Origin of the sequence: Rhodococcus sp. ACS1 (genome assembly GCF_002300155.1) — a bacterium.
GTDB classification, from domain to species: domain Bacteria; phylum Actinomycetota; class Actinomycetes; order Mycobacteriales; family Mycobacteriaceae; genus Rhodococcus_F; species Rhodococcus_F koreensis.
This window is the reverse complement of sequence record NZ_NSDZ01000010.1, coordinates 447423-562765: the sequence shown is the minus strand read 5'-3', so window position 1 is coordinate 562765 and position 115343 is coordinate 447423. Positions and strand designations below refer to the sequence as shown.

Genomic DNA, 115343 nt, shown 5'->3' with positions numbered 1-115343 from the left:
GCCCGGGCCGCACCGACGGCGGCCGGGGCCAGTCCGGTGTCGAAGATGAACGTGCGCGCGGCGTCGACGAGATGTGCGCGGACCTTCTCCGATGCCAGCACCACACCGCCCTGGCTGGCCAACGACTTCGACAGCGTGGCCGTGACGACGATGTCGGGTTCGCCCGCGAGCCCCACCTCGTGCACGAGTCCGCGGCCCCCTGCGCCACGGACTCCGACACCGTGGGCCTCGTCCACCACGAGAAACGCGCCGTACTCGCGGCACACGCGGTGCAGGTCGACGAGGGGCGCGAGATCACCGTCCGCGCTGAACACCGAATCCGTGACGACCAGCGCCCGCTCTTCCGGCCGGGTGGCCAGTGCGCTGCGGACGAAGTCGAGATCGGCGTGCGGTGCGACGGCCACCCTGGCCCGGGACAGCCGGCACGCGTCGACCAGCGACGCGTGGCTGCCCGCGTCGGAGACGATCAGCGTTCCGGCGCCGGACAGCGCGGTGACGGCGCCGAGATTGGCGGTGTATCCGGAGGAGAACACCAGCCCGGCGTCGGCGCCGACGAACTCGGCCAGTTCCGTTTCGAGCAGTTCGTGCTCGGTGGTCGAACCGGTGACCAGTCGCGAGCCGGTGGCCCCGGCGCCCCACCGCCGCAGCGCGGTCATCGCGCCGTGCAGCACCTCGGGGTGCCGTACGAGCCCGAGGTAGTCGTTGGACGCCAGATCGATGAGCGCGCTGCCCGGCGTGCGTGGACGCAGCTCGCGGCGCAGTCCCGCAGCGCGCCGCCGCTCCTCGACGTCGTCGAGCCAGGTGGTGAAGGTGTGGTCGGTACTCACACTCGGCACCATACGCGACTTGAACGGTGTTCAACCCGGGTGGACCCGTTTTTCCTCCGATGGCTAGGGTCGAGACCGTGACCTCCCCGAGCCTGTCCGCCGACGACATCACCTCCCTCGATGCCTCCCTGCTCTGGCATCCGTACGGCGCCTTTCCCGCGTCGACCACCCCGCTCGTGGTGGCCGAGGCGAGCGGCACCCGCCTCACACTCGCCGACGGACGCGAACTCGTCGACGGCATGAGTTCGTGGTGGGCGGCGGTCCACGGCTACCGGCATCCCGTCCTCGACGCGGCGGCGACCGCGCAGCTCGGCCGGATGAGCCACGTGATGTTCGGCGGGCTGACCCACGAACCGGCCGCGCGGCTCGCCCAGCTGCTCGTGGAGATCACCCCGGACGGACTCGACAAGGTGTTCCTCGCCGATTCCGGTTCGGTGTCCGTCGAAGTCGCCGTCAAGATGTGCCTGCAGTACTGGCGCAGTCGCGGCAGGCCGGAGCGGCATCGGCTGCTGACCTGGCGCGGCGGCTATCACGGCGACACGTTCGCGCCGATGAGCGTCTGCGACCCGGACGGCGGCATGCATTCCCTGTGGACGGACGTTCTCGCGCGGCAGGTCTTCGCGGGACCGCCGCCGCGCGAGTTCGACCCGCGGTACGTCGCAGAGTTCGAGCGCCTGGTGGCCGCGCACACCGGCGAACTGGCGGCCGTCATCGTGGAGCCGGTGGTGCAGGGCGCCGGAGGCATGCGTTTCCACGACCCCCGGTACCTCTCGGAGCTGCGCCGCATCTGCGACGAGCACGGGCTCCTGCTGGTGTTCGACGAGATCGCCACGGGCTTCGGCCGCACCGGCGAACTGTTCGCCGCGGACCACGCCGGGACCCGCCCCGACATCATGTGCGTCGGCAAGGCCCTCACCGGCGGATACCTGACCCTCGCCGCGACGCTCTGCTCCACCGACGTCGCCGAGACCATCAGCGCCGGCGACGCAGGCGGGCTGATGCACGGCCCCACGTTCATGGCGAACCCGCTGGCCTGCGCCGTCGCGGTGGCGTCGATCGAACTCCTGCTGTCGCGCGACTGGCGCGGCGAGGTCGAGGACGTGCGCCGGGGGCTCGAATCGGGTCTCGCGCCTGCCTGGGAACTGCCCGGCGTCCGGGACGTCCGGGTGCTCGGCGCGATCGGAGTGATCGAACTCTCCGAGCCCGTCGACATGCGGGCCGCAACCGACGCCGCGGTGGCGGCGGGGACCTGGTTGCGGCCCTTCCGCAACCTGATCTACGCGATGCCGCCGTACGTGTGCACCAGCGAGGACGTGCGGAAGATCACAACCGGAATGCTTGCTGCCGCACGGACCTCCACCCGGGGCTGACGGTGCGCTCTCGTCGGGCTGAGAGCGACGCGAACGCGGGCTAGTGTTCTCGATATGGAAGCGAGCGAGTCGACCGGCACCACGCCCATTCCCGTGTGGCCCGGCAGCGCCTACCCGCTGGGCGCCACCTACGACGGGGCCGGGACGAACTTCTCCTTGTTTTCCGAGGTCGCCGAGGCGGTCGATCTGTGCCTGATCGCGAAGGACGGCACGGAGACGCGGGTGCGCCTCGACGAGGTCGACGGCTACGTGTGGCATGCATACCTGCCGACCGTCGTGCCCGGGCAGCGGTACGGGTACCGGATCCACGGCCCCTGGAACCCCTCGGCCGGGCACCGCTGCGACCCCAGCAAGCTTCTCCTCGACCCCTACGGCAAGGCGTTCGACGGCGAATTCGACGGCGACCGGTCCCTGTTCTCCTACGACATCGACGCGTCCGCGGAGGACGCCCTCGCGGACGCCGGGGACGAGGAATCCGGGGACGACCCGCTGATCGTCGACACCGACGACGACATCGAGGCGGAGGACGCCGAGGACGCACGCGCAGCGGAAGCCGAGGCCGACTCGGCGCCGGGACTGCCCGGACACGATTCGCTCGGCCACACGATGACGACGGTCGTGATCAACCCGTTCTTCGACTGGGCCGCCGACCGCGCACCGAAACACCCGTACCACGACACCGTGATCTACGAGGCCCACGTCAAGGGCATGACGGCGACGCATCCCGGTGTGCCGGAAGAACTTCGCGGCACGTATGCGGGCCTCGCGCATCCGGTGATCATCGACCACCTCGTCGACCTCGGCGTCACCGCGATCGAACTGATGCCGGTGCACCAGTTCATGCACGATCAGACCCTGCTCGACAAGGGGTTGCGGAACTACTGGGGCTACAACACGTTCGGCTTCCTGGCCCCGCACACCGGGTATTCGTCGGCGGAGAAGCCGGGCGCCGCGGTGTCGGAGTTCAAGGCGATGGTCCGCTCGTTCCACGAGGCGGGCATCGAGGTCATCCTCGACGTCGTCTACAACCACACCGCCGAGGGCAACCATCTCGGTCCGACCATCTCGTTCCGCGGCATCGACAACGCCGCCTACTACCGGCTCGTCGACGGCGACGCCGAGCACTACATGGACTACACGGGCACCGGGAACAGCCTCAACGCCCGGCACCCGCACACCCTGCAGCTGATCATGGACTCGCTGCGGTACTGGGTCACCGAGATGCACGTCGACGGCTTCCGCTTCGACCTCGCGTCCACGCTCGCCCGCGAACTGCACGACGTCGACCGGCTCTCCGCGTTCTTCGACCTCGTCCAGCAGGATCCGATCGTCAGCCAGGTCAAGCTCATCGCCGAACCCTGGGACATCGGCGAGGGCGGCTACCAGGTGGGCAACTTCCCCGGACTGTGGACGGAGTGGAACGGCAAGTACCGGGACACCGTCCGCGACTACTGGCGGGGCGAACCGGCGACGCTCGGCGAATTCGCGTCCCGGCTCACCGGCTCCTCCGACCTGTACGAGGCGACCGGCCGCCGCCCCGGCGCGAGCATCAACTTCGTCATCGCCCACGACGGGTTCACCCTGCACGACCTGGTGTCGTACAACGAGAAGCACAACGAGGCCAACGGCGAGGACAACAACGACGGCGAGAGCCACAACCGGTCCTGGAACTGCGGCGTCGAGGGACCCACGGACGATCCGGAGATCCTCGATCTGCGGGGGCGGCAGACCCGCAACATCCTGGCCACCCTCCTGCTCAGCCAGGGGACGCCGATGCTCGCGCACGGTGATGAGATGGGCCGCACCCAGCAGGGCAACAACAACGTGTACTGCCAGGACTCGGAACTGTCGTGGATGGACTGGTCGCTGGGGGACACCAACGCCGACCTCGTCGAGTTCACCAAACGGGTCATCGCGCTGCGGATGAAGAATCCGGTGTTCCGCCGCCGCCGGTTCTTCGAGGGCACCCCCATCCGCAGCGGCGACCAGACCCGTGACATCGCCTGGCTCACCCCGTCCGGTGAGGAGATGACCCCCGAGGACTGGGACAGTGGTTTCGGGAAGTCCCTTGCGGTGTTCCTCAACGGCGAGGGCATCCCCGAACCCAACCACCGCGGCGAGCGGGTGGTCGGCGACTCGTTCCTGCTGTGTTTCAACGCGCACGACGAGGAGATCGAGTTCTCCACGCCGAACTCCGATTACGCCGACGAGTGGGCGGTCGTGCTCGACACCGCCGTGCCGACGGGGGCGAAGGACGCGGTGATCAAGGCCGGGAATTCGCTGCAGGTCGAGGCCCGGTCGCTGGTCGTGCTGCGCCGGACCGCCTGAGCCGGGGACGACGATGGGGATCACGGCGACCTACCGGCTGCAACTGCGCGGAGACTGCTTCACCCTGGCGGACGCCGCCGCCGTCGCCGACTATCTGGACGACCTCGGGATCTCGCACGTCTACCTGTCGCCGATCCTGACGGCCACCACCGGTTCGACCCACGGTTACGACGTCACCGACGTGACCCGCGTGTCCCCCGCCCTCGGTGGCCGGGAGGCGCTGGCCGCGCTGTCACGGGAGTTGCGCGGCCGCGGCATGGGCATCGTCGTCGACTTGGTCCCCAACCATGTGGGGGTCGCGAATCCGCGTGAGAACGCCTGGTGGTGGGACGTTCTCACGCACGGTCGCGGCTCCGGGTACGCCGACTTCTTCGACATCGACTGGAGCGAAGACAACGGCGCGGGCGGACGGCTCGCGCTGCCCGTCCTCGGGTCGGACGCCGACCTCGAGTCGCTGACCGTCGACCGCTCGGGACCGGAGCCGCTGCTCGCGTTCTACGAGCACCGGTTCCCCATCGCCCCCGGCACGGACGCGACCGAGCCGGAGTCGGTGCACGACGCGCAGGCGTACCGCCTGGTTCCGTGGAACTCCGGGCTCATCGGGTACCGCCGATTCTTCGCGGTCAGCGAACTGGCCGGGATCCGTCAGGAAGATCCCCGCGTGTTCGAGGCCTCGCACCGCGAACTGCGGAGCTGGGTGGCGGACGAGTTGATCGACGGCGTGCGCATCGACCACCCCGACGGGTTGTCCGATCCGGCCGAATACCTCGACCGGCTGCGCGGCGTGATCGGCGCGGACCGCTGGCTCGTGATCGAGAAGATCCTCGGCCACTCCGAACCCCTGGACGATCACCTGCCGATCGAGGGCACCACCGGCTACGACGCACTGGCCGAACTCGGCGGCGTGTTCGTCGACCCGTCGGGAGCTCCCGCGCTGACCGCCCTGTCGGCGTCCCGCACGGGCGACCGGGGTGACGCGACGTGGATCCACGGGCACGAAACCGCGATCAAACGCGACGTCGCGAGCACCGGCCTCGCCCCGGAGATCCGGCGCCTCGTCCGCGCGATCCGCGCGGAGACCGGCACCGATTGCGCAGATCCTGACCTGCGCGACGCCGTGGTGGACGTCGTCGCGGCGATGCCCGTGTACCGGTCCGACTACAGCCCGCTCGCCGGGCTCGCGACCCGCGTGATCGGTGACGCCGCGCGGCGCGAACCGGGGCGGTCCGCGGCGCTGTCCGCCCTCGCCGCCGCCCTGATCGCCGGCGGTGAGGCGGCCACCCGCTTCCAGCAGGTCTGCGGCGCGGTGATGGCGAAATCCGTGGAGGACTGCCTGTTCTACCGCACGGCCCGGCTGGTGTCGCTGCAGGAGGTGGGCGGCAACCCCGCGAACGTCGGCGTCTCCCCCGCCGAATTCCACCTCGCCGCGGCCGAGCGCGCCACCCGGTGGCCGCAGGCGATGACGACGCTCTCGACGCACGACACCAAACGCGGCGAGGACGTCCGCGCCCGGATCGGCATCCTGTCGCAGGTGCCGGACCTGTGGGCCGAATGCGTCGACCAGTGGGAGCGCATTGCCCCCAGCCCCGATCCCGCCACCGGACTGTTCCTGTGGCAGAACCTGTTCGGGGTGTGGCCGGTCGACGGCCGGGCCGCGGGCGAGGTGCCCGACTTCCGTGACCGCGTCCACGCGTACGCGGAGAAGGCCGTCCGGGAAGCCGGGACCCGGACGTCGTGGAACGACGTGAACGAGGACTTCGAACGCGACCTCCACCGCTGGCTGGACACGGTGATCGACGGCACCGTCGGCAAGGCCCTCGGATCGCTGTGCACGCAACTGGCGCCGCACGCCTGGTCCGATGCGCTCGGCCAGAAGCTCCTCCAGCTGTGCGGGCCCGGGATCCCGGACGTGTACCAGGGCACCGAACTGTGGGAGGACTCGCTCGTCGACCCCGACAATCGCCGCCCCGTGGACTACGACGTGCGGCGGACCGCGCTCGCGGGGCTGGGCACCCCTCCGGTCGACGCCACCGGCGCGGCGAAGATGCACGTCGTACGGACGGCCCTGCGCCTGCGCCGGGACCGTCCGGGGAGCTTCGTGGGCGGCACGTACGCGCCGGTCTTCGCATCGGGGACCGCGGCCGAGCACCTGATCGGTTTCACCCGCGGGCCCCAGGGATCGGCGCCGGACGTCGCGGCCCTGGCCACCCGGCACAGCGTGGGGCTGCAACAGGACGGCTGGGCCGACACCGCGGTGACCCTCCCGGACGGAACCTGGACCGACCTGCTCACCTCCGCGACGCACCCCGGCGGCCGCGTCGACACGTCCACCCTGTTCGCCCGCTACCCCGTGGTGCTGCTGGCCCGTGAGTACTTCTTAACCGCCCGCGGTTAAGAAGTACTCACAGGGGTACTGGCCTGTGTATGCGACGTGTGGTTGCCCGGGCGTACGGAGGGCCGGAGGTCCTCGCGTTGGTCGATGCGGAACCGGCGGGTCCGGCACCGGGTGAGGTGGTGATCGAGGTCCGCGCGATCGGGGTCAACCCGATCGACTACAAGCTGTACAGCGGCGCGTTCGGCGCCGATCCCGCGGTCCTGCCGATGCGGCTGGGCAGCGAGGCGGCGGGCGTCGTCGCGGAGGTGGGTGACACCGCCACGGGGCCGAGGGGCCCGATCGCGGTGGGCGACGAGGTGATCGCGTACCCGTTGTCGGAGGCGTACGCGGACCGGCTTGTGGTGTCCGGTGATTCGGTGGTCCCGAAACCGGCGTCGTTGCCGTGGAACGAGGCCGCCGGACTTCTCGCGGTGGGTGCCACCGCGGTCGACACCCTCGACACGGCGAACGTCGGCACCGGCGACCTGCTGCTCGTGCACGGCGCGGCAGGCGGCGTGGGGTCGTTCGTCGTGCAGTTGGCCCGGGCCCGCGGCGCCACGATCATCGGCACTGCCCGCCCCGGCAACCACGACTACGTGCGGTCGCTCGGCGCGACCCCGGTGTCGTACGGGGACGGCCTGAGCGACCGGATCCGTGTCCTGGCACCGGACGGGGTGGACGCCGTCATCGATACCGCGGGCAGCGACGAGGCCGTCGACGTGTCCGTGGACCTGGTGCGGGACCGGTCGCGGTTGGTGACCACCGTTCCGGGGACACGGGCGGGCGAGGCCGGGTTCCGGATCGTGGGGGCGCTGGGGCCGGAAGGCATGGAACTGCGTAAACGTTTCCGAGCCGCCCTCGTCGACCTCGCCGGCAACGGTGACGTGCGGGTGCGGGTCGCGCGCACGTACGCGCTGTCGGAGGCGGCGCGCGCTCACGCCGATCTCCGGAAGCCGCACGCGGCGGGCAAATTCATCCTGTTGCCGTAGGCGGGGATGTCGGCCCTCAGTAGAGCAGGCCGGCCCGGATCGTCGCCTTCACCCAGTTCCGGTACTCGTCGACATCCCACCCGCACTGCACGCGCAGCATCGAATACACCTGCGGCGACACGACCGTGAACAGCACGTCGGCGGCCCGCTGGACGGAGATCTCGGGGCGCAGCAGTTCGTGGGCGGCGAGTCCCTCGGCGAGGGTCATCGCATTCTCGGCGGACGCCCGCGCGCCCTCGTCGGCGAACCGCCGCATGTCCTCGTCCGCCCCCGAGGATTCGATCGACGTCGCCATCAGGGTTCCGGCCCGCTCCAGGACGTCGGTGCTGTAGCCCACCATCTGTTCGAGGATCCGCTCCACCGGGTCGCCGTCCCGGGGTGTGCGGGCACCACGCGCGGCGTCGGTCTCGCCCTGAATCGCCGCGTGCAGTGCCTGGTGGAACAGTTCCGCCTTGCCGCCCGGAAACGCGGTGAACACCGTGCGGGTCGACACCCCGGCTGCTTCGGCCACGTTTCGCACCGTGGTGCTGACGTATCCGCGTTCGGTGAACAACCGGGCCGCGGCATCCCGGACGAGGAGGCGGGTCCGGCGCGCCGATTCCGCACGCAGCGGCGAAGAGTAGGGCCTCTTGGCGGAGTCGGGCACCGTCTCACGATAGACGCATTCGATTCATCGACCGTGCAACCAATGAGGCACGGCGATCCGCCGCGCCTGGACCGGGCGAAACGCCCGATGCCTATGACTTCGGGTGTTCCACCCAGGCATCGGATCCGGGAAACACGAGGGCCTCGTGGCCGTCGTCGTATCGGACGAGATAGGGCGGTTCGCCGTTCTCGCCGTGTACCTCCACGACCTCGGCGGTCGTCTCGTGCACTCCGACCACCCGGCCTTGAACGTGCAACCGGTCTCCCACTGCTACGTGCATGACTGCTCCTCGCGACGTTCGAGTCCGTACTCTCAGCTTGCTACTTCCGGATGCGGGGCGAAAGGGCCGACTCGCCGCCATCTCTGCCGCCGTGTGCCATCGTGGGGACATGGCTACGTATCGATACCTCGACAAGGACCGTAACGTGCTCGAGGAGCAGGACTTCGGCACCGTGCAGGACGCCGAGGAACACCGGTTGTCGGTTCTCGGCGCCGAGATCATCGAGGAGGTCGAGGACTCCGGCACGCCCGAGAGCTGACTGTCCTGCGCGGCCCGCCCGGCCGAGGCATGCTGATCGGGTGCACACATTCGAGGTATGGGCCCCGATCCCGACATCGGTTTCCGTGGAGGTCGACGGCAGGCGCCACGAGATGACCCCGTCACCGGACGGGTGGTGGCGGGCCGACGTCGACGCGTCACCGGACTCCCGGTACGCGTTCCTTCTCGACGGCAGTGACACCCCGCTCCCCGATCCCCGGTCGCCGCGCCAGCCCGACGGCGTGCACAGCGCGTCCCAGCTCCACACCCTCGACGAGAGCCTCTGGACCGACTCGCAGTGGACCGGGCGGCAACTCGCCGGCTCCGTCGTCTACGAATTGCACGTGGGCACGTTCACTCCGGAGGGCACCTTCGCCGCCGCGGTCGACCGGCTCGACCATCTCGTCGGCGTCGGCGTGGATTTCGTGGAACTGATGCCCGTCAACGGGTTCAACGGAACCCACAACTGGGGATACGATGGCGTCCTCTGGTACACGGTGCACGAGGGCTACGGTGGACCGGACGGGCTGCAGACCCTCGTCGACGCGTGCCACGCCCGCGGTCTCGGCGTGGTCCTCGACGCCGTCTACAACCACCTCGGACCGTCGGGGAACTACCTCGACCGGTACGGCCCGTACCTGGCGCAGGGCGCCAACACCTGGGGCCGCAGCATCAACCTGGACGGACCGGACAGCGGCGAGGTGCGCCGCTACATCATCGGCAACGCGCTGCGGTGGTTCCGCGAGTTCCACATCGACGCGCTCCGACTCGACGCCGTCCACGCGCTCGTCGACCACACCGCCACCCATCTTCTCGAGGATCTGGCCATCGAGACCCGCCGGTTGTCCGCGCACCTGAGGCGACCGCTGACGCTCATCGCCGAGAGCGACCTCAACGATCCGCGCCTGATCACGTCGCGGTCGGCAGGCGGCTGCGGCCTCGACGCCCAGTGGGACGACGACGTGCATCACGCCATCCACGCTGCGGTGTCGGGCGAGAGGCAGGGCTATTACGGAGATTTCGGTTCGATGGCCTGCCTCGCGGACACCCTGCGCCAGGGCTGGTTCCATGCGGGCACGTTCTCGACGTTCCGGGGTCGCACGCACGGCAGGCCGCTGGACACGCGGCGGACCCCTGCCAGTTCGCTGGTCACGTACACGTGCACGCACGATCAGATCGGCAACCGGGCGACCGGCGACCGGCCCGGCACGTATCTCGATTCCGGGCAGCTCGCCGTGAAGGCGGCGCTCGTGCTCTGCTCGCCGTTCACGCCGATGCTGTTCATGGGCGAGGAGTGGGGGGCGAGCACCCCGTTCCAGTTCTTCACCTCGCACCCGGAGCCGGACCTCGCGCGGGCGACGGCGGAGGGACGCAAGGCCGAGTTCGCGGAGCACGGCTGGAGCACGGACGACGTTCCCGACCCGCAGGACCTGGAGACGTTCGAGCGGTCCAAGCTCGACTGGGACGAACCGGTCCGGCAGCCGCATGCCCGGCTGCTGGACTGCTATCGCTCGCTGCTGCGGCTACGGCGGGAGCGCGCCGAGCTGACGGATCCGTGGCTCGAGAACCTGTCCGTCGACTACGACGAGGCGCAGCAGTGGATCGTGGTGCACCGCGGCGCACTTCGCCTCGCCTGCAACCTGGGTGCCGAACCGGTGACCGTCCCGGTCGGCGGCTCCCCCGTGCTGTGGTGGGAGCCGCCGACGCAGGACGGGACCGGGTCGGCGACGGTGCTACCGGGTCACTCGTTCGTGGTGCTCGACAGCTCACCCTGACGGTCGCGCAGCATCCGCAGGACGAGGATCGCGGTCGTGAACAGGATCACGGCCGTCGCGCCCGCGGCGACGTGCATGCCGTCGACGAACGCCGACTGCGCGGACTCCAGGAACACTGCCCGCGCCGCCTCGGGAAGATGCTGAGCCTCCGCGACCGCGGCGCCGAGCGTGCCCTGGGCGGGCTCGATCTGTTCCTGCGGCAGCATCGACGTGTCGAGGCCGTTCCGGAAGATCGCCATGACGACGCTGCCGAGCACGGCGACACCGAGCGCGATGCCGAGTTCGTACGCGGTCTCGGACACCGCGGAGGCGGCGCCGGCCCGTTCGGGCTCGACGGCGCTCACCACGAGGTCGGACGTCAGCGTCAACGCGATACCGACACCCGCTCCGGCGAGACCGAAGCCGACCACGAACATCGTCGGGGCACCGTCCACGCCGAGCGTGAGCATCAGTGCCGCACCCACACCCGCGACGGCGAGGCCGCCGCCGAGCACGTGCGAGGTGGCCCACCGGCGCACCATCCAGGCCGCTGCGAGCGCGGTGACCGCGCTCATCAGCATCCCGGGCAGCATCAGCACACCCGATTCGAACGCAGTGTTGCCGAGCACCAACTGCAGGTACTGCGAGCCGAAGAACAGCACACCGGCGAGCGCGAAAATGGACAGCAGGTTGGTGAGGACGGCGGTCGAGAACGCGGGCTTCGCGAACAGTCCGATGTCGATCATCGGGTCCTTCATCGACTTCTGCCTGCGCACGAACACCACACCCGACACGACACCGACGAGACCGACGCCGAGGAGCACCGGGTCGACGCCGTGCACCACGGTCTCCTTGACCGCGTACACCAGCGGCAGCATCGTCGTCATCGACAACGCCGCGCTGAGCAGGTCGAACCGTCCCGGCGCGGGGTCCTTCGACTCGGGAATCACGATCGGTCCCACGGCGATCAGCACCAGCATCACGGGGATGTTGATCAGGAACACCGAGCCCCACCAGAAGTGCTCGAGCAGCCAGCCGCCGATCAGCGGGCCCGCCGCGGTGCCGCCACCGGCCATCGCTCCCCACACGCCGATGGCGAGGGTCCGCTGGCGCGGGTCGACGAAGATCGTGCGGATCAGGCCGAGGGTCGCGGGCATCAGGGTGGCACCCGAGATTCCCTGCAGCACACGGGCTGCGATCAGCATCTCGGGTGTCGGCGCCCATGCCGCGATCAGCGAGGCGATACCGAATCCGGCGGCGCCGAGGAGCAGTAGCCGGCGCCGCCCGATCCGGTCGCCGAGCGTGCCCATGGTGATGAGCAGTCCGGCGAGGACGAAGGAATAGACGTCGATGATCCACAGCAGCTGCGTGCTGCTGGGCTCGAGGTCGGCGCTGATGAACGGCAGTGCGAGGTCGAGCACCGTGCCGTCGACGGCGATCAGGAGGACGGCGAAGGCCAGGACGACCAATCCGAGCCAGTCTCGGCGTGATGCGGAGGACTGACCTGGCGCGCCGTAGGCGTCGTTGATCCCGCGATCCGTGGAGACAGACATTTATCTTCCTGCGACTTTCCGATTGGGGCCGGCAGCGTGATGAACCGTCCGGCCGGTACAGTTTCGTTACCTTACCGTGAACCGCCCGGACGGTAAAGTTATTTCCCGGGTACAGTCCCTCACCATGGCTGCCGGTACGCGCGATCGAATACTCGACGCCCTCGAGAAGCTGCTGCTCGACGTGGGTATAGCCCAGGTGACCCTCGAAGCCGTCGCTGCGGAGGCCGGGGTGTCCAAGGGCGGACTGCTCTACCACTTCCCCAGCAAGGAAGCGCTTCTCGCCGCGATGGTGCGCCGGCTCGGCGAGCGGGCGGACGCCCAGCTCGCCGACGCCGTGTCCGGCGGCACCTCGCTGTCCGAGTGGTATCTCCAGGTTCCCGACGCGAGCACCACCGAGGAACTCGCCCTCTATCGTTCGACCATCGCCGCGCTACGGAGCGTCGACGGTCAGCACGACGAGATCCAGAAGGCCGTTACCGAAGTGATGCGCGGCTGGGACGAAGGTCTCCAGAGCGAGATCGACGATCCCGTGCAGGCCGAGATCGTGCGCCTCGTCGGCGACGGCATCTACCTGGCCGCTCTGCTCGGGCTCCCCATGCCCGAGCCCGAGCTGTACACCAAGGTCGTCGCGCGGCTGCTGCAGAAGTAGCGGCTCAGGTGAGGTAGCGGTAGGCGGGGCTCCCCGGCTCCAGGCGTTCCACCTGCATCCGGGACTGCTCCATCCGCTCGAGCAGCTCGCCGAGCCCCTCGGCCTTACCGAGTTCGATACCCACCAGGGCGGCGCCGGTCTCCCGGTTGTTGCGCTTCACGTACTCGAACAAGGTGATGTCGTCCTCGGGGCCGAGCACCTCGTCGAGGAAGCGGCGGAGCGCGCCCGGCTCCTGCGGGAAGTCGACGAGGAAGTAATGCTTCAGGCCTAGATTCACCAGCGAGCGTTCCAGGATCTCGCCGTACCGCGAGACGTCGTTGTTGCCGCCGGAGATCAGGCACACCACCGTGGAACCCGGTTCGAACGTGATGTTCCCGAGGGCCGCCACCGACAGGGCGCCCGCGGGCTCGGCGATGATGCCCTCGTTCTGGTACAGCTCGAGCATCGCGGTGCACAGCGCGCCCTCGTCGAGGTTGGTCATCACGAACGTCTCCGGATCGAGCCGGATCGTGGACGCCCCGCCGGCCTGGCCCAGCGACGTGTGCGTCACCACCTCGGCGCCGAGGGCGGAGACCACGGCGTAGGGCAGGTCGCCGACCCGCTTCACCGACGCGCCGTCGACGAACGGGTCGATCTCCGTCAACGTCACGGGACCACCGGCGACCAGGGCCGCCGTCATCGACGCCGCTCCCGTCGGCTCCACGCCGACGATGGCCGTGCGCGGTGCGTGCGCATGCAGGTAGGTGGCGATGCCGGCGATGCACCCGCCGCCGCCGACCGGGACCAGGACGGAATCGGGGGCCGCGCCGAGCTGGGCGAGGATCTCGGCGGCGATGGTGCCCTGACCGGCCGCGGTCCGGGCGTCGTCGAACGGCGCAACCATCGTCGCGCCCGTCCGCCGCACGTCGGCGGCGGCCGCAGCGGCGGCGGCGTCGTACGTCTCCCCCGTCAGGATCAGCTCGACGAACTCGCCGCCGTGCGCACGGATGCGGTCACGCTTCTGCTTGGGTGTGCTCGACGGGACGTAGATGCGGCCGGTGATTTCCATTGTGCGGCAGGCGAACGCGACGCCCTGCGCATGGTTGCCTGCGCTGGCGGTCACGACTCCGGCGGCACGCTCGGCGGCGTCGAGCTGGGCCATGAGATTGTAGGCGCCGCGAAGTTTGTAGGAGCGCACGACCTGCAGGTCTTCACGCTTGAGGTAGACGTTCGCGCCGGTCAGGGTCGACAGGCGGTCGCTCCACTGCAGTGGGGTGGCGTCGATCACGTGGGAAATTCGCTCGATAGCCGCGTCGATATCGCCCACCGTCAGGGGCGAGGTGATGTTCTGGGCTGCGGTATCGGGCGATGTGGACACCCGGATATGTTCCCACTCTCCGGCCATGGGATACCAGTCGGGTTCAGCCGCGCGGATCGAACTGGGACGGTCGCGGCACGTTCCGGACGTTCGACTTCGCCATTTTCACGGCCTCGCCGACACCCCCGTTCATCACCATCTTCGACAACGCCAGTGCGAAACCGGTGAGCTGCCCACCCGTGATGGTCGGCGGCAGCGACAGCGCCAACGGGTCGGTGACGAGATCGACGAGGGCCGGTCCGTCGTGATCGAACGCCTGACGCAGACCCGATTCGATGTCGGCCGGATCCTCGATCCGGCGGGCGAAGATGCCCAGCGCGGACGCCACCGCCGAATAGTCGACCGGCGCGACGTCGACCCCGAAATCCGGCAGCCCGTCCACCAGCATCTCCAGCTTGACCATGCCGAGAGTGGAATTGTTGAACACCACGACCTTGACCGGGAGCCGGTACATCGCGACCGTCACCAGTTCCCCCAGCAGCATCGACAGCCCGCCGTCGCCCGACACGGACACCACCTGCCTGCCGGGCGCGCACACCTGGGCGCCGATCGCGTGCGGCAGGGCGTTCGCCATCGATCCGTGCAGGGCCGAGGAGAGGAAACGCCGCGAGCCGTTCGGCGTCAGGTAGCGCGCCGTCCACACGTTCGACATTCCCGTGTCCGTGGTGAAGATCGCGTCGTCGGCAGCGAGGTCGTCGAGGATCGACGCGGCGTACTCGGGATGGATCGGGACGCGCTGCTTGGCCGGTTTCGTGTACGCGCCGACCACCTTGTTCATCAGCATCCGGTGCTTCTCGAGCATGTCGTCGAGGAATCGGCGGTCGTCCTTCCGCCGGATCAGCGGGACGAGCGCACGCAACGTGCTCTCCACGTCGCCGTGCACCGCCAGATCGACGTCCGTTCTCCTGCCGATTCGCTGTGCGGCCCGGTCGATCTGCGCGGTGCGGACGCCGTCGGGGAGGAACTGGTTGTACGGGAAGTCCGTTCCGACGAGCAGCAGGAGATCGGCGCCGTGCATCCCGTCGTGCGCCGCCCCGTACCCCAGCAGCCCCGTCATCCCGACGTCGAAGGGGTTGTCGTACTGGATCCATTCCTTGCCGCGCAGGGTGTGACCGATCGGCGCACCGATCGCGTCGGCAAGGCCCAGCAACTCCTCGCGTGCCGCGCGCACCCCTTCCCCGGCGAAGATCGCGACCTTCCCTGCCGCGTTCACGGCGTCCGCGAGTGCCTGCACGTCGGACTGGTCCGGCACGACCGACGGCGCAGCCGTGCGCGGCACCGACGGCGCCCGCCCCTCGGCGGGGCGGTCCGCGATGTCACCTGGCAGGGTGATCACCGCGACGCCGGACAGCGCGGTCGCATGCGCGATGGCGGACGCCATGACGCGCGGGGCCTGGGCGGGACTTCCGATCAGCTCCGTGTACCGGGAGCACTCGACGAACAGCCGGTCCGGGTGGGTCTCCTGGAAGTAGCCGAGACCGATCTGCTCGCTCGGGATCTGCGCCGCGATCGCGAGCACCGGCGCCCCGGACCGGTCCGCGTCGTAGAGACCGTTGATCAGGTGCAGATTGCCCGGCCCGCACGAGCCGGCGCAGACCGCCAGTTTGCCGGTGACCTGCGCCTCCGCGGCCGCGGCGAAGGCGGCGGCCTCCTCGTGCCGGACGTGGATCCAGTCGATGCCGCCGTTGTCCGCCCCGCCCGAACGCCGGACGGCGTCGACGACGGGATTGAGGCTGTCGCCCACGATTCCGTAGATCCGCCGGACGCCGGCGTCCTGGAGTTGACGTACCAGTTGATCGGCAACGGTTTTCGCTCTCATCGGGCCTCCGGTCGGGGACGGTCGAACGGCGAACGACAGCGGCGGGGCGAGACTCAGGCGGGTTCGAGCACGAACACCGGGATCTCCCGATCGGTCTTGGTCTGGTACTCGGCGTAGTCGGGGAACGCGGCGACAGCCCGCTCCCACCACGTGGCCTTCTCGTCGCCCGTGACCTCACGGGCCACCATGTCGCGGGTCGCCGAGCCGTCGCGGAGTTCGACGTGCGGTTCGGCCTTCACGTTGTAGTACCAGACCGGGTTCTTGGGGGCGCCGCCGAGCGAGGCGACGATCGCGTACGTCCCGTCGTGCTCGACACGCATCAACGGCGTCTTGCGGATCTTGCCGGATTTCGCGCCCCGGGTGGTCAGCAGGACGACGGGCCTGCCGCCCAACGTCGTGCCCTCGGCCCCGTCGGTGGATTCCATCAACTCGGCCTGATCCGCTGCCCACTTGGACGGACTGGGTTCGTATTCACCTGTGAGTGGCATGCGTCCAGTCAACACCTGATCCGCGAGAGCCCGCCACCGATTCCACCGAACCAGCGCGCATGCGAAGGACCGCATCCGTTTGTTCGTTGCGCCGAACTCCGGATTCCGAGTACCCTGATCGCACGCGGGGCCGTCCGCTCCCCCGACCCACTCCAGTGAGGTGACCTGCGATGACGACACACGACGCTTGGGTGCGCCGCGATGTGCCCCGCAGCACCCCCGCCCGGACCGTCGATCTGGCCGGCACCGAGTGGCCCCTCTACAAGCTGGAGGCCCTGGCAGTCGCGCTGCTGGTCTTCGTCACGATCCTCGTCGTCACCCAGACGCTGCAGGCGGCCGTTCTCACGGCCGCCGCTGCCGCCGTCGTGGTGTGGTGGGCGCGGCGGCTCTTCCCGCCGCGCTCGTAGCCTCACCCATCGAAGCGATCAGACGGACAGGCAGCTCGGTCCGAGCAGCGCCTTGAGGTCGCCCATCAACGCCGACGACGGTTCCACCCGGAGCACGTCGTCCACCTTCCACAACGTGACCTCGGTGCCGCCGATCAACCGCACGTGCACGTCCGAGGTGCCCGGATGGCGGGTCAGCACCTGACGCAGCGCGCCGATCTTGTCCTTGGTGCACTGACGCAGCGGCAGACTGACCGCCAACGGCTTCGCTACCCCCACCGCCGAGAGGTCCGGCACCGCAAGGTCGTTGGCGATGAGTGAGATCCGGTCGTCACGGATCGACACGCGCGCCTTGACGAGCACCACGGAGTCCTCGGTGACATCCATCCCGTACACCGAGTAGGCCTGCGGGAAGAACAGCACCTCGATACCACCGGTCAGGTCCTCGAGCTGCGCGGACGCCCAGGTGAGACCGTTCTTGTTGATCCTCCGGTTCACCGACGCGAGGATGCCGCCGACGGTGACCTGGGTGCCGTCCTTGATGTCGCCTTCGAGGATGGTCGGGATCGCGGTGTCGGACTGCGCCGACAACACGTGCTCGACACCGTTGAGCGGGTGCCCGGACACGTACAGTCCCAGCATTTCCCGTTCCAGCGCCAACCGGTGCTTGGAGTCCCACTCCTCCTCGGGGATCTTCACGTTGAACACCGAGGCGATCGACTCGTCGGCGTCGTCGCCGCCGAACAGGTCGAACTGGCCGATCGCCTCCGCCTTCTTGGTACCCATCACCGCGTCGATGGCGTCGGCGTGGACGAGCATGAGCCCCTTGCGCGGGTGGCCCAGCGAGTCGAATCCGCCTGCCTTGATCAGCGATTCGGTGACCTTCTTGGAGCAGGCGGCCGCGTCGATCTTGTTGAGGTAGTCGGAGAAGTCGACGAACTTGGACTTCTCCTTGCGCGCCTTGATGATCGAGCCCACCACGTTGGCACCGACGTTGCGGACGGCGCCCATGCCGAACCGGATGTCCTCACCGACGGAGGCGAAGTTGACCTCCGATTCGTTGACGTCCGGCGGCAGCACGGTGATGCCCATCTTGCGGCAGTCCGCGAGGTAGACGGCGGCCTTGTCCTTGTCGTCACCGACCGAGGTGAGCAGACCGGCCATGTACTCGGCCGGATAGTTGGCCTTGAGGTACCCGGTCCAGAACGACACCAGGCCGTACCCGGCGGCGTGCGACTTGTTGAACGCGTACCCGGCGAACGGGAGGATGGTGTCCCACAGCGCCTTGATGGCGGGCTCGGAGAACTCGTTGGCGAGCATGCCCTCGCGGAAACCGGCGTACGCCTCCTCCAGCACCGACAGCTTCTTCTTACCCATGGCGCGGCGGAGAATGTCGGCCTGCCCGAGCGAGTACCCGGCCACCTTCTGCGCGATCTGCATGATCTGCTCCTGGTAGACGATCAGGCCGTACGTGTCGGCCAGGATCTCCTTCAGGGGCTCCTCGAGTTCCGGGTGGATGGGTTTGACCTCTTGCCGCCCGTTCTTGCGGTCGGCGTAGTCGTTGTGCGCGTTCATGCCCATCGGACCTGGCCGGTACAGCGCGAGCACCGCGACGATGTCCTCGAAGCCGGTGGGCTGCATGCGGCGCAGCAGATCGCGCATCGCACTGCCGTCGAGCTGGAACACGCCGAGAGTGTCGCCGCGCGAGAGCAGTTCGTACGTGGCCGTGTCGTCGAGCGCGAGGGTGTCGAGATCGAGTTCGATCCCCCGGTTCGCCTTGATGTTGTCGATGGCGTCACCGATGACGGTGAGGTTCCGCAGTCCGAGGAAGTCCATCTTCAGCAGGCCGATGGCCTCGCACGACGGGTAGTCCCAGCCGGTGATGATGGCGCCGTCCTGGGCGCGCTTCCACACGGGAATCGCGTCCATCAGCGGTTCGGACGACATGATCACCGCGCAGGCGTGGACGCCGGCGTTACGGATCAGGCCCTCGAGCCCCTTGGCCGTCTGGTAGATCTTCGCGACGTCCGGGTTGGAGTCGATGAGGGCGCGAACCTCCACCGCTTCCTTGTAGCGCTCGTGGTTCGGGTCGGTGATGCCGGACACCGAGATGTCCTTGGCCATGATCGGCGGCGGCAGCGCCTTGGTGATCTGGTCGGCGATCGCGAAACCGGGCTGACCGAACTGGACGCGGGCGGAGTCCTTGATGGCCGCCTTCGTCTTGATGGTGCCGAACGTGATGACCTGGGCGACGCGGTCGCTGCCCCATTTGTCCGTCGCGTAGCGCACCATCTCGCCGCGACGGCGGTCGTCGAAGTCGATGTCGATATCGGGCATGGACACGCGCTCGGGGTTCAGGAACCGCTCGAACAGCAGGCCGTGCGGGATGGGGTCGATGTTGGTGATGCCCATCGCGTAGGCGACGAGCGAACCGGCGGCCGAGCCTCGGCCGGGGCCGACCCGGATGCCGACCTCGCGCGCGTGGTTGATGAGGTCGCCGACGACGAGGAAGTAGGCGGGGAAACCCATTTCGAGGATGACGCCGATCTCGTAGTCGGCGCGGGCCAGGTACTCTTCGGGCGGTCCGTCGGGGAACCGGCGGTCCAGCCCGCGCATGACCTCCTTGCGCAGCCAGGTGCCCTGCGTCTCGCCCTCGGGGACCGGGAAGATCGGCATCCGGTCGTGGTGCGCCCACACGTCGTCGTACGGCTGGACACGCTCGGCGATGAGGAGGGTGTTGTCGCACGCGCCGGGGACCTGGTCGTCCCACAGGGCCCGCATCTCCGCGGCGGACTTGAGGAAGTAGCCGTCACCGTCGAACTTGAACCGGGTGGGGTCGGACAGCGTCTTGCCGGTCTGGATGCACAGCAGCGCCTCGTGGTTCTCCGCGGCGTCCTTCGTGACGTAGTGGCAGTCGTTGGTGGCGAGCGGCGGAATCTCGAGCTTCTTGCTGATCTCGAGGAGGCCCTCACGCACGCGTCGCTCGATCGACAGCCCGTGGTCCATCAGCTCGAGGAAGAAGTTGTCCTTGCCCCAGATCTCCTGCCACTTGGCTGCCGCCTCGAGCGCCTCGCGGTCGTGGCCGAGTCGCAGCCGCGTCTGGATCTCGCCGGACGGGCAGCCCGTGGTCGCGATGATGCCCTCGTGGTGGGTGGCGATGAGGTCTTCGTCCATTCGCGCCCACTTGCCGAGCTGACCTTCGATCGACGCGAGCGAGGACAGCTTGAACAGGTTCCGCAGACCGGTCGCGTTCTCGGCGACCATCGTCATGTGGGTGTACGCGCCGCTACCGGAGACGTCGTCGGACTTCTGGCTGCGGTCGCCCCACAGCACACGCTTGGTGTTGAAGCGGGACTCGGGCGCGACGTACGCCTCGATGCCGATGATCGGCTTGATGCCCTGGTTCTTCGCCACGTTGTAGAACTCGCTGGCGCCGTACATGTTGCCGTGGTCGGTCATGCCCACCGCCGACATCTCCAGCCGCGCGGCCTCTTCGAACAGGGGGCCGACCTTGGCCGCACCGTCGAGCATCGAGTACTCGGTGTGATTGTGCAGATGTACGAACGAGTCAGCCACGTGCGCCTCTCTGAAGGTCTGGGAGCCTCACGAGTGTAGGCCCTCGGACCGACAGCTCCGGTCGCCGACAGCGGGTGTCGGCGAAGTCGTGACGCGAGTTACGGGACGGGCGCCTGGGACGGGGCGGGATTGCGCCGCTCGCGCCGGACCCGTACCAGCGCATCGGTACTGAAGATCGCGAGCGCCACCCAGATCAGGGCGAAACCGATCCACCGCGACGCGGGCATGTCCTCGTGGAGAACGGCGACGCCCCACGCCATCTGCAGCGCCGGTGTCAGGTACTGCAGCATGCCGAGTGTGCGCAACGGCACCCGTTGCGCCGCGGCGCCGAACAGCAGCAGAGGCAGGGCGGTCACCGGGCCTGCGGCCATCAGCAGCAGGGTGTGCCCGACCCCGAACCCCAGGAACGTGCCTGCGCCGGTGAGGGCGAGGAACACGAGATAGCCGACCGCGACGGGTGCGGCGACGATGCCCTCGGCCGTGAGGCTCGTCCGCGGATCGAGCGGCATCACCTTCTTGCACAGCCCGTACAGCGCGAACGAGGCGGCCAGGGTGAGCGCGATGTACGGCGGATGCCCGTAGTCGACGGTGATCACGATCACCGCGACGGCGGCGAGGGCGAGCGCGACGATCTGGGCGGGCACGAGCCGTTCCCGGAAGATCACGACCCCGAGCAGCACGCTCACCAACGGGTTGATGAAGTAGCCGAGCGCGGTCTCGACCACCCGGTCCGACGTGACTCCGTAGATGTAGGTGCCCCAGTTCACGGCGATGGCCGTCGACGCGGCCGTGACCAGCAGCCAGGTGCGCGCGCTGAGCCCGCGCAGCGAGCGGAGCCGGCCCGAGACCGCGAGGACGACGAACATGAGTGCGAGCGTCCACACCACGCGGTGCGCGAGGATCTCCACCGACCCGGCCGGGCCGAGCAGACCGAAGAACGCGGGGAACGCACCCCACAGCACGTAGGCGCCGACTCCGCAGGCGGCGCCCACGGTTTCCGCCTTCCGCGCCGTCACGAACCGCTCCCCGGGACGGCCCCGTCGTCGGGGCCGGGCGCGACGGTCTCGACCTGCTCCGGCAGCAGCGGGCGCACAGCGAACCGCCCGGCCACGGCGTCGGCGCCGAGCGCCTCGACCGCCCGGACGTCCGGTTCGGACCGCAGCGCGGCCAGCGCGTCGTGATCACCGCGGACGACGACGCCGATCACACACGCGCAGTTCCGGGCGAGTTCCGCCGACGAGACCGCCGCGACCTGCGCCTGCCGCGCCGTCTCTCCCGTCATCGCCTGGACGCGGCCGGCGGCCAGGACGCTCGCCCGGGCGAGGGCCGCGTCGCCTGCCGCGACGGACACGGGCACGAGGGGGGTCTGCACCCGGTCGAGCGGCACGCGGAAGAGCACCTGCGACACCCGGGTGCCGGGGGCGGCGCCCCGGACGGTCTCCGTGGTCACCGGACGCGTGAACGAGACCAGCGCCCAGTGCTCGTGGCGACCGTCCGCCTCGTCGAGCGATCGGTCCGCCCGAGCCAGGTAGTCGGCCACCGCTTCCCCGTTGTCCGGGCCCAGCGTGTCCGTCGACACGGGCGCCCGCCGAACGGGGTTCAGTGCCCCGAGCACGACCGTCACCGCGATCAGCACGACGACGGTGAGCACTGCCGGCACCGCGGCACCGCCGGGGCGCGGGAGCCGCACCTCAGCTCGCCCGCAGAACCCCGAGAGCGTCCTCGAGATCCTTCGGGTACTTGGACGTGATCTCGACCCACCGCCCGTCCGCGGGATGCGCGAAACCGAGCGACCGGGCGTGCAGCCACTGGCGCTCCAGCCCGAGGCGCTCCGCCAGCCGCGGATCGGCCCCGTACGTGAGGTCGCCGCAGCACGGGTGCCGCAGCGCCGCGAAGTGGACGCGGATCTGATGGGTCCGGCCCGTCTCCAGGTGGATGTCCAGCAGGCTCGCCGCCTGGAACGCCTCGACCGTGTCGTAGTGGGTGATGCTGGGCTTGCCGTCGGCGGTGACGGCGAACTTCCAGTCGTTGCTGCGGTGCCTGCCGATCGGCGCGTCGATGGTTCCGCTGCTCGGATCCGGGTGACCCTGCACCAGCGCGTGGTACCGCTTGTCGATGGTCCGCTGCTTGAACGCACGCTTGAGGAGTGTGTAGGCGCGCTCCGACGTGGCCACCACCATCACTCCGGACGTGCCGACGTCCAGCCGGTGCACGATGCCCTGACGCTCGTGCGCACCGGACGTCGAGATCCGGAAGCCCGCGGCGGCGAGGCCGCCGATCACCGTCGGACCGGTCCACCCCACGCTGGCGTGGGCCGCGACCCCGACCGGTTTGTCGACGGCGACCACGTCGTCGTCGGCGTACAGGATCTCCATGCCCTCGACGGGTTCCGCCTCGATGGTCAGCGGCCGCGGCGGTTCGGGCAGTTCCACCTCCAGCCAGGTGCCTGCGGACAGCCGGTCGGACTTGCCGACGGGCGCGCCGTCGACGAGCACCGAGCCTTCCTCGGTGAGCTGCGCGACCGCGGTGCGCGACAGACCGAGCAGCCGGGCGAGGCCGGCGTCGACCCGCATCGCTTCGAGCCCGTCCGGGACCGGCATCGACCGTGTTTCCCTCACTTCTCTACCCCCTTACGTGTTCCGTCCGGTTCCAGCCCCACCAGCGTGAGCACGACGAGCAGGATCGCACCGCACACGATCGCGGAGTCCGCCACGTTGAACACCGGCCACCAGCCGACGGAGACGAAATCGACGACGTGCCCCTGCATCACTCCGGGGGCCCGGAAGAACCGGTCGACGAGATTGCCGAGGGCGCCCCCGAGCACCAGCCCGAGACCGAGCGCCCACCACGGCGACCGCAGCGTCCGGCCGATCCGGACGACGCCGATCACCACACCCACGGCGACGAGGGTCAGCAGCCACGTCATGCCGGTGGCCATGGAGAACGCCGCGCCCGGGTTGCGCACGAGCCGCAGCGAGACGAGGTCCCCGATCAGCCAGACCGGGCGGCCGGGCTCGATGTTGGCGACGGCGAGGATCTTCGTCAGCAGGTCGGTCGCGAGGATCGTCCCTGCGATCGCGAACAGCAGCAGCCTGCGCTGATGCTTCGCCGGCCGGGGGGCTACGGCGCCGGACGTGTCACCGTCGTTCCGGTCTTCGGCGTCGGTCTCGTTCTCTGCCGTGGGGTCTTGACTCACCCGTTCATCATCCACTACGGAGGCAAGCCTCCGTTCACGCGCTCCCGCGCGCACTAGCCTGGGGTCGTGCCACTGTTCTCGAAAGCTCTGCGACCCGGATTCTGCCTGCTCGCCGCAACCCTCTCCCTGGTCGCTCTGACCGCCGGGTGCGGAGGTGACGGCGACTCCTCGGAGTCGACCCCCGCAGGGTCCACGTCCACTCCCGCCGAAGTGACCGTCCCGATCTCCGCCACCACCGTCGAACTGATCCAGCCCGGCGAGGAACCGCGGGAGGTGATCTCGCGGAGACCGCCGGCGGGAGTCACGCAGGACGTCCAGCTGACCACGGACGCGCAGGTGTTCCAGCAGATCGACGACCAGCCCGCCCAGGACTTCTCCTCCCCCCAGGTGACGCTCCCCCTCACCGCCGCCGTCGGCCGGGCGACCGAGGACGCGGACGGCGGCACCACCGTCGACCTCACGCTCGGCGACGTCACCAGCCCCGACGGCCGCCTCGGCAGCGCGCTCGAAGCCAGTGCCGGTTCCGGCGCCGGCTTCACCGTCGATCCCACCGGTGCGATCACGGCGCTGCGCCTGCGACCGGACGCCGAGTCCCAGGACATCGCCCGCTCCGCGATCGAGCAGGCCTTCTACCAGGCCGTGTACCGCACGGTCCCGTTTCCGGCGGAACCAGTCGGCGTGGGCGCCCAGTGGACGATCCGCCAGCAGGTGATGAGCGGCATCGCCCTCGACCAGACGACCGTGGCCGCCCTGACCGCGCGGGACGGCAACCGCCTCACCATCGACTACACGATCGACCAGAAGCCGAAGTCGCCCGTGTGGGAACTGCCCGGAGAGGCAGGCACGCTGAACGTCGACCAGTACGTGATGCAGGGCTCGGGCACCATGACCGTCGACCTCGGTCTGCCGCTGCCGGTGTCCGGGACCGTGACCGTGGGCGGTGACCAGCAGTACAGCGACCCCGACGGCGCCACCCGCCTGCACCAGACCACGTCGAACTCGGTCCGGTGGGGTTCCTGATGCGCCGCGGACCCGTCGCCGCCTACTGCTCCTTGCTGGCCGTGCTCGCGCTGTCGGCGTGCTCGTCGAACGCGTCCGGCGACGCGGGCGACGCCACCGCGCTGGAGCCGCTCGGTCCGGTGGTGACCGCCGCGCCGGACGCGGCGGGTACATCGTTCGCCGATCAGGCCGCGCTGAAGGCGGCGCTCCTCGACGTCGGCGACCTTCCCGTCGGATTCACCCCGGTGCCCGATCCCGAGGACGATCTGGGGTTGCCGCCGGCGTCGGAGTCGGCGGATTCCGACAAGTCGAGCACGGATCCCGCGGACTGCGGCGCGGTGCTGTCACCGGTCGCGGACCAGCGCGCGGGAGCGGCGGCCTCGGCGTCCGGCTGGTTCACCGGCCCGGGCTTCGCGACCATCGACCAGGACGCGGCGAGCTACGCCACCGGCGCGGACGCGTCCCAGGCCATCGCCGCGGTGCAGGAGCGGCTGCCGGGATGCACCCAGTACAGCGGCACGGACGCCGACGGCGTACAGGTGCAGTACCGGATCGGGGGCCGCGAGCAGCAGCCCGCGGGCGACGCGTCGACGGCGTTCCGGCTCGTCACCACCAGCGAGGGCGTCAGTCTCGTCTCGGATGTGGTGGTGGTCGTCGTCGGCAGCACCGTCACTCAACTGGTCGCGACGGGACAGGACCCGATCGACGCCGGCGTCTTGAACGACCTGACGAGCACCGCCGTGGCGAAGCTCCCGCCCGCACCCGCCGGCTGAGCCGGTCCCCGTAGACGACCGATGCCGGCGTCCCCGAGGGGACACCGGCATCGGTGCGGGAACGCGGCGATCCGTCAGGACCGCACGGTTCGGCCTGGAATCAGGCAGGGCATGCAGGCGAGGTCAGCTGCGCGAGCGACACGATCTGGCATGCGGTGATCTTCGACAGCTTCCACGTTCCGTTCTCGCCGGGAACGAAGATGGCCGGAACGCCACCCTGCTGGACCTGGCCGTTGACGGTCAGCTGCAGCTGGCCGCTGGCGGTGCCGTCACCGTTGTCGATGACCGGGTCGAGAACGGTGACCTCGGCGTTGTTGGCCTTGGCGGCCGCGGCGACCTGGTTGATGAGCTCCGGATCCTGCTCCGAGCCCTCGACCATCGCGGACTTGACCTCGAGCGGCGTCGCCGGGTCGAGGCCCTGCACCAGAAGCGCGTTGAGATCGGCCGCGGTGGGCACCTCGATGGCTTCCGAGGTCTCGGCAGCTGCGGAAGTCGTCGTCGTGGTCTTGGCCGCCGTGTCGCCCTCGTCGGAGCCACACGCGGACATCGTGAGGGCTGCGGCGATTGCAACTCCGGCAACCGTGATCTTACGAAGCTTCAACTCAATAACCTCTTCATTCTCGGTGTTCGTTCTCGGACGATCTGAGCTCGTTCGCTACCCGGGCGACATTACCCAAGGGTAGGCATCAGCGCCCGAGGCTACCTTCTCGTGGAGCCGGTCTCCACTCCCTCGTTCGGGCGGCGGGTCCGGTCACGCGAGCGAGCCTTCCACATCGGCCGGTTCGAGCTGCCCGTCGTCCTCCTTGAAGGTGCGGGCCTTTCCCGGACCCGTTGTGCGCGTTTCGAATCGAACGGTCACGACACCGTGCCCGGCACCCTGCACCCAGCCGTGGCCGAAGTCCGGGTGCGCCACGTCGAGACCGGGATGCCACCGGGTGTCGATCGCCCGGGCGGGTGCCGGGACGGGCTCGGAGAGGCCGTCGTCACCGGCCGCCTCCGTGATCTTCGACTCCTGGTATCCCGGCACGTCCAGGTCCAGTTCGGGGAACAGCGAGCCCTGGCGCACCGTCGACAGTCCGGCGAACCCCACCCCGACCAGACGCACCGGCCCGAGTTCGATCGGGTCGATCACCTGACGCTGCGCGGCCGCGACCAGAATGTGACGGTCGAGTGTCGCGTAGGGCAGCGTGACCGAACGCGTCACGATGCTCATGTCCGACTTCTTCAGCTTCAGCACCACCGTGCGCGCGGCCCGGCCGTCCTTCTGCAGGCGCACGAACGCGGACGCCGCGCTCGACTCGACGGCGCCCCGCAGTTCCGCCATCGTGACGATGTCGGTGGCGAAAGTCGTCTCCGCACTGACTTGTTTGGACTCGGCACGCTCGGCGACCGGCCGATTGTCGATGCCCTGCGCCAACCGGTGCAGGCCCGGTCCGATCGTGGTGCCCAGAATCGACGCGACCTCCGATTCGGGGGTCCGCGCGAAACCGCCGATGGTCTCGATGCCGAGCCGCTTCAGTTTCTCCTCCGCGACCGGGCCGATGCCCCACAGCTTCCGCACCGGAAGCTCGTCCAGCACCGCGTGCTGCTCGTCCGGCGAAATCACCGTGATCCCGTCGGGTTTGGCGAGACCGGACGCGATCTTGGCCACCTGTTTCCCCGACCCGGCCCCGATGGACGCGACGAGCCCCGTCTCCCCGAGGACCAGGGCCCGCAGACCCTCGCAATAGCGTTGCACCGCGGCCGCATCCGCTCCGGCCAGTTCGGTGGGTTCGCCGAACGCCTCGTCCATCGACAGCTGCTCGAGCACCGGCATCGGCCCGCGGAGCGCGTCGAACACGGACTTGCTGAGCATGCCGTACAGCCGGCCCCGCGGCGGCAGCACCACCGCACCCGGGCCCACCAGCCTCCGGGCCTGATGCATCGGCATGGCCGATCGCGCGCCGAACACCCGCGCCTCGTAGCTGGCCCCGGCGACGACACCGCGTCCGCCGAGACCGCCGACGAGAACCGGGCGGCCGCGGAGCGTCGGCCGGGTGAGCTGCTCGACGGACGCGAAGAACGCGTCCATGTCGAGGTGCAGCACCCACCGACGACTCACCTGGTGCAAAATACCCGCCCGGTCCGACAGGTCACGCCTTCGTGATCGCCGCCCGCACACCCTCACCGAGTTCGACGGCATCGCCCGGCGCTTCGGCCAGTTCCAGCTCGACGGCGAGGATCTCGCCCGCGATCAGTTCCCGGTGCGCGAGCGCCCAGTCCCGCCGTTCCGCGGGCACGTCGAGGACGACGGTGATCCGATCCGACACCTCGAGCCCGGCCGCGCGGCGCGCGTCCTGCAACTCGCGGATCCGGTCCTTCGCCCAGCCCTCGGCTTCGAGTTCCTCGGTGACCGCCGAGTCCAGGACCACCAGACCGGCCCCGTCGGGCAGGGCCGCCGTGGATTCCGGTTCGGCGGCGACGAGCCGCTGCGTGTACTCCTCCGGCAGCAATTCGATCCCCGCGGCGACGACGACGCCGTCCGAATTCTCCGACCAGTCACCGGCCTTCACGGCCTTGATGACGGTCTGCACGTCCTTGCCCAGCCGCGGCCCCGCGGCACGCGCGTTGACGACGAGCTCGAAGCGGCCGTGCACGTCCACGTCGGTGGTGAGGTCGACCTTCTTGACGTTGACCTCGTCGGCGATGAGACCGAGGTACGGGCGCAGCCGCTCCGCGTCCTCGGACGCGACCGTCACCTCGGGCAGCGGCAGCCGCACCCGCAGGTTCTGCGCCTTGCGCAGACCCAGCACCGTCGAGCACACCGACCGCACCTCGTCCATCGCCGACACCAGCTCCGCATCCGCGGGCAGTTCACCCTGGGCCGGCCAGTCCGCGAGATGCACGGACCGTCCGCCGGTCAGCCCCCGCCAGATCACCTCACTGATGAGCGGCAGCAACGGGGCGGCAAGCCGGGTGACCACCTCGAGCACGGTGTGCAGCGTGTCGACGGCCTCGGCGTCCTCGTCCCAGAACCGCGAACGCGACCGCCGCACATACCAGTTCGTCAACGCGTCGCAGAACGTGCGCAATTCGTCGCACGCCCCGGCGATGTCGTTCGTCTCGAGCGCGTCGGTGATGACGTCTCGGGTGCCTGCCAGCTTCGCGAGGATGTACCGGTCCAGGACGTTCGTCGAATCCGTGCGCCACTCACCGGACGTCGGCGCGTACAACTGCAGGAAGCTCCACGCGTTCCACAGCGGCAGCAGCGCCTGCCGGACACCCTCCCGGATGCCCTGCTCGGTGACGACGAGGTTTCCGCCGCGCAGGATCGGCGAAGACATGAGGAACCAGCGCATGGCGTCGGAGCCGTCGCGCTCGAACACCTCCTTCACGTCCGGGTAGTTGCCCTTGGACTTGCTCATCTTCAGGCCGTCCTCGCCCAGGACGATGCCGTGGGCCGCAACGGTCTTGAACGCGGGCCGATCGAACAGCGCCGTCGCCAGGACGTGCAGCGTATAGAACCAGCCGCGGGTCTGCCCGTTGTACTCGACGATGAAATCGCCCGGGAAATGCGCAGTGTCATCCCCCGTCGCTCCGCTCGCCCCGATGAACCACTCCCGGTTCTCGAATGGGTAGTGCACCTGCGCGTACGGCATCGACCCGGACTCGAACCAGCAGTCGAGGACCTCCGGAACGCGCCGCATCATCGACTTCCCGGTCGGGTCGTCCGGGTTCGGGCGCACCAGATCGTCGATCATCGGGCGGTGCAGATCCGTCGGCCGCACCCCGAAGTCACGCTCGAGTTCGTCGAGGGAGCCGTACACGTCCGTGCGCGGGTACGCCGGGTCGTCGGACACCCACACCGGAATCGGGCTGCCCCAGTACCGGTTGCGGCTGATGTTCCAGTCGCGGGCACCCTCGAGCCACTTGCCGAACTGTCCGTCGCGGATGTGCTCGGGCACCCAGGTGATGTCCTGGTTCAGCTCCACCATGCGCTCGCGGAACTTGGTGACCGCGACGAACCACGACGGGACCGCCATGTAGATCAGCGGCTGCCCGCTGCGCCAGCTGTGCGGGTACGAGTGCTCGATCGTCTCGTGCCGCAGCAACTTTCCAGCAGCCTTGAGGTCCTTGATGATCACCGGGTTCGCGTCGAACACCAGGAGACCCTCGTACGGCGGCACCATCGCCGTGAACTTGCCGCCCGGATCGAGCGGCTGCACCAGTTCGATGCCGTTGCGGACGCAGTAGTCGTAGTCCTCCTCACCGAAAGCCGGTGCCATGTGCACGATTCCGGTACCGGACTCGGTGGTCACGTAGTCGGCGGACAGCACCACGTGCGCGTTGTCGTGGCCGGCGAAGAAGTCGAACGGCGGGTCGTAACTGAGCCCGACGAGCTCGGAACCCTTGTGCTCGGACAGCACCTCCGGAGCCTCGCCGAGTTCGCGGGCATAATGCCCCAGCCGGTCCTTCGCGAGCACGTAACGCTTCCCGTCGCCGCCCGCGACCTGCACGTAGTCGATGTCCGGGTGCACTGCGACGGCGAGGTTGGACGGCAGCGTCCACGGGGTGGTGGTCCAGATGATGGCGTTGGCGCCGTCGAGCGGGCCCTCACCGCGGAGCGGCATGTCGACCGTGACGGCGGGATCCTGGCGCATCTTGTAGGCGTCGTCGAGCCGCGTCTCCTGGTTCGACAGTGGCGTCTGCTCGTACCAGCTGTACGGCAGCACGCGGAAGCCCTGGTAGATCAGGCCCTTGTCGAACAGTTCCTTGAACGCCCACATGACCGACTCCATGAAGTCGAGGTCCAGGGTCTTGTAGTCGTTGTCGAAGTCGACCCACCGGGCCTGACGGGTCACATAGTCGCGCCACTCGTCCGTGTAGCGCAGCACCGACGACTTGCAGTACTCGTTGAACTTCTCGAGACCCATGACGTCGATCTCGGACTTGTCCTTGATGCCGAGTTGCTTCTCCGCCTCGAGTTCGGCGGGCAGCCCGTGACAGTCCCAGCCGAATCGGCGCTCGACCTTCTTGCCGCGCATGGTCTGGAACCGCGGCACCAGGTCCTTGACGTACCCCGTCAGGAGGTGGCCGTAGTGCGGGAGACCGTTCGCGAACGGCGGGCCGTCGTAGAACACGAACTCGGGGGCGTCCTCGCGCTGGGCGACCGAGGCCCGGAAGGTGTCGTCCTCGTCCCAGCCGGCCAGCACCCGCTGCTCGATCTGGGGGAACCGGACGCCGGCGTCCTGGGAGACGCCGTAGTCGACCTTGGGGTACGACTCGTTGCTGCTGGTCACGTTGCTGGTGTCGGTCACCGCGATCTCCTCGTGCCTGACGTACTCGGCACGGGGACGACGGGGACGCCTCCTGCGTCACCACCGCGGTACCACCCCGCTTGCACCCCGGAGGGCGCCTCTCGGTGCAGGGCTGTGACGGGCCCACCCGTTCGGTTCTACTGAGCCGGCGTGCCGGCCGTTCTTCCGAAGGCTCCCCGGTGATGGCCGGATCGTCGCCACGAATCGGTTACTGAATTGTTCGCTGTATGCAGTCTAGCCGCCACCGCCGGACGGCAACTCAGTCGGGCTCGTCGGATCCGGGTGTCGTGCCCGTATCCGCTGCGGGACCGCGTTCACCGGGAACGCCGCTCGCGGGTTGCCGGGGCACGACCGCGGCCTTCTTACCCGCGAGGGCGCTGACGAGCAGCAGGACCGCTCCGGCGACACATACCACGATGCATCCCCAGGCCCACACGACCGAACCGGTCATGAGAGCCACCACAAGGAGAGCGAACCCCACCGCTGCAAAAGCGAGTGTCACGACCAGCACGGCTCAACCTCTATCCGGGCCGCTGGCTGGGCAACTACCGCGCGCTCAGTCAGCTATTGCCCTTGGCGTAGGACTGGCTGTAATTGGACTGCGATCCACCCTGCGCGAACGAATCCTGACCGCCGTCCACCGGAACCGCGGATCCCCGCTGCTCCAGTTCCTCGAGCTGCGACTCCAGGTACGACTTCAGGCGCACACGGTATTCGCGCTCGAACGTCTTGAGCTGCTCGATTCGACCCTCCAGCACGGAACGCTGCTGGTTGATCGTCGCCATGATCTCGGTGTGCTTCTTCTCCGCGTCCGCCTGCAGCGCGTCGGCCTTCTCCTTGGCCTGGCGCAGCTGGGTCTCGGAACGGGTCTGAGCGTCGGTGATCAGTGCTTCCGACTTCTGGCGGGCGTCCGAGATCATCGTCTCGGAGCGGGTCCGCGCGTCGCCGACCAGCTGCTCCGAGTTGGTGCGCGCGTTGCCGAGCAGCTGCTCGGACTCGGTCTTCGCGTCGCTCGTCAGCCGGTCTGCCATTTCCTGGGCGAGACCCAGGACCTTGGCGGCCTGCATGTGAGCGTCGGCGCCCTGGGCGGGGGCGGCGGCAGCCGCGGCGGCCGGAGCCGGAGCGGGCGCCGGAGCCTTGGGCTGCTCGACGACGCGCGCCGGCTCCGCCTTGGGGGCGGGAGTCGGTGCTGCGGACGTGGAGCGGGGAGCCTTCTTCGCATCGGCGAGCTCCTTGTCGAGCTCCCCTACTCGCTGCCGAAGGTCGGCGTTCTCCTCGATCAGGCGCGACAACTCTTGCTCGACGAGGTCGAGAAACGCATCGACTTCGTCTTCGTTGTAGCCCCGCTTACCGATCGGTGGCTTGCTGAACGCGACATTGTGCACATCAGCGGGAGTCAGCGGCATGGAAGGATCCCTTCACGCGTCATTTGGCGGTCTAGCAAGCATTCAGTTACAGCGCAGTCTACGTAACGGTGAAACAAGACTGGATCAATGGGGTCCATTCTGTCACACCACTCCCGCGGCACGCGCTTGTCCCTGAACGATCGACATCAGGATGAAGACGATGAACAGCAAGACCATGATGGATAGATCCAACCGCACCCCACCGAGATTGATCGGGGGGATCAACCGCCGAAGCAGTTTGACCGGTGGATCGGTGACCGTAAAAATCGCTTCGAGAATGACGACCACGACGCCGGTTGGCCGCCAGTCTCGTGCGAAGGTCCGTACGAACTCGACAATGATTCTGCCGATGAGTAGCAGCCAAAAGACAAACAGTATCAAGTAGATCACCGAGAACAAGGCCACACCTTCACTCTGCCTGAGAATGTCCGGCCGATCAAAACGAGCCGCGTGGCCAGGGCGTTCTGCGCCACAGCCGTCGCGGCTCGCGTCGTGTCGGACGTTCGGATCCCGATGGTCGTTTCCCCCGCTCCCCGGCTTACTTCTGGCTGTAGAAGCCGGTTTCCGCGATGCGGCGGCGCTCCTCGGCGGACACGTCGATGTCTGCAGGTGAGAGCAAGAACACCTTCGTGGCCACCTTGTCGAACGAACCACGCAGTGCGAACGCCAGGCCGGCGGCGAAATCCACGAGGCGCTTGGCGTCGGCGTTGCTCATCTCGACCAGGTCCATGATGACGGGGGTGCCGTCACGGAACCGCTCGCCGATGGTGCGGGCCTCCCCGTAGTCGCGGGGACGGAGCGTGGTGATCTTGGACAGAGGGCCACCTTCGTCGAAGAGGGGTCCGCGACGGCTCTCGACCCGGTCGGAGCGCGTGTCGACGGCGAGCGCGCCGCGGGTGCTGCCGCGCACAGCACCGCTCGCGCTCGGACGGGCCGACCGGACGGCCACGGGTTCGACCCGGGACGAGTGCCGGGGGCTCTCGTACCGGTCGAAGTCGTCGTCGAGGTCGTCCCGGCGACCGGGCGCGTAGGCGGCCTTGCTGAAGGCCGGTTCGGCGAAGTCACGGTCGTCACGGTCGAGGTACGGATCGCGTCCACTGTCGCGCGCCGGTCGAGCGGGCCTGCGCGCAGGTTCCGGCTCGTCCAGGTACTCGTCCTCGTAATCGTCGAGGGGAACCATGCCGAAGTAAGCCTTGAACTTGTGCAGACTGCTCATTGATCGACCTTCCTTGGCGCGGCGGACAGGATCCAACTGCGACCGGTCGCAGCGGTGTGGACGGGTTGGCGATCACCTGAGCGATCTATTTCGAGGTTATAGGCCTCGAACCCAACAGCGCGGTTCCGACACGCACGCAGGTGGACCCGTGTCGGACAGCGTGCTCGAGATCATTCGTCATGCCCGCCGAGAGTTCCGTCGCATCCGGATGGTCGCGCTGCAACCTCGCGTGTATGTTGTGCAGTTCCTCGAACGCCGCGTCCGGGTCGGCGTCGATCGGCGGAACCGCCATCAGTCCGCGGTACTCGAGCCCCGGCGACGACTGCACCTGCGCGGCAAGGCGATCGAGATCGGCGATCGCGGCGCCGCCACGCTGCGGGTCACCGTCCAGGCTGACCTGCAGCAGCACCCGCAGCGGCGCGGGCCGCTCCCCCGCCTCCAATGCGGTGGCCGCCGCGCGGCCGAGGGCGCCGACGAGTCGTTCGCTGTCCACCGAGTGGATCGCATACGCCCAGTGCGCGACGGCCTTCGCCTTGTTGCGCTGGAGATGCCCGATCATGTGCCACCGCACCGATGGGTCCGTCACCGCGGTGCGGAACTCCGCGATCTTGGCCGTGGCCTCCTGCTCTCGCGACTCCCCGAATTCACGGCAGCCGAGGTCGTACAGGATCCGCGCGTCCGATTCGGGGAAGAACTTCGTGACGGGCAGGAGCGAGACCTCCGACGGGTCGCGACCGGCGTCCCGGCACGCCGCGTCGAGCCGTGCGCGCACGGCGCCGAGCGCAGCCTCGATGTCCCCGACCCTGCTCATCGTTTCCACTCCCACACCGAATCTCTCGCCGGCATCGCCGGCAGTCGTCACACGCTGTCCTGCCCAGTATCCATCCAGATCACCGCCGCGAGCCGACCGGTCGGGGCCTGGCGGCGATGACTGAACAGCGTCTGGTCCTCGATGGTGCAGCGCGGATCCTCCGCCACGCCGGCGACACCCGCGTCGAGCAGTTGTTTCCGCAGACCCGCCCGCAGGTCCAGGCCGGGGGTCCCCTTGGCAGTGCGGACGGCGCTGCCGGGAAGGAACTTCTCGACGTCCGCCTGCATCGCCGCGGGCACCTCGTACTGCCTGCCGCTCGCCGCCGGACCCAGGAACGCGCCGATCCGGTCGATCCGCGCCCCCTGCTCCACCATGACGTCGAGCACCCGCGGAACGATGCCGATGCGGGCGCCGATCCGGCCGGCGTGGACGGCGGCGATCACCCCAGCCTCGTCGTCGGACAGCAGCACCGGGACGCAGTCGGCGCTGAGGGTCGCGAGCGCGAGCCCCCGCACCGTCGTCACCAGCGCGTCCGTCGCGGGCACCGGCGTATCGGTGGGCCCGTCGACGACGGTCACGTTGCGGCTGTGGATCTGCTCCATCCACACCAGGTGGTCGAACGGCACGCCGATCTCGCCCGCGAGCCGGCGCCGGTTCGCCTCCACCGCGGCCGGATCGTCGCCGACGTGATCACCGAGGTTGAACGTGTCGTACGGTGCGACGGAGTGTCCTCCGGCGCGGGTGGTGACGACCCGGCGAACCCTGAACTCGGGGGCGGTCGGCGAACTCAACGACGCATGAAGGAGGGCACGTCGACTTCGTCTTCACCCTCCTCGTCGGACACCGGCACCGCGCGGGACTGCCCGTTTCCGGGAAGCGGCGGCAGACTGCTCGGGCTCTGGTGCGAGCTGATCGTCTCGCGGGTCACCGACATCGGCTCGCTGTTCTGCTGCTCAACGGACTGTCCGACCTCGCCCGCCCGTCCGGCGCCGATGGCGCTGCGACCGGCGGCACCCGACTCGACCGGCCTGCGGGCGGGGGTGCCGCCGTCGAACCCGGCGGCGATGACGGTGACCCGCACTTCGTCGCCGAGGGAATCGTCGATGACGGTGCCGAAGATGATGTTGGCGTCGATGTGGGCGGCTTCCTGCACCAGCGACGCAGCCTCGTTGATCTCGAACAGACCGAGGTCGCTGCCACCGGCGATCGAGAGCAGCACGCCGCGCGCACCCTCCATCGACGCCTCGAGCAGCGGGGAGTTGATCGCCGATTCCGCGGCCTTGATGGCCCGGCCCTCGCCGCGCGAGGATCCGATGCCCATCAGCGCGCTACCCGCGCCGGACATGACTCCCTTGACGTCGGCGAAGTCGACGTTGATCAGTCCGGGGGTGGTGATGAGGTCGGTGATGCCCTGGACACCGTTGAGCAGGACCTCGTCGGCGCTGCGGAACGCGTCCATGAGGCTGACCGCGGCGTCGCCGAGCTGCAGGAGGCGGTCGTTGGGGATCACGATGAGGGTGTCGCACGATTCGCGCAGCGACTGGATGCCGGTGTCGGCCTGGCCGCCGCGGCGCTTGCCCTCGAAGGAGAAGGGGCGCGTGACGACGCCGACGGTGAGGGCGCCGAGCTTGCGCGCGATACTCGCCACGACCGGTGCGCCACCGGTGCCGGTGCCGCCGCCCTCGCCTGCGGTCACGAACACCATGTCGGCGCCCTTGAGGACTTCCTCGATCTCGTCCTTGTGATCTTCTGCGGCCTTGCGGCCGACTTCGGGATCCGCGCCGGCGCCGAGCCCGCGGGTGAGTTCCCGGCCGACGTCGAGCTTGACGTCGGCGTCACTCATCAGCAGTGCTTGCGCGTCGGTGTTGACGGCAATGAACTCGACTCCCTTGAGTCCCTGCTCGATCATCCGGTTGACTGCGTTCACGCCGCCGCCGCCGATGCCGACGACCTTTATTACGGCGAGGTAGTTGTGCGGGGGCGTCATCGGCTCTCGCCTTCCATGAGTGTGTATCACGCTTTCGTACAGATCAGCCCAGTCTGAAGCCTCAACCTCAACCATAGGGTTACGGTTATGTCAAGTGCTGCTCGACTAGAGCGAAACGCTATGCACCGTCATACGGATACGCCATTAGGCGCGCCGAGACGCGCCGAGTTATTTGACGAACTCGCCCGCAACTCTTTCGCATCCGAGTCACGGCCCCTCACCGCACCGTCGGCAGGTCGGGACTCGACACGTCGTACGTCTGCCCGGGCTGGGTGAGCAGCGGCAGGGTGACCGCGGCCTTGCGCTCGGACTTCTCCGTGCCGCCCCACACCACGATCCGGCCGTCGAGCAGTGTCACCGCGATATCCGAAATCGACTTCGCCGCAACCTGTCCCACCTGACCGCGCAGCTGGGGCGGCATCGACTCCAGCACCTCGATCGCCGCCTCCGTCGACGGGTCGCCCCACCCCGGCTTCTCCGTCACCAGTCGCGGCACCCCGGGCGGCGGCGGTGCGATCTCGTAATCCACGGCCTCCGCGTCGAGGAGATGGGTGCCGCCGGGGCTGTCGACGAACACGACGGGCACCCGCTCGGTTACCGTGACGCGGATGGTGGACGGGTACACCCGTTGCACGCGGGCGGACGCCACCTTCGGGATCGCGGCGACGCGCAGGGCCGCGCCCTCGGTGTCGACCCGGAGCAGCGGCTGCCCCTGCGGCACCGCCAGCGCCTGGCGAATCTGCTCCTCGGAAATCGACGTCGCCCCCGCGACGTCCGTCTGCCGCACCGACAGCAGCGGCGTGAACCACGCGACGAGACCGAGCGCCACGACCACGACGACGCCGACCACACCCATCACCGCAGGCCGCCGGTACCACGGACGCCGCGGCGTCTCCACCGCCGTGGACTTCCGTGCCGCCGAAGCCGATTCGCGGGTGCGCCGCGTGCCGGGGTCGGTGGCGATCGCGCTGCGCCGACGCGAGGACGTCCGGTCGCCCGCCGCGGCGCGTGCGCCGGACGTGCCCGGTTGCGGACTGCGCGCGGCGTCGCGGCGGACAGGGCGGTCCGGCCGCTCGGACCGGCCGCGGCGCTCCCGCGTCATCGCGACGGGTGGTGGTGCGGAGCCGCACGCAGAGCGTCGAGGATCTGGTTCCCGAGCATCGTCACGTCGCCGGCGCCCATGGTGATCACCACGTCACCGGGGGACGCGAGTCCCGCGACCTGACGCGGCGCCTGCGACAGGTCCGGCTGGTAGTGCACCGGCTTCGACACCGACAGCGCGACCAGGGCGCCGCTGACGCCCGGGAGCGGTTCTTCCCGCGCCCCGTACACGTCGAGGACCACGACCTCGTCGGCGAGGTCCAGTGCGTGCCCGAATTCCTCGGCGAATGTTGCTGTGCGGGAATACAGGTGCGGCTGGAAGACCACGATGACCTTGCCGCTGCGCACCGAGTCCTCGGATTCGCGGCGATCGGCCTCGTGGGGCTGGCGCACCAGATCGGCGGCGGCGCCGAGCACGGCACGCACCTCGGTCGGGTGGTGCGCGTAGTCGTCGAACACACGCACCCCGTGCTCGCGGCCGGTGAACTGGAACCGGCGGTGCACTCCCCCGAAACCGGCGATGCCCTCGAGGATTTCGTCCACGTCGGCGCCCGCCTCCATGGCGGCGAGGAGCGCGGCCAGCGCATTGAGCGCCATGTGCCTGCCGGGCACATTCATCCGGATCGTTCTCGGCGCCTGCTCCCCGGCCAGCTGGAACTGCAGTACCCCGCCGACGTCCCTGGCCTCGAAACTCAGCAGGCGCGCGCCGACCTCGACGCCGTCGATCGGAGCGAAGGCCCCGTCCGCATCCTCGGCGCTGCCGTAGCCGAGCACCCGCACCCCGGGCAGTCCCCGTGCCGCCACCCGCTGCGCGAGCGCCGCGGACCCCGGATCGTCGAGGCAGGCGACGAGCAGCCCGCCGTGCGAGAGCCGGGCCGCGAAATCGTCGAATACCTGGATGTAGGCCTCGGGGCTTCCGAAGTAGTCGAGGTGATCGGCCTCGACGTTGGTGACGACGACGACGTTCGGGTCGTACTGGAGCAGTGAACCGTCGCTCTCGTCGGCCTCGGCGACGAACACGTCGCCGCTGCCGTGGTGGGCGTTGGTTCCGGCCTCGTTGAGTTCGCCGCCGACCGCGAACGACGGATCGTACCCGCAGTGTTGCAGCGCCACCACCAGCATCGACGTGGTCGACGTCTTGCCGTGGGTGCCCGACACCAGCAGGGTGCGGTGCCCCTGCATCAGCGAGGCCAGCACCGCGGGCCGCAGGATCACGGGAATCCCGCGCCGGGCCGCCTCCACGAGTTCCGGGTTGTCCTTGGGGATGGCGGCGTGGGTGGTGACCACGACGGTCGGGCCGCCGGGCAGCAGGTCGAGTGCGGAGGCGTCGTGGCCGATGCGGACCTGCGCGCCGCGGGCACGCAACGCGAGGACGCCGCGGCTCTCCTTGGCGTCCGAACCGGACACCTGTCCACCCCTGGCCAGCAGGATCCTCGCGATTCCGGACATTCCGGCGCCGCCGATCCCGACCATGTGGACACGTTCCAACTGCGCGGGCAGGTCGGTCATCGGGTTCCCCTCGTCTGCGCGGCCACGTCGATCACGATGCGCGCAACCTCGGCGGCTGCGCTGCGGTGACCCGCGCCGGCCGCGCGTCGTCCCATGTCCTCGAGCTGTGCGGGGTCGCGCAGCAGGGGGATCACGGTCTCCGCGACGAATCCGGCGGACAGGTCTCCGTCGGCCACAATCATTCCACCTCCGGCGGCCACGACCGGCCGCGCGTTCAGTTCCTGCTCACCGTTGCCGTGTGGCAGCGGCACGTACACCGCGGGAAGGCCGACCGCCGACACCTCGGCAACCGTCATCGCACCCGACCGGCAGATCACGGCGTCCGCCGCCGAATAGGCGAGGTCCATCCGCGACAGGTAGGGAACGGCCACGTACGGCGGGCCGCCCGGGGTCGCGGGAACGTCGAGGGTGTTCTTCGGTCCGTGCGCGTGGAGGACGGCCACCCCGGCCGCCGCGAGCGACTCGGCCGCACCTGACACGGCCTCGTTCAGCGACCGCGCGCCCTGCGAACCGCCGAACACCAGCAGCACCGGGCCGTCGGCGGGGAGGCCGAAGTGTGCACGCGCCTCCGCGCGCAACGCGGCCCGGTCGAGACCGGTGATCGACGCCCGCACCGGGATACCGAGGATCTCGGCGTCCGAGCGCCCCCGTGCCGACACGCCCGAACCGGCGACCGCGGCCAGGACGCGGGCGGCGCGGCGGGCGCCGATCTTGTTCGCGATCCCGGCGCTGGCGTTCGCCTCGTGCACGACGATCGGGATGCGGCGCCGGCGGCGGAGCAGGCCGGGGCCTGCCGCGAGGTACGCGGGCAGCGCGACGTACCCGCCGAAACCGACGACGACGTCGGCATTGGTCGCGTCGAGCACCTCGCGGGTACGGCGCACCGACGCGCGCACGCGCCCGGGCAGCCGCAGCAGGTCGAGGGTGGGTTTACGGGGCAGCGGCACCGGCGGAACGAGTTCGAGCGGGTAGCCCCGCTCGGGAACCAGCGTGGTTTCGAGGCCACGCGCCGTGCCGAGAGCGGTCACCACCGCGGTGTCGTCGATCGCCTTGATCGCGTCGGCCACGGCCAGGGCCGGTTCGATGTGCCCGGCGGTACCACCGCCGGCCACGATCACCGACAGGGTGGGCTTGTCGCCGTTCACCTACGAAATCCTCGCTCTCCTGCTCGGCCACCCGAGCTTCGCTGTTGACGTGCACCGCGTTCGGGGGTGCGGCCCTTGCCGCGTTCGGGGCGGCCCTTCTCGTATGTGATGCTGCGGGTCCGCGGGGCCATCTCGCGACCGGCCCGGCGACGGGCCTCGGCCCGGCGCACCGCCTCTGCGCGCGCCGCGTCCGCCCGCACCGGTGAATACGCCTCCGGTTTGCGGAGCCGCAGCAGACGACCGAACGGGCCGTCCTGCCCGGAGTGCAGCGCCGCGACCGCCTCCGGTTCGTGCCGCGCCGCGTTGGCGACGAGACCGAACATGAACAGTGTGGTGGCCGTCGACGTTCCGCCCGCCGACACCAGCGGCAACTGCAGCCCGGTGACGGGGAGCAGCCCGATCACGTATCCCACGTTGATGAACGCCTGCCCGGTGATCCACACGGTCGCCGTTCCGGTGAGCAACCGGAGGAACGGGTCGGCGGATCGGGCCGCGATGCGCAGGCCCGTGTACACGAACAGCCCGAACAGGCCGAGGACCGCGGCGCCGCCGAGGTATCCGAGTTCCTCGCCGATGATCGCGAAGATGAAGTCGTTGTGCGCGTTCGGCAGGTAGCTCCACTTCGCGCGGCTCTGCCCGAGCCCGCGGCCGAGGATCCCGCCGTCCGCGAGCGAGTACATCGCCTGCCGCGACTGGTATCCGATGCCCTGCGGGTCGGAGCCGGGGTTGAGGAACTCGCGCACGCGAGCGGACCGGTAGCCGGCGGTGAGCGCGAGGATCACGATTCCGGCGACGCCGGTGCCGACGATGGCGACGAACAGCTTCAGCGGCAGTCCCGCGAACCACAGCAGCGCCATCAGGATGATGGCCAGCGAGACCGTCGTGCCGAGATCGGGCTGCAGGATGATCAGGACGAACGCGATGAGAGCGGCCGGAACCAGCGGCACCAGCATGTCGCGGACGCTGGAGATGTCGCTGCGGCGCGACGCCAGGATGTGCGCACCCCATACCGCCAGCGCGATCTTGGTGAGCTCGGCGGGCTGCAACGAGAATCCGGCGACCACGAACCAGCCACGCGTGCCCTGGGACACGGTGCCGATCCCGGGGATGAGGACCAGGACCAGCAGGATGATCGTGACCGCGAACGCCGGGAACGACAGGGCACGCATCACCCGGACGGGGATCTGCAGCGCCGCGTAGAACAGGCCGAGTCCGAGAGCCGCGAACAGCGCCTGCCGGGTGAAGAGGGTGTAGGCCGAGCCGTCGGAGGCGTAGGCCTCGACACTCGACGACGACAGCACCATCACCAGGCCGAGGACCGTCAGCAGAAACGCGATGGTCACGACGAGGTGGAACGACGCCAGCGGCCGCGACAGCCACGCCCCGATCCGGGTGCGCGGGCTGCGGGGAGGGGCCGCCCGCGTGCGCGGACTCGACGGTGCGCGCTTGGCCACCCCGGGTGCGGCGGCGGTGCGGGCCGGGGACCGCTGTCCTTCGGGGACGCGGCGGGTGCGGGCTCCGGCGGAGGTCATCGCGGTGTCCTGGAGATGTCCGACTCGTCGAGCCTGCCGACGGCGTCCGCGAAGCTGCGCCCCCGGTGACCGTAACTGTCGAACATGTCGAGCGACGCCGCCGCGGGCGCCAGGACGACGGCATCGCCTGCCGTTGCCAGCGCAGCCGCCTCGCGCACGACGACGCCCATCACAGCGTCGCTGTCGGTGTCCGCCGGCAGCACCACCCGGTGCATCGCGGTCTGCGGGACTGCACTCACACCTGCATCGTCTCCCGTTTCCACGGTGACCACGGGAACCTCGGGGGCGTGTCGCGCAAGCGACTCTGCGATCTGCCTCGCATCGCGGCCCAGCAGGACGGCGCCCGCGAGGCGGCCGGCCACCTCCCGGACGAGGTCGTCGACCCGCGCACCCTTCAGCAGACCGCCGGCGATCCACACCACCCGGTCGTGGGCGAGGATCGACGGGCGGGCGGCGTGCGGGTTGGTCGCCTTGGAGTCGTCGACGAACGTCACTCCCCCAACGTCGGCGACGTGCGCCGCCCGGTGCGGGCCCACCACGTGGGCGGCCAGGCCTGCTGCGACGGCGGCAGGCGGAACCCCGATCGCCCGGGCGAGAGCCGCCGCTGCCAGCGCATCCATCAGTCCGGCGGGCCCGGGTGGGGTGATCCCGTCGGCCGGGGCCAGCCGCTCGCCCTCCGCGAACGCGCGATCGACGAGATAGCCGTCCTCGACGCCCAGTTCGCCCGGCGCGGGCACCCCCAGCCGGAAACCCAGGGTGCGCGCTGCGAGGGACGAGGAGAAGAGAGAGGACGCGACTTCGTCGTCGAGACCGAGCACCGCGACCTCACCGGTCAGGGCGCGGGCCTTCGCGTCGATGTACGGCTGCATGCCGCCGTGCCAGTCCAGGTGATCCTCGGCGATGTTGAGGATCGCGCCCGCAGTCGGCCGGACCGACGGCGCCCAGTGCAGCTGGAACGACGACAGTTCGACGGCCAGCACGTCCGCCCGCGGTTCGGTCTGCCGCAGTGCGTTGAGCACCGGGAGCCCGATGTTGCCGCAGGCCAGGCTCGGCAACCCGGCCGCCTCGAGAACGGAGTGCAGCATGGAGGTCGTCGTGGTCTTGCCGTTGGTGCCGGTGACCACCAGCCACCGCCGCGGCGGGCCGTAGAGCCCGGCCCGGTCCACGTGCCACGAGAATTCGATGTCGCCCCAGATCGGCACCCCGTCCCCGGCGGCGACCGAGAGCAGCGGCGCGTCCGGGCGGAAACCCGGACTCGTCACGACCAGCGCGAACTCGGCGACCCGCTCCCGCTCGGCGAGCAGATCGTCGATCGGGACGGTCGCCGCCCCCAGCCGTGCGCATTCGGCGAGGGCGTCGACGTTCGAGTCGGTGACGGTGACGTGGGCCCCGAGGTCACGAAGAGGTTCGATGGTGGCGCGGCCGGACACACCCGCACCGGCGACGAGGACACTGCGGCCCCGCAACCAGTCGAGCCCGCCGTGTTCCTCTGTCACGGCGTCAGCCCCCGATCGCTGCCAGGTACTCGCTGTAGAACAGCGCGAGCCCGATCGCGGAGGCGATGGCGGCCAGCAACCAGAAACGGATGATCACCGTGGTTTCCGCCCACCCGGCGAGTTCGAAGTGGTGATGGAACGGGGCCATCCGGAACACGCGTCTTCGGCTCGACCTAAACACCGCGACCTGGATCACCACCGACGCCGCCTCGGCGACGAACAGCGCGCCGATCACGACCATCAGCAGTTCGGTGCGCGTCGTGATCGACAGTCCGGCGAGCATGCCGCCGAGTGCCAGCGAACCGGTGTCGCCCATGAAGATCTTGGCGGGCGCGGCGTTCCACCAGAGGAATCCGATGCACGCACCGGCGCCGGCCGCGCAGATCAGGGCCAGATCGAGCGGGTCGCGGACGTCGTAGCAGCCCTTGCCGGGGCTCGTCTCGCACGCGTTGCGGTACTGCCAGAACGTAATGATCACGTATGCGCCGAGCACCAGGCTCATGGAACCGGCGGCGAGCCCGTCGAGGCCGTCGGTGAGGTTGACCGCGTTCGACCACGCGCTCACCAGCAGGTAGCAGAACGCCACGAATACGACGGAGCCCATCGTGACCGTCGCGATGTCGCGCACATAGGACAGGTGCTCGCTGCCTGGGGTGAGGTCGTTCGCACCGCGGAACTGCAGCGCGAGGATGCCGAACGCCACCGCCGCGATGAGCTGTCCGACGAGTTTCGCCGTCTTGTTCAGCCCCAGGTTGCGCTGCTTGCGGATCTTGATGAAGTCGTCGAGGAACCCGACGCCGCCGAGCGCCGTCGTGAGACCGAGCACGAGGAGTCCCGACGCCGACGGCCCGTCCGCGTCGTACCCGATGCCGATCATGTGCGAACCCCAGTAGCCCGCCCACAGTCCGGCGAGGATGGCGACGCCACCCATCGTCGGCGTGCCGCGCTTCGACTGGTGACTCGCCGGACCTTCGACGCGGATCTCCTGGCCGAACCCCTGACGGGAGAAGGCCTTGATGAGAACGGGGGTCAGCAGAATCGAGACGGCGAGCGCGATGCCCGCCGCAAAGAGGATCTGTCTCACCGCGTAGCCTCCGAACCCTTCTGTCCCGTGCTTCCCGCCAACACCGTGTCCGCGACCTCCCACAATCCGATGGACTGCGACGCCTTGACCAGCACCAGATCTCCCGGCGCCAGTTCCTTCTCGAGCAGTGCGACCGCACCGGCGATGTCGGGGACGAGGATCGACTCCTCACCCCACGAACCTTCCATGACCGCACCCTGGTGCATGGCCCGGGCGGGCCTGCCGGTTCCGACGACGATCAGCCTGCTGACATCGAGCCGGACCGCGAATCTGCCGATGGCGTCGTGTTCGACCACTGATTCTGGACCCAGCTCGGCCATTTCTCCGAGCACCGCCCAACTCCGGCGCGCCGCTCCCCGGCCCGACCTGGCCATCGACACCAGCGCTTTGAGGGCGGCCCGCATCGAGTCGGGGTTCGCGTTGTACGAATCGTTGACGACGGTCACACCGTCCGGCCGGTCGCGGACGTCCATCCGGCGCCCCGAGACGGCGGCGGCGCCGGAGAGCGCCTGCGCGATCTGGTCGAGGTGCGCACCGCATTCGAGCGCCACCGCGGCTGCTGCGAGTGCGTTTCCGACCTGGTGCTCACCGTGCACGGCGAGTTCGACGGGAGCGCTGCCCGCCGTCGTCGTGAGAGTGAAACGCGCCCTTGCCCTCTCGTCGAGCACGATGTCGGTGGCCCGCACGTGCGCGGATTCCGAGCGGCCGACGAGCACCACCCGCGCCGACGTGCGCGGGGCCATGGCCACCACCAGCGGATCGTCCGCGTTGAGGATCGCGACTCCACCGTCCTCCGCCGAGGGCAGCGACTCCGGGAGTTCGCCCTTGGCCGCGGCGATCGCGTCCCGCGAACCGAATTCGCCGAGGTGCGCCGTTCCCACGTTGAGGACCACCCCGATTTTCGGGGGCGCGATCGCGGCGAGAGAGGCGATGTGGCCGCGGTCCCGGGCCGACATCTCCAGAACCAGGAATCCCGTTTCGGCGTCCGCGCGCAGCGCGGTCCACGGGTGGCCGAGTTCGTTGTTGAACGATCCGGGCGGCGCGACGACGGGACCGAGGGGCCGCAGGACGGCGGCGAGCAGATCCTTCGTCGACGTCTTGCCTGCCGAGCCGGTGACGCCGACGACGGTGAGCCCCTTCGCGGTGAGGTCGTCGACGGATGCGCGCGCGAGCTTCGCGAGGGCCGCGAGTACGGCGGCGCCCGATCCGTCGGTGTCGTGTTCGAGCGCCATCGCCTTGCTCGGGCCTGCCCCGGGCGTCGGGGTGACCACCACGGCGGGGACCCCGACCGGGCGCGCGGCCAGGACCGCGACCGCACCGGCCTCGATCGCCGCTGCCGCGTGATCGTGTCCGTCGACGCGGGCGCCGGGCAGGGCGAGGAACAATCCGCCGCCGGCGACCTTGCGCGAGTCGAATTCGACCGTTCCCGTCACCTCGGCCGACGGGTCGGCGACATCGTGCAGTTCGCCGCCCACGATCTCGGCGATCCGAGCGAGTGTCATCGGGATCATCGCGTTCCTCCGACCTGTCGCTCGATCGCGTCGCCCAGTACGTCGCGGTCGTCAAATGGGTACTTCACCCCGTGTATCTCCTGACCGATCTCGTGTCCCTTGCCTGCGACCAGAACCACGTCGCCTGCCTGCGCCCAGCCGACGGCGTCGGCGATCGCCTTCGCTCGGTCCGCTACTTCCCACACCTGTCCCCGCTCGGACTCGGGCACCCCGAGGGCGCCCTCGCGGATCGCGGCCCTGATCTTCGCCGGATCCTCGGTACGCGGGTTGTCGTCCGTGATGATCAGCAGGTCGGCTCCCCGCGCGGCCGCGGCGCCCATCAGGGGCCGCTTACCCGCGTCGCGATCGCCCCCGGCACCCACGACGACGGCGACGCGGCCGCGGACCTGCTCGCGCAGCGTCGCGATCACGGCCTCCACCGCGGCGGGCTTGTGCGCGTAGTCGACGACGGCGAGAAAATCCTGCCCCCGGTCGATCCGCTGCACCCGGCCCGGCACGTCGACCCCGGCGATACCGGCGACGGCGTCGCGCGGATCGACGCCCAGCGCGGCGCACAACGCGACGGCGAGCGAAGCGTTCGCGACGTTGTACTGCCCCGGCATCCGGAGTTCCACGTCGAGCGCCGTGCCCTCGGCGGTGGTGAGCGCGAACGTCTGCGAGCCGGATGCCGACACCGTCGCCGGGCCCGCCGTCCACACCGCGCCGTCGGTCACCGGCGTCGTCGCGACCGTCGTCACGATCGAGTGGGCGCCGCGCGCGACCTCGGCCATCCGCCGGCCCCACACGTCGTCGACGCAGATGACGGCGTACTGCGCGTGCACGGACGAGTCGGCCGCGAAGAGCCGCGCCTTGGCGGCGAAGTAGTCCTCGAAGTCGCGGTGGAAGTCCAGGTGGTCCTGGGAGAGGTTGGTGAACGCGCCCACGTCGAAGCGGACTCCGTCGACGCGGCCGAGGGACAGCGCGTGGCTGGACACCTCCATGACGACGGTGTCGATCCCCTGCTCGAGCATCACGGCGAACAGCGCGTGGAGTTGCGGCGCCTCGGGGGTCGTCAGGGCGCTCGGCACCCGGCGGCCGCTCATCCGGGTCTCGATCGTGCCCACGAGACCCGTCGTCCGGCCTGCCGCGTTGAGGGCGCCTTCGACGAGATACGAGGTGGTGGTCTTCCCCGACGTCCCCGTGATGCCGATGACCTGCATCTTCTCCGAGGGGCGACCGTAGATGGTGGCCGACAGCTCACCGAGCACGCCGCGCGGGTCGTCGTGGACGAGCACCGGAGCGTCGGTGCCCAGTGCGGACACCAGCGCGAATCCGGCCTCGTCGGTGAGGATCGCGGTGGCTCCGCGTCCGAGAGCGTCGGCGGCGAACTCCGCGCCGTGCGCGCGGGCCCCGGGAAGGGCTGCGAACAGATCGCCCTCCATGATCCCCTGGGCGCGCAGGTCCACCCCGGTGACGATCACGTGCTCGGCGGTTCCGGTGGGTGCCTCGACCCTCGCTCCGGCGAGCGCGGCCAGAGCGCTCACCGTGGTACGGACCGGCTGGGCGGGGCGAAGACCGTCTGTGACCTTCGCCTCCACTGACGCCGACTGCGGGCGGGACGGAACAGGCACCGGGCTCCTCTCGGATGTCGACTCTCACGGACAACGGCGTAGTGCACGGATCGATACAGCGTGCTACCTCGGCAGTTCCCTGCGTTCACGGCAAATGCGCGTGTCCACTGAACGGCCGACGTGTCAGATTACCGCGAGCGCTCCCGGAACCCGATTCGGCCGACCTTCGCTCAATCGGCCTGCAGCACCAGCCTGCGTCCGGGGTCCGGGGACATCGGCACGCTGTCGCGCTGCAACATCCAGGACGCGATGTTGTGGAACAGCGGGGCAGCAGACTGCCCACCGGAGCCGTCCGCACTGCGTGTCGGCGCATTGAGCATGATTCCGACGACGTACCGCGGATTGTCGGCCGGAGCGATCCCGGCGAACGTGATCCAGTAGTTCGAGTTCGAGTAGCACTTGCACGCGGGATCGACCTGCTGGGCGGTGCCCGTCTTGCCGCTGATCTGGTACCCGTCGACGGCGGCCTGCACCCCGGTGCCGCGCTGGTTGCCCGTGTCGTTCTGGGTGACGGACCGGAACATGTCGCGGACGGTGGCCGCGGTCTGCGGGCTGACGACCGTCACCTCCTCCGGCGCCTCCGTCTCGGTCCGGTTGCCGGACGCGTCGACCGTCGCCTTGACGATGCGCGGCGGGATGCGGACACCGTCGTTGGCGATCGCCTGGTACATGCCGGTCATCTGCAGCAGGGTCATCGACAGGCCCTGTCCGATCGGAAGGTTCGCGAACGTGCCCCCCGACCACTGGTCCCGGCTGGGGACGCTGCCCGCGCTCTCACCGGGAAGCCCGACGTCGGTGCGCTGGCCGAGACCGAACCTGGACAGCATGTCCGCGTAACGGTCCTCCCCCACGCGCTGGGCGAGCATCAGGGTGCCCACGTTCGAGGACTTACCGAACACGCCCGTGGCCGTGTACGGCGCGACCCCGTGGTCCCACGCGTCCTTCACCGACACACCCGACATCTGAATGCTGCCGGGAACCTCGAGAACCTCGTCAGGTGAGGTCAGCCCGTACTCGATCGCGGCCGCCGCGGTGACGATCTTGTTGACGGATCCCGGCTCGAACGGCGTGCTCACCGGCAGGTTGCCCATCTCCACCGTTCGCGGGTTGTTGCCGACCCCGATCGCGGGATTGAACGTGCTGTCGTTCGACATCGCGAGCACCTCACCGGTGTGGGAGTCGAGCACGACCGCCGACGCGTCCTTCGCGCCGGACTTGTCCTTGGCCATCTGAACCTGCTGCTGTACGTAGTACTGCAGGTCGGAGTCGATGGTGAGCTCGACGCTCGATCCGTCCACCGCCGGTTGCTTGTCACGCCAGCTGCCGGGAATCACCGCGCCGTCGGAGCCCCTGTCGTACGTCTGGGAGCCGTCGGTGCCGGCGAGGGTGGAGTCGAGCGAATCCTCGAGGCCGAGCAGTCCGTGACCGTCCCAGCCGGTGGCGCCGACGAGGTTGGCGGCAAGGGACCCGCCCGGGTACTCGCGGATGTCCTGGCGTTCGAGGCCGACCTCCGGGAACTTGTCGCTGATCTGCGCGGCGATGTTCGGGTCGACGCTGCGCGCCAGATAGACGAACGTCTCGTCGCCGTGCAGTTTCTCCTTCAGATCCTTCTCCGGTGCGGCGTCGCCGAGCCGGTCGTGGATCTCCTTCGCGATCGCGTCGAGTCGCGAATCGACGTCGGGGGCGGTATCGCTCTTGGCCTTCGCCTCCTCGAGTTCCTTGCGCACCCGCGTGGGCTGAAACGTCAGCGCCTTCGCTTCCATCGTGAAGGCGATGGGATTGGTGTTGCGGTCGGTGATCGACCCGCGCAGCGCCGGATCCACCTCGGTGGTCGTGCGCTGGTTCGCCGCCTCCGCGGACAGTTGCGGTGCGTCGATGACCTGGATCCACAGAAGCTGCACGGCGGCGAGGCCGAGCGCCAAGAACATCAGTCCGCGCCCGATCCGTTGCCTGAACGGAAATGACGCGCTCCCGGCGCCCGCAGGGCGCCGGGGACGATTTCTCGGTGCGCTTCGACTCACCGGCGACCACCGGAGGGTGGAGCAGTCGTCGGTGCGGCGGCCGAAGGGATCACGGGAACCAATTGTTCACCTTGCGCCTGGATCTCCGTGCCATTGCCGGGCTGCGGCGTGGCGCGCGGAGACTGCGTGGTGCTCCCTCGATTCGGGGCGGTAGCCACGGAGTTGCCACGCTGGGTGTTCGGGGCGGCCGCGTCGAGTGGAGGCACGGGCGCACCCGACGCCGGGGCCGGTTTTCCGACGACCTCGACGCTGCCGTCGGGGTGGACGACGAGCCGAGCCGGGTCGTTCGCGGGGACCATGCCGAGCTTGGCCGCTTCCTCCGCCAGTTTCGGGGCGGAGTTGGCGGTCTCGACGTCACGCTGGAGCGCCGCCTTCTCCTCCGCGAGCGACTGGTTGTGCGCGCGGGCGGCGCTCAGCTGGTACGAGTCCTCCGCGGACCGGGTCGTGAGCAGCAGTGTGACGGCCAGGCCCGTCGCGAGCAGAACGAGGATCGTCGCCACGAACGGAATGCGGGCGGTGAGCGTGCCGGTGCGGTTCTTGCCGGAGACGGCGATCGCGGATCCGTTGTGCACGGCCGCGCGCTGGGTGCGCTTCTTGTACGCCCGCTCAGCCGCGCCCGACCGGTTGTCCGCCCGCGCGGGCCGAATCTCGGTGGAACTCACCTGAACCGTCATGCCGCCGACCTCCTGGCAATTCTTTCTGCAGCGCGCAACCGCACCGGGGCTGATCGTGGGTTCTCTTCGATTTCCTGCTCGGACGCGCGCTCCGCCCCTCGTGTGAGGATCCGGAACTCCGGTCCCATCCCCGGTAATTCGACGGGAAGCCCCTCCGGGCTCTTCGACTTGGACCTGGGGGTGATTTCCTGCTTGACGACCCGGTCTTCCAGGGATTGGTACGACATGAACACGACGCGTCCCCCGACGGTCAACGCGTCGAGTGCAGCCGGTACCGCGGCGCGCAGTGAATCGAGCTCGCCGTTGACCTCCACTCGAAGGGCCTGGAACGTCCGCTTCGCCGGATGTCCCCCGGTACGGCGGGTCGCCGCAGGAATGGTGCGGTACAGCAGTTCGACCAGCGGTGCGCTGGTCGTGAACGGCTCCTTCGCGCGTTGCCGGACCACCTCGGACGCGATCTTGCCCGCGAAGCGCTCCTCGCCGTACGTGCTGAGGATGCGAGCGAGATCTCCGTGGCTGTACGTGTTGAGGACCTCGGCCGCGGTGATGCCGGTGGTCGGGTCCATCCGCATGTCCAGGGGCGCGTCGATCGAATACGCGAACCCGCGATCCGATTCGTCGAGCTGCATCGAGGAGACACCGAGGTCGAAGAGGATGCCGTGCACCGACTCCCGCGCGGAGAGACCCGCCTGGGTGAGCGCATCCTCGATGCCGTCGTAGCGGGTGTGCACGAACGTGATCCGGTCCGCGAACGGGGCGAGCCGGCCGCCGGCGATCTCCAGTGCGTGCGGATCACGGTCGAGGGCGACGAGCCTCAGCTGGGGGTAGGTCCGCAGGAAGTGCTCGGAATGCCCGCCGAGGCCGAGGGTCGCGTCGATCATCACGGCGCCCCCGCCTTGCGGGTCGTTCGCGGTGAGAGCGGGGCCCAGCAGTTCGTCTGCGCGGTGAAGCAGTACCGGGATGTGACCGAAACCATCGGCGGGCGAGGAATCTTCCCCCTCGTGATCCACCATGATCCCTCCGGCTCCTGCTCTGCGGTGCGGGTGAACAAGCCCGGTGCCGGGGTTCACTGCTCGAACTTCTCGTGTCGGCCAGTTGCCGTGGCGAATGCTTCGAGGTCCCTGCCCGAAATGAAAACCTGGCGCTGGGGAAGTGCGTCAGGGTTCCGTCGGACAGAGGCCTCGCGGCATTCGCCGGGACGTGTTCACGCTCAGACGATTTCGCCGAGCGCGACTCCTGTTGCCTGCGAGTAGTTCTCCTCGTTCGCCTCGACATAGGTCTGCCAGGCTTGCGCATCCCAGATTTCGAGGAAATCGACCGAACCGATCACTACGCAGTCCTTGGAGAGACTCGCGTAACGACGGTGATCTGCCGAGAGGGTGATGCGCCCCTGGGCATCTGCGTGCTGCTCGTCGGTACCTGCCGCCAGTCCGCGAACGAAGGCTCGCGCCTCCGGATCGCTTCTCGACGCGGCCGCGGCCTTGCGTGCGAGAGCGGTGAATTCTTCCCGGGGATACACCGCGAGGCTGTGATCCTGACCCTTGGTGACCATCAACCCTCCCGCCAGCGCATCCCGGAACTTTGCGGGCAACGTGAGCCGCCCCTTGTCGTCGAGCTTCGGCGTGTAGGTACCGAGAAACACTCGACACCTCCCACCGCGTTCGAAATCGAACGCCGTATGCCCGGGCGGTTCACCTTCGCTCCCCGCTGCGCACCACAGTACCCCACTTTCCCCCACCCACAAGGCAGATAACGGCGTGTTGTCCCCCTATTTGCCCAATACTTGCTGGTCAACGCAGATTGGAGTGGGTGGGGGAAAATTCCCGACGTGATCACCGCCACGGGCACCGTCGATCGCGCCCCGGCACACAGCGACACGGCACACCGGAAAAGCCCAGGTGAGAGCTCACCGGACGGGTGCGTTACCCCTGCTCCACGGCTTGTCGCGGACCCGAGGGAGGAAAGTGGGGAAACGGGGTGGGTGAGGGTGGGGATTGGCGGGCGGGAGCATTCACTGGCCCCACCCACCGGGCACGACCGGGACGAGTGGGCGCCGGGCGACCGGGCGCCGGCCCCGGAGACAGCAGTGGCGGCGTGGCATCACATGCCACGCCGCCACTGAACTGCCGAGCGGGTCGTACTACTCCTGCTCGAATCTCTTCTTGAAGCGGTCTTCCATTCGCGACGAGAATCCGCCACTCTTGCGCCCGCTTCGGGGCTTACCGCGTTCGGCACGGCCGGTCTCACCCTGCGTGGTCGAGCCACCACGCGAGGACTGTCCGGACTTGCTCTTTCCTCCACCCCACAGGAGGAGGACTCCGGCACCGAACATGACGATGAAGCCGATCAGGCTGATGACGGGAAAACCGCCCGGCTTGATCGGAAGGGCGACGCCGGCGATGAGCAGAACCAGGCCCAGAACGAACAGGGCCACCGCCTGCAATCGACGACGACTCGATGCCGCACGCATGCGACCGCCTCGCACAGTGGAGGCGAACTTGGGATCCTCGGCGTAGAGAGCGCTCTCGATCTGGTCGAGCATGCGCTGCTCGTGCTCGGAGAGTGGCACGGTACCTCCCCCGGCACTGGAGTGTTGGCCACCGCCTCACGGTGCGAGACGGTGGGTAACCGACTTTGGCGGCTACCTAGATTTAATAATACGAGCAGTTCGATCCCCGTACCACCTACTCCACGTACGAGTTCCCCACCAACCTTACGGACTCCCGCACCGAACGACGTTCGGGGCACCGCAATGTCGCGGACGCCTCACCGTTTTCCCGCCGTTTCCGGCCGCCCGCCGCTCAGGAGGCCCGCAAATCGAGACCTGCGCCACGTCCGATGTGCTCTTCGACGGCCTGTAGAAAGCGCCCGACCTCGACGAAGAACTCGTCGGCCTCGAGATCGGTGAGGGTTCGCGACATTCCCGCCTCGATGGCGGCGCGGGTGCCCGAGTGACCGGCGAAGTAGTCGGCCCAGTTCCCGAACTCCGGCGCCGCGCGCGCCATGAGCACCCAGGCGTTACGCGTTCGTGTCCTCTTGCTCCCCGCCGCAGGCCCCTCCGAGGCGGCCAGCACCGCGCCCGCGCCGCGCAACGCGGCCAGGTACGCGCTGTGGAATCGATCCGCCGGGCCACCTGCCCCCACCGATTGGGCGAGGAGCGCGTCGGCGCGATCGAGCAGCACCGAACCGCGCCTCGTGGCCGGGTTGCGTACGTCACCCCGCCGGTGCGAGTTCCCAGAGGTCGGTCCCGTGACCGGGTTCGTCATCACTTCGAACACCTCCAAAACCCCGGTGCAACCACCCCGCCGGGCGTAGTCAGGTCGTGAGTCCGGGGGCCGGCGATGCTCGCTTCCCTCGAGCATCGCCGGATCCCCGCCATCGAACATCTGTTCGACCTATTCAATATAGCTGGACCCACCGACACGTCGTCAAGAGAAAGGTGAGACCGGTCGAACCGAACGCTGACCAGACTCCGCGCGTGGTCGAACTCTCGGCCGCCCAGTTCCGCGACCGCCTGCACGAGGCGCTGTCGATCTACGTCGCCGCCATGGGCTATCCCCACGGCACCGAATACCACCGGGCGCCGATGTGGAACGAGCACCTCCAGCGGTCGGGGTGGCGCGGCGTCGGCGCACTCGTCCCGGCCGGTGACGGATCCACCGATGACGCGGCCGCCCGCCTCGTCGCCATCGCCTACGGATACCGCGGGGCCCCCGAGCAGTGGTGGCACCAGCAGGTCCGTTCCGGTCTGCGCCACACCGGGTGGACCCGCGACCAGATCGACGTGATCCTCGGCAACTACTTCGAACTCACCGAACTCCACGTCCACCCGGATGCCCAGGGACACCGGCTCGGCGAGACCCTGCTCCTGCGCCTCCTCGAACGCAGACCAGAACGCGGAGTGCTGCTCTCCACCCCGGAAGTGGCGGACGAGGACAACCGCGCGTGGCGGCTGTACCGCCGCCTCGGCTTCCGGGATGTCCTGCGCCACTTCCGATTCGCCGGGGACAACCGGCCGTTCGCGGTGCTGGGACGCGGGCTTCCCCTGTGATCGACGCGGTGGTCGTCGGGTCGGGACACAACGCGCTGGTGTCGGCGTGCTACCTCGCGCGGTCCGGGTGGTCGGTCGAGGTGATCGAACGCGACACCGTGCTCGGCGGCGCGGTGTCCACGGTGGAACGCTTCCCCGGATACAAGGTCGACCGTGGGTCGTCCGCGCACATCATGGTCCGGCACACGGGAATCGTCGAGGAACTCGACCTCGGCGCGCACGGCCTGCGGTACCTCGACTGCGATCCGTGGGCGTTCGCCCCCGCCCCCGCGGGGACGGACCGGCCCGGGATCGTGTTCCGCCGCAGCCTCGAGGGGACGTGCCGGTCCATCGAGGAGTCCTGTGGGGCCGCGGACGCCGACGCGTACCGCCGGTTCGTGGACGTGTGGGGTCCGCGCAGCGCCCGCGTCATGCGCGCGTTCTCGAATCCGCCGACCGCGCCCGCGCTGCTCTCGTCGTTCTGGGGGCTCGACACGGGCGGCGGCGGCAGCGACCTCTCCCGGCAGTTCCTCGGTTCCGGCGACGCACTGCTCGACGAGTATTTCGACGACGAACGACTCAAGGCGGCACTCGCATGGTTCGGCGCCCAGTCCGGTCCGCCGATGTCGGAGCCGGGGACGGCGCCGATGGTCGGGTTCGCGGCCTTGATGCACACCGTTCCGCCCGGCCGGGCCGTCGGCGGCAGCGGAGCCCTGACCGGGGCGCTCGCCTCTCGGCTGCGGTCGGACGCCGGGACGGTCACGCTCGGCGAGTCGGTGGTCTCGCTGAGCCGCGACGGCGGCACCTGGACGACCCGGACGTCGTCGGGCCGCGAGATCCGCTCCCGCGCGGTGGTCGCGGGCTGCCACGTGCTGACCACCCTCGGCCTGCTCGAACGCGGCGGGTACGACGCGCAGACGCTCGCCCGGTGGCGTCGCCGGATCCGCGTCGGCCCGGGGATCGGGATGGTGGTGCGGCTGGCGACCGACGCGCTCCCCGCCTATCCGAGTGCGCCCGACGACACCGTCACCCACGGGCTCCAGCTGCTGGTCTCGGATCGCGCCCAGCTGCGGCTCGCGCACGGGGCGGCGCTCGCCGGGGAGCTCCCGCCGCGGCCCGCGGTGCTGGGGATGAGCTTCAGCGGACTCGATCCCACCATCGCGCCCGAGGGCAGGCACCAGGTGACCCTGTGGTCGCAGTGGCAGCCGTACCGGCTGACCGGCGGCAGGCGGTGGACGGACCTCGCCGCGCCGGAGGCCGATCGGATCGTGGCGGAGATGGACGCGCTGGCACCCGGTTTCGGCGAGTCCGTCCTCGACCGGCACGTGCAGTCTCCGCAGGACCTCGAAGACGAGATGGGTTTGCTCGGCGGCAACGTCATGCACGTGGAGATGTCGCTGGACCAGATGATGATGTGGCGTCCCCTTCCCGAGTTGTCGGGGCACCGGGTTCCGGGGGCGGACCGCCTGTACCTGACGGGGGCCTCGACCCATCCGGGTGGCGGGGTGTCCGGCGCGAGCGGCCGCAGCGCCGCCCGGATCGCGCTCCGCGACGACCGAAAGGGTCTGGCCCGCGTGTGGCGCCGGCGATGACCTCCCGCGTTCCCGCCGTTCTCGCGGGGGCGGCGATCGCGGCGCAGATCCTCTACCCGCTGGTGCACGGCGGGGTCCGCGACGTCGTCACCGTGTTCGTCGTCGTCCTGCTCGCCGCCGCCTCGATCACCCATGCGGCCGTGACCCGGGGCGGACGCTGGGCGGTGGGACTCGTGGTCGTGACGGCCGGGCTGGGTCTGGTCTCCGAGGTCGCCGGGACGGCGACCGGCTTTCCCTACGGCTGCTACGACTACAGCGTCGACCGGCTCGGTCCCGCGCTCGCCGGGGTGCCCCTGGTGGTGCCGTTCGCCTGGACCGCCGGCTTCTACCCGGTGTGGTGTGTGGCGTCGGCGCTCGCCCGCGGCCCGCACCGGCGGGCCGTCCGGGTCGCGCTGACGACCGTCGGCGTCGTCGGCTGGGACCTGTATCTGGACCCGCAGATGGTCGCGGACGGCCAGTGGCGCTGGTGCGTTACCGACGCCGGCCTGCCCGGGGTCGAGCACATTCCGCTGACGAACTACGCGGGGTGGTTCGTCGTCGCGACGGTGATGGCGGTCGCGGTCGACCGGATCGACCGTCGCTTCGGCACGGGAACCCGGCACCGCGACGGCGTCCCGGTCGGGTTGTTCCTGTGGACGTGGCTGGGTTCGGCGCTGGCCCACGCCGTCTTCCTGGACGCCCCCGAGTTGCGGTATTCGGCGGTCTACGGGTGGTGCGCGATGGGAATCCTGGGAGTTCCCCTGCTGGTCTCGCTGCTGCGGCCGGGCGTCCGGCGCCCCGGGGCCCGCGACACGCACCCTCACGCCTGACACCGAACCGGTCCCCTGGCACGATACGACTGTGCAGCTGCCTTCGGTTCCGACCTCGACCCGCTCGCGGAGGGCCGCGTCCCTCGCCGTCCTCGGACTTCTCCTCGTACCGTTCCTCGCGGGATGCCTGCGGGTTCAGGTGTCGATGGGCGTGTCCGCCGACGACCGGGTCTCCGGCCAGATCGTGGCCGCCGCCGTGCCTGCGAACGATCAGGACAAGGGCCCCCAGCTCACTCCCCCCGGCTCGCTGTCGGACAAGGTGCGTGTCCAGGAGTACAAGAAGGACGGCTACGTGGGCAGCCAGGCGTTCTTCAGCGACCTCACGTTCGGCGACGTGCAGCAGCTCGGCACCATGTCGGAGCAGGCCACGGGAAGTTTCCAGATCTCGCTCCAGCGGACCGGCGACCTCGTGACCCTCGACGGGAAGGCCGATCTCAGTTCGGTCCCCGCTCAGGGCACCGACGTGCAGTTCACGATCGCGTTCCCGGCCCGCGTCGCCACCACCAACGGCACCCGCGAGGGCGATTCGATCGTGTCGTGGAAGTTGCCCGCCGGCGACACGTCGACGATCCGGGCCGAGGTGCGCTATTCGGATCCCAGCACCCGCAGTTTCGCGGGCTGGGCGGGCATCATGGCCGGTGTGACGCTGGGTGTCGCCGTCATCGTCGGTGCGCTGGCGTGGATGGCCCGCAACAAGGAACCGGTGCTCGGCAGCCGTCGCGGACGGGACCACTCGGAGGTGTGACCGCTGCGCCGATCGAGCGGGTGGTCCGGTTCGGCTCCCTGGTCTCGGTGTTCGGTCTCGCCGTCGCCGCCGCCAACCTGCGCTCCGCACCGCGCCTGCCTACTCCGGCCCGCCCGGTCACCGAACCCGTCACGGTCTGCGTCCCGGCCCGGGACGAGCGCGACCGGTTGCCGGGCCTGATCCGCGACCTGCGGGAACAGCGCGGGGTCGACGATCTCCGGGTGTTCGTCTACGACGACGCCTCCACGGACGGGACGGCCGGGGCCGCGGAAGCGGCGGCCGGCGGCGACCCCCGGTTCTCGGTGGTGCGGGGAACCGCGGAACCGCCGCCGGGGTGGGTGGGTAAACCCGCGGCCTGCCACCGGGTGAGCGAGCACGCCTTCGCGCAGGGCCGGGCAGGCACCGGGATCCTCGTGTTCCTCGACGCCGACGTGCGGTTGCGCCCGGACGCGCTGACCGCCGCCTGCGCCGCCCTGCGCGCGTCCGACACGGCCCTGGTCTGCGCGTGGCCGTTCCAGCAGGCGGGGTCGGCAGGCGAGGCCCTGGTGCAGCCGCTGCTCGGCTGGTCGTGGGCGGCGACGCTGCCCGTCCGACTCGCCAACCGCTCGCGGCGCCCGTCCACCGCCGTCGCCTGCGGGCAGTTCATGGTCTTCGACGCCGCCGCGTACCGCGACGTCGGGGGTCACCGGGCCGTCGCCGACAGCGTGACCGAGGATCTCGACATCGCACGCCTGCTTCGCCGGTGCGGGCGGGCGACCACGCTGGTCGTGGCCGGCCGGTCGGCGTCGTGCCGGATGTACGAGGACGCCGGAGCGCTGCGCCGCGGCTACGACCGCTGGCTGTGGACGGCCTTCGGCTCCCGCCCCGGCGCCGCCGCGGTCCTCGGTGTGGCGACCGTGGCGTACCTGGTGCCGCCGGTGGCTCTCGCGGCAGGACGGGGACGGGTCCGCCAGTGGGGCGCGGTGGGGTATCTCGCGGCCACGACGTCCCGGCTGTGTGCCCGGGCACTCGAACGCGGCGACCGCCTCACCACCGCGGACATGGCCGGCGCGCTCGCACACCCGCTGTCGGTGGCCGCGGTGACGGCGCTGACCGTGTCGTCACACCGCAGTCATCGGCGTGGGCGCACCCGGTGGAAGGGCCGGACGCTCAGCTGACCGGCGCCGGGGTGACCGGGGCCGGATCCGCCACACCCGAACCGACCTTGTCGCCGAGCCGGGCGAGCACCTCGCTGGTGGCGCGCGCGAAGTTGAGGGTGATGAAGTGCAGGCCGGGCGCACCCTCCGCGATGAGACGTTCACTCATCTCGGTGGCGAGGTCGATGCCGATCTCGCGCACAGCGGCGCGGTTCTCCTCCGGACCGTCGCCCGCGGCCGTGGCCAGCCGCTTCTCGAGGTGCGCCGGTAGACGCGACCCCGACAGTTCGAGCATGCGGCGGACCGACCCCAGCGACGTGATCGGCATGATCTCGGGGATGATCGGCTTCGCGCCCTGCTCGGGGTCGTACGCCGTCACCCGGTCGCGCAGACGCAGGTAGTCGTCGACGTCGAAGAACATCTGGGTGATCGAGTACTCGGCGCCGGCCCGCAGCTTCGACACCAGGTACCGGGTGTCGTGCGCGAGATCGGGCGCTCGGTAGTGGCCTTCCGGGAACGACGCCACACCGACGTGGAAGTCACCGAGGTCGCGGACGAGCCGGACGAGTTCCTCGGCGTACTCGACGCCCTGGGGGTGCTTCTCCCATTCGCCCAGCGGGTCACCGGGCGGGTCGCCGCGCAGGACCAGGATGTTGCTGATTCCGCGGTCGGCGTAGGCGCCGACCATCGACCGCAGCTCGTCGACGCTGTGGGACACGGCGGTGAGGTGCGCGACCGGCAGGAGTGTGGTCTCCTCGGCGAGCTGTCCGGTGACGCGGACCGTGCGGTCGCGCGTCGACCCGCCGGCACCGTAGGTCATGGAGACGAAGGCCGGACCCATCCGCTCGAACTCGCGGACGGCGCGCCACAGACGGGCCTCGGCGGCCTCGTCCCGCGGCGGCGAGAACTCGACGGAAAAGGGCACCCGACCGTCGCCGGACGACCGGATCCGGTCGACGATGGACGGGGTGCGGGTCACCCAGCCTTCGCTGGCCCGCCCCCTGACGGAATCGAATGTCACCCGTCCAGCATAGGTAGTGTCCGGCGCAATGCACCCACTGCGTCTCCGCAGGCACCCGGGATCCGGGCAACCGGCCGCCCGGACGAGCGCCCACTATGGTGGTGTCGACGCCTGCCGCCGGTCTCGGCGCGCACGCGAAATTTCGATCCTGGAGGCAACACTGTCCGTTGGAACGCGCCCCTCCGCCCTCGCGGCCGAGGTCGAAAATGCGCTGCGCGACTTCTTCACCAGCCGGCAGGACCTGGTCGACGCCGTGGGCGGCGGCTACCGCGAGGCCGTGACGACGCTCGAGGACTTCGTTCTGCGCGGAGGCAAGCGGGTCCGTCCTGCCTTTGCGTGGACCGGCTGGCTCGGGGCGGGCGGCGACGCCCGGGGCCCCGAGGCCGGGCCCGTGCTCCGCGCCTGCTCCGCGCTGGAACTGGTGCAGGCCTGCGCCCTCGTCCACGACGACATCATCGACGCCTCCACGACGCGCCGCGGGTTCCCCACCGTCCACGTCGAGTTCGCGGAACAGCACCGCGCCGGGGGGTGGAGCGGTGATTCCGCTCACTTCGGCGAGGGCGTCGCGATCCTCCTCGGCGATCTGGCCCTGGCCTGGGCCGACGACATGATCCGCGAATCGGGCATCACCCCGGACGCGTCGGCTCGCATCTCCCCCGTGTGGTCGGCGATGCGCACCGAGGTGCTCGGCGGGCAGTTCCTCGACATCAGCAACGAGGCCCGGGCGGACGAGTCGATCGATGCCGCCATGAAGGTCAACCGGTACAAGACCGCGGCGTACACCATCGAGCGGCCGCTCCACCTCGGCGCGGCACTCGCCGGCGCCGACGACACCCTGGTCTCGGCGTACCGCCGATTCGGCACCGACATCGGTATCGCCTTCCAGCTCCGCGACGACCTGCTGGGCGTGTTCGGGGATCCGGCCGTGACCGGCAAGCCGTCGGGCGACGACCTGCGGGCCGGCAAGCGCACCGTCCTGTTCGCGATGTCGCTGCAGCGCGCCGATGCGGGCGACCCCGCGGCGGCCACCCTGCTCCGCGAGGGCATCGGCACCGATCTGTCCGATTCGGACGTCGACACCCTCCGGAACACGATCACCTCGCTCGGCGCGGTCGCGGACGTGGAGAAGCAGATCGAGGATCTCGTCGCGAACGCGTTGTCCACGCTGGAGACGAGCACCGCCACCGCCGCGGCGAAGCAGCAGCTCACCGAGATGGCCGTCGCCGCGACGCGCCGCGACTACTGAGGCCCGCGGTGGCTCGCGCGCTACGGACGGTTCCCGGCCGCACCGATCACGTCGTGGTCGTCGGCGCGGGCCTCGCCGGTCTCTCCGCCGCCCTGCACCTCACCGGATCGGGCCGCCGCGTCACCGTCCTCGAACGGGAGTCGTCACCGGGCGGCCGGGTCGGCACCTACCGCGGTCCCGGTTACGACATCGACAACGGCGCGACCGTCCTCACGATGCCCGAACTGGTCGGTGAAGCCCTCGCCGCCGTCGGCGCGAATTTCACGTCGACCCGCCCGCCGCTGGTCCTCGAACGGCTGGCCCCGGCGTATCACGCGCGGTTCGCGGACGGTTCCTCGCTCGACGTCCACTCCGATCCCGACGCGATGGCCGCCGAGGTCGGCCGGGTGTGCGGGCCGGACGAATCGGCCCGGTACCTGCGGCTGCGGCGCTGGCTCGGCCGGATCTTCGACGCCGAGTACCACCGCTTCATGGACGCGAACTTCGACTCGCCGCTGGATCTCGTCTCGTCCCGTGAGGCCGCGAAGGATCTGCTGACGCTCACCGCGCTGGGCGGATTCGGCCGGCTCGGCGCCCGGGTCGACCGGACCGTCACGGATCCGCGACTGCGCCGGATCTTCACGTTCCAGGCGCTGTACGCCGGCGTCGCCCCCGCCGACGCCCTCGCGGTGTACGGCGCGATCGCCCACATGGACACCTCGCTCGGCGTCTACTTCCCCCGGGGCGGGATGCGTTCGATCGCGCTCGCCCTCGCCGACGCCCTCACCACCGCGGGTGGGGAGATCCGGTTCGGCACCGAGGTCGCGGCACTCGAGCGAACCGGTAATCGCGTCGGCGCCGTCGTCACGTCTACGGGTGACCGCATCGACTGCGACGCGCTGGTGCTCACCGCCGACACGGCCGTCGTCGACGCGCTGCTGCGCCCGGTGACCCGCCGGACCCCCCGCCGGGTACGGGTGTCGCCGTCCGCCGTGGTCCTGCACGGGACCGTCCCCACCGCGGTCGCATCAGGGTGGGCCGCCCAGCGGCACCACACCATCGACTTCGGTCACGCGTGGAAGCGGACGTTCGCGGAGATCACCGCACGCCGGGGACGCGGACGGCTGATGACCGACCCGTCGCTGCTGATCACCCGGCCCGCCGTGTCGGACCCGGGCCTCGCCGTGGACCGCGCGGGCACCGCCTCGGAACCGCTGTCGGTGCTGGCTCCCTGCCCCAACCTGCACAGCGCACCACTGGAGTGGTCCTCGCTGACCGGCCCGTACGTGACCGAACTGCTGCGCGAACTCGAGAAGCGCGGCTACAGCGGGATCGCGGAGCATTTCACCATCGACCACGTCGACACTCCGCTGACCTGGCTCGGGAAGGGCATGGCGGCGGGCAGCCCCTTCGCGGCGGCGCACGTGTTCCGGCAGACGGGACCGTTCCGGCGCCCCAACCTGGTCGGGGGCCTCGACAACGTCGTCCTCGCCGGTTCCGGGACCGTGCCCGGTGTCGGGGTTCCGACCGTCCTGCTGTCGGGGAAACTCGCGGCCGCACGCATCACCGGGCCCGTCACGGCACGAAGTGCGCAATTGCACTCGAAAGCACGAAGTGCGGGAGGATAGGGCGAGGCGTGGCGAGAACTGGTGGCGGCAGCAATTAAACTGGTTCCTCGACCATGCGATGCGCGCGACGACGAGCGCACCGACCGCAACCGAACTCACCTCGGGGGAGGAATCTGCACTCATGACGTCCTCTGCCCGGCAGGCGACCGTCGCCGCTGCGACGACCACGCCGCAGCGGTCGTGGCCCCAGTCCACGGCCGACTTCCTCCGCAGCCCGGAGGGGCATGCCGCGCTCCTCGGTTTCGTGGGCGCCGTGATGATCACGTTCGGTGGTTTCGGTGCGGGCAGCGTCCGCCGCGAGGACCCGTTGCTCGAGGCGATGCACCTGTCGTGGCTCCGGTTCGGTCACGGTCAGATCCTGTCGACCGTCATCGTCTGGATCGGTGTCGTCGCGATGATCACGGCGTGGGTGCGGCTGGGCCGCGCCACGCTCGGCGGCGACGTCACGCTCCGGCAGTTACGGATGGTCGTTCCGGTGTGGACGGCGCCGCTGCTGCTGGCCGTGCCGATGTTCAGCCGGGACGCGTACTCCTACCTGGCGCAGGGCGCGCTGCTGCGTGACGGGTTCGACCCCTACGCCGTCGGTCCGGTGGTCAACCCCGGGATCCTCCTCGACAACGTCAGCAACGTGTGGACCACCACCACCGCGCCGTACGGTCCGCTGTTCCTGCTGCTCAGTCAGGGCATCACCGCGATCACCGGCGACAACGTGATCGCCGGGACGATGCTGCTGCGCGTGACGATGCTGCCCGGGCTCGCGCTGATGGTCTGGGGCGTTCCGCACCTCGCGCGGCACCTCGGCGGTAATCCGGCCATCGCGCTGTGGCTCGCCGTGCTCAATCCGCTGGTCCTCGTCCATCTCATCGGCGGTGTCCACAACGAACTGCTGATGGTCGGCCTGATGATCGCCGGCATCGCGCTCGTCCTCGAGCGCCGCCATCTGGCCGGCATCGCGCTCGTCGCGGTGGCGGTCGCGATCAAGGCGACCGCAGGCGCCGCGCTGCCCTTCATGGTGTGGATCTGGATGCTCCACGAGAAGGAGAAGGCCGAGGCGGAAGGGCGCACACCCGCGTCGCCGCTCGCGTCGTTCGCGAAGACCGCCGGCGCGGGATTCGCCGTGTTCGCGGTCGTCTTCGCCGCCGCATCGGCCGTCGCCGGTGTCGGGCTCGGCTGGATGACGGCGCTGTCCGGTTCGAACAAGATCATCAACTGGTTGTCGCTGCCGACGATCCTCGCCCACTTCGTGACGGTCGGAACGTCGTGGTTCGCGGACCTGCGGCTGGGCGAGGTCCTGGCCGTCACCCGCCCGATCTGTGCGGTGGCCCTCGTCGCGATCGTGCTCGCCGCCTGGTGGCGGTACCGGAAGACCGAGCGGGATGCGATCCTCGGAATCCTCATCGTCCTGGTCGCGATCGTGATTCTGTCGCCCGCGGCGCTGCCGTGGTACTACTCGTGGCCGATCGCCATCGCGGCCGGCTTCGCGTTGTCGACGCGGACCCTGATGATCCTCGTCGGGTTGTCCACCTGGTTGATGCTGGTCTTCCAGCCGGACGGGTCGATCGGGCTCTACACGTTGGCGCACGTGATGCTCGCGACGTTCGCCGCGGTCGTGGCGGCGGTGTCGCTGCGCACGGTCGACCCGCTGCGGCTGCGCGCACCCCGGCCCGTCGAGGAAGAGCGCACCTCCGACCTCGCAGGTGCTGCGTCGTCGCCCGGCCTCGAATGACCGGTCGATGACCGCGCTGTCCGACAGTTACCGGTACTGCGGCGCGGTGACGGCAGAGCACGGACGCACGTACCACCTGGCCACCCGGTTGCTTCCCGAGCGCCGCCAGGCCGCCGTGCACGCCCTCTACGGGTTCGCCCGCACGGTCGACGACCTCGTGGACGTCGATCCCGGCCGGACCGCCGGGGAGTGCGCCGCCGAACTCGACCGGATCGACGCGGTGCTACGGCGCGGCTTCACCGACAAGAACGCCGTCGGTGACACCGCCTGCTCACCGGAGATGCGGCGGGTCCTTCCCGCGTTCCTCGACACCGTGGCGGACTTCGCCATCCCCCACGACTACTTCTTCGCGTTCCTGAACTCGATGCGGATGGACGTTCCGGGGACTCCGGAGCACCGGGCCGACTACGCCACTCTGACCGAACTCCGCACGTACATGTACGGGTCGGCCGTCGTGATCGGATTGCAGATGCTGCCCGTCCTCGGCACCACCGGGCCCGGCGCCGAACCGCACGCCGCGGCCCTCGGGGAGGCGTTCCAGCTGACCAATTTCCTTCGCGACGTCGGCGAGGACCTGGATCGGGGCCGGGTCTATCTCCCGGCCGAGGAGCTGGCCGCGTTCGGAGTCGACACCGAACTCCTCGCGCAAAGCCGCCGCCGCGGCACGACGGACCAGCGCATCGTGCGGGCGCTCGCCCACCTGATCGCGGTCACCCGGTCGGTGTACCGGGACGCGGAACCGGGCATCGCGATGCTGGATCGACGCGTCCAACCCGGCATCCGTACGGCGTTCGTGCTGTACTCGCGCATCCTCGACGAGATCGAACGTGGCGGGTACCGGGTCCTCGACCGGCGCGCCACCGTTCCGCGGAGAAACCGGTGGGCGACGGCGGTGCCTCAGTTCGCCCGGCTCGCGGTGCCTGCCCGCGGCAGGATGTGGTGACCGGCGGTCAGAATCCCATCGCCTGAGCGCGGCGGATCACTTCGCGGGCAAGGTCGCCGTGCAGGGCCTGGACGGGCGTGCCGGGGAGGCTGTCGTCCTCACGGAACAGCCACAGCAGGATTTCCTCGTCCTTGAATCCACCGTCGTGCAGCACCGCAATGAGACCGGGCAGCCATTTGACGGTCTCACCGGTCTCGTCGAAGAAGAGTTCGGGGACGCCGAGGACGCCGTCGCGGCGCACAGCGATCAACTGCTGATCCCGCAGAAGCTGCTGCACGCGGGTGACGGCCACACCGAGGTTCTTCGCGACGTCCACCAGCTGGAGGAGCGAGACGGAAGGGTCCAGGACATCGTCACAGTAAGGGATGGCACTCACTCCCCTAACGTTATCTGGTCGCCTCCGGCGTGGCGCTACCGGTCGGTGTCGCTGGCTACGATTGAGGGGCGCGTGGCCGGGCTGCGCGCACTGACGGGGGAACGGACACTGTGCACGATGGAGGTCAACGTTTGATCGGCGAGCTGCTCGACCGGCGCTATCGGGTGGATGCCACGATCGCGCGTGGCGGCATGTCCACCGTGTACAGGGGGCTCGACACGCGTCTCGACCGTCCGGTGGCCATCAAGGTGATGGATCCGCAGTTCGCGGCCGATCCGGCGTTCGTGACCCGGTTCGAGTTCGAGGCCCGCTCGGTCGCGCGACTCAAGCACCCTTCCCTGGTCGCGGTGTACGACCAGGGACACGACCGCGATCACGCGTTCCTGGTGATGGAACTGGTCGACGGCGGAACGCTGCGCGAACTCCTGCGGGAACGCGGGCCGATGCCGCCGCACGCGGTGGCCGCGGTCGTGGGGCCGGTTCTCGACGCGCTCGCCGTCGCCCACCGGGCGGGTCTCGTGCACCGCGACGTCAAACCCGAGAACATCCTGATCTCCGACGGCGGTGAGGTGAAGATCGCGGATTTCGGTCTGGTGCGGGCGGCTGCGGCGTCGAACACCACGTCGCACAGTGTGATTCTGGGCACGGCGGCGTATCTGTCGCCGGAGCAGGTGACGTCGGGGATCGCCGACACCCGCAGTGACGTCTACTCCACCGGTGTCCTGCTGTTCGAACTCCTCACCGGACGGACCCCGTTCACCGGAGACACGTCGTTGTCCGTGGCGTATCAGCGAATCAACCAGGACGTTCCGCGGCCGGGTTCGTACATCGCGGGTGTGCCGCCCGAGTTCGACGAACTCGTCGCGGAGGCCACGCACCGGGAGCCGTCGCACCGCTTCGCCGACGCCGAGCAGATGGGTTCGGCGTTGCGCGGCATCGCGGCGGCGCTCGACCTGCCCGCGTACCGGGTGCCCGCCCCGCGACGCTCGGCGCAGCACCTGAGCGCCGCGGCCGCCGCGAGCGCTCCTCCCCTGACCGCGCCGCCGGGCCCCGTCGCACCGCCGACGGTGCACCTTCCGCCCGCCGCGCCGCTGTCGCCGCCCAGCCCGCTGCCTGCGCAGCCCGGAATCCAGCACACGAGGGTCGTCACCACCCAGACTCCGCGGCCGCCGATGGACGAACCGCCGTTCGCGGTGGACGACGAAACCGACGACGGCTACCACTACCCCGACTTCGCCGCCGAACGGCAACGGTCCCGCCGGACCACGATCGTGTGGCTGCTCGTGATCCTGATGCTCGCCCTGGCGGTGGGTTTCGGTGGCTGGTGGATGGGTTCGGGCCGGTTCACCGCGGTCCCGACCACCGACGGTCTGTCGCGGGGTGCCGCGGTGACGGCGATCGAAGCGGCCGGTCTGTCGACGGAGATCCGCGGGCAGTATTCGGACACGGCGGCGCTCGACACGGTGCTGGGTACCGATCCGACGGGTGGGTCGCGGATCTCCCGGGACGGCTCGGTGGCCCTGCTCGTCTCGCTGGGCAGGCCGACCGTCCCGCCGCTGCCCGCGGGCGGCGAACGCGCGGGGATCGAGCAGGAACTGCGGAACCGCACGTTCACCCCGGTCGACGGCGGTCAGGCGTTCAGCGCGAAGGTCCCGATCGGTGCGGTGGCCGCACTCGACCCGGCACCGGGCACGGAACTCGCGACCGGTTCCACGGTCAAACTGATCGTCAGCAAAGGTGCACCGCCGGTGGACGTTCCCGACGTGAAGGGCATGTCGGAGGCCGAGGCACGCGCGTCGCTCGAGGCGGTGGGCATCGTCGTGCAGGACACCACGACCGACTTCGACCGGAACGTCGCCGCCGGGGACGCGATCGCCACCAGCCCGAAGGCGGGCACCACTGTCAATGCGGGCACCAGCGTGACGTTGAGTGTGTCGAACGCGGTGCGGTTGCCGTCCATGCTGGGGCGGACCGTCGGATCCGCCCGCGACGAACTGAGCCGTCTCGGTCTCGACGTGAAGGTGCGTCAGGTGACCGACACCGACAGGTCACTGGTCATCGGCCAGAACCCGGGCAGCGGCGATCTGGTGAAACCGGGGAGCACGGTCACCCTGGTCTCACTGCCCTGACCCCGCGGGAGCAGGGCAGTGAGGGTCTCCGATGCGGGCGGTCAGCCGCGCAGCATCTCCGCGACGAGGAACGCCAGTTCCAGCGACTGCTGGGTGTTGAGGCGGGGGTCGCACGCCGTCTCGTAGCGACCGGACAGGTCGAGGTCGGAGATGTCCTGCGCGCCGCCGAGGCATTCGGTGACGTTCTCACCGGTGAGTTCGACGTGGATTCCGCCGGGGTAGGTGCCGAGACCGTTGTGGACCTCGAAGAATCCCTGGACCTCGTCGACGATGCGGTCGAAGTGGCGGGTCTTGTAGCCGGTGGACGCCTCGTGCGTGTTGCCGTGCATCGGGTCGCACTGCCAGATCACCTGGTGACCGGTGGCCTGCACCTTCTCGATGATGGGCGGCAGCAGGTCGCGGACCTTGTTGTTGCCCATGCGCGAGATGAGGGTGAGCCGGCCCGGCTTGTTGGTGGGGTCGAGGCGTTCGACGTATTCGACCGCCATCTCCGGGGTGGTGCTCGGACCGATCTTCAGGCCGATCGGGTTCGACACGAGTTCGGCGAACGCGATGTGCGCTCCGTCGAGCTGACGGGTGCGGTCGCCGATCCACAGGAAGTGGGCGGACAGGTCGTACAGCTTGGCGTGGTCGTCGTCGTTGTCGAGGCGCAGCATCGCGCGCTCGTAGTCGAGGACGAGCGCCTCGTGGCTGGCGAAGATCTGCGCGTGGTGCAGGCTGGGATCGGTGACACCGCAGGCGTTCATGAACTGCAGCCCGCGGTCGATCTCCGCGGCGAGTGCCTCGTAGCGGGCCCCGGCCGGCGACGAGGACACGAATTCGCGGTTCCAGTCGTGCACCTTGTGCAGGTCGGCCATGCCCGCGCCGGTGAGCGCGCGGACCAGGTTCATCGCGGCGCTGGCGTTCGCGTACGCCCGCACGAGCCGCGACGGGTCGTGGGCGCGCACGGCCTCGTCCGCGACGAGGGAGTTGATCATGTCGCCGCGGTACGACTGCAGACCCAGGGCGTCGACGTTCGACGACCGCGGCTTCGCGTACTGACCGGCGATGCGCGCGACCTTGACGACGGGCAGGCTCGCTCCGTACGTCAGGACGACGGCCATCTGCAGCAGGGTGCGGATGTTGCCCTTGATGTGCGGCTCGGTGTTGTCCGCGAACGTCTCGGCGCAGTCACCGCCCTGAAGGAGGAACGCCTCGCCGCGCGCGACCTGGGCCAGCTTCTCCTGCAGGGCCACGACCTCGCTGGCCACCGTGATCGGGGGCACGCTCTCGAGGACGGTCCGCATCGCGGCGGCCTGACCTTCGGGCCATTGCGGCTGCTGGGCAGCGGGCTTGGCCAGCGCTGCGTCGAGGCGCTCACGCATCTCGGTGGGCAGCGGCGGGAGTTCGGGCAAGCGGTCGATCGGCACGTCGACAGTCCAGTTCACCCATACAGGATATTCGCTCGACCGGAGCGATGGCGAGTCAGGTCACCGGAGTGACCGTGCCGCCTGAACTGCCTCGAACTTCGCCAGGTTGTGCCGGGCGTCGGCGAGTGCGTCGTGAGCGTCGCCCGGTGCAGGTGGGAGCGCCGGGCTGCCGTGCTCCTCCCAGTACTGCCGGAGTTCGCGGGTGTACCGGGGCAGCGTCTGGGGCAGCTCCGTCATGTCACCCCACAGCTGGCAGAGCGCGACGTGGTCGTAGGCGGCCACCCACGCCCACAGTTCGGGGACGATGCCGGGCCGGGGAATCAGGAACGCGTAGAGGTCGTCGCGAATGCGGGCGCGGCTCTTCCAGAGGGGCGACGACGGCTGCGGCAGCTTGGGCAGCACGTTCCTGCGCACCCACTTGCCCGCACGGTCGGGATCGAACTCGGTGGACACCGCGTAGAATTCACGTCCGTCCTCTGCGACCACCCCGATCGACACCAGGTCGATCGTGCGACCATCCTCGATGAACTCGCAGTCGTAGAAGTAACGCACGCCCGCAAACTATGCCTCACCCGTCGGCGTCATCCGGATCCACCCCTACCTCGTGAAGGAGGCCTCGGTGAGCGCACGCTCCGACGGTCGACAGTCCGCCGCCCCTGTCGCGGACCCGCTCGACCGGCCGCGGGTGCCCGTGCACCTCCGGGCCGGCGGTCTCGTGATCCGCGTCCTCGTGCTCGCCGGGCTCGCCGTCGGATTCGCCTACAACCTGCTCGGACTGCCCGGCCTGCGGGACTTCGGCTTCTACTACCGGCTCGATCTCGACGTCTACCGCCTGGGCGGTTCGGTGTTCCTGCACGGCCCGACGCTGTACGGGTCGATGCCTGCCACCCAGATGGGCAACTTCCTGCCGTTCACGTACCCGCCGCTGGCCGCGGTCGTGTTCAGTCCGTTGTCGACGGTGTCGCTGGCGACGGCCGGGACCGTGGTGACGGTGTTGTCGCTGATCGCCCTGTTCGGCGTCCTCGTCGTCACACTCGACTCGCTGGGCATCGCACCTCGCCGCACTCTGGTGTGGACGGCGCTCGGCGCGCTCGCGGTGGCGATGGCCCTCGAACCCGTCTCGTCGACCCTGGACTACGGGCAGATCAACATTCTGCTGATGCTGCTGGTCGCGGCGGACTGCCTGCCGAAGAAGACGCCGTGGCCCCGCGGACTGCTGATCGGCCTCGCCGCGGCGGTGAAGCTGACACCGGCCGTGTTCATCCTGTATTTCCTGGTGCGCAAAGACTTTCGCTCCGCCGTCGTCACCACGGTCAGTTTCCTTGCGTTCAGCGCGGTGGGCGCGATCGCGACGTGGAACGATTCCGTCACCTATTGGACGCAGACGCTCTTCGATTCCGATCGGATCGGCACACCGGCGTATCCCGCGAACCAGAGCATCACCGGCGTGCTGGCCCGGCTCGGTCTGAGCGACGGGATGCGCACCCCGATCTGGCTGCTGCTGAGCGTCACGGTTCTCGCGCTGGTGATCGTCGCGATGGTGCGGGCGCTGCGGGCCGGTGAGACGGCGCTCGCGCTGGGACTCAACGCCGTCCTCGGGTTGCTCGTCTCCCCCGTGTCCTGGTCGCATCACTGGGTGTGGTCGGTGCCGGTCGTCCTCGTGCTCGGCGTCCTCGCCTACCGACGAAAGAGTGTCGCCCTGGCGGTCACGGCCGTGGTCGGCGTCGTCGTCGTCAAGCTCGCCGCGCACTGGAAGCTCGGAGTGGGACGCTGGAGCGGAACCCACTGGAATCTGTGGGATCAGTTCCTGGCGTCGTCGTACGTGTGGTGGGGGCTCGCCGTGGTGCTGGTCGCGAGCGTCGCGTTCCGCACCCGGCCCACGCAGCCCGACGAGGACGATCGGTCGGAGAACTCCGACGATCTGACCGTCCCCGTCGGCTGAGAGGTCGCGGCGGTCAGCTCGCCCGGGTGTCCGGCAGTCGCGTGACGGTGCTCGCATCGTTCGCCGGTGCCACGCCGGCCACCGGAGCCGGTGCGGAACCGTCCGCGGCGGGGGCCTTCTTCTTCAGCGTGGCCGCGTAGATGTCGACGTATTCCTGACCCGACAGCTTCATCAGCTTGTACATGACTTCGTCGGTGACGGCCCGCTCGACGAACCGGTTGCCACCCATCCCCTCGAAACGCGAGAAGTCGATGGGCTCGCCGACGCGGATGGTGACCTTTGCGGGACGCCACACGCGGGAGCCGATCGGGTTGACCTTCTCCGTTCCGATCATCGCGACCGGGATGACCTTCACACCGGACTCGAGCGCCATGCGCGCCAGACCCGTCTTGCCCTTGTACAGCCGGCCGTCGGGCGACCGGGTGCCCTCGGGGTAGATGCCGAGCAGCTTGCCCTGCGAGAGGACGCGCAAGCCGGCGTTCAAAGCGTCCTGCGCGGCGTCGGCGCCCGTCCGGTCGATCGGCACCTGGCCGACCACCGAGAAGAACCAGCGCTGGAACGCGCCCTTGAGTCCCGTCCCGGTGAAATACTCGCTCTTGGCGAGAAAAGTGATCCTCCGCGGCACTCGCAGCGGCAGGAAGAACGAATCCAGCACGGCCTGATGGTTACTCGCCAGAATGGCACCGCCCTCCGCCGGAATGTTCTCCGTACCCTCCACGGTCGGTCTGCCCAACCCCCAGAGAACCGGCCCCAAAAACACGTACTTGAAGAGCCAGTACCACATGGCGTCCCTCCCGTTCACAACCCAAGCTTCGTTCGGCTCGACTCTACTTCGGGTGGGTGAGGGTCGCTACACACGGCCGGGAGGCCCGCACAACATCACACTCTGCGGGTTTACAGCGATCGGCCGGGCGTCAACCCACCCGATCGGGCAGGACCGCCCGCGCGAGTTCCGCCGCCCCGATCATGCCCGCCGCCTCCCCCAGCTGGGTCGGCCGGATCCGGGCCAGCGGCCGGTGCCCGGAGCCCGTCGTCAGCGCCGCATAGTGCTCGCGGGCCTCGTCGATGAACAGCGCCGACGAACTCGCGACTCCGCCGGCGATCACGACGAGATCCGGGTCGTACACGTCACCGATGAGAGCCAGGCCGACCCCGAGCCACCGGGCGAAGTCCCGCATCGTCTCCAGCGCGAGCGGATCGCCGTCCTGTGCGGCGCCGGCGATCCTCCTGCCCGTGAGCACCCCGGGATCGACCGCCACCTCCCGCGCGAGGACGGTCGACGTCGCCGGATCCGCGGCAAGAAGTTCGATCGCGGTGTCGACGAGGGCCGTCCCGCTGCAGTACCGCTCCCAGCAGCCGTGTTTGCCGCACGCACACGGGCGACCGCCGGGAACGACCTGGATGTGCCCGAGTTCGGGTGCGACGCCGTGGCTGCCGCGGTACAGCCGGCCATCGGCGAGGAGCGCCGCGCCGATGCCCGTGCCGATCGCGAGCATCACCACGTTCCGGCCGCCCGCCGCCGCACCGAACCGGTGCTCGGCCCACGCCGCCGCGTTCACGTCGTGCTCGAGGATCACCGGGAGACCGAGGCGCTGCCCCAGGTCCCGGCCGACGGGCGCCCCGACCCACGGCAGATGCGGCGCGAACCGCACCGTGGTGTGGTCGGGGGTGATGAACCCGGCGACCGCCAGCCCCACCGCGGCGACGTCGTGCCGCGCGGACAGTTCCCGCACCGCCCGGTCCAGGCCGTTCTCCAGGGCCTTCGCCGACGCCGGGGTCGGCGACTGGAGCGAGTCGAGCACCTCGCCGGCCGAGTCGACCACCGACGCACGGATGCTCGTTCCACCCACGTCGATGCCGATGGTCAGCGCCGAGCCGGGGGTGCGATCGCTGCCCGTGCCTGTGCTCATGAAGATGATTGTGCCCATGCCGGATCGCCGACGTGCACGAGTCCGCCGATCCGGCCGGTGGCGGGCACCGTCAGCGCTTGACGGTGACGGTGATCGGTTCGAACGCGGGGCCGCCGTCCGGATCGGGCATTCCGCCGCCGTCGCCCGGACCCGGTTCCGGCGCGCCGGGGCCCGAGGGATCGTGATCGGTGTGCTCGTCGAGGATCTGCCGCAGCACGGCGATCAGCACGGACGCCTGACCGGCGAGCAGGGTCACGAGGTCGTGTTGCTCGCCGCGGATCAGGGCCGCGAGCGCGCACACCGGGCACCACGTGCATCCCGACCACTGACCGGTGCCGGCGGCCGTTCCCGCAGCGTCCGCCGCGGCGTGCGGCGCCGCCGCGCGCTGGAGGATCGGCTCGAGACGGTCCAGGGCGGTCTCGGCCAGCGCCCGCAGCTCCGCCAGCAGCTGCGCGTGGTCGTCGTTCATACCGGCCACACCTGTGGGTCGGGCGTGAAGCGCACGACCAGATCGCTTCCGTCGAGTTCTGCGCCCGCGACGACGCACCGGCGCAGGACCGAGGCGAGGCGCACCCGGCGGCGCACCCCTTCCGCTCCCACGACCAAGTCGTCCTCCACTCGACCCAACGTCAGGGTCGACGGGTTCACGAGCGGCAGATACATCCGCATCGTGTACACAGAATCCACACCGGCCCCCGATTCCAGCCCCACCCGCACCGCGGGCGGGTTCTTCCCCAACACCGCAACCGCGTCCGTGTCGTCGGCATACAACTCCCTGGCGATACCGCCGAGATCGGCCCACCCTACCGGCTCCGTCACCGACCGGGTGACCGAGAGGATCACCGTGGTGCCCGCGGAGGCGGTGAGCTCGTCGAGCACCCGCTGCTGCAGGGCACGCCGCCTGATCAACCATGCCACACCGGGATCGTCATGTCCTGCCGGCGAATCGAAGTGCGGCAGAAGATTGTTCACGAGGATCGCGTCGATGCGCAGACCGGACAGCGCGGCCACCGCGACGGTGCGCCGGGTCTCCGTCAGCACCACCCGCTCCGGTGTCGTCACCAGTCGCACAGTGGTTTTCGCGCGGTTCGCGAGCAACTCCCGGACCTCGCCGACCGCGGACACGACCTGTTCGATCAGCGACACCAGCATGACGAGGCGGGGGTCCGAACCCAGCAGCGCGGCGATCCGGCGGTGCTGCGGCCACACCCGTTCGAGGTAGTCCAGAGTCATCGCGGGCGCGGCGAGCGTCCGGAGGCAATCCGCGGTGGGCGGGCAGTCGACCACGACGGCGTCGTAGTCACCCTCGGTGGCGAACCGGACGATCTCGCCCAGCCCGAGCACGTCCTGCACGCCGGGAAGCCCGGTCAGCTCCTCCGGTTCGAGCGCGGACAACTGAGCGCCGTGGTCATGCGTCCCTGCGGCCGCGAGAACCGCTGCCAGGCTGCGGAATCTGTTCTCGAGCAACGTGAGGGTGTCGAGTTCGAGGACGTCGAGGGTGTCGGTCACGGACACGACGTCGCGGGCGGTGGCGATCCCGACCACGTCGGCGAGGGAATGCGCCTGGTCGAGCGAGACGAGGAGCGTCCGGTTCCCGGACTCGGCCGCCGCCTGTGCCGTCGCGGCCGCGAGCGTCGTCTTACCGACGCCCCCCTTCCCCACGAAGAACTGGACCCGCGCAGGTCCGGCACGGCCCTCGCTGCTCAGCCTTCCACCCGCTTCTTGAGTTCCTTGAGCGCGGTGTCGGTGATCGCCTTCTCCGCCTTGCGCTTGAACAGGCCGATCATCGGAATAGTGAGGTCGACGGTGAGCTCGTACGTGACGGTGGTGCCGCCGTCCGGCTCGTCCTCGAGGACGTACGAACCGAACTGCGACTTCTGGATCTCACCGGACTCGAGTTCCCAGCTGACCGACTTGCCGTCGGGCGCCCAGTCGTAACGGAGGACGTACGTGTCCTTGACCATGCCCGCGTCGAGCACGAACCGCACCCGGTCGGCGCGGCCGTTCTTTCCGGGTTCCATGACCTCGACGGACTTCGCGGCTGCCACCCACGCGGGGTACGCGTCGAAGTCGGCGATCACATCCATCACCCGGGCGGGCGGCGCCTCGATACTGATCGACCTCTTGGTCCTCTCGGGCATGGAGTGAACGCTTCCTTTCGCCTGGCCGACCCGTCGTCGATCCGGGGCCACGCCGTTACCGGTTCCGTATGTCTGTGTGGTGCCCGACTATCACACACGATTCCGGCGCCCGGACACAATGCCGACCCCGCCGCGACAGCCGGAACGGGCTCAGGACGGCGGTTCTCCCGCTGCGCGACCGGCCTCGAGTTCCTTCTTCACCTCGAAAGACATCACCTTGCCCTCGACTCGCCTGCGACGGTTCAGGGCGGCCAGATCCGGGGCGGGCTCGCTGCGCGCCGGTTCGGCGTGGAGGAAGTAGTGCACGATCGCTCCGTCCAGCACCGGCTCGAGCCACACTTCCATCGTCCCGGTGAGAGGTCCGGCCACGGTCCAGCGGATGCCCTTCTCGGCGCGGTCCTCGCGGACGGCGAGGGTGAGGTCGGGCCACCACCGGCGCCAGCGGGCAGGCGGGGCGATCGCCGCCGCGACCTGCTGCGGTGGGGCCGCGATGAACGTCTGGTCTGCGACCTGAATGCTGCTCACGGCGACAAGCTTCACATATTGCCCTCGGCGCGGTTCCGCGGTGCCCCGCGAGCAGGCCTCTGACCACCCGTGTTCGGCCAGGAGGCGGAGCCTGCGGGGGAAGGTCTAAAGTTGGCGACGACAATCCTACTCGCCAGTATTTTCAGTGTCGGAGGTTTTCGTGCCCGAGTTCAGCGCGCCACAGTCGTTCACGATCGCGGAGGACGCGTCCGCGGTCGACTCGGTGTTCGCCCATGCCGCGGCCGCCCCGACGCTGGTCGTGTACAAGCGCAAGATCGACGGACGGTGGACCGACGTCACGGCCGCCGAGTTCGCCGCGCAGGTCACCGCGGTCGCCAAGGGACTCATCGCCATCGGCGTCCAGCAGGGCGACCGGGTGGCCCTGATGTCGGCCACCCGGTACGAGTGGCCGCTGGTCGACTTCGCGATCTGGGCGGCAGGCGGTGTCACCGTCCCGATCTACGAGACGTCCTCCGCCGAGCAGGTCCGCTGGATTCTCGAGGACTCCGCCGCGATCGACCTCGTCGTCGAGAACGAGGCACACGCCGCCACGGTCAAGGCCGTGGCCGCTGAGGCCACCGCGCTCCGCGGCGTCTACCGGATCGAGGCGTCGGAAAGCGACCGCGGCGTCGTCGAGGAACTGACCGAACGCGGCGCCGACGTTCCCGACTCCGAGGTCCGGGCCCGCGTCGCCGCACTGAAGTCCAGTGATCCGGCCACCCTCATCTACACGTCCGGCACCACGGGCAGGCCCAAGGGCTGCCAGCTCACCCACGCCAACCTCATCGCCGAGTCGAAGGGCATCCTCGATTCCAGCCTCGGCACCCTGCTGAAGACGCCCGGCGTCAGCACACTCATGTTCCTGCCGATGGCGCACGTCCTGGCGCGCGCGGTCAGCATCGCGTCGTTCGACGCCGGGGCCGCACTCGGGCACACCAGCGACATCCCGAACCTCGTCCCGACGTTCGGCGAGTTCCGTCCCGACTTCATCCTGTCCGTGCCGCGGGTGTTCGAGAAGGTGTACAACAGCGCCCGCGCCAAGGCCCACGGCGAGGGCAAGGGCAAGATCTTCGACGCCGCCGCCGAGACGGCCATCGCGTGGAGCGAGGCCCAGGACAACGGCGGCCCGGGACTGGTCCTCAAGGTCAAGCACACGCTGTTCGACAAGCTGGTGTTCTCGAAGCTGCGGGCCGCGCTCGGCGGCAGGTGCCAGCTGGCGATCTCCGGCGGCGCCCCGCTCGGTGCCCGCCTCGGCCACTTCTTCCGCGGCATCGGCATCACCATCTACGAGGGCTACGGCCTCACCGAGACGTCCGCGGCATTCGCCGTGAACACGATCGGCGAGCAGAAGGTCGGGTCGGTCGGCAAGCCCCTCGCAGGCAATTCCGTTCGCATCGCCGACGACGGCGAGATCCTGCTGTCGGGGCCGGTCGTCTTCGGCGGCTACTGGCGCAACGAGAGCGCAACCGCCGACGCGATCGAGAACGGCTGGTTCCACACCGGCGACCTCGGATCGGTCGACGCGGACGGCTACATCACCATCACCGGACGCAAGAAGGAGATCATCGTCACAGCGGGCGGCAAGAACGTCTCCCCCGCCCAGCTCGAGGATCACCTGCGTGCCCACCCGCTGATCAGCCAGGCCATCGTCGTCGGCGACCAGCAGCCGTTCATCGGCGCGCTCATCACCATCGACGCCGATGCACTGCCGGCGTGGAACGAGCGCAACGGCAAGCCCGCGGGCACGACGGTCGCCGATCTGCTCGCCGACGCCGACCTCACGGCCGAGATCGACGAGGCCGTCGCGGAAGCGAACAAGCTCGTGTCGCACGCGGAGGCCATCAAGAAGTTCCGGGTCCTGCCCGTGGACTTCACGGAGGAGACCGGCGAGCTCACGCCGACGATGAAGCTCAAGCGCAACGTGGTGCACGACAGCTTCGCCGACGACATCGCCGCCCTCTACGCCAAATAGTGCCCTTCGGGCCCGTGAGTACTTGTTAACCGCCCGCGGTTAACAAGTACTCACGGGGCGGTCACGCCAGAAGGGACTGCAGCTTCGCGGCGAGCACGTCCCATCGCCACTGCGCCTTGACCCAGCCCCGGCCGGCGGCGCCCATCGCCGCCGCCCGGTCGCGATCCGACAGCACCGCGATCACCGATCGCGCCACCTCGGCCACCGACGTGCCGTCCACGACCATCCCGGTTTCGTTCTGCCGCACCGTTTCCGGGGCGCCGCCGGACTGTCCGGCGATGACCGGGACACCGGAGGCCGACGCCTCCAGGAACACGATGCCGAGGCCCTCGACGTCGAGTCCCGCACCCCGCGTGCGGCAGGGCATCGCGAACACGTCGGCGATCGTGTGGTGCGCCGCCAACTCCGCGGACGGCACCGTTCCCGTGAACACGACGTGGTCCTCGACGCCCGCCGAGCGGGCGAGGGAGCGCAGGCGGTCCTCGTAGGGTCCGCCGCCGACGATCACGAGGACGGCGCCGTCGATGTGTTCGCGGACGGTCGGGAGCGCCCTGATGAGGATGTCCTGGCCCTTGCGCGGCACGAGCCGGGACAGGCACAGGATCGTCGGCCGGTCGCCCAGCCCGTATCGGGCCCGCAGTTCGGACCGCGCCCCGCTGTCCGGGGTGAACAGGTCGGTGTCGACTCCGGGCGGCAGGTGCTCGAGTGCCGCACCGGCGCCGAATGCGGACGCGAATCGGCCACGGGTATAGCGGCTGACGTACGTGACGACGTCGGTGCCGTCGCCGATCCGGCCGAGGGCCTGGCGGGCGGCGGGGAGCATCGACCAGCCGACCTCGTGTCCGTGGGTACTCGCGACCACCCGTTCCGCTCCGGCGCGGCGCAGCGTCGAACTCAGCAGTGCGAGCGGGGCCGCTGCGCCGAACCAGACGCCGGTGCAGTCGTGTTCGGCGAGCAACCTGGTGGCGCGGCGCGCGACGAACGGTGTCGGCACCATCAGGGTGGTGGGGTGACGGACGACCTGAAACGGTTGCCGCGCATCGAACTTGATGTGCGAGTCACCGCGCCAGCGCGGGGCGTAGACGACAAGGTCGTCGGCGGGCAGGTGCTTGGCGAAGGTGTGCAGGTACGACTGAATTCCACCGGGTCGCGGCGGAAAATCGTTCGTCACCAACAGGGTTCGGCGCATGTGATCACCGTAGGCGGTCGACCGCGCGGACACCGACGCAGGGTCACCCCAGGTGAGCGCCCACCCAGTCGGTCCAGCGGTCCCGGAACTGCTCGGCGTCGACGCCGAGGACGTCGGACAGTCGTGCGTCGACCGTGTCCGGATCGGCCTCCCCCACGGCCAGTGTCCGGTACAGCTCCGTCAGCTTCGTTTCGCCGTATTGCTCCGCGACGAAGGCGTTGATCGACCACGCGGTCTCGTAGGCGACCGAGCCGCGTTCGCCGGATTCGGAGAAGTCGGTGTTCTCGGGGAATCCGGTCGGCGGGCCCTCGGCGCCCACCTGCGCGGTCAGGGCCGGCGCGATCTGCCGTGCGGCCTCACCGGTGCCCCGGTAGGCGGCGTACTCGGCGTAGCCCTCCAGCACCCACATCGGTGAGCGGTCCACCGTCTCGGCGCGCGCCGCCACGTGGGTGAGTTCGTGTCGCAGGATCGCCCGCCGGGTGACCTCGGTGAGCCGTTCCGCCGACGAGGGGCTGAACACGATCCGCTGCCCGGTGACCGCGTCGGCGTCGGAGTCGACGGCGTCCGAGATGGCGACCGCGGCGATGCCACGGCCGTCGTGATCGGAACCGACGAGGGCGGTGAACTCGTCCTGCGATCCGGCGACCCACACGAGTGCGCGGCCCGCCCAGTCCGAACCCCACAGCTGGGTGGCGTTGACGACGGCGGCGGGGAGTTCCTCCGCCAGCCGGTCCACCATCGCGGCGTTCTCGGGATGTCCGAGCACCACCGACGTCCGGCCGTCGCCGGTGTCGACGCGGCGCGATACGACCGTTCCGAAGTCCCACGGGCCGCGCCACGTCCGCCGCTCGCCGTTCACGGTGGCACTGTCGCTCACGAGGGCCCAGCTGTCACCACGCCGGGCCACGACGAGCGCGATCGGTTTGCGGGTGGGGCTCTCGTCCGCCCCCGCGATCGCGTAGCGGAGTTGCACGGCCGGCGCCCACACCTCGTCGGCCCCGAGCGCGTCGACGAGACTCGACGGCACCGCCGCCTCGGGACTCTCGGTGATCTCGTAACCCCAGTCCGAGAATTCCACCCCGGCAACGTTGCTCGCGCGGCGCGTCTCGGCGGCCAGGAAGCCCGGCGACGCCGCCCGATCCATCAGACCCGACAGCCGGGCCGTGTCGTTCGTCCGCACGGCCGACGCCCACGTGTCGAGGAGCAACTGGACGGCCGCTGCCCGCGACTCCGTGTCGGCCTGCGCGGTGCCGACCGCCCCGTCGGCGCCCCGCTCGTCGTGAGAGAACCCGGTCAGCGCGAGTACGACGACGACGGCGAGGACCAGTCCGGCCAGCGCGGCGAGCTCCCACGGGCGCGCCTGACGGCGTGAGGTCGGATCCGTTGCGGAAGACGGGTCTGATGCGGGCACGCCGGTGAGTGTATGAGCACGCCTGCGCGCCGTCGCCGGACGGTCGCCGTCAGTAGCGGCGCGCCCCGTAGAAGGGGAACTTCGCCATCGACTCGATCTTCACCGGCACACCGAACGTCGAGGCGTGGAGAATGTTGCCGTTTCCTGCGTACAGGCCGACGTGGGACGCGTCGTTGTAGAAGAGGACGACGTCGCCGGGCTGGAGTTCGTCGCGGGACACCGGGGTGCCACCGCTGGCCTGAGCCTGACTGGACCGCGGGAGCGTCTTGCCGATCTGCTTGTACGCCCAGACGACGAGCCCGGAGCAGTCGAACTGGTCGGGCCCGGTGGCGCCCCACACGTACGGGTCGCCGATGCGGGTCATGCCTGCCTGCAGTGCGCTCGTGCCCGAGCCGGGGGTGAGGTGCGCGAGGATCGTGTCGGGGTCGAAGCCGGGCGGGAAGGGCGTCCCCGCCAGCTGGTCGCGTTCGGCGCCGGTGAGATCTCCGAACGCCTTGATCACGTCGGCGATCTGCGCCTGCAGGTCGCTCTGCTTGCGCTGCAGGTCGTCGCTGACCACCTTGGCCTGCTCGGTGGCCGCCCGCGCGGAATCCGCGGACTGCTTCGACGCCTCGGCCGCCTTGGTGGCGTCCGACGTGGCCGATTGGAATTGCGCGACCTGATTGCGGGTGTCGTTGGAGATGGCGTCCAGAGCGGACATCTGGTCGAGGAGTTGCTGCGGTGAGTCGCTCACCATCACGGCGAACAGGCGATTGGTCCGGGCACCCTGGTAGTTGGCAGTGGCGAGTTTGTTCACCACGGGCTGGAAGACGGCGACGCGGGCGTTGGCCTCGTCGAGCACACCTTGGTCGGCCGCGAGCCGGGCGTCCGCATCGCGTTGGGCCGACTGCTTGGCCTCGAGATCGATCTGCGCGTTGTGGAGGGCCTCCGACGTCTGCTCGGACTGCCGGGACAGGTCACCGAGCTTCGTCAGCGTCTCGGTCGGGTTGGTGGTGACCGGGTCCGCACCCGCCGGGATCGAGGGCAGCGACACGAGTGCCACCGACAGCGCTCCGGCTGTCAGCACGCTGCCCAGGGAGCGCTTCATCTTGTGTGAGGCCACGGAAATGCGGTTCTCCGATCGTCGATCTCCACCCGCCGGGTCGGTTGTCCGATGCGCGGCTCAGGAATTTCCCCGGCCGATGCGACCGCGGAATGCCGAAGAGGTGGTGACCCCGCGTTGCCGCCCGGTTGGCGCGGCAAGACTTCGCAAGGTCTCGGTTAGGTTACGGAATGACATACGTGTGTGTCCACCCATGTCACGACGGGGGTGGCGGGGACCACCGGGCGGGTGAACGACACGCTGTCTGCCTGGGGCGCAACGACATCGAGGGTGGGTTCGAATCGTGATTCGAACCCACCCTCGGTGGTCGTGCGAGATCCTACGAAGCTACCCCGTGCATCCCCGCCCTCGACTCGGTGGATGCCTCGCCTCGCGCGTGGATCAGTAGCGGCGTGCCCCGTCGAAAGGCATGGACGCGATGGGCGCCAACTTGACGGGCTGCCCCTCGGTGGAGGCGTGGATCACGTTGCCGTTGCCGGCGTAGATGCCCGAGTGCGAGCCGCCGTAGAAGGAGATCACGTCGCCGGGGCGGAGATCGGACTGCGACACCGGGGTACCGGCGGCCGCCTGCGCGTAGCTGGTGCGCGGCAGGTTCAGTCCGGCCTGCTTGAACGCCCACTGCACCAGGCCGGAGCAGTCGAACGAGTTGGGACCTGCGGCGCCGTAGACGTACGGCGAGCCGAGCTTCGTCTGAGCGGCCTGAACGGCCTTGTCACCTGCGGTGCTGCCCGGCGCGGGGGGCGCGGGCAGGTTCGGGACACCGGGGATCTGCGGGATGACGACACCCGGGATCTCGAAGGTTCCGACACCGGGAATGGTGATGGGGTCTGCGGCCGCGGGGGCCGCGGTAGCGGTGAGCGCTCCGACTGCGAGCGCGCCGGCGACGACTGCCCGTCGCACATTCCGCTTGGAAACTTGTGACGCCACGAAAGGGGTACTCCGTTTCTTCCATTCATCCGCCGACCGAGTTAGCTGACGGGTTCGGGCTGGGAAGATCAGCCCTACCCACCGGTGCGTGAGGACGTCCCGGCGGGATTCACCCCAGTAGAAACTTGGGTTCCCGGTACGACCGCTCTCGCGAGTGGCCGATTAGGCGGTGACTAGCGATGCTGCCCCGGTGTTGAGGCTGCGAGACTCCGCTAGGTCTCAGGAAGGTTACGAAATGGAATACCCCGGTGTCGACCGGAACACGCGGAAAGTGTCCGTTTGCACCGTTTCGAGGCATGCGGGCGCGCGATACCCACATTCGGTAACGACTCGATAACAAGCGGTATGTTTCCGTTCGCTTTTCGACAGCGGGAGTGGACATTTCACGTAGCCCCTCGACCCTCCGGGCGTGTCGGGCTCCGCGTTCCCGCTGTTCAACGGGGGTGGCGCGGACGCTGCCCGACAACCGCACCGGACCCGCCGCCCTCGGCCCCCGCACCCCCGGAACCCCCGTTCTGGGTCGCGCGCCCGACCGTCGCTCCACCCGCCGCCGCAGCCCGCACACGGGCAGTGTGATCCTCGTCTCTCCGGGCCTCCCGGGCGGGTCTGTCGGTGCCCGTCCATACGCTCTGAGCCGTGAGTGTCCCCGGCGTACCCGAACAGTTGAGATTCGACGAGCTCGACACCCCGCTGCGGGACACCACGTTCGTGGTGGTCGACCTCGAGACCACCGGAGCGCGGCCGGGCGAGGACGCCATCACCGAGATCGGGGCGGTGAAGATCCGCGGCGGCGAGGTGATCGCCGAGATGGCCACCCTCGTCGACCCGGGACGGTCCATCCCGCCGCACATCGTCGAGATCACGGGCATCACGACCGCGATGGTGATCGACGCACCCCGCATCGAGCGCGTGCTGCCCGCGTTCCTCGAGTTCGCACGCGGAGCGGTGCTCGTCGCCCACAACGCCCCCTTCGACACCGGGTTCCTCAAGGCCGCCGCCGCGGCCACCGACACCCCCTGGCCCAAGTTCACCGTGCTCTGCACGGTCAAACTGGCCCGGCGGGTCCTCACCCGCGACGAGGCGCCGTCCGTGAAGCTGTCGTCGCTGGCCCGGCTGTTCGACGTCGGGACCACCCCGACCCACCGGGCCCTCGACGACGCCCGCGCCACCGTCGACGTCCTGCACGCCCTCATCGCCCGGGTCGGCAACCAGGGAGTGCACAGTCTCACCGAGCTCGTCGACTACCTTCCCGACGTCTCTTCGCACCAGCGGGCCAAACGCACGCTCGCCAGTCATCTCCCCCGTTCGCCCGGCGTCTACCTGTTCCGGGGGCCGTCCGACGAGGTCCTCTACGTCGGCACGGCGACGGATCTGCGCCGCCGGGTGCGCAATTACTTCACCGGCTCGGAGACGCGCGGCCGGATGAAGGAGATGGTCGCGCTGACCACCCGGATCGACCACGTCGAATGCGCGCACGCTCTCGAGGCGGGTGTGCGCGAGCTCCGGCTGCTCGCCGCCCACACGCCGCCGTACAACCGGCGATCCAAGTACCCGAAACGCGGCTGGTGGATCACGCTCACCGCGGAGGCCTTCCCCCGGCTGTCGGTCGTGCGGACCCCGGCAGCCGATTCGCTAGGTCCGTTCCGGTCCCGCTCGACCGCCGCCGACGTCGCCGACGTCCTCGCCGAGTACTGCATTCTCCGCACCTGCACGAGCCGGATCCCGAAGGGACGGGCGCACGGTGCGCAGTGCCCGCCCCGCGAACTCGGGCGCTGCCCCGCGTCCGTCCACGACCGCGACACGGAGGACGCCTACCGTCCCGGTCCGGAGCTCTTCCGGCTCTTCCTGCGCGGCGCCGACGACACGCCGCTGCACCGGATGCGCGCACGGGTGGAGGAACTGGCCGCGGGCGAGTTGTTCGAGAACGCCGCACGGCTGCGGGATCGCACCGCGGAGGTCGTCCTCGCGCTGCGCCGAATGCAGCGCCTGGCGTCGCTCACCGCCCTCGATCAGCTCGTGGCCGCTCGCCCCGCCGCGACCGGCGGCTGGGAGTTCGCGGTGATCCGTTCCGGGCGCCTCGCGTCCGCGGGCTGCGCCCGGCGGGGAATCCACCCGATGCCGGTGGTCGACGCGCTCGTCCTCACCGCAGAAACCGTCGTTCCCGACACGACTCCGCTTCGCGGCGCGTCCCCCGAGGAGGCCGGACTGCTCGCGCGCTGGCTCGACCAGGACGACACCCGCATCGTCAGCGCGTCCTCGGGGTGGTGTGAGCCCGCACGGGGCGCCGGATCCTGGTCCGACTGGTGCGCGCTCGCCCGCGCCGGCAGCGCGTCGACACGGGACGCCGAGACCCGACCACCCGCACCGGGTTCCGCCGGCCACCGCTTAGGCTGGCGATCATGATCAACGCCATCGTCCTGATCCACGCCGAAGCCCACCGCATCCCGGAGACCGCTCAGGCCGTCGCCGACATCGAGGGCGTCGACAAGGTCTACTCCTGCGCGGGCGACGTCGACCTCATCGCGATCGTGCGGGTCCGGGACCACGCGAAGATCGCGGAGGTCGTCACCGAGGGAATCAACAAGGTGGACGGCGTCTCGCGGACGGCGACGCACATCGCGTTCCAGTCCTACTCCAGCGCAGACGTGGAAGCGGGCTTCTCGATCGGCGAATAGGTCCGCCGGCTATTTGCTGGTGGCCAGGCCCGACGTGAGATCGGCCCACCGCCCGAGCAGCGTCGCGGCCGCTCCACTGTCGATGGACTGCGCCGCCGTCGAGAGCCCGTCCGACAGTCCCTCCTCGAGGGTGCGGCCGCCGAGACCCCGGAACGCCGCGATCGCCGCCGCGGCGTTGAGCAGAACTGCGTCGCGGACGGGTCCGGTCTCACCCGCGAGGAGTCGCCGCGCCACCGCGGCGTTCACGTCGGCGTCGCCGCCGCGCAGTTCGTCGAGCGACACCCGTGCGATGCCGATGTCACGGGGGTCGAACTGACGGGTGGTCACCGACCCGTCGGCGACGATGTGCACGGCCGACGTCGTCGACGTCGTCAATTCGTCCAGACCGTCGTCGCCGCGCACCACCAGCGCCGAATTGCCGCGCTGCGCGAGCACACCGGCCACCACCGAGATCAGGCCCGGGAAGGCGCAGCCGATGAGGCCGGCCCGTGGACGGGCCGGGTTGGTGAGCGGTCCGAGCACGTTGAAGACGGTCGGGATGCCGATCTCCTTGCGGGGCGCGCCCGCGAACCGCAGCGCGGGGTGGAACACCGGCGCGAAGCAGAAGCCGATGCCGACCTCCCGCACGCAGCGGGCCACCTCGTCGGGACCGAGATTGATCTTGACGCCGAGCGCCTCGAGAACGTCCGCCCCGCCACTCTTGGAGGACGCCGCCCGGTTTCCGTGCTTGACGACGCGGATGCCGGACGCCGCGACCACCAGTGACGCCATCGTGGAGATGTTCACGGTGTTGGATCGGTCACCACCGGTTCCGACGATGTCGACGACGTCGTCGTCGACGGGAACCTTACGTGCGTGCCCGAGCATCGAGTCGGCCAGGCCGCGCAACTCCTCCGGCGTCTCGCCCTTCATCTTCAGGGCGACGCCGAATGCCGCGATCTGCGCGGACGTGGCGTTGTCGGACATGATCTCGTCCATCGCCCATTTCGCGTCGTCCACCGCGAGGTCACGTCCGTCGGTGAGCGCACCGAGGACCGACGGCCAGGTGCGTGCAGGCAGCACACCGTCGTTGGTCCCCTGAGCAGTCGGGCTCTGCATCGTCGTGTCCCCTTGTACTAGTGGCGGATCCGATCCCTGGCAGCCTAGTCACCGGGCAGATCGGACTCGCGCGCCGGTTGCGTCGCGTCCCATCCGTCGACCGAGCCCCCGAGCCGCTGGGCCAGCCCGGCCATCCTCGACCGTTCCTGGGAACAGTGCAGCGCATCGAGGACCTGGACCCGCTGCAGCACGAGTTCGACCGTCGCGCCGTCCTCGGCCGGGGACGCCTGCCTGTCCGGATCCAGCGGCCGGTAGCCGTCCTGGGCGGCGATCGACACGGCGTCGGCCACCGACGCCGCAGGCAACCGCAAGTGGTGCCGCAGTACCGCTTCCGCGTCGGCGTCCCACCGCGGATCCTCGGCGGCGGCACGGCCCAGCGCGGTCGAGCACGCTTCCACGTCGTCGAAGCTCGAGGCGACGACCACGAGGTCGGGCCGATCCTGATCGAGAGGGGCCTGCTTCCGACTTCCGAACAGTCGCCGCAGCCACCCCGTACTGTTGTCTCCAGAGCGCATGACTCCACCCTTTCACGGTCCGCGACCAGGCTGTCAGCAGGGAGAATCGGACAAGCGGGGCGCCTCGGCGCGCCGAGGGTGGACCCGGGTAGTCGTCTCTTACGACGAAGCGTCATACTTCTGTCTGTGACGAGCGCAGTAGGGACTTCAGGATCAGCAATCACCCAACGCGTGCACTCGCTGAACCGACCTAACATGGTCAGCGTTGGCACCATCGTGTGGTTGTCAAGTGAGCTCATGTTCTTCGCAGGGCTCTTCGCCATGTACTTCGTGGCGCGAGCACAGGCGAATGGGAACTGGCCGCCGGAGCCGACCGAGCTGAATCTGTTCCTCGCCGTGCCGGTGACGCTTGTGCTGATCGCCTCGTCGTTCACCTGCCAGATGGGTGTGTTCGCAGCCGAGCGCGGCGACGTCTTCGGCCTCCGCCGGTGGTACCTCCTGACGTTGGCGATGGGCACCTTCTTCGTCCTCGGACAGGGATACGAGTACATCCACCTCATCGAAGAGGGCACTTCCATCTCCAGCAGCGTGTACGGCTCGGTGTTCTACATGACCACCGGCTTCCACGGTATGCACGTGATCGGCGGCCTCATCGCGTTCGTGTTCCTGATCGCCCGCACCAAGGTCAGCAAGTTCACGCCCGCCCAGGCCACCGCCGCCATCGTCGTCTCGTACTACTGGCACTTCGTCGACATCGTGTGGATCGCCCTGTTTGCCACGATCTATTTCATCCGTTGATCAGCTGAACGCCCCAGGCAGCCCCCTGACGTCCAGTCCGTCCCGACATACCAAAGGGATACAGATGAGTTCATCCCCCCCTCCCGCATCCGACACCACGGCGTCTGCCGCCAAGGCACGCCGCCAGCGGAAGCTCCGCAGGCGCGCCACGGGCGCCCTGGTCCTGATGATGGGACTGGTCAGCGCCGGTTTCCTCGCGTCCGCGTTGACGCCAACCCCGCAGGTGGCCACCGCCACCGATGATCAGGCAGCACTGATCCGCGAGGGCAAGCAGCTGTACGACACCTCGTGCATCACGTGCCACGGCGCCAACCTGCAGGGTGTGCAGGACCGCGGCCCCAGCCTGATCGGTGTCGGCGAGGCCGCCGTGTACTTCCAGGTGTCGTCGGGACGTATGCCCGCTTCGCGCAACGAGGCCCAGGTCGAGCGCAAGCCCGTCAAGTTCGACGCCGAGCAGACGGACGCCATCGGCGCGTACGTCCAGGCCAACGGCGGCGGCCCCACGGTCATTCGTGACGAGAACGGCGAAGTCGCCCAGTCTTCGCTGCGCGGCGGCGACATCGGACGCGGCAGCGAGCTGTTCCGCCTCAACTGCGCGTCCTGCCACAACTTCACCGGGCGCGGCGGCGCGCTCTCGTCCGGCAAGTACGCGCCGGTCCTCGACCCGGCCAACGAGCAGCAGATCTACACCGCGATGGTCACCGGCCCGCAGAACATGCCCAAGTTCTCGGACCGTCAGCTGACCCTCGAGGAGAAGAAAGACATCATCGCCTACATCAAGTCGTCGGGCGAGACGAAGCAGCCCGGTGGCTACGGACTCGGCGGCATCGGTCCCGCCTCCGAGGGCTTGGCCATGTGGGTGGTCGGAATCATCGCTGTCGTCGGTGCAGCACTGTGGATCGGAGCAAGGTCATGAGCGACGCTGGCCAGCCGGGCGGCGCCACGCCAAAGAAGTACACGGATGCAGAACTCGAGAACCTGAGCCGCGACGAACTGGTCGAGCTCGGCACCAACCTCGACCACGTCGATGTCGCGTTCCGCCGCAACCGCTGGGCGGTTCCGGGAACGAAGGCCGAGAAGCGCGCCGAGCGGTCGGTCGCGTTCTGGTTCGCTCTCTCCGGCGTCTCCGCGATCGCATTCATCGCGATCTACCTCTTCTGGCCCTGGGAGTACGCGGGCTCCGGCGAGGAGCACTACTCGGCTTACAGCCTGTACACGCCGCTGATCGGCTTCACCATGGGTCTGGCCATCCTCGGCCTCGGTGTCGGCGCGGTGCAGTTCACCAAGAAGTTCATCCCCGAAGAGGTGTCCATCCAGGACCGCCACGACGGTGGATCGTCCGAGGTCGATCGCAAGACGATCGTCGCGGAACTCGGCGACTCGTTCGACACGTCGACGCTGGGACGCCGCAAGCTGCTCAAGCGGACCCTGATCTTCGGCGGCGGCGCCCTCGGCATCATGTCCGTCATGCCCCTCGGTGGTCTGATCAAGAACCCGTGGGCCAAGCGCGACGACTCCCCGCTGTGGGTGTCGGGATGGACCCCCCGCTACGAGGGCGAGACCATCTACCTGCGCCGCGACACCGGTCGTCCCGAGGACGTCGTCCTGGTTCGCCCCGAAGACCTGGACGCCGGCGCCATGGAAACGGTGTTCCCCTTCCGCGAGTCCGATCGCGGCGACCACGACGCGCTGCTCGAGGCGCTGCGCGGCATCCGCAACGCGACCATGCTCATCCGCCTCCGCACGGAGGACGCGGCAAACGTCACCAAGCGCAAGGGCCAGGAGAGCTTCAACTACGGCGACTACTTCGCCTTCTCGAAGATCTGCACCCACCTCGGCTGCCCCACCTCCCTGTACGAGCAGCAGACCAACCGAATCCTCTGCCCGTGCCACCAGTCGCAGTTCGATGCGCTGACCTACGGAAAGCCGATTTTCGGTCCGGCCGCTCGTGCACTTCCGCAGTTGCCTATTACAGTGAACGAAGAGGGTTTCCTAGTCACAACGGGTGACTACATCGAAGCTCTCGGCCCGGCATTTTGGGAGCGTCGACCGTGACCGACAACAAACCGTCCAAACTGAGCGCGATGGCCACAGGCCAGGCGGAAGCGATGGACTCGCGCTACCACCTCGCAGCGGGAATGCGGCGGCAGATCAACAAGGTCTTCCCCACCCACTGGTCGTTCCTGCTCGGCGAGATCGCGCTGTACAGCTTCATCATTCTGCTGATCTCCGGTGTCTACCTGACCCTGTTCTTCGATCCGTCGATGGCGCACGTCGTCTACAACGGTGCGTACGAGCCACTGCGCGGCGTCACGATGTCCCGCGCGTACGAGACCACGCTGAACATTTCGTTCGAGGTCCGCGGCGGCCTGTTCGTCCGTCAGATCCACCACTGGGCTGCGCTGATGTTCGCGGCGTCGATCGTCGTGCACCTGCTGCGCATCTTCTTCACCGGCGCCTTCCGTCGTCCGCGTGAGGCCAACTGGGTCATCGGCTGCCTGCTTCTGATCCTGGCGATGTTCGAGGGATTCTTCGGATACACGATCCCCGACGACCTGCTGTCCGGCACGGGCCTGCGCGCCGCGTTCTCCGGCATCACGCTGAGCATCCCGATCGCAGGCACCTGGATGCACTGGCTGATCTTCGGCGGCGACTTCCCCGGCGACCTGATCATCCCCCGCCTGTACGTCGCGCACGTCCTGCTGTTCCCGGGCATCATCCTCGCCCTGATCGCCGGTCACCTCGCGCTCGTCTGGTATCAGAAGCACACGCAGTTCCCCGGCCCCGGCCGCACGGAAACCAACGTCGTCGGTGTGCGCATCCTCCCGGTGTTCGCCGTCAAGTCGGGTGCGTTCTTCGCGATCACGTTCGGTGTTCTCGCCGTCATGGGTGGCGTGCTGCAGATCAACCCGGTCTGGACCATCGGCCCCTACAACCCGTCGCAGGTGTCGGCAGGTTCGCAGCCCGACATCTACATGATGTGGACGGACGGCCTGGCCCGTCTGTGGCCGGCATGGGACATCTACCTGTTCAACCGCTACACCATCCCGTCGGTGTTCGCCGTCGCGTTGATCATGGGTCTGGTGTTCACGGTCCTGATCGCCTACCCGTGGATCGAGAAGCGTCTGACCAAGGACGATGCTCACCACAACCTGCTGCAGCGTCCGCGCGACGTTCCGGTGCGTACCGCGATCGGTGCGATGGCGATCGCGTTCTACGCCGTCCTGACGATCTCGTGCATCAACGACATCATCGCGTACCACCTGAGCATCTCCCTGAACGCGATGACGTGGATCGGCCGTATCGGCATGGTGCTGCTGCCTCCGATCGCCTTCTTCGTCGCCTACCGGTTCTGCCTGGGTCTCCAGCGCAGCGACCGTGAGGTCCTCGAGCACGGCATCGAGACCGGCATCATCAAGCGGATGCCGAACGGTCAGTACATCGAGATCCACCAGCCGCTCGGCCCGGTCGACGACCACGGTCACCCGATCCCGCTCGAGTACCAGGGTGCGACCGTCCCGAAGAAGATGAACAAGCTCGGTTCCGCCGGCAAGCCCGGTTCCGGCAGCCTCGTCACGGCCGACCCGGTCGAGGAGAGCCTGGCGCTCGAGCACGCCCTGCACCACGGCGAGCACGAGCAGCTCACGATGCTGCGGGAGTACCAGGACCGTGCCCACGGCAACGGTTCGCCGACCTCCGGCAACGGATCGTCCGGCAACGGCGAGGCGCACTAGCCTCACCTCCGCAACCGACCAGAGCCCCGAACCACTTCCGGTTCGGGGCTCTGGTCGTGTATCTGGACCGTGCGCGCTCCCCTCCCCCGCGGCTGCGCACGGAACACGAGTACGACCGCCCCGAGGCAGACGAGAAGTCCGAGCGCGGTGAGGCCCCCGAACGGCTCGCCGAACATCACGGCTCCCCAGATCGCCGTCACCGGCGCCATCAGGAACATCAGGGCATTGACCCGCGTGATCCCGCTCCGGCGCAGCACGAGCCAGTACAGGCCGTAGCCGCCGACGGTGGACAGGACGATCAGCCACGCGACCGACCACCAGAACGGTGCCGTCGCCGGCGGCGACAGCTTTCCGTCGAACGCCGCGAAAGCGGTGAACAGCGCGGCGCTGGTCGCGCAGTGCACCGTGAGGGCCACTGAGGGGTCGGTGTCGTCGGGTGACCGGCTCTCCACGAATGTCGCGGCCACCAGCGACAGCATTCCGGCGAACGGCACGAGGTATGCCCACCACGGCACGCCGGAGGCCGCGGTGGCGTCGCCGGCGGTGACGATCACGACACCCGTCAGTCCGAGCAGCAGCCCCCACCACTGCCTCGCCGCGACGTTCTGACCGAGCAGTGGGCCTGCCAGCACGGCGACGACCAGGGGCTGGGTGCCGTCGATCAGTGCGGTGGTGCCGGTCGAGACGCCGAGTCCGATCGCCTGGTAGACGGTCAGCAGATACCCGGTCTGCGACAGCGCGCCCACCACCACCCCACGGCGGAGCGCACGGAATCCGATTCCCCGCCACCGAAGGCGTCGGAACAGCGCCGCGCCCAGTACGAGCGCGGCGGCCAGTGGGAGGAACCGCCAGGTCAGCACCGTGAGCGGATCTGCGTCCCCGGCGCCGAGTTTGGCCCCGATGAAACCGGAACTCCAGCACACGACGAACATCACGGCGAACAACACGTTCACGACGAACCACCACCCAGTAAACAGATCGGTTTACTTCCTGAAAGTACACCGATCTGTATACTTTTGCCATGGAGTCTGTGCAGCAACCGCAGCGCGTGACGCTGACGCCGGGCGCGCGACGAGCGCTGGCCGCGGCGGACCGACTGTTCTACGAGCGGGGAATCCACGCGGTCGGCGTCGATCTCATCGCCGCAGAAGCCGGCGTCACGAAGAAGACGCTCTACGACCGTTTCGGCTCGAAGGAACAGATCGTGGTCGAGTACCTCGCCGACCGGGACCAGCGGTGGCGGGCGTTTCTCGCCGGCCATCTCGACACCGTCGGCGACTCACCCGAACTGCGGCTGACGGCGATCTTCGACGCGTCCCGCGAATGGACCGCGGAGAACAGCGCGAAGGGATGCAGCATGGTCAACGCACACGCGGAGATCAGTGACCCGTCACATCCGGCCTACGCGATCATCATCGGCCAGAAGCGGTGGATGCTCGACCTTTTCACCGATGTGTGCCGGGACGCGTCGGTGCGCGATCCGGAGACACTCGCGCGCACCGTCATGCTGCTCCACGAGGGCGCCCTGGTCGCACACGGGTTGCAGGTGTTCCCCGATGCGGTGCGACTCGCGTCCGAACAGGCCGCAGCCCTCCTCGCCGCGGCGGCCGCCCGGAACCGCGAAGCCTGACGACGAAAAGCGAAGGCGCCGAACCCCAGAGGGATTCGGCGCCTTCGCCGTCACAAAAGTGTGTGGACTAGTGCTTCTCGGGCCCGACGTAGTACTCGAAGACGAGACCCGCAGCGGCGGCCAGCACGGCAACCACGGCGACCACCAGCATCCACGGCTGGAAGAACGCCATCGAGACGGCGACGAACGCGGCCGCGGCGGCGAGCAGGATCGGCCAGTAGCTACCGGGGCTGAAGAAGCCCAGGTCGCCTGCGCCGTCGGCGATCTCCGCGTCCTCGTAGTCCTCGGGACGGGTGTCGAGGCGACGGGCGACGAACCGGAAATACGTTCCGATGATCAGCGTCAGTCCCGCCGACAGGCAGATGCCCGTCAGACCCGCCCACTCGATACCGGTTCGTGAAACGGCGGTGAAGACGCCGTAGACGATCGCGACGAGAATGAAGAATACCGTCAGGATCTCGAAGAGCTTGGCTTCGATCTTCATATCAGCACTTGTCCTTGGTCAGTGAGGTATCAGCAGCAGGTTCAGTTACCTTCGACACCGCTCGCCTGCTTGTAGCCGCGGTCGGTGGTGAAGGGAGACGTCGACGTCGCGACGGGGGACTCGCCGATGGCCTGCAGAGCCTCCGCCGTGGTCAGATCCCGGCCGCCCTCGCTCGCCGGCTTGCGCAACTCGATGTACTGCGCGAACTTGTCCGGGCTCACGGCACGAACCTCGAAGTTCATCATCGCGTGGAACGTGCCGCACATCTCGGCGCAGCGCCCGACGAAGGCACCTTCCTTCTCGATCTCACTGATCTGGAAGACGTTGTCGGAGTGGTTCTCCTTGGGGTTCGGGTTCACGTCACGCTTGAACAGGAACTCCGGCACCCAGAAGGCGTGGATGACGTCAGCCGAGGCCAGTTCGAACTGGATCCTCTTGCCGGTCGGCAGGACGAGGATCGGAATCTCGTTGCTCGAACCGACCGTCTCGATCTTGTCGTAGTGCAGGTACGACAGGTCCTGGGGCGTCTTGCCGTGGATCGGCCCGGGCAGGGCGTGCTCACCCTCGCCCTCCGCCTCGGGCGCCGATGCGGACTCGACGGCGGCCTGCGCCTCCTGGTCGACACCGTCGTACAGGCCGCCACCTTCACCGAGATCGATGGAGCGGTAGCCGAACTTCCAGTTCCACTGGTACGCAGTGACATCCACCACCACGTTCGGGTTGTCCTCCTTCTCGAGGACATGGTTCTGCACGACCACCGTGAAGTAGAACAGCACGGCGATGATGACGAACGGAACCGCGGTGTACGCCAGCTCCAGCGGCACGTTGTATGCCGTCTGACGCGGGAACTCGGGTGAGTCCTTCTTCTTGCGGTGGAAGATCACCGCCCAGAAGGTGAGTCCCCACACCAGCACACCCATGACGAGGGCGGCGATAACCGACCAGGTCCACAGTTCACGCATGCGGTGCGCCTGCGGGGTTACGCCCGAAGGCCACCCGAAACGAAGCACCTCGTTGTCGATTGAACAACCCGACAGCAGCAAGGCAGCAATGCCCAAAGATACTGCCAACCCTGCCCGCCGAAGGATCCGACCTTGCGCCACGTTCACGCCTTCCTGATCGCCGCAAATTCCACTAGGGCACACCCGATGGGAAGGCCCAATTACTACGCAGCGTAGACCAAAGGTGGCGGCTCTCCATCCTCGGGTCGGGCGATGTGTCGCTGTCGTTGCCGCGGCGGTACCGGTGTTCGGGCCGCGGCGGTGCCGGCGACGGCCCGAACCGGACGCGTCGGCAATCTGCGGCATACTTTCCGGCAGAGATCCCTGACCCCTCCACCTCGTGGAGCCTTCCAAGATTCTGAATTGAGGTACCGGACGCTGTGTGCGGACTGCTCGGGCTACTGACCTCTGGAGAAACCAGCGACAACGCCGTCTCACAGGTCGACCAGGCGATGCACTGCCTGCGGCACCGTGGGCCGGACGAGCACGGGACCTGGCACGACGACCACCTGGTCTTCGGGTTCAATCGGCTGTCGATCATCGACATCGAACACTCCCACCAGCCACTGCGGTGGGGTCCGGCGGAGAATCCGGAACGCTACGCGCTGACGTTCAACGGCGAGATCTACAACTACCTCGAAGTGCGGGCCGAACTCGCGGAGCAGTTCGGTGCGCAGTTCGTCACCGAGGGCGACAGCGAGGCCATCGTCGCCGCGTTCCACTACTGGGGTGAAGACGCCGTCCGTCGCCTGCGCGGCATGTTCGCGTTCGCGATCTGGGACACCGAGACGCGGGAGTTGTTCATCGCCCGCGATCCGTTCGGCATCAAACCGCTGTTCCTGGCGACGGGCACCGGCGGCACCGCATTCGGTAGCGAGAAGAAGAGCCTGCTGGAACTGGCGAGCCTGATCGGCATCGGCACCGAACTCGATCCGCGTGCGGTCGAGCACTACACCGTCCTCCAGTACGTGCCGGAGCCGGAAACCCTCCACAAGCAGATCCGCCGGCTCGAGTCCGGGTGCTTCGCGCGGGTGCGGCCGGGCGAAGCACCCGTGATCACCCGCTATTTCGCACCCACGTTCCCGGTGCGTCCGTTCGCCGCCGGCACCGAGCAGGCCCGGTACCGCGAGATCGCGGAGGCGCTCGAGGACTCGGTCGCCAAGCACATGCGCGCCGACGTGACCGTCGGCTCGTTCCTGTCGGGCGGCATCGATTCGACGGCCATCGCGGCGCTCGCGATGCGCCACAACCCGAACCTGATCACGTTCACCACCGGTTTCGAGCGTGAGGGCTACTCCGAGGTCGACGTCGCGGCCGAATCCGCCGAGGCGATCGGCGCACGGCACGTGGTGAAGGTGGTCAGCCCCGCCGAGTTCGCCGCCGCCATCCCCGAGATCGTGTGGTACCTCGACGACCCGGTCGCCGACCCCGCTCTGGTTCCGCTGTGGTTCGTGGCGAAGGAGGCACGCAAGCACGTCAAGGTCGTGCTGTCCGGTGAGGGCGCCGACGAACTGTTCGGCGGCTACACCATCTACCGCGAGCCGATTTCGCTGAAGCCGTTCGAGTACCTGCCCAAGGGCCTGCGCAGGGCCGCCGGGAAGCTGTCCGAACGCATCCCCGACGGCACCCGCGGCAAGAGCCTGCTCAATCGCGGTTCGCTGACCCTGGAGGAGCGGTACTACGGCAACGCGCGCAGCTTCAACGACGCGCAGTTGCGCGCCGTCCTGCGCGACTTCCGGCCCGAGTGGACGCACCGTGACGTCACCGACCCGATCTACGCGCAGTCTCAGGGGTGGGATCCGGTGGCCCGGATGCAGCACCTGGACCTGTTCACGTGGTTGCGCGGCGACATCCTGGTCAAGGCCGACAAGATGACGATGGCCAATTCGCTCGAACTGCGGGTGCCGTTCCTCGATCCGGAGGTCTTCGACGTGGCGTCGCGGGTGCCGCTGGATCAGAAGATCACCAAGAGCACCACCAAGTACGCGCTGCGTCAGGCGCTGGAGGGGATCGTCCCCGGCCACGTGCTGCATCGGGCGAAGCTGGGCTTCCCGGTGCCGTTGCGGCACTGGCTGCGCGGCACCGAACTGTTCGACTGGGCGCACGAGCAGATCGCGGCTTCGGGCACCGATCACCTGCTCGACAAGGTCGCGATCACGAAGATGCTGAACGACCACCGGGACGGCGTGTCCGATCACAGCCGTCGACTGTGGACCGTCCTGATCTTCATGGTCTGGCACGGCATTTTCGTGGAGAACCGCATCGTCCCGGAGATCGCCGAGCCGGCGTACCCGGTCTCGATCTAGGCGCTTCGCGCCCGTGAGTGGTTGACGAGTCCAGGGACTCGTCAACCACTCACGGGCGGCGGAGCCGCCTTACGGCAGAATCGCGGCGATCTCGTCCGCGGCGGTGGAGCCGTAGGCATCCGCGAGGCGCTTGACAGCCTCGTCGCGGTCGAACGTCCATTCCTGGGTTCCGGTGGTCTCCAGTACCAGCACGGCCACCAGCGACCCCAGTTGCGCGGAACGCTCGAAGCTCAGGCCTGCGCTGTGCGCGAGGAGGAATCCGGCCCGGAATCCGTCACCGACACCGGTCGGGTCGACCTTGGCCTTCTCGGGGACGACAGCGACCCGGGTGCAGTTGCCTTCGGCGTCGACGATCTCGACACCCTTGGACCCGAGCGTCGTGACGCGGACACCGACCTGTGCGCGGATCTCCTCCTCGGACAGTCCGGTCTTCTGCTGCAGCAATCCCCACTCGTACTCGTTCGTGAACAGGTATTTCGCGCCACGAATCAGCGCCGCCGCCTCCTCGCCATTCAGGCGCGCGAGTTGCTGCGACGGGTCGGCGGCGAACGGGATGTCCAGTCGGCGGCATTCCTCGGTGTGGCGGATCATCGCCTCGGGGTCGTTGGCGCCGATCAGGACCAGCTCGAGCGTGTCGGCGTCCGGTGCGATGCCGGACAGTTGGATCTCGCGGGCCTCGCTCATCGCCCCGGGATAGAACGAGGCGATCTGCGCCATGTCCTCATCCGTGGTGCACACGAAACGCGCGGTGTGCGCGGTGGTCGAGATCCGGACGGCGGTGCAGTCGACACCGTTGCCCTCGAGCCACTGGCGGTAGTCCGCGAAGTCGGCTCCGACAGCCCCCACCAGCAGCGGGGAACCACCGAGGACGCCCATGGCGTAGGCGATGTTGCCGCCCACTCCCCCGCGCCGGACTACGAGGTCGTCGACCAGGAAGCTCAACGAGATGTGGCTGAGCTGATCGGCGAGCAGTTGCTCGGCGAACCGGCCCGGAAACCGCATCAGGTGGTCGGTGGCGATGGAACCGGTTACCGCAATTGTCACGGGCGGATGCCTTTCGATGAGTTCGGTCGGGATTTCTCACCGTACCCCGGCGTACCACCATGTTCGGTCGGCAGCACGACGACTCGGGACGGCGTGGTCGGGCACGAAAAAAGTCTGACGCGGCAGCCGGTCGGCGCCGCGTCAGACTTGTCGATTCAGTTGTGCTTCGTCCCGGGACTCAGTTGAAGGAGTCGCCGCAGGCGCACGAACCGGTCGCGTTGGGGTTGTCGATGGTGAAACCCTGCTTCTCGATGGTGTCGACGAAGTCGATCGAGGCACCCTCGACGTACGGCGCGCTCATCCGGTCCACCGCGAGGGCGACGCCACCGAAGTCCACGATCAGGTCGCCGTCCAGGTTGCGGTCGTCGAAGAAAAGCTGGTAACGCAGTCCTGCGCAGCCGCCGGGTTGCACGGCGATACGCAGTGCGAGGTCGTCACGACCTTCCTGATCGAGCAGCGCCTTCGCCTTGGCGGACGCGGCTTCGGTCATCTTGACGCCGTGGACGGCGGTCTCGTTCTGCACAGTCATGGGCTCTCCCTGTAGTTCGTAACAAACCCGTGAACGCTTCAACGGTACTCCGCGCCCGACTTATTCCCGGGTTCCCTTCACTGCGGCAGCGTCCGCAGATCGATCCACGTCCATGGTATCCGACGTCGGGGTTTCGGGTTACTGCCGTGCGGCTGTGCCGTCCCATCCACGGGCTGCGGCGGCGGCGAGGTCTCTCAGCTGCGCGTATGCGTCCGACATCGCGAGTTCGACCGACCCGGCGTGGTCCGCCAGGGACAGCGCGTCGTCGATGCCCGCGCGGTCCAGATCGGCGGTGTCGAGGAGCACCTGCCCCGCCAGGACGAGCGTCGCGATGGCCCGCCTGCGGGCTGCGGCGGCGAGCGCGATCACGAGTTTGCCGCGCAGCGACTGCTGGTCGAGGCGACCTTCGCCGGTGATCACGAGCTGCGCGGAGGCGAGTTGCCGGTCCTGCCGGGTGCGCTGGGCGACCACGTGGGCGCCGGATTCGCGGGTCCCACCGAGCGCGAGCAGCGCGGCGCCGATACCACCCGCGGCTCCGGCTCCGGCCTCGGCCGCGACGTCCCGGGCGGTCGCCCGGTGCAGTTGCCCGGCCCACGCGGTGTTCCGGTCCTCGAGGAAGGCGACGGTGCCGGGGTCGGCACCCTTCTGCGGCCCGAACACGCGGGCGGCGCCGTGCTCGCCGAGCAGCGGGTGTTCGACGTCGGTCGCGGCCACCAGTTCCACCGCGCGCAGCCGGGCGACAGCGGCGTCCGCACTGCCGAATCCCTCCGCGAGGGATTCGACGAGGCCGCGGCCGCCGTCGGTGCAGCTGCTGCCGCCGAGACCGACGACGATTCTGCGGGCTCCGGCGTCGAGGGCCGCCACCACGAGCTGCCCGACGCCCCGGCTGTGCGCGTCTCGGGCGGTGCGGGGCGTCGGCGGTCCGCCGAGCAAGCCGAGCCCACAGGCCTGGGCGGATTCGAGGTAGGCGTCGGTGCCGTCGAGGAGCCAACGGGCGGGGACGTCGACGCCGAGTGGACCTTCCACCACCGTGGTCCGGACGGTGCCGCCCGCTGCGGCGACCACGTCCACGAAGCCGGGGCCGCCGTCGGACTGCGGGGCCTCGATCAGCTGGTCGTCCGGGCGCACGGCCGACCATCCCGCCGCGATGGCGGCGGCCGCCTCGACGGCGGTCAGCGTCTCACCGAAGGAGTCCGGTGCGATCAACACTCGCATCGGCGAAGTGTATGGCGACGGGCGCGACCCGGCATTTCGATGTGAGGGCAATTTTCCACTCGGTGGCGTCTTCCCATAGTCTGGAAGGGTGAAATTGCTACGCCGCGGTGATTCGGACGATTCAGACAAGCGGGACGTCGAGGTCGCCGAGTCGTCCACGGCCCAGGAGGCGGAGTCCGTCGAGCAGGCGGGCAAGGGCCGCCCGACCCCCAAGCGGCGTGACGCAGAGTCGAAGCGTCGCGGACCGGTTGCGCCCGCACCCCTGACCGCGAAAGAGGCCCGGGCCCGCAAGAAGGCGACCCGCGGCAGCAAGGAAGAGCGCAAGGTTGCCGCGGCGGAGCGACGCGCCACCGCCGCCGAGCGACGCAACCGCATGCTCGCCGGCGAGGACAAGTACCTTCTCCCCCGCGACAAGGGCCCGGTCCGCGCGTACGTCCGGGACATCGTCGACGCCCGGCGCAACCTGGTCGGCCTGTTCATGCCGCTGGCGCTCGTGCTCATCATGGCGATGTTCGTCAGCCCGGCCCTGCAGGCGATCGTGACGCTCGCCATGCTCATCATGATGATGTTCATGGCCATCGAGGGTGTCTGGCTGGGCCGCAAGATCAACAATCAGGTGCGGGAACGCTTCCCGGACACCCCCGACGGCGGTTTCAAGCTCGGCTGGTACGCGTTCGTGCGGGCGTCGCAGATCCGCAAGCTGCGGGCCCCCAAGCCGCGGGTGCGGCCCGGCGACGCCATCTGACGGTCAGTTGTGGGGCGCGCGGTGCGTCGCGGCGAGCAGCCGCCCCAGTTCGGCGTCGCGGTCGTGCGACAGGTCCGCCAGGGGATCGGCAGGCCGGAAGAAGTTGTCGCGGTAGCTGTTCCGCAGCCGCGAATGGAGTGGACCCAGGTGCCGACCGGCGTATGTCACGGCCGCTTGCAGCACGAGGAGAAGTGCAACGAGGACGAGGAATTCGGTCATGGCTGAAATTCTCCGCTCGTCCACTTCCCGCCAACAGTGGCGGAATTGACGTTCTTCGTCAAAATACTGCCACGTCGGCGGGTTGGTAGCGTTTCCCTCCGTGCCCACCGCCGATCCCCGGGACCACCCGGGTCACCCGTACCAGCCCTCGCGAACGCTGGTACTCGGTGGTGCACGGTCCGGTAAATCCGCGCATGCCGAGGAACTGACCCAGGCCCTGGCCGGGGCGGGCCGGGTGCGCTACGTCGCCACCAGCCACCGCGACCCCGACGACCAGGACTGGGAGCACCGGGTCGCCGAGCACCGCGATCGGCGCCCCGACAGCTGGGTCACCGTGGAAACCGCGCACCGTCGCGACCTCGCCGATCAACTTCGTGCCCGCACCGACGCTACGGCGACCCTCGTCGACGATCTCGGCACCTGGCTCACCGTCGAACTCGACGGCGCCGCCGCCTGGGATTCGCCGCGGGGCACCATCGGGCCCCGCACGGACGACCTGGTCGCGAGCGTCCGCGACTACCGCGGGGCACTCGTGCTGGTGACCCCCGAGGTGGGGCTCGGCGTCGTCCCGGAGACCCGGTCCGGTCGCCTGTTCCGCGACGAGATCGGCGCCCTCAACTCGCGGCTCGCGCAGGTCTGCGATCGCGTGGTCCTCGTCGTGGCCGGGCTGACCATGACCCTGAAAGACGATCCCCCACGTGCGTCGTGCGGGGCAGATTCCACTCGAGCGAGAGGCCAAGCGTGACCAGCGAGTCCGTGAGCACCGACCCCGGTCGGTTCGAACCCGTCACCCCACCCGACGAAGGGATTCGCGCGCAGGCCGAGGCCCGTCAGCTTCAGCTCACCAAACCGGCCGGATCGCTCGGACGTCTGGAGACGCTGGCGTGCTGGGCCGCGGCCTGCCAGGGCGTCTGCCCACCCGCCCCGTTCGCACGGGCACGGGTGGTGGTGTTTGCCGGCGACCACGGCGTGGCACGGACCGGCGTCTCGGCGTATCCGCCCGAGGTGACAGCGCAGATGGTCGCCAACTTCGTCGGCGGCGGGGCGGCCGTCAACGCTCTCGCGAACCGGGCGGGCGCCGGCGTGCGCGTCGTCGACCTGTCGGTCGACGGCGACACGGATCCGTCGGTGTCCGCGTTCAAGATTCGGCGCTCGTCGGGGGCGATCGACCGCGAGGACGCGCTCACACACGAAGAGACCCTGAAGGCCATCGAGGCCGGACGATCGATCGCCGACTCCGAAATCGATTCCGGCGCAGACCTGTTGATCGCCGGCGACATGGGAATCGGCAACACCACACCGGCCACCGTTCTCATCGCCGCGCTGACGGACACCGAACCGGTCGCGGCGGTCGGCCGGGGCACCGGTGTCGACGACGCCGGCTGGATCCGGAAGACGGCGGCGATCCGCGACGCGCTGCGCCGCGCCCGGCCGGTGGTCCGGGACACGGTGGCGCTCCTGCGCACGGTGTCGGGCGCCGACCTCGCCGCGATGGCCGGGTTCCTCGCGCAGGCCTCCGCCCGCAGGACGCCGGTGATCCTCGACGGCGTCGTCGTGACCGCGGCCGCGATGGTTGCGGAGGAACTGGCGCCCGGCGCCCGCGCGTGGTGGCTGGCCGGCCACCGTTCCACCGAACCGGCCCACACGATCGCGCTGAAGCATTTGCAACTCGACCCCCTCCTCGAACTCGACATGCGACTCGGCGAGGGGTCCGGTGCCGTCACCGCACTGCCGATCCTTCAGGCCGCCGTCGCGACACTCGCGGAGATGGCGACGTTCGCAGAAGCCGGGGTCAGCACCCGCGACGCCGAAGACGGCTCCGAAACCCGGACCGACTCCGGCACCGGGACCGACTCCGCCGCCGACACCGCGGGCTGACCGTGACGGGCGTGCTGCTCGCCTTCTCCTGGCTGACCGTCCTCCCCCTGCGCGGACCGGACACCGTCGACCGCGCGGCGGGAGGCCGCGCGATCCGCGCGGCGCCGGTGACGGGGATCGCGCTGGGCGCCCTGGCCGCGGGGCTGCTGTGGGTGCTCGTGTCCGCCGGTCTCGACCCCGCCCTCGCCGGCCTGGTGACGGTCGGGGCGCACGCCCTCGCCACCCGCGGCATGCACGTCGACGGACTGTCCGACACCGTCGACGGGCTCGGCTGCTACGGGCCGCCGGAGCGGGCGCGGGCCGTGATGCACAGCGGTGGTGCGGGACCGTTCGGGGTGTGCGCCCTGGTGATCTGCCTGGGCGCGCAGGGGCTGGCGTTCGGATCTCTCGCCGCCGCAGGACAGTTCGCGGGTGTGGCCGTCGCCGTGGCGGCCGGGCGGGTGGCGGTCGTGTTCGCCTGCCGCCGCGGAATCCCCGCGTCCTCCACGGAAGGGTTCGGCGCGCTGGTCGCCGAAACCCAGTCGCCGTGGACCGGACTCGCCTGGACCGTTCCGCTCCTCGCGGCGGGCGCGTGGTGCATCTCGCCGGGGTGGCAGGGACCGGTCGTCGTGGCGGTGGCGCTGACACTCACCGCACTGCTGGTGGGCCACTGCGTCCGGCGATTCGCCGGCCTGAACGGTGACGTGCTCGGAGCCGCGCTCGAGATCACCGTCACCGTCTCGGCGATCGGTCTCGCTTTCTGACCGACCGCCGCAACGGCTCAGCGCAGTCGACCGCCGCAACGGCTCAGCGCAGTTTGGTCATCCAGCCGTGGGTGTCGGCGAACGTTCCCCGCTGAATTCCGGTCAGCGTGTCGCGCAGGGCCATGGTGACCTCGCCGGGCTCGCCGTCGGCGATCGTGAATTCACCTTCGGCGGACTTGACCCGGCCGACGGGCGTGATGACCGCCGCCGTTCCGCACGCGAACACCTCGGTGATCTCGCCGGACTTCGTCTTGGTGCGCCATTCGTCGGTGCTGATCCGCCGCTCCTCCACCGCGAAACCGGCGTCGATCGCGAGGGTCAGCAGCGAATTGCGGGTGATCCCCGGCAGCAGCGAACCGGACAGGGACGGCGTCACGAGGCGGGCGTCGGATCCGGAGCCGAACACGAAGAAGAGGTTCATGCCACCCATCTCCTCCACGTACGACCGCTCGATCGCGTCGAGCCACACCACCTGGTCGCAACCCTCGTCGGCGGCCTGCGCCTGCGCGAGGAGCGACGCCGCGTAGTTGCCGGCGAACTTGGCGGCACCGGTGCCGCCGGGTGCGGCCCGGACGTACTCCGTCGACAGCCACACGCTGACCGGCTTCACCCCCCGCGGGAAGTACGCGCCCGCGGGCGAGGCGATCAGCAGGTAGCGGTACTCGTCGGCCGGACGCACACCGAGACCGGCCTCGGTGGAGAACATGAACGGGCGCAGGTACAGCGCGTCCTCACCGCCGGCCGCGGGCACCCACTCGTGGTCCAGCTCGAGCAGTTCGGTGATCGACTTGACGAACAACTCCTCCGGCAGCTCGGGCATCGCGAGACGGCGAGCCGACGTCGCGAGCCGCTCGGCGTTCGCCTCGATGCGGAACGTCGAGATGCCGCCGTCCGGCTGCCGGTACGCCTTCAGACCCTCGAAGATGGCCTGTCCGTAGTGCAGGACCATCGCGGCGGGGTCGAGCTGGAGCGGCCCGTACGGCTCCACCTTCGCGTCGTGCCAGCCGAGCTCCGTGGAGTAGGTGATCGACGCCATGTGGTCGGTGAAGTACCGGCCGAATCCGGGCGCCGCCAGTATCTCTCGCCGTACCTCGTCGGAGGTGGGGGCGGGATGCGGGACGCGAACGAACTCGGTGACACCTGTCATGCTCGTGATCTTATCGAACGCCTTCCTCCGCCCCACCGCCGACAGGTCGTCCGCGACAGGTGCTTACTTGGTGTTGATCTCCACGAACGGCGGGGACACCACCTCGGCGCGCAGCGAGCGCCCCCGGACGTCCACGGAGATCTCGTCTCCGGCCGACACCCCGGACCCGGAATCGAGCAGCGCCAGCGCGATCCCGACCTTGAGCGTGGGCGAGAACGTGCCCGACGTGGTCTCGCCGATCGACTCGCCGTCGCGGAGCACGGTCTGACCGGCGCGCAGGACCCCGCGGTCCAGCGCCTTGATGCCCCACAGCCTGCGGGCCGGGCCGGACGCTTTCTCGTCGGCGAGAGTCTCCCTGCCCCAGAACTTCGGCTTCTTCCAGCCGATCGCCCAGCCGCAGCGCGCCTCGAGCGGCGAGATCTCGAGCGACAACTCGTGCCCGTGCAGCGGGTACCCCATCTCGGTGCGCAGCGTGTCCCGGGCGCCGAGACCGGCGACCTGGCCGCCGTGAGCGCGAACCTGCTCGACCGCCGCCCGGAACAACTTCTCGCTGTCTTCCCAGCGTGGCAGCAGCTCGAAGCCGATCTCGCCGGTGTACCCGCTGCGGCAGACACGGACGGGAACGCCGTCCCAGGTGGCGTCCGTGAAGGCCATGTAGTCGATGTCGGTCGGCAGGCCGAGCGCGGTGAGCACCTCTACCGACTTCGGCCCCTGCACGGCGATCACGCCGAAGTCCCGGTGCTGGTCCTCCACAGTGACCCCGTCGGGGGCGGCGGCGGCCAGTGCCGCGACCACGTCCGCGGTGTTGGCCGCGTTGGGGACGAGGAACACCTCGTCGGGGCCCACGTAGTAGGCGATCAGATCGTCGATCACTCCACCCGACGGCGTGCAGCACAGCGTGTACTGCGCTTTGCCGGGCCCGATCTTGTCGAGGTCGTTGGTCAGCGCCGAGTTCACGAACGCGGCGGCGCCGCTGCCCCGCACGAGGGCCTTGCCGAGGTGGCTGACGTCGAACACTCCGACCGATTCACGGACCGCGGTGTGTTCGGCGACGGTGCCGGCATACGACACGGGCATCTCCCAGCCACCGAACGGAGCGAACGTGGCCCCGAGTTCGACGTGGACGGCGTGGACGGGCCCCTGCGACAACTGCTCCTCGGTCATGCGCCTCAACCTATCGGACCTCCGGGTAGACGCGCACCGGGTAGCCGACGACGGCGGAGCACTACCATCGGGACGGACGTCGGCCACCCGGCACCACTCATCCCCCACCGCTGCAGGAGAGACACCGTGAGCACTCGCACAGCCCGACCCCTCGGACCACAACTCGCACTGGCCGGCACCGTCGGCAAGCGCGTGGACGTGTTGGTGATCGGACTGACGTCGAGCCCGGACGGCCCCGAAATCGCGCTCGGAGACGGCATCGTCGACGAATCGGTGCTGACCGACCTGCTCGACACGCTCGTCGCGGTGGGCGCCTCCGGCAAGGCCGAGGAGACCACCCGCATCCCGGCACCCGGCACGCTGCCGGTCGACAGCGTGCTCGCCGTCGGACTCGGTTCGGCCGAGAAACTCGACGCCGAGCAGATCCGCAAGTCCGCGGGCGCCGCGGCGCGTTCGCTCAGCGGTGTCGGCACTGTCGCGACCACCCTGTCCGTGCTCGATCTCGGTGCGGCAGCCGAAGGTTTCGCCCTCGGCGCGTACCGGTTCACCGAATTCAAGTCCGCGAAGTCCGCACCCGGCCCGGACGCACAGCCCGTCTCCCGGGTGGAGCTGCTGGTGTCGTCCCCGCGGGCGAAGGAGGCGAAGGACACCCTCGCACGCTCGTCGGCGATCGCCGAAGCCGTCGCCACCGCACGCGAATTCGTCAACACACCCCCGAGCCACCTCTTCCCCGCCGAATTCGCCGACCGCGCAAAGACACTCGGCACCGACGCGGGACTGAAGGTCGAGGTCCTGGACGAGAAGGCGCTCGAAAAGAACGGGTACGGCGGCATCCTCGGAGTAGGCAAGGGCTCGTCCCGCCTGCCGCGACTGGTCCGCCTCAGCTACTCCGCCAAGAAGCGGAACGCCCCCAAGGTCGCGCTCGTCGGCAAGGGCATCACGTTCGACACCGGCGGCATCTCCATCAAGCCCGCCGCAGGCATGGAGAACATGACGTCCGACATGGGCGGCGCCGCAGCCGTTGTCGCGACCGTGGTCCTCGCCGCCAAACTCGGACTGCCCGTTGACGTCACCGCCACCGTCCCGATGGCCGAGAACATGCCGTCGTCCACCGCGCAGCGCCCCGGCGACGTCCTCACCCAGTACGGCGGAACCACGGTGGAGGTCATCAACACCGACGCGGAGGGACGCCTCGTCCTCGCCGACGCCATCGTCCGCGCCTGCGAGGACGAACCCGACTACCTGATCGACACGGCGACGCTTACCGGCGCGCAGATGGTGGCACTGGGCAACCGGACCCCCGGCGTCATGGGCACCGACGAGTTCCGCGACCGCGTCGCCGCCATCTCCCAGACGATCGGTGAGAACGCGTGGGCCATGCCGATGCCCGCCGAACTGCGCTCGGACCTCGACTCGAAGATCGCCGACCTCGCCAACGTCACGAATCACCGCTGGGGCGGCATGCTCGCGGCGGCCCTGTACCTGAAGGAGTTCGTCGCCGACGGCGTCCAGTGGGCGCACATCGACGTTGCCGGACCGGCCTACAACTCGTCGGGACCGTGGGGTTACACCGGCCGCGGCGGCACCGGCGTGCCGGTGCGCACCATGATCTCGGTGATCGAGGACATCGCCGCCAACGGTTAGGCCCTCCGGGCTCGTGCGCCTTTCCGGTTGTTCCAGCAACCACAAAGGCGCACGGGCGGCGGAGCCGCCTACAGGTCGCGTTCGCGCTCCCGCTTCCGCTCGATGCGGCGCCGCGCGTCGTGGTCGCGCATCCGCTGCGGGTAGCCGGTCTTGCGGACGTCGTACACCGGGATGCGGAGATCCTCCCCGAGTTTGCGGGCGCCGCGTTCGCCGCCCACCCGGCGCCGGGTCCACTCGCCGTCCGCCGCGACGAGCACGACGGTGACTTCGGTCACTGTCGTCCGGGGTTCCACGTACGCCTCTACACCGAGGTGCGTGCGAGTCCAGTTCGCGAGATGGGCGGCATCCTCCGGGGACGCCTGAGATCGGCCGGACCGAGGCCGCGAGAAACGGTCGAACAACCCCACGTCGAGCCTCCTCGAGTGCGTACGCGGGATGGCGCCCGCGATGTCCTCCAAGTTTGCCAGCGAACGTCCGGTTTCCGCCGCGCACGAAAACTACCGGCCAGTAGGGATTACGTCGCGACACACCGGAGTCGTCGGGGGGTCCCCCTCGGCGGACGCGCCCGTCGGATCAATGGAAAGATGTGGAGCGCCGACACAGCGAGTGGGTGACGACGAATCGGAATTACCTGCAAGTAGACGCAAGACACGTGCATCTCGAGCACAATGGTTCACGACCACAAGTCGACAAAATTCAACAACCCGAACACAACTGTCGAGGAGTCAAAAGACATGGCCTTCTCCGTCCAGATGCCAGCGCTTGGTGAGAGTGTCACCGAGGGAACTGTCACGCGGTGGCTCAAGCAGGAAGGAGACACGGTCGAAGTTGACGAACCCTTGCTCGAAGTCTCCACGGACAAGGTGGACACGGAAATCCCGTCTCCCGTGGCCGGCGTTCTCAGCAAGATCGTTGCTCAGGAAGACGACACCGTCGAAATCGGTGGCGAACTTGCCGTGATCGGCGACGCCGGTGAGGCTCCCGCCTCCGACTCCGCTCCCGCACCCGCCGCCGCAGAGCCCGCCGCAGAGCCGGCTCCCGCCGCGGAGGCACCGGCCGCAGAGCCCGCGCCCGCAGCGTCCGGCGGCGGTTCCGCCGACGGCACCGCGGTGAACATGCCCGAACTGGGTGAGTCCGTCACCGAGGGCACCGTCACCCGCTGGCTCAAGGCCGTCGGCGACGAGGTCGCCGTGGACGAGCCGCTCGTCGAGGTGTCCACCGACAAGGTCGACACGGAGATCCCGTCGCCCGTCGCAGGCACGCTTCTCGAGATCAGCGCCGAGGAAGACGACACCGTCTCCGTCGGCGGTCAGCTCGCCGTGATCGGTTCGGGTGCGCCCGCCGCCAAGCCGGCCGCGGCACCGAAGCCCGAGCCCACCCCCGAGCCCGCGAAGCCCGCTCCGGCCCCGGAACCGGCGAAGCCCGCACCCGCCCAGAGCGCTCCGGCTCCGGCCGCCGCACCGGCAGCATCCGCGCCTGCTCCCGCCGCCGCTGCACCCGCTCCCGCGGCGACGTCCGGGGACAGCACCCCGTACGTCACCCCGCTGGTACGTAAGCTCGCCGCGGACAACGGCGTCGATCTGTCCTCGGTCACGGGCACCGGAGTCGGTGGCCGCATCCGTAAGCAGGACGTTCTCGCTGCCGCCGAAGCCAAGAAGGCACCGGCCGCCGCTGCCGCGCCTGCCGCCGCACGGCCTGCCGCCACTGCTCCGGCAGCCGCCTCCGCCGGGGTCCGCCCCGAGCTGGCCCACCTGCGCGGAACCACGCAGAAGGCCAACCGGATTCGCCAGATCACCGCCACGAAGACCCGGGAGTCGCTGCAGAGCACGGCGCAGCTCACCCAGACCTTCGAGGTCGACGTCACCAAGATCGCGGCCCTGCGCTCGCAGGCCAAGAACACCTTCGTCGAGCGCGAGGGCGTCAAGCTCACGTTCCTCCCGTTCTTCGCGAAGGCCGTCGTCGAGGCGCTGAAGTCGCACCCGAACGTCAACGCCAGCTACGACGAGGCGAACAAGCAGATCACCTACTACGACGCCGAGCACCTGGGCATCGCGGTCGACACCGACCAGGGCCTGCTGTCCCCCGTGATCCACAACGCCGGCGACCTGTCGCTGGCCGGACTGGCCCGCGCCATCGCGGACATCGCCAAGCGCGCCCGCTCCGGTGGGCTCAAGCCGGACGAGCTGTCCGGTGGCACGTTCACGATCACGAACATCGGCAGCCAGGGCGCCCTGTTCGACACCCCGATCCTCGTGCCCCCGCAGGCCGCGATGCTCGGAACCGGTGCGATCGTCAAGCGTCCCGTGGTCGTGACCGACGAGTCCGGCAGCGAGAGCATCGGCGTCCGCTCGATGTGCTACCTGCCGCTGACCTACGATCACCGTCTCGTCGACGGTGCCGACGCCGGCCGCTTCCTGACCACGATCAAGCAGCGTCTGGAGCAGGGCGCGTTCGAGGCCGATCTCGGCCTCTGATCCGTCACCGGACTTCGAGCCGAACGTAGTTTCGCAGGGGCACCATTTCCAGCAGGGATGGTGCCCCTGCGCTGTGAAGGAGGCTGTTGCACATGCGCGTGGTCATCGCCGGATCCTCCGGGCTGATTGGCACCGCTCTCGTCTCGTCCCTCCGCGGCGACGGTCACGACGTCGTCCGTCTGGTCCGCCGGTCGTCGGCGGGTCCCGACGAGTCCCGCTGGGATCCGCAGAAGGACCGGCTCGACACCGGGATCCTCGCGGACGCCGACGCGGTCGTGAATCTGTGCGGCGTCGGGATCGGCGACAAACGCTGGACCGGTGCATACAAGCAACTGATCCGGGACAGCCGGATCGCCGCCACCGACGTCCTGGCCGAGGCCGTCGCCGAGGCCGGGGTTCCCGTGTTCGTGAATGCGAGCGCCGTCGGCTACTACGGCGACACCGGCGACCGCGTCGTCGACGAGACCTCGCCGTCCGGGACGGGTTTCCTCGCGGACACCTGCCGCGACTGGGAGGCCGCGACGGCCCCCGCCGACGACTCGAAGATCCGGACGGTGCGGCTGCGCAGTGGCATCGTCCTGTCCCCCCACGGCGGCCTGCTCGGCCGGCTGAAGACCCTGTACTCGTTCGGGCTCGGCGGCCGGCTCGGGAACGGCCGCCAGTACCTGTCGTGGATCTCGTTGGAGGACGAGGTCGATGCGATCAAGTTCGTGCTCTCCCGCGACGACGTGGCCGGTCCCGTGAACGTCACCGGCCCGGCACCCGTCACCAACGCGCAGTTCAACGGCGCGGTCTCGCGGACGATGCACCGCCCCGCCCCGTGGATCGTGCCCGGGTTCGCGCTCAGCGCGCTGGTGGGCGAGTTCGCGCAGGAAGGCATTCTGGCCGGGCAGCGCGCGATCCCGACGGTGCTCGAGAACGCGGGATTCCGGTTCCGGCACAACACCATCGGGGAAGCGCTCGACGCCGCCCTCGTGCGGTGAACCCGGCTCGTGGCGGTACGGCCACCGGCCCGGCGTAACCTCTAGCGCATGAGCAGCGCGACACAATCCGCCCGTTTCAGCCCCTCTCCGATCTCCGTCGAACACCTCGGCACGATCGGGTACGTCGACGCCTGGGACCGACAGCGCGAGCTGGCGGCGCAGCGCGCCGAGAACGTGGGCACCGACACGCTGCTCCTGCTCGAACACCCCGCCGTCTACACCGCGGGACGCCGCACCGAACCGGAGGATCGTCCCACCGACGGCACTCCCGTCATCGACGTCGACCGCGGCGGGAAGATCACCTGGCACGGCCCGGGACAGCTGGTGGGCTACCCGATCGTCAAGCTCGCCGAACCGGTCGATGTCGTGCGGTACGTCCGCAGGCTCGAGCAGGCGCTGATCTCCGTGTGCACCGACCTCGGCATCGTCTGCGGCCGAGTGGACGGCCGCTCCGGCGTGTGGCTGCCCGCGTCCCTCGACAACGGGCAGTGGCTGCCCGAGCGGAAGGTCGCGGCGATCGGGGTGCGGGTGCAGCGCGGTGTCGCTCTGCACGGCTTCTCGCTCAACTGCAACTCCGTTCTGACGGGCTTCGACGCGATCATCCCGTGCGGCATCCGCGACGCCGGGGTGACGTCGCTGTCGCGGGAACTGGGCCGCGACGTCACGGTCGAGGAGGTCACACCCGCGGTGACGGCGGCCGTCGTCGCCGCACTCGACGGCGAACTTCCGGTGACCGACCACGACATCGAGCGGGTGACGTTCGACTCCGCCGCCGCGGAGACGACGTCCTCCGCACCCACCTTCACTACTGTTCAGTACGGTTGACCTCCGCTCCCCGGCCCGCCGGGTGCGACGGGCCGGGCGTACCATCGTCTCCGTGACTGTGGCCCCAGAAGGACGCAAACTGCTCCGCCTCGAGATCCGAAATGCGGAGACTCCGATCGAACGCAAACCCAACTGGATCAAGACGAGAGCGAAGATGGGCCCGGAATACTCCGAGCTCAAAAGCCTCGTCAAACGCGAGGGTCTGCACACCGTCTGCGAAGAAGCCGGCTGCCCCAACATCTACGAATGCTGGGAAGACCGCGAGGCGACGTTCCTCATCGGCGGTGAACAGTGCACCCGCCGCTGCGACTTCTGCCAGATCGACACCGGCAAACCCGACGACCTCGACCGCGACGAACCCCGCCGCGTCGCCGAATCCGTCCAGGCGATGGGACTGCGCTACTCCACCATCACCGGCGTCGCCCGCGACGACCTCCCCGACGGCGGCGCCTGGCTCTACGCCGAAACCGTCCGCCTGATCCACCAGCTCAACCCCGGCACCGGCGTCGAACTGCTCATCCCCGATTTCAACGCCAAACCCGACCAGCTCGCCGAGGTGTTCTCCACCCGCCCCGAGGTGCTCGCCCACAACGTCGAAACCGTCCCCCGCATCTTCAAGCGGATCCGGCCCGCGTTCCGCTACCAGCGCAGCCTCGACGTGATCACCGCCGCCCGCGAAGACAACCTGGTCACCAAGTCCAACCTCATCCTCGGCATGGGCGAGACCCCCGACGAGGTCACCCAGGCGCTGCACGACCTGCACGACGCGGGCTGCGACATCATCACCATCACCCAGTACCTGCGCCCCTCCCCCCGCCACCACCCCGTCGAGCGGTGGGTCAAGCCCGAAGAGTTCGTCGAGCACTCCAAGGCCGCCGAGGAGATCGGGTTCGCCGGCGTCATGGCCGGACCGCTCGTCCGCTCGTCGTACCGCGCCGGCCGCCTCTACGCGCAGGCGATGGCCCACCACGGGCGCGAATTGCCTGCTGGACAGGCGCATCTCACCGAAAGCGGTGACGCCTCGCAGGAGGCCAGTTCCCTCATGGCGCGCCTCGCCCGCTGACCACGGCGGGTGCGCGGTGATCGACACCGGACGGGTCATCACCGCGCACGGCCAGGGACGTATCCTGAAGAGCATGGCGAACGGCAGTAAAACCGGTAAAGCGGGCAAACCCAGTAAAGAAGCAAAGGCAGCCGCCAAGGCAGCCCGCAGGCAGGCGTCGAAGGAACGCAGAACCCAGCTCTGGCAGGCGTTCCAGATGCAGCGCAAGGAAGACAAGCTGCTGTTGCCGCTCATGCTCGGCACACTCGTCGGACTCGCGGTGGTGTTCTTCCTCGTCGGTCTGATCTGGGGCCTGCAGTGGTTCCTCCTCCCGATCGGCCTCCTCCTCGGCGTCCTCGGTGCGTTCATCATCTTCGGCCGGCGCGTGCAGAAGACGGTGTACGGCAAGGCCGAGGGCCAGGCCGGTGCGGCCGCGTGGGCGCTCGACAACATGCAGGGCTCCTGGCGCGTGACCAGCGCGGTCGCAGGCACCACCCAACTCGACGCCGTGCACCGCGTGATCGGACGCCCCGGCGTCATCCTGGTCGCCGAGGGATCACCGCAGCGCGTGAAGTCGCTCCTCGCCCAGGAGAAGAAGAAGACGGCGCGCCTCGTCGGCGACACCCCGATCTACGACATCGTCATCGGCAACGACGAGGGCCAGGTCCCGCTGTCGCAGCTGCAGAAGCACCTGAACAAGCTTCCCAAGAACATCGACACCAAGCGGATGGACGCCATCGAGTCGCGGCTCGCCGCGCTCAGCAGCCGCGGTGGCGGCGCGGCACTGCCCAAGGGTCCGATGCCCGGCGGCGCGAAGATGCGCGGCGTGCAGCGCACCATCCGTCGCCGCTAGAAGCCGGTCGCCTTCCACCTGGTCCGCGTCACACCTACTCCGCCCGATGTCGAATCCGACATCGGGCGGAAGACGTTCGGGGGGTCAGCGCGTGCGGATCAGCGAGGTGCCGGTGGCGCGGTCCTGCATGCCGCGACCGTCGACGTCCGTGATGGTGCCGGGCACGACGAACACGAGCAGCGCCTGACGCACCAGGGCCCGCACGAAGCCGACGCGGGCGGGTCCGTCCACGCGCGCCACCTGCATGCCGAGGAACAACTGCCCCGGGGTGAAGGAGAACAGCGTCACCGTGGTGACACCGACGACGAACCAGACGAGCAGTGTGATCGTGGAGAACGGGCCGTCGAAGAAGTTGTCGCCGATGATCAGAGCCGCGACGCCGGCCGACGACACCCAGTCGATCATCAACGCGGCGAGACGGCGTCCCGTGCTCGCGAGTGAACCGGGTCCCTCCGCCTGCAACCCGAGGCGCTCGCCCCGGAAGGACTGCGTCGTCTCGTCGGCGCCGTCCGGCAGTGCAGCCGAAGGTCCGGAGAGCCAAGAACCGGTGATACGTGCCATGCTGTCCAGGATAGGCGTCGTCTCTCCGAGGACCTCACACCGGAGCTTGGGGCTGTGTGCGCAGTCACAGCGGGTGTAAAAGACCAGGAAGATTCGACGTGTAACACGGGCGAAACAAAAGGTTGACCGGCGGGCAACACCAAGTCCATACCGTCTGGCTCGACGAATTTCGCCAATATCCACTTGGCTGAAGCGACTTAAGGAGCACAAGCGTGGCGTTCACCACGGCCGAAGAGGTCATCAAGTTCATCAAGGACGAGAACGTCGAGTACGTCGACATCCGGTTCAGCGACCTGCCGGGTGTGCAGCAGCACTTCTCGATCCCCGCGTCCGCGTTCAACCAGGACGTGTTCGAGGACGGCCTCGCGTTCGACGGTTCGTCCGTCCGCGGCTTCCAGTCGATCCACGAGTCCGACATGATGCTCCTCCCCGACGTCGCCACCGCCCAGATCGACCCCTTCCGCGCCGCCAAGACGCTGAACATCAACTTCTTCGTGCACGACCCGTTCACGCGCGAGTCCTACAGCCGCGACCCGCGTAACGTCGCGCGCAAGGCCGAGGAATACCTGAAGTCGACCGGCATCGCCGACACCGCCTTCTTCGGCGCCGAGGCCGAGTTCTACATCTTCGACTCGGTCCGCTACGACTCCGGCATCAACGGCGCGTTCTACGAACTCGACTCCATCTCGGGTTCCTGGAACACCGGCAACGACGTGAACGCCGACGGCAGCCCCAACCTGGGCTACAAGGTCCGCCCCAAGGGCGGTTACTTCCCCGTCGCTCCGTACGACCACTACGTCGACCTGCGCGACGAGATCTCCACCAACCTGCAGAACGCGGGCTTCGAGCTCGAGCGCGGCCACCACGAGGTGGGCACCGGCGGCCAGCAGGAGATCAACTACAAGTTCAACACGCTGCTCGCAGCCGCTGACGACCTGCAGCTGTTCAAGTACATCGTGAAAAACACTGCCTGGCAGCACGGCAAGTCGGCCACCTTCATGCCGAAGCCGCTGTTCGGCGACAACGGTTCGGGCATGCACGTCCACCAGTCGCTGTGGAAGGACGGCAAGCCGCTGTTCCACGACGAGGCCGGTTACGCAGGCCTGTCCGACATGGCGCGTCACTACATCGGCGGCATCCTGCACCACGCTCCGTCGCTGCTGGCGTTCACCAACCCGACGATCAACTCGTACCACCGCCTGGTGCCGGGCTACGAAGCCCCCATCAACCTGGTGTACAGCCAGCGCAACCGCTCGGCGGCCGTGCGTATCCCGATCACCGGCAACAACCCGAAGGCCAAGCGCCTCGAGTTCCGCGCCCCCGACTCCTCGGGTAACCCCTACCTGAACTTCGCGGCGCAGATGATGGCCGGCCTGGACGGCATCAAGAACAAGATCGAGCCGCAGGCTCCCGTCGACAAGGACCTCTACGAGCTCCCGCCGGAGGAGGCCCGCAACATCCCGCAGGCCCCCACCAGCCTGTCGGCTGTCATCGACCGCCTCGAGGCCGACCACGACTACCTCACCGAGGGCGGCGTGTTCACCTCCGACCTGATCGAGACGTGGATCTCGCTCAAGCGTGAGCAGGAGATCGCTCCGGTCAACCTGCGTCCGCACCCCTACGAGTTCCAGCTGTACTACGACGTGTAAGTCGTGATGCCCGCCGACATGCGGGCCGGCACTTCCTGACGAGCCCATCCGTGGCGCCGGCTGATTCCAGCCGGTGACATGGGTGGGCTCGTTGTGCGTCGCGGGCTCCCCCGCTGCGGGCGCACCCGGAACCGGCACGGCGCGGCAGTGCGCAGTCGTATGATCCAGGGAACCGACCGCACGGACCGTTGCGGCATGTTCACGTGAAGACTTTCGGGAAACTTGCTCCGTTCTCCATCCCCCATGGGTCGAGAAGCAGGTGGTGCGGGATGTCAGTGCCCACGACGCCGACCGGCGTCCCGGTGCCGCGCCGTGTCGTGGTCATCCTGCTGCTGGTGATTCCGCTCAGCCAGATCCCGCTGGACATCTACACCCCGGCGCTGCCGCAGATGGTGCTCGATCTGGACTCGTCCGCGGCCGTCGTGCAGAACACGGTGACGGCGTACATGCTGGGTATGAGTCTGGCGTTCATCCCGGTCGGACTGATCGCGGATGCGGTGGGCCGCAAACGAACTCTGCTGACCTGCCTGACGATCC

Annotated in this window: 105 protein-coding genes and 1 riboswitch (2 of these 106 cut by a window edge); of the genes, 42 read left to right on the top strand and 63 right to left on the bottom strand. The window is 69.2% G+C overall.

Annotation, left to right across the window (positions count from 1 at the left end; genetic code table 11):
• On the bottom strand, positions 1-839 hold the 5' portion of the coding sequence (locus CJ179_RS40970) for an 8-amino-7-oxononanoate synthase (RefSeq protein WP_095865252.1). Its footprint begins 316 nt before the window's first position; only the first 839 of its 1155 coding nucleotides appear in the window; it begins with the start codon at positions 837-839; its stop codon lies beyond the left edge, outside the window.
• Between the two features lie 65 nt (positions 840-904).
• Here CJ179_RS40970 and CJ179_RS40965 point away from each other — a divergent pair, with 65 nt between their 5' ends.
• From CJ179_RS40965 to CJ179_RS40950, 4 genes are read left to right on the top strand one after another with little or no spacing between them, the layout of a single operon-like run.
• Positions 905-2197, top strand: coding sequence for an adenosylmethionine--8-amino-7-oxononanoate transaminase (locus tag CJ179_RS40965; protein ID WP_072945287.1), 1293 nt, complete (start codon positions 905-907; stop codon positions 2195-2197).
• A gap of 54 nt (positions 2198-2251) precedes the next feature.
• Entirely contained in the window at positions 2252-4525 is a 2274-nt protein-coding gene (glgX, locus tag CJ179_RS40960) for a glycogen debranching protein GlgX (protein ID WP_072945298.1), read from the top strand.
• 13 nt (positions 4526-4538) lie between these two features.
• Entirely contained in the window at positions 4539-6920 is a 2382-nt protein-coding gene (treY, locus tag CJ179_RS40955) for a malto-oligosyltrehalose synthase (protein ID WP_095865251.1), read from the top strand.
• A 29-nt stretch (positions 6921-6949) separates the two neighbouring features.
• Positions 6950-7888 carry an NADP-dependent oxidoreductase gene (locus tag CJ179_RS40950; RefSeq protein WP_095865250.1) on the top strand — a complete coding sequence of 313 codons (939 nt, stop codon included), beginning with the start codon at positions 6950-6952 and terminating at the stop codon, positions 7886-7888.
• A gap of 16 nt (positions 7889-7904) precedes the next feature.
• On the opposite strand, the gene CJ179_RS40945 is transcribed toward CJ179_RS40950, so the two are convergent.
• Together CJ179_RS40945 and CJ179_RS40940 are read right to left on the bottom strand one after the other, a co-directional pair.
• Positions 7905-8534 (bottom strand): TetR/AcrR family transcriptional regulator, encoded by a 630-nt coding sequence (locus tag CJ179_RS40945; protein ID WP_095865249.1) that lies wholly within the window; start codon positions 8532-8534, stop codon positions 7905-7907.
• Between the two features lie 91 nt (positions 8535-8625).
• Positions 8626-8814 carry a DUF1918 domain-containing protein gene (locus CJ179_RS40940; RefSeq protein ID WP_005247576.1) on the bottom strand — a complete coding sequence of 63 codons (189 nt, stop codon included), beginning with the start codon at positions 8812-8814 and terminating at the stop codon, positions 8626-8628.
• Positions 8815-8923: 109 nt separating this feature from the next.
• Between CJ179_RS40940 and CJ179_RS51830 the strand changes: the two genes are divergently transcribed.
• Positions 8924-9073, top strand: a complete 150-nt coding sequence (locus tag CJ179_RS51830; protein WP_005260252.1) for a hypothetical protein — start codon at positions 8924-8926, stop codon at positions 9071-9073.
• Between the two features lie 40 nt (positions 9074-9113).
• Positions 9114-10847: a malto-oligosyltrehalose trehalohydrolase gene (gene treZ, locus CJ179_RS40935; protein WP_095865248.1), complete on the top strand. Its 1734-nt coding sequence runs from the start codon at positions 9114-9116 to the stop codon at positions 10845-10847.
• On the opposite strand, the gene CJ179_RS40930 is transcribed toward treZ, so the two are convergent.
• Positions 10814-12379, bottom strand: a complete 1566-nt coding sequence (locus CJ179_RS40930) for an MFS transporter (protein WP_072945311.1) — start codon at positions 12377-12379, stop codon at positions 10814-10816. The two genes, treZ and CJ179_RS40930, sit on opposite strands and share 34 nt — an antisense overlap.
• Positions 12380-12503: 124 nt before the next feature.
• Between CJ179_RS40930 and CJ179_RS40925 the strand changes: the two genes are divergently transcribed.
• Entirely contained in the window at positions 12504-13028 is a 525-nt protein-coding gene (locus CJ179_RS40925; protein ID WP_072945313.1) for a TetR/AcrR family transcriptional regulator, read from the top strand.
• A gap of 4 nt (positions 13029-13032) precedes the next feature.
• On the opposite strand, the gene ilvA is transcribed toward CJ179_RS40925, so the two are convergent.
• Genes ilvA through CJ179_RS40910 form a run of 3 tightly spaced genes read right to left on the bottom strand, consistent with a single transcriptional unit; the run spans position 13033 to position 16692 of the window.
• Positions 13033-14385 carry a threonine ammonia-lyase IlvA gene (gene ilvA, locus CJ179_RS40920; RefSeq protein ID WP_072945404.1) on the bottom strand — a complete coding sequence of 451 codons (1353 nt, stop codon included), beginning with the start codon at positions 14383-14385 and terminating at the stop codon, positions 13033-13035.
• A 43-nt stretch (positions 14386-14428) separates the two neighbouring features.
• On the bottom strand, positions 14429-16204 hold the full coding sequence (locus tag CJ179_RS40915; RefSeq protein ID WP_072945316.1) for a pyruvate dehydrogenase: 1776 nt from the start codon (positions 16202-16204) through the stop codon (positions 14429-14431).
• A gap of 53 nt (positions 16205-16257) precedes the next feature.
• Positions 16258-16692, bottom strand: a complete 435-nt coding sequence (locus CJ179_RS40910; RefSeq protein WP_072945406.1) for a nitroreductase family deazaflavin-dependent oxidoreductase — start codon at positions 16690-16692, stop codon at positions 16258-16260.
• 170 nt (positions 16693-16862) lie between these two features.
• Between CJ179_RS40910 and CJ179_RS40905 the strand changes: the two genes are divergently transcribed.
• Positions 16863-17099 (top strand): hypothetical protein, encoded by a 237-nt coding sequence (locus CJ179_RS40905; protein WP_072945318.1) that lies wholly within the window; start codon positions 16863-16865, stop codon positions 17097-17099.
• Positions 17100-17117: 18 nt separating this feature from the next.
• On the opposite strand, the gene dnaE is transcribed toward CJ179_RS40905, so the two are convergent.
• The 5 genes from dnaE to lspA all read right to left on the bottom strand — a co-directional run bounded on the left by dnaE (position 17118) and on the right by lspA (position 23865).
• Positions 17118-20654, bottom strand: coding sequence for a DNA polymerase III subunit alpha (gene dnaE, locus CJ179_RS40900; RefSeq protein WP_072945321.1), 3537 nt, complete (start codon positions 20652-20654; stop codon positions 17118-17120).
• A gap of 98 nt (positions 20655-20752) precedes the next feature.
• Entirely contained in the window at positions 20753-21670 is a 918-nt protein-coding gene (rarD, locus tag CJ179_RS40895; protein WP_072945328.1) for an EamA family transporter RarD, read from the bottom strand.
• Positions 21667-22344 carry a hypothetical protein gene (locus CJ179_RS40890; protein WP_095865247.1) on the bottom strand — a complete coding sequence of 226 codons (678 nt, stop codon included), beginning with the start codon at positions 22342-22344 and terminating at the stop codon, positions 21667-21669. The genes rarD and CJ179_RS40890 overlap by 4 nt, the downstream gene beginning before the upstream one ends.
• 1 nt (position 22345) lies before the next feature.
• Positions 22346-23272 carry an RluA family pseudouridine synthase gene (locus tag CJ179_RS40885; protein WP_005260233.1) on the bottom strand — a complete coding sequence of 309 codons (927 nt, stop codon included), beginning with the start codon at positions 23270-23272 and terminating at the stop codon, positions 22346-22348.
• Positions 23269-23865, bottom strand: a complete 597-nt coding sequence (lspA, locus tag CJ179_RS40880) for a signal peptidase II (protein WP_174705524.1) — start codon at positions 23863-23865, stop codon at positions 23269-23271. Before lspA ends, CJ179_RS40885 begins: the two co-directional genes overlap by 4 nt.
• 51 nt (positions 23866-23916) lie before the next feature.
• Here lspA and CJ179_RS40875 point away from each other — a divergent pair, with 51 nt between their 5' ends.
• Together CJ179_RS40875 and CJ179_RS40870 are read left to right on the top strand one after the other, a co-directional pair.
• The gene (locus CJ179_RS40875; RefSeq protein WP_095865246.1) at positions 23917-24870 is read left to right on the top strand and encodes a hypothetical protein; all 954 of its coding nucleotides are present in this window, start codon (positions 23917-23919) and stop codon (positions 24868-24870) included.
• Entirely contained in the window at positions 24870-25622 is a 753-nt protein-coding gene (locus CJ179_RS40870; RefSeq protein WP_095865327.1) for a sensor domain-containing protein, read from the top strand. The genes CJ179_RS40875 and CJ179_RS40870 overlap by 1 nt, the downstream gene beginning before the upstream one ends.
• A 100-nt stretch (positions 25623-25722) precedes the next feature.
• On the opposite strand, the gene CJ179_RS40865 is transcribed toward CJ179_RS40870, so the two are convergent.
• The 24 genes from CJ179_RS40865 to CJ179_RS40750 all read right to left on the bottom strand — a co-directional run bounded on the left by CJ179_RS40865 (position 25723) and on the right by CJ179_RS40750 (position 53288).
• Positions 25723-26223, bottom strand: a complete 501-nt coding sequence (locus tag CJ179_RS40865) for a hypothetical protein (RefSeq protein ID WP_012688046.1) — start codon at positions 26221-26223, stop codon at positions 25723-25725.
• A 150-nt stretch (positions 26224-26373) separates the two neighbouring features.
• A complete protein-coding gene (locus tag CJ179_RS40860) occupies positions 26374-27708 on the bottom strand; it encodes a DNA polymerase IV (RefSeq protein ID WP_095865326.1) in 1335 nt (444 codons plus the stop codon).
• Positions 27709-27754: 46 nt separating this feature from the next.
• Positions 27755-30919, bottom strand: a complete 3165-nt coding sequence (gene ileS / locus CJ179_RS40855; RefSeq protein ID WP_095865245.1) for an isoleucine--tRNA ligase — start codon at positions 30917-30919, stop codon at positions 27755-27757.
• A 259-nt stretch (positions 30920-31178) separates the two neighbouring features.
• Complete coding sequence (locus CJ179_RS40850) at positions 31179-31430, bottom strand: hypothetical protein (RefSeq protein WP_072945343.1); 252 nt, start codon at positions 31428-31430, stop codon at positions 31179-31181.
• A 49-nt stretch (positions 31431-31479) separates the two neighbouring features.
• Positions 31480-32325 carry a DivIVA domain-containing protein gene (locus CJ179_RS40845; RefSeq protein ID WP_072945346.1) on the bottom strand — a complete coding sequence of 282 codons (846 nt, stop codon included), beginning with the start codon at positions 32323-32325 and terminating at the stop codon, positions 31480-31482.
• Between the two features lie 102 nt (positions 32326-32427).
• Positions 32428-32730, bottom strand: coding sequence for a YggT family protein (locus CJ179_RS40840; protein ID WP_072945348.1), 303 nt, complete (start codon positions 32728-32730; stop codon positions 32428-32430).
• Between the two features lie 133 nt (positions 32731-32863).
• Positions 32864-33541, bottom strand: coding sequence for a cell division protein SepF (locus CJ179_RS40835; protein ID WP_072945350.1), 678 nt, complete (start codon positions 33539-33541; stop codon positions 32864-32866).
• 85 nt (positions 33542-33626) lie between these two features.
• On the bottom strand, positions 33627-34352 hold the full coding sequence (locus CJ179_RS40830) for a YggS family pyridoxal phosphate-dependent enzyme (protein WP_179377869.1): 726 nt from the start codon (positions 34350-34352) through the stop codon (positions 33627-33629).
• Positions 34353-34399: 47 nt separating this feature from the next.
• On the bottom strand, positions 34400-35143 hold the full coding sequence (gene pgeF, locus CJ179_RS40825; protein ID WP_072945353.1) for a peptidoglycan editing factor PgeF: 744 nt from the start codon (positions 35141-35143) through the stop codon (positions 34400-34402).
• Positions 35140-36339 carry a cell division protein FtsZ gene (gene ftsZ, locus CJ179_RS40820; RefSeq protein ID WP_072945355.1) on the bottom strand — a complete coding sequence of 400 codons (1200 nt, stop codon included), beginning with the start codon at positions 36337-36339 and terminating at the stop codon, positions 35140-35142. The genes pgeF and ftsZ overlap by 4 nt, the downstream gene beginning before the upstream one ends.
• A 217-nt stretch (positions 36340-36556) precedes the next feature.
• Complete coding sequence (locus CJ179_RS40815; RefSeq protein ID WP_244163771.1) at positions 36557-37441, bottom strand: cell division protein FtsQ/DivIB; 885 nt, start codon at positions 37439-37441, stop codon at positions 36557-36559.
• On the bottom strand, positions 37438-38949 hold the full coding sequence (murC, locus tag CJ179_RS40810) for a UDP-N-acetylmuramate--L-alanine ligase (RefSeq protein WP_072945358.1): 1512 nt from the start codon (positions 38947-38949) through the stop codon (positions 37438-37440). The genes CJ179_RS40815 and murC overlap by 4 nt, the downstream gene beginning before the upstream one ends.
• Complete coding sequence (murG, locus tag CJ179_RS40805; RefSeq protein WP_072945360.1) at positions 38946-40094, bottom strand: undecaprenyldiphospho-muramoylpentapeptide beta-N-acetylglucosaminyltransferase; 1149 nt, start codon at positions 40092-40094, stop codon at positions 38946-38948. The genes murC and murG overlap by 4 nt, the downstream gene beginning before the upstream one ends.
• Positions 40091-41626, bottom strand: a complete 1536-nt coding sequence (gene ftsW, locus CJ179_RS40800; RefSeq protein WP_072945361.1) for a putative lipid II flippase FtsW — start codon at positions 41624-41626, stop codon at positions 40091-40093. Before ftsW ends, murG begins: the two co-directional genes overlap by 4 nt.
• Positions 41623-43122 carry a UDP-N-acetylmuramoyl-L-alanine--D-glutamate ligase gene (gene murD, locus CJ179_RS40795; RefSeq protein WP_072945363.1) on the bottom strand — a complete coding sequence of 500 codons (1500 nt, stop codon included), beginning with the start codon at positions 43120-43122 and terminating at the stop codon, positions 41623-41625. The genes ftsW and murD overlap by 4 nt, the downstream gene beginning before the upstream one ends.
• Before the next feature lie 4 nt (positions 43123-43126).
• Positions 43127-44206 carry a phospho-N-acetylmuramoyl-pentapeptide-transferase gene (mraY, locus tag CJ179_RS40790; protein WP_072945365.1) on the bottom strand — a complete coding sequence of 360 codons (1080 nt, stop codon included), beginning with the start codon at positions 44204-44206 and terminating at the stop codon, positions 43127-43129.
• Complete coding sequence (gene murF / locus CJ179_RS40785) at positions 44203-45717, bottom strand: UDP-N-acetylmuramoyl-tripeptide--D-alanyl-D-alanine ligase (RefSeq protein ID WP_095865244.1); 1515 nt, start codon at positions 45715-45717, stop codon at positions 44203-44205. The genes mraY and murF overlap by 4 nt, the downstream gene beginning before the upstream one ends.
• Complete coding sequence (locus CJ179_RS40780) at positions 45714-47327, bottom strand: UDP-N-acetylmuramoyl-L-alanyl-D-glutamate--2,6-diaminopimelate ligase (RefSeq protein WP_095865243.1); 1614 nt, start codon at positions 47325-47327, stop codon at positions 45714-45716. The genes murF and CJ179_RS40780 overlap by 4 nt, the downstream gene beginning before the upstream one ends.
• Positions 47328-47497: 170 nt before the next feature.
• Positions 47498-49348: a penicillin-binding protein 2 gene (locus tag CJ179_RS40775; RefSeq protein ID WP_095865242.1), complete on the bottom strand. Its 1851-nt coding sequence runs from the start codon at positions 49346-49348 to the stop codon at positions 47498-47500.
• Entirely contained in the window at positions 49345-50022 is a 678-nt protein-coding gene (locus tag CJ179_RS40770) for a hypothetical protein (RefSeq protein WP_072945373.1), read from the bottom strand. The genes CJ179_RS40775 and CJ179_RS40770 overlap by 4 nt, the downstream gene beginning before the upstream one ends.
• Complete coding sequence (rsmH, locus tag CJ179_RS40765) at positions 50019-51035, bottom strand: 16S rRNA (cytosine(1402)-N(4))-methyltransferase RsmH (RefSeq protein WP_072945375.1); 1017 nt, start codon at positions 51033-51035, stop codon at positions 50019-50021. Before rsmH ends, CJ179_RS40770 begins: the two co-directional genes overlap by 4 nt.
• A 197-nt stretch (positions 51036-51232) precedes the next feature.
• A complete protein-coding gene (mraZ, locus tag CJ179_RS40760) occupies positions 51233-51664 on the bottom strand; it encodes a division/cell wall cluster transcriptional repressor MraZ (protein WP_095865241.1) in 432 nt (143 codons plus the stop codon).
• A 498-nt stretch (positions 51665-52162) separates the two neighbouring features.
• Positions 52163-52591 (bottom strand): DUF3040 domain-containing protein, encoded by a 429-nt coding sequence (locus CJ179_RS40755; RefSeq protein WP_012688068.1) that lies wholly within the window; start codon positions 52589-52591, stop codon positions 52163-52165.
• 232 nt (positions 52592-52823) lie between these two features.
• Positions 52824-53288, bottom strand: coding sequence for an SAV_6107 family HEPN domain-containing protein (locus CJ179_RS40750; protein WP_257016024.1), 465 nt, complete (start codon positions 53286-53288; stop codon positions 52824-52826).
• 173 nt (positions 53289-53461) lie between these two features.
• Here CJ179_RS40750 and CJ179_RS40745 point away from each other — a divergent pair, with 173 nt between their 5' ends.
• Genes CJ179_RS40745 through CJ179_RS40725 form a run of 5 tightly spaced genes read left to right on the top strand, consistent with a single transcriptional unit; the run spans position 53462 to position 58355 of the window.
• On the top strand, positions 53462-54073 hold the full coding sequence (locus CJ179_RS40745; RefSeq protein ID WP_072945379.1) for a GNAT family N-acetyltransferase: 612 nt from the start codon (positions 53462-53464) through the stop codon (positions 54071-54073).
• Positions 54070-55644, top strand: a complete 1575-nt coding sequence (locus tag CJ179_RS40740; RefSeq protein ID WP_095865239.1) for an NAD(P)/FAD-dependent oxidoreductase — start codon at positions 54070-54072, stop codon at positions 55642-55644. The genes CJ179_RS40745 and CJ179_RS40740 overlap by 4 nt, the downstream gene beginning before the upstream one ends.
• A complete protein-coding gene (locus CJ179_RS40735) occupies positions 55641-56453 on the top strand; it encodes a carotenoid biosynthesis protein (protein ID WP_095865324.1) in 813 nt (270 codons plus the stop codon). Before CJ179_RS40740 ends, CJ179_RS40735 begins: the two co-directional genes overlap by 4 nt.
• Positions 56454-56484: 31 nt before the next feature.
• A complete protein-coding gene (locus CJ179_RS40730; protein WP_072945383.1) occupies positions 56485-57198 on the top strand; it encodes a DUF3153 domain-containing protein in 714 nt (237 codons plus the stop codon).
• A complete protein-coding gene (locus tag CJ179_RS40725) occupies positions 57195-58355 on the top strand; it encodes a glycosyltransferase family 2 protein (RefSeq protein ID WP_072945385.1) in 1161 nt (386 codons plus the stop codon). Before CJ179_RS40730 ends, CJ179_RS40725 begins: the two co-directional genes overlap by 4 nt.
• Here CJ179_RS40725 and metF read toward each other — a convergent pair.
• Entirely contained in the window at positions 58348-59313 is a 966-nt protein-coding gene (gene metF, locus CJ179_RS40720) for a methylenetetrahydrofolate reductase [NAD(P)H] (RefSeq protein WP_206015927.1), read from the bottom strand. The two genes, CJ179_RS40725 and metF, sit on opposite strands and share 8 nt — an antisense overlap.
• Positions 59314-59383: 70 nt before the next feature.
• Between metF and CJ179_RS40715 the strand changes: the two genes are divergently transcribed.
• The 4 genes from CJ179_RS40715 (at position 59384) to CJ179_RS40700 (ending at position 64877) form a co-directional block, all read left to right on the top strand.
• Positions 59384-60601: a polyprenyl synthetase family protein gene (locus tag CJ179_RS40715; protein ID WP_179377862.1), complete on the top strand. Its 1218-nt coding sequence runs from the start codon at positions 59384-59386 to the stop codon at positions 60599-60601.
• 8 nt (positions 60602-60609) lie between these two features.
• Entirely contained in the window at positions 60610-62208 is a 1599-nt protein-coding gene (crtI, locus tag CJ179_RS40710) for a phytoene desaturase family protein (protein ID WP_095865238.1), read from the top strand.
• Positions 62209-62329: 121 nt separating this feature from the next.
• Positions 62330-63934, top strand: coding sequence for an alpha-(1->6)-mannopyranosyltransferase A (locus CJ179_RS40705; protein WP_095865323.1), 1605 nt, complete (start codon positions 62330-62332; stop codon positions 63932-63934).
• A gap of 7 nt (positions 63935-63941) precedes the next feature.
• Positions 63942-64877 carry a phytoene/squalene synthase family protein gene (locus CJ179_RS40700; protein ID WP_095865237.1) on the top strand — a complete coding sequence of 312 codons (936 nt, stop codon included), beginning with the start codon at positions 63942-63944 and terminating at the stop codon, positions 64875-64877.
• 7 nt (positions 64878-64884) lie between these two features.
• On the opposite strand, the gene CJ179_RS40695 is transcribed toward CJ179_RS40700, so the two are convergent.
• Positions 64885-65253: an Rv2175c family DNA-binding protein gene (locus tag CJ179_RS40695; protein ID WP_087556228.1), complete on the bottom strand. Its 369-nt coding sequence runs from the start codon at positions 65251-65253 to the stop codon at positions 64885-64887.
• A gap of 110 nt (positions 65254-65363) precedes the next feature.
• Here CJ179_RS40695 and pknB point away from each other — a divergent pair, with 110 nt between their 5' ends.
• On the top strand, positions 65364-67382 hold the full coding sequence (pknB, locus tag CJ179_RS40690; RefSeq protein ID WP_257016023.1) for a Stk1 family PASTA domain-containing Ser/Thr kinase: 2019 nt from the start codon (positions 65364-65366) through the stop codon (positions 67380-67382).
• A gap of 41 nt (positions 67383-67423) precedes the next feature.
• Here pknB and CJ179_RS40685 read toward each other — a convergent pair whose 3' ends face one another.
• Entirely contained in the window at positions 67424-68809 is a 1386-nt protein-coding gene (locus CJ179_RS40685) for a class II 3-deoxy-7-phosphoheptulonate synthase (protein ID WP_012688082.1), read from the bottom strand.
• Positions 68810-68851: 42 nt separating this feature from the next.
• On the bottom strand, positions 68852-69343 hold the full coding sequence (locus CJ179_RS40680; protein WP_012688083.1) for a polyadenylate-specific 3'-exoribonuclease AS: 492 nt from the start codon (positions 69341-69343) through the stop codon (positions 68852-68854).
• Between the two features lie 67 nt (positions 69344-69410).
• Here CJ179_RS40680 and CJ179_RS40675 point away from each other — a divergent pair, with 67 nt between their 5' ends.
• Positions 69411-70733 (top strand): glycosyltransferase 87 family protein, encoded by a 1323-nt coding sequence (locus CJ179_RS40675; RefSeq protein ID WP_095865322.1) that lies wholly within the window; start codon positions 69411-69413, stop codon positions 70731-70733.
• Positions 70734-70746: 13 nt separating this feature from the next.
• Here the strand turns inward: CJ179_RS40675 and CJ179_RS40670 are convergent, their stop codons facing one another.
• The 6 genes from CJ179_RS40670 to CJ179_RS40645 all read right to left on the bottom strand — a co-directional run bounded on the left by CJ179_RS40670 (position 70747) and on the right by CJ179_RS40645 (position 75309).
• Complete coding sequence (locus CJ179_RS40670) at positions 70747-71517, bottom strand: 1-acyl-sn-glycerol-3-phosphate acyltransferase (protein WP_072945418.1); 771 nt, start codon at positions 71515-71517, stop codon at positions 70747-70749.
• Positions 71518-71647: 130 nt separating this feature from the next.
• Entirely contained in the window at positions 71648-72661 is a 1014-nt protein-coding gene (locus CJ179_RS40665) for an ROK family protein (RefSeq protein ID WP_072945420.1), read from the bottom strand.
• Between the two features lie 52 nt (positions 72662-72713).
• Entirely contained in the window at positions 72714-73112 is a 399-nt protein-coding gene (locus tag CJ179_RS40660) for a hypothetical protein (RefSeq protein WP_095865321.1), read from the bottom strand.
• Positions 73109-74350, bottom strand: coding sequence for an ArsA family ATPase (locus CJ179_RS40655; RefSeq protein WP_072945425.1), 1242 nt, complete (start codon positions 74348-74350; stop codon positions 73109-73111). Before CJ179_RS40655 ends, CJ179_RS40660 begins: the two co-directional genes overlap by 4 nt.
• The gene (locus CJ179_RS40650) at positions 74347-74784 is read right to left on the bottom strand and encodes an SRPBCC family protein (RefSeq protein WP_072945427.1); all 438 of its coding nucleotides are present in this window, start codon (positions 74782-74784) and stop codon (positions 74347-74349) included. The genes CJ179_RS40655 and CJ179_RS40650 overlap by 4 nt, the downstream gene beginning before the upstream one ends.
• Before the next feature lie 150 nt (positions 74785-74934).
• On the bottom strand, positions 74935-75309 hold the full coding sequence (locus tag CJ179_RS40645; RefSeq protein ID WP_072945558.1) for a polyketide cyclase / dehydrase and lipid transport: 375 nt from the start codon (positions 75307-75309) through the stop codon (positions 74935-74937).
• A gap of 160 nt (positions 75310-75469) precedes the next feature.
• Here CJ179_RS40645 and CJ179_RS40640 point away from each other — a divergent pair, with 160 nt between their 5' ends.
• Positions 75470-77281, top strand: a complete 1812-nt coding sequence (locus tag CJ179_RS40640) for a long-chain fatty acid--CoA ligase (protein WP_095865320.1) — start codon at positions 75470-75472, stop codon at positions 77279-77281.
• A 61-nt stretch (positions 77282-77342) separates the two neighbouring features.
• Here CJ179_RS40640 and CJ179_RS40635 read toward each other — a convergent pair whose 3' ends face one another.
• The 4 genes from CJ179_RS40635 to CJ179_RS40620 all read right to left on the bottom strand — a co-directional run bounded on the left by CJ179_RS40635 (position 77343) and on the right by CJ179_RS40620 (position 81910).
• Positions 77343-78470, bottom strand: a complete 1128-nt coding sequence (locus CJ179_RS40635; protein WP_072945560.1) for a glycosyltransferase family 4 protein — start codon at positions 78468-78470, stop codon at positions 77343-77345.
• Positions 78471-78513: 43 nt separating this feature from the next.
• A complete protein-coding gene (locus CJ179_RS40630; protein ID WP_072945429.1) occupies positions 78514-79881 on the bottom strand; it encodes a peptidase MA family metallohydrolase in 1368 nt (455 codons plus the stop codon).
• A 49-nt stretch (positions 79882-79930) separates the two neighbouring features.
• The gene (locus CJ179_RS40625; RefSeq protein ID WP_095865235.1) at positions 79931-80983 is read right to left on the bottom strand and encodes a C40 family peptidase; all 1053 of its coding nucleotides are present in this window, start codon (positions 80981-80983) and stop codon (positions 79931-79933) included.
• A 381-nt stretch (positions 80984-81364) separates the two neighbouring features.
• Complete coding sequence (locus tag CJ179_RS40620; RefSeq protein ID WP_012688095.1) at positions 81365-81910, bottom strand: NlpC/P60 family protein; 546 nt, start codon at positions 81908-81910, stop codon at positions 81365-81367.
• Between the two features lie 14 nt (positions 81911-81924).
• Positions 81925-82089, bottom strand: a riboswitch (cyclic di-AMP (ydaO/yuaA leader).
• A 457-nt stretch (positions 82090-82546) separates the two neighbouring features.
• Here CJ179_RS40620 and CJ179_RS40615 point away from each other — a divergent pair.
• Both CJ179_RS40615 and CJ179_RS40610 read left to right on the top strand, forming a co-directional pair.
• Positions 82547-84313: a DEDD exonuclease domain-containing protein gene (locus tag CJ179_RS40615; protein ID WP_072945436.1), complete on the top strand. Its 1767-nt coding sequence runs from the start codon at positions 82547-82549 to the stop codon at positions 84311-84313.
• Positions 84310-84585 carry an Lrp/AsnC family transcriptional regulator gene (locus CJ179_RS40610; protein WP_005247708.1) on the top strand — a complete coding sequence of 92 codons (276 nt, stop codon included), beginning with the start codon at positions 84310-84312 and terminating at the stop codon, positions 84583-84585. Before CJ179_RS40615 ends, CJ179_RS40610 begins: the two co-directional genes overlap by 4 nt.
• A gap of 9 nt (positions 84586-84594) precedes the next feature.
• Here the strand turns inward: CJ179_RS40610 and trpD are convergent, their stop codons facing one another.
• The gene (trpD, locus tag CJ179_RS40605) at positions 84595-85683 is read right to left on the bottom strand and encodes an anthranilate phosphoribosyltransferase (protein ID WP_072945438.1); all 1089 of its coding nucleotides are present in this window, start codon (positions 85681-85683) and stop codon (positions 84595-84597) included.
• A 44-nt stretch (positions 85684-85727) separates the two neighbouring features.
• Positions 85728-86198, bottom strand: a complete 471-nt coding sequence (locus tag CJ179_RS40600; RefSeq protein ID WP_072945440.1) for a ribonuclease E inhibitor RraB — start codon at positions 86196-86198, stop codon at positions 85728-85730.
• A 126-nt stretch (positions 86199-86324) separates the two neighbouring features.
• On the opposite strand from CJ179_RS40600, the gene CJ179_RS40595 reads away from it, so the two are divergent.
• From CJ179_RS40595 to CJ179_RS40580, 4 genes are all read left to right on the top strand, one after another.
• Positions 86325-86936, top strand: a complete 612-nt coding sequence (locus tag CJ179_RS40595; RefSeq protein WP_072945442.1) for a heme-copper oxidase subunit III — start codon at positions 86325-86327, stop codon at positions 86934-86936.
• A gap of 64 nt (positions 86937-87000) precedes the next feature.
• Positions 87001-87852, top strand: coding sequence for a cytochrome c (locus tag CJ179_RS40590; protein WP_083395828.1), 852 nt, complete (start codon positions 87001-87003; stop codon positions 87850-87852).
• Entirely contained in the window at positions 87849-88991 is a 1143-nt protein-coding gene (locus tag CJ179_RS40585; protein WP_072945446.1) for a ubiquinol-cytochrome c reductase iron-sulfur subunit, read from the top strand. The genes CJ179_RS40590 and CJ179_RS40585 overlap by 4 nt, the downstream gene beginning before the upstream one ends.
• 29 nt (positions 88992-89020) lie before the next feature.
• A complete protein-coding gene (locus CJ179_RS40580; RefSeq protein ID WP_072945562.1) occupies positions 89021-90670 on the top strand; it encodes a cytochrome bc complex cytochrome b subunit in 1650 nt (549 codons plus the stop codon).
• 2 nt (positions 90671-90672) lie between these two features.
• Here the strand turns inward: CJ179_RS40580 and CJ179_RS40575 are convergent, their stop codons facing one another.
• Entirely contained in the window at positions 90673-91623 is a 951-nt protein-coding gene (locus CJ179_RS40575) for a DMT family transporter (RefSeq protein ID WP_095865234.1), read from the bottom strand.
• 68 nt (positions 91624-91691) lie between these two features.
• Here CJ179_RS40575 and CJ179_RS40570 point away from each other — a divergent pair, with 68 nt between their 5' ends.
• Entirely contained in the window at positions 91692-92300 is a 609-nt protein-coding gene (locus tag CJ179_RS40570; protein ID WP_072945451.1) for a TetR/AcrR family transcriptional regulator, read from the top strand.
• A gap of 67 nt (positions 92301-92367) precedes the next feature.
• Here CJ179_RS40570 and CJ179_RS40565 read toward each other — a convergent pair whose 3' ends face one another.
• Positions 92368-92784: a cytochrome c oxidase subunit 4 gene (locus tag CJ179_RS40565; RefSeq protein ID WP_072945453.1), complete on the bottom strand. Its 417-nt coding sequence runs from the start codon at positions 92782-92784 to the stop codon at positions 92368-92370.
• 41 nt (positions 92785-92825) lie between these two features.
• A complete protein-coding gene (locus tag CJ179_RS40560) occupies positions 92826-93893 on the bottom strand; it encodes a cytochrome c oxidase subunit II (protein ID WP_072945455.1) in 1068 nt (355 codons plus the stop codon).
• A 272-nt stretch (positions 93894-94165) separates the two neighbouring features.
• On the opposite strand from CJ179_RS40560, the gene asnB reads away from it, so the two are divergent.
• The gene (gene asnB / locus CJ179_RS40555) at positions 94166-96091 is read left to right on the top strand and encodes an asparagine synthase (glutamine-hydrolyzing) (RefSeq protein ID WP_095865233.1); all 1926 of its coding nucleotides are present in this window, start codon (positions 94166-94168) and stop codon (positions 96089-96091) included.
• Positions 96092-96160: 69 nt separating this feature from the next.
• On the opposite strand, the gene CJ179_RS40550 is transcribed toward asnB, so the two are convergent.
• The 3 genes from CJ179_RS40550 to CJ179_RS40540 all read right to left on the bottom strand — a co-directional run bounded on the left by CJ179_RS40550 (position 96161) and on the right by CJ179_RS40540 (position 98879).
• Complete coding sequence (locus CJ179_RS40550; RefSeq protein ID WP_095865232.1) at positions 96161-97135, bottom strand: carbohydrate kinase family protein; 975 nt, start codon at positions 97133-97135, stop codon at positions 96161-96163.
• Positions 97136-97313: 178 nt separating this feature from the next.
• Positions 97314-97664 (bottom strand): iron-sulfur cluster assembly accessory protein, encoded by a 351-nt coding sequence (locus tag CJ179_RS40545; protein ID WP_005247725.1) that lies wholly within the window; start codon positions 97662-97664, stop codon positions 97314-97316.
• A gap of 138 nt (positions 97665-97802) precedes the next feature.
• Entirely contained in the window at positions 97803-98879 is a 1077-nt protein-coding gene (locus tag CJ179_RS40540; protein ID WP_072945462.1) for a glycerate kinase, read from the bottom strand.
• Between the two features lie 88 nt (positions 98880-98967).
• On the opposite strand from CJ179_RS40540, the gene CJ179_RS40535 reads away from it, so the two are divergent.
• Entirely contained in the window at positions 98968-99624 is a 657-nt protein-coding gene (locus CJ179_RS40535; RefSeq protein ID WP_095865231.1) for a DUF3043 domain-containing protein, read from the top strand.
• 3 nt (positions 99625-99627) lie between these two features.
• Here CJ179_RS40535 and CJ179_RS40530 read toward each other — a convergent pair whose 3' ends face one another.
• Complete coding sequence (locus tag CJ179_RS40530; RefSeq protein ID WP_095865230.1) at positions 99628-99843, bottom strand: hypothetical protein; 216 nt, start codon at positions 99841-99843, stop codon at positions 99628-99630.
• Between the two features lie 100 nt (positions 99844-99943).
• On the opposite strand from CJ179_RS40530, the gene cobU reads away from it, so the two are divergent.
• From cobU to CJ179_RS40515, 3 genes are read left to right on the top strand one after another with little or no spacing between them, the layout of a single operon-like run.
• The gene (cobU, locus tag CJ179_RS40525) at positions 99944-100588 is read left to right on the top strand and encodes a bifunctional adenosylcobinamide kinase/adenosylcobinamide-phosphate guanylyltransferase (RefSeq protein WP_072945469.1); all 645 of its coding nucleotides are present in this window, start codon (positions 99944-99946) and stop codon (positions 100586-100588) included.
• Positions 100585-101721, top strand: a complete 1137-nt coding sequence (gene cobT, locus CJ179_RS40520) for a nicotinate-nucleotide--dimethylbenzimidazole phosphoribosyltransferase (protein WP_072945471.1) — start codon at positions 100585-100587, stop codon at positions 101719-101721. Before cobU ends, cobT begins: the two co-directional genes overlap by 4 nt.
• A gap of 2 nt (positions 101722-101723) precedes the next feature.
• Positions 101724-102464, top strand: a complete 741-nt coding sequence (locus CJ179_RS40515; RefSeq protein WP_095865229.1) for an adenosylcobinamide-GDP ribazoletransferase — start codon at positions 101724-101726, stop codon at positions 102462-102464.
• 43 nt (positions 102465-102507) lie between these two features.
• On the opposite strand, the gene CJ179_RS40510 is transcribed toward CJ179_RS40515, so the two are convergent.
• Positions 102508-103611, bottom strand: coding sequence for a branched-chain amino acid aminotransferase (locus tag CJ179_RS40510; protein ID WP_072945475.1), 1104 nt, complete (start codon positions 103609-103611; stop codon positions 102508-102510).
• A gap of 63 nt (positions 103612-103674) precedes the next feature.
• Positions 103675-104775 (bottom strand): glycine cleavage system aminomethyltransferase GcvT, encoded by a 1101-nt coding sequence (gene gcvT, locus CJ179_RS40505; RefSeq protein ID WP_072945477.1) that lies wholly within the window; start codon positions 104773-104775, stop codon positions 103675-103677.
• Between the two features lie 126 nt (positions 104776-104901).
• Here gcvT and CJ179_RS40500 point away from each other — a divergent pair, with 126 nt between their 5' ends.
• On the top strand, positions 104902-106419 hold the full coding sequence (locus CJ179_RS40500; RefSeq protein ID WP_095865228.1) for a leucyl aminopeptidase: 1518 nt from the start codon (positions 104902-104904) through the stop codon (positions 106417-106419).
• A gap of 68 nt (positions 106420-106487) precedes the next feature.
• Here the strand turns inward: CJ179_RS40500 and CJ179_RS40495 are convergent, their stop codons facing one another.
• On the bottom strand, positions 106488-106826 hold the full coding sequence (locus CJ179_RS40495; RefSeq protein WP_072945480.1) for an oxidoreductase: 339 nt from the start codon (positions 106824-106826) through the stop codon (positions 106488-106490).
• A 327-nt stretch (positions 106827-107153) separates the two neighbouring features.
• Here CJ179_RS40495 and sucB point away from each other — a divergent pair, with 327 nt between their 5' ends.
• From sucB to CJ179_RS40470, 5 genes are all read left to right on the top strand, one after another.
• The gene (sucB, locus tag CJ179_RS40490; RefSeq protein ID WP_095865319.1) at positions 107154-108893 is read left to right on the top strand and encodes a 2-oxoglutarate dehydrogenase, E2 component, dihydrolipoamide succinyltransferase; all 1740 of its coding nucleotides are present in this window, start codon (positions 107154-107156) and stop codon (positions 108891-108893) included.
• A 92-nt stretch (positions 108894-108985) separates the two neighbouring features.
• Positions 108986-109876, top strand: coding sequence for a TIGR01777 family oxidoreductase (locus CJ179_RS40485; protein WP_095865227.1), 891 nt, complete (start codon positions 108986-108988; stop codon positions 109874-109876).
• Positions 109877-109924: 48 nt separating this feature from the next.
• Positions 109925-110701, top strand: coding sequence for a lipoyl(octanoyl) transferase LipB (gene lipB, locus CJ179_RS40480; protein WP_072945486.1), 777 nt, complete (start codon positions 109925-109927; stop codon positions 110699-110701).
• A gap of 52 nt (positions 110702-110753) precedes the next feature.
• Positions 110754-111764, top strand: a complete 1011-nt coding sequence (lipA, locus tag CJ179_RS40475) for a lipoyl synthase (protein ID WP_179377860.1) — start codon at positions 110754-110756, stop codon at positions 111762-111764.
• A 73-nt stretch (positions 111765-111837) separates the two neighbouring features.
• Positions 111838-112596 carry a DUF4191 domain-containing protein gene (locus CJ179_RS40470; RefSeq protein ID WP_072945564.1) on the top strand — a complete coding sequence of 253 codons (759 nt, stop codon included), beginning with the start codon at positions 111838-111840 and terminating at the stop codon, positions 112594-112596.
• A gap of 84 nt (positions 112597-112680) precedes the next feature.
• Here CJ179_RS40470 and CJ179_RS40465 read toward each other — a convergent pair whose 3' ends face one another.
• Complete coding sequence (locus tag CJ179_RS40465; RefSeq protein WP_095865225.1) at positions 112681-113157, bottom strand: RDD family protein; 477 nt, start codon at positions 113155-113157, stop codon at positions 112681-112683.
• A gap of 212 nt (positions 113158-113369) precedes the next feature.
• Here CJ179_RS40465 and glnA point away from each other — a divergent pair, with 212 nt between their 5' ends.
• Both glnA and CJ179_RS40455 read left to right on the top strand, forming a co-directional pair.
• The gene (gene glnA / locus CJ179_RS40460; protein ID WP_005247755.1) at positions 113370-114806 is read left to right on the top strand and encodes a type I glutamate--ammonia ligase; all 1437 of its coding nucleotides are present in this window, start codon (positions 113370-113372) and stop codon (positions 114804-114806) included.
• Between the two features lie 269 nt (positions 114807-115075).
• Positions 115076-115343, top strand: partial view of a multidrug effflux MFS transporter gene (locus tag CJ179_RS40455; protein WP_095865224.1) — the 5' end (the start) only. The gene runs 986 nt beyond the window's last position; only the first 268 of its 1254 coding nucleotides appear in the window; it begins with the start codon at positions 115076-115078; the stop codon falls past the right edge of the window.

Bases quoted from the DNA above. Each gene is read 5' to 3' on its own strand.
- glgX (WP_072945298.1), top strand. From the start codon at position 2,252: ATGGAAGCGAGCGAGTCGACCGGCACCACGCCCATTCCCGTGTGGCCC.
- treY (WP_095865251.1), top strand. From the start codon at position 4,539: ATGGGGATCACGGCGACCTACCGGCTGCAACTGCGCGGAGACTGCTTC.
- CJ179_RS40950 (WP_095865250.1), top strand. From the start codon at position 6,950: ATGCGACGTGTGGTTGCCCGGGCGTACGGAGGGCCGGAGGTCCTCGCG.
- CJ179_RS40940 (WP_005247576.1), bottom strand. From the start codon at position 8,814: ATGCACGTAGCAGTGGGAGACCGGTTGCACGTTCAAGGCCGGGTGGTC.
- CJ179_RS51830 (WP_005260252.1), top strand. From the start codon at position 8,924: ATGGCTACGTATCGATACCTCGACAAGGACCGTAACGTGCTCGAGGAG.
- CJ179_RS40930 (WP_072945311.1), bottom strand. From the start codon at position 12,379: ATGTCTGTCTCCACGGATCGCGGGATCAACGACGCCTACGGCGCGCCA.
- CJ179_RS40925 (WP_072945313.1), top strand. From the start codon at position 12,504: ATGGCTGCCGGTACGCGCGATCGAATACTCGACGCCCTCGAGAAGCTG.
- CJ179_RS40915 (WP_072945316.1), bottom strand. From the start codon at position 16,204: ATGAGAGCGAAAACCGTTGCCGATCAACTGGTACGTCAACTCCAGGAC.
- CJ179_RS40910 (WP_072945406.1), bottom strand. From the start codon at position 16,692: ATGCCACTCACAGGTGAATACGAACCCAGTCCGTCCAAGTGGGCAGCG.
- CJ179_RS40905 (WP_072945318.1), top strand. From the start codon at position 16,863: ATGACGACACACGACGCTTGGGTGCGCCGCGATGTGCCCCGCAGCACC.
- CJ179_RS40870 (WP_095865327.1), top strand. From the start codon at position 24,870: ATGCGCCGCGGACCCGTCGCCGCCTACTGCTCCTTGCTGGCCGTGCTC.
- CJ179_RS40845 (WP_072945346.1), bottom strand. From the start codon at position 32,325: ATGCCGCTGACTCCCGCTGATGTGCACAATGTCGCGTTCAGCAAGCCA.
- CJ179_RS40835 (WP_072945350.1), bottom strand. From the start codon at position 33,541: ATGAGCAGTCTGCACAAGTTCAAGGCTTACTTCGGCATGGTTCCCCTC.
- CJ179_RS40830 (WP_179377869.1), bottom strand. From the start codon at position 34,352: ATGAGCAGGGTCGGGGACATCGAGGCTGCGCTCGGCGCCGTGCGCGCA.
- ftsZ (WP_072945355.1), bottom strand. From the start codon at position 36,339: ATGACGCCCCCGCACAACTACCTCGCCGTAATAAAGGTCGTCGGCATC.
- CJ179_RS40815 (WP_244163771.1), bottom strand. From the start codon at position 37,441: ATGACGCGGGAGCGCCGCGGCCGGTCCGAGCGGCCGGACCGCCCTGTC.
- murC (WP_072945358.1), bottom strand. From the start codon at position 38,949: ATGACCGACCTGCCCGCGCAGTTGGAACGTGTCCACATGGTCGGGATC.
- ftsW (WP_072945361.1), bottom strand. From the start codon at position 41,626: ATGACCTCCGCCGGAGCCCGCACCCGCCGCGTCCCCGAAGGACAGCGG.
- murF (WP_095865244.1), bottom strand. From the start codon at position 45,717: ATGATCCCGATGACACTCGCTCGGATCGCCGAGATCGTGGGCGGCGAA.
- CJ179_RS40770 (WP_072945373.1), bottom strand. From the start codon at position 50,022: ATGACGGTTCAGGTGAGTTCCACCGAGATTCGGCCCGCGCGGGCGGAC.
- rsmH (WP_072945375.1), bottom strand. From the start codon at position 51,035: ATGGTGGATCACGAGGGGGAAGATTCCTCGCCCGCCGATGGTTTCGGT.
- CJ179_RS40750 (WP_257016024.1), bottom strand. From the start codon at position 53,288: ATGACGAACCCGGTCACGGGACCGACCTCTGGGAACTCGCACCGGCGG.
- CJ179_RS40735 (WP_095865324.1), top strand. From the start codon at position 55,641: ATGACCTCCCGCGTTCCCGCCGTTCTCGCGGGGGCGGCGATCGCGGCG.
- CJ179_RS40715 (WP_179377862.1), top strand. From the start codon at position 59,384: ATGCACCCACTGCGTCTCCGCAGGCACCCGGGATCCGGGCAACCGGCC.
- CJ179_RS40705 (WP_095865323.1), top strand. From the start codon at position 62,330: ATGACGTCCTCTGCCCGGCAGGCGACCGTCGCCGCTGCGACGACCACG.
- CJ179_RS40700 (WP_095865237.1), top strand. From the start codon at position 63,942: ATGACCGCGCTGTCCGACAGTTACCGGTACTGCGGCGCGGTGACGGCA.
- CJ179_RS40670 (WP_072945418.1), bottom strand. From the start codon at position 71,517: ATGTGGTACTGGCTCTTCAAGTACGTGTTTTTGGGGCCGGTTCTCTGG.
- CJ179_RS40665 (WP_072945420.1), bottom strand. From the start codon at position 72,661: ATGGGCACAATCATCTTCATGAGCACAGGCACGGGCAGCGATCGCACC.
- CJ179_RS40660 (WP_095865321.1), bottom strand. From the start codon at position 73,112: ATGAACGACGACCACGCGCAGCTGCTGGCGGAGCTGCGGGCGCTGGCC.
- CJ179_RS40650 (WP_072945427.1), bottom strand. From the start codon at position 74,784: ATGCCCGAGAGGACCAAGAGGTCGATCAGTATCGAGGCGCCGCCCGCC.
- CJ179_RS40635 (WP_072945560.1), bottom strand. From the start codon at position 78,470: ATGCGCCGAACCCTGTTGGTGACGAACGATTTTCCGCCGCGACCCGGT.
- CJ179_RS40610 (WP_005247708.1), top strand. From the start codon at position 84,310: ATGATCAACGCCATCGTCCTGATCCACGCCGAAGCCCACCGCATCCCG.
- trpD (WP_072945438.1), bottom strand. From the start codon at position 85,683: ATGCAGAGCCCGACTGCTCAGGGGACCAACGACGGTGTGCTGCCTGCA.
- CJ179_RS40600 (WP_072945440.1), bottom strand. From the start codon at position 86,198: ATGCGCTCTGGAGACAACAGTACGGGGTGGCTGCGGCGACTGTTCGGA.
- CJ179_RS40590 (WP_083395828.1), top strand. From the start codon at position 87,001: ATGAGTTCATCCCCCCCTCCCGCATCCGACACCACGGCGTCTGCCGCC.
- CJ179_RS40585 (WP_072945446.1), top strand. From the start codon at position 87,849: ATGAGCGACGCTGGCCAGCCGGGCGGCGCCACGCCAAAGAAGTACACG.
- CJ179_RS40580 (WP_072945562.1), top strand. From the start codon at position 89,021: ATGGCCACAGGCCAGGCGGAAGCGATGGACTCGCGCTACCACCTCGCA.
- CJ179_RS40570 (WP_072945451.1), top strand. From the start codon at position 91,692: ATGGAGTCTGTGCAGCAACCGCAGCGCGTGACGCTGACGCCGGGCGCG.
- CJ179_RS40565 (WP_072945453.1), bottom strand. From the start codon at position 92,784: ATGAAGATCGAAGCCAAGCTCTTCGAGATCCTGACGGTATTCTTCATT.
- CJ179_RS40545 (WP_005247725.1), bottom strand. From the start codon at position 97,664: ATGACTGTGCAGAACGAGACCGCCGTCCACGGCGTCAAGATGACCGAA.
- CJ179_RS40540 (WP_072945462.1), bottom strand. From the start codon at position 98,879: ATGCGAGTGTTGATCGCACCGGACTCCTTCGGTGAGACGCTGACCGCC.
- CJ179_RS40530 (WP_095865230.1), bottom strand. From the start codon at position 99,843: ATGACCGAATTCCTCGTCCTCGTTGCACTTCTCCTCGTGCTGCAAGCG.
- CJ179_RS40510 (WP_072945475.1), bottom strand. From the start codon at position 103,611: ATGACAGGTGTCACCGAGTTCGTTCGCGTCCCGCATCCCGCCCCCACC.
- gcvT (WP_072945477.1), bottom strand. From the start codon at position 104,775: ATGACCGAGGAGCAGTTGTCGCAGGGGCCCGTCCACGCCGTCCACGTC.
- sucB (WP_095865319.1), top strand. From the start codon at position 107,154: ATGGCCTTCTCCGTCCAGATGCCAGCGCTTGGTGAGAGTGTCACCGAG.
- CJ179_RS40485 (WP_095865227.1), top strand. From the start codon at position 108,986: ATGCGCGTGGTCATCGCCGGATCCTCCGGGCTGATTGGCACCGCTCTC.
- lipB (WP_072945486.1), top strand. From the start codon at position 109,925: ATGAGCAGCGCGACACAATCCGCCCGTTTCAGCCCCTCTCCGATCTCC.
- CJ179_RS40470 (WP_072945564.1), top strand. From the start codon at position 111,838: ATGGCGAACGGCAGTAAAACCGGTAAAGCGGGCAAACCCAGTAAAGAA.
- CJ179_RS40465 (WP_095865225.1), bottom strand. From the start codon at position 113,157: ATGGCACGTATCACCGGTTCTTGGCTCTCCGGACCTTCGGCTGCACTG.